This is a genomic window from Acidovorax sp. GW821-FHT10A04, assembly GCF_059415825.1.
The window spans coordinates 1-111,919 of record NZ_JBWKNZ010000002.1; the positions used below are offsets into that span (position 1 = coordinate 1).

The following is a 111,919-nucleotide window of genomic DNA, read 5'->3' on the forward strand; positions in this document are numbered from 1 at the left end:
ACTTGCATGTGTAAGGCATGCCGCCAGCGTTCAATCTGAGCCAGGATCAAACTCTACAGTTCGATCTTGATTTTTTCGCTCTTTCGAGCAACTCATAAAAAGAATTGAAGTGAACTTCACTTCTATCTCATGAGCGTTTGTAGTACTAAGTACTAGTTCCGTAGAACTTGGCACTCGCCATCAAACGCCCACGCTTATCGGCTGTATATTTTTAAGGATCCTTGGCAGAAATCAGAACCGAAGTTCCTTTCTTTCTACCGACTTAGCTGCGATCAGCTGAGCCTTGAATTCTAGCACGGTTTTTTAAGTTCCGTCAAACTTTTTGGAAGTTTTTGATTCGCTCAGCATCTCTGCCAACCACCATCAACCACCCCCACACACCTTCAAGTTCAACCACCTTTCAGCAGTCAGCTCTTGTCAGCGCAGCCCTAGATTGTATACCGAGAAATCAGCGACTTTTCTAAAACTACCGAAGTTTTTTCAAACTCCGCCTCCGCCTGCCCAGAACCTCAAAAGAAGGACCTCCGTGCAGCGAAGCCCTCGACTATAGCACGAGTTTTGAGGCCGCCGGGGAAGTTGCCGACTTATCGCGCGGGCACGGCAGCCAGGGCCGCCTCCAGTGCATCGATGAACAGGGCTGCCACGTCGCAGCCGGTCTGGTCGAAGATCTCCTGGAAGCAGGTGGGGCTGGTGACGTTGATCTCGGTGACGCAGTCACCGATCACATCGACACCGGCCAGCAGCAGGCCGCGCTCCTGCAGGATGGGACCCAGGGCATTGCCGATCTCCCAGTCGCGCTCGGACAAGGGGCGGGCCACGCCCTTGCCGCCAGCGGCCAGGTTGCCGCGCACTTCGGTTCCCTGGGGAATGCGCGCCAGGCAATAGGGGACCGGCTTGCCGCCAATGACCAGCACGCGTTTGTCGCCTTCGGAGATCTGGGGCAGGAATTTCTGCACCATCACGCTCTCGGCGCCATCCTTGTTCAGCGTCTCGATGATGCTGCCCAGGTTCAGGCCGTCCGGCCCCACGCGGAAGATGCCCATGCCGCCCATGCCGTCCAGCGGCTTGAGGATGATGTCCTTGTGCTCGGCGTGGAAGCTGCGGATGTCTGCCGGGTCGCGCGTGACCAGGGTGGGGCCGATGAACTGCGGGAACTCCATGATCGCCAGCTTCTCTGGGTGGTCGCGCAATGCCCGGGGTTTGTTGAACACGCGGGCCCCATCGCGCTCAGCCTGCTCCAGCATATGGGTGGCATAGAAGTACTCGCTGTCGAAGGGCGGGTCCTTGCGCATCAGCACTGCGCCAAAGTCTGCCAGCACGGCCGTGCGCACGGGCTGCTCGGTGTACCAGTCGTCCGGGTGGCCGGTGAGCACGATGTCGCGCACGCGCGCTGTCACCTTGCCGCCGCGCTGCCAGCTGACGTCCTGCGGGCCGCACACCGTGATCGTGTGGCCACGGCGCTGGGCCTCGCGCATCATGGCGAAGGTGGTGTCCTTGTAGATCTTGAAGCTGGCCAGCGGGTCGGCGATGAAGAGGATTTGCATGGACTGGAAGATGGATGGATGTGGAAAAGACCGGCGCCCCATGGCGGGGAGGGCTTCTCTATACATAGAGGCCGTCAGCCGCCCTGGGTGCGCGTACGCCCGTACTGTTGCACAAATAGCGCAAGGCTGCCTGCGAGCACGCCCCAGAAGGCCGAGCCCACGCCTGCCACCACCACGCCGCTGAGCGTGACCAGGAAGGTGATGAGCGCCGCCTCGCGGTGCCCCTCCTCGCGCAGCGCGGTCGCCAGGCCATTGCCGATGGTGCCCAGCAGGGCCAGCCCGGCGATGGCGGCGATCAGCTCCTTGGGAAAGGCGGTGAGCAGGCCGGTGATCACCGCGCCAAAAATCCCGATCACCACGTAGAGGGCCCCGCAGGACACGGCGGCCGTGTAGCGGCGTGCACGGTCCTCATGGGCCTCGGGCCCCATGCACATGGCGGCCGTGATGGCGCTGAAATTGAGGGCGAAGGCTCCGAAGGGTGCCAGAACCAGGGTAGCGAGCCCCGATAGCGTGAGCAGGCGCGAGACCGGCAGCGGGTAACCCGATGCACGGATGACCGCCACGCCAGGCAGGTTCTGCGAGGCCATGGTCACCACGAACAGGGGGATGGCCAGGCTCACCAGGGCCGGCAGGCTGAACTGCGGCGTGGTCCAGACCGGCACCGCCAACGAGAACTGAACGGCCGACCAGGCCATCTGCCCACGCAGCGCCACCCAGGCGATGCCCACGGCCAGCGTGACCACCACGGCATAGCGCGGCAGCAGGCGGCGACCCAGCAGGTAAGTACCCAGCATCAGCAGCACCAGGGGCAGCGCGGTCTGCGCTGCGGTGAAGGCCTGGATGCCGAAGCGCGCCAGCACGCCGGCCAGCAGCGCGGCCGCAATCTCCATGGGAATGCGGTTCATGATGCGCTCGAACCAGCCGGTGATGCCGCACAGCGTGATCAGCACGGCACTGACCATGAAGGCGCCGACGGCCTCGGCCATGCTGAAGCCACCGGCCAACCCGGCGGTGGCCAGCACCGCCGCACCCGGCGTGGACCAGGCGATCATGACCGGCATGCGCAGGATGAGCGACGGCACCAGGGAGCACAGCCCCATGCCCAGCCCCAGCGCCCACATCCAGGACGTGATCTGCCCCGGCGTGGCGTGGAAGGCCTGGGCCGCCTGGAAGACGATGGCCACCGAGCTCGTGAAGCCCACCAACACCGCCACGAAGCCCGCGGTGAAAGCCGACAGGCTCAGGTCTTTGAAAAACTGCATGGGCAGGATTCTGCATCGCGCACCGAAGCGGTGCACGGCGGGGGCTATCGGCCCCGCAGTCCCCTGACCCAGGGGCGTCAGATCTCGATCTTCGAGCCCAGCTCCACCACCGCATTGTTGGGCAGGTGCAGGAAGTCCGCTGCGCCACTGGCGTTGTGGTGCATCTGGGCGAAGAGCTTTTCGCGCCACGGTGCCATGCCGCTGCCGATGGTGGGCACCACGGTGTCACGCGACAGGAAGTAGCTCGTGGTCATGGGCTCCATGCCGCAGCCCCGGCCGCGCAACTGCTCCAGCGCGCGCGGCAGGTCGGGGTCGTTCTTGAAGCCGTAGTGCACCACCACCTGCCAGCAGTCGTGGCCCAGCGCATCCACCTGCAGGCGCTTGTCCATGCCGATCCAGGGCACCTCGTGGCTCTTGACCGTCACGAACAGGTTCTGCTCATGCAGCACCTTGTTGTGCTTGAGGTTGTGCAAGAGCGCATTGGGCACGACCCCCGTCTCGGCCGTGAGGAACACCGCCGTGCCTTCCACGCGCGTGGGCGGGCTGATGAACACCGACTCCAGGAAGTCCTTGAGGTCGATGGCATCGGCGCGCAGCTTGTCGTTGACCAGGTGGCGCCCTTGCTTCCAGGTCATCATCAGGGTGAAGACGATCCCCCCGATCATCAGCGGGAACCAGCCGCCCGCGAACAGCTTGAGCAGGTTGGAGGCAAAGAAGGCCAGGTCCACCACGAAGAAGCAGCCCGTGGCGGCCACGCACAGCGCCAGAGGATAGCCCCAGCCGTAGCGGATCACGAAGAAGGTCAGCGTGGTGGTGATCAGCATGTCCAGCGTCACCGCGATGCCGTAGGCAGCGGCCAGGTTGCTCGACGAGCGGAACATCACCACCGCGAGCACGATGGCCACGAACAGGCCCCAGTTCACGAGCGGCATGTAGATCTGGCCGGTATCGCGCACGCTGGTGTGCTGGATGTTCAGGCGCGGCAGGTAGCCGAGCTGGATGGCCTGCTTGGTCACGCTGAAGGCGCCCGTGATCAACGCCTGCGAGGCGATCACCGTGGCCATGGTGGCCAGCACCACCAGGGGCAGCAGGGCCCAGCTGGGGGCCATCATGAAGAACGGATTCTTCACGGCCTCGGGCTCGGCCAGCAGCAGGGCGCCCTGGCCGAAGTAGTTGAGGACGAGTGCCGGCATGGCCACGCAGAACCAGGCCAGGCGGATGGGCCGCTTGCCGAAATGCCCGAGGTCGGCATACAGCGCCTCGGCCCCGGTCACGCACAGCACCACGGCGCCCAGGATGATGAAACTGGTGCCTGGATTGGCCCACATGAAGCCCAGGGCGTAGTGCGGGCTCATCGCCCAGAGAATTTCGGGGTGGGTGACGATGTGGGACACGCCCAGGATGGCCAGAGTAGCGAACCACACCAGGGTGATGGGCCCGAAGAACTTGCCGATGCCGCTGGTGCCGCGCTTTTGCACCAGGAACAGGCAGAACAGCACGACCAGGGTCAGCGGTATCACGTACTGCTTGAAGTGCGGCGAGACCACCTCCAGCCCTTCCACCGCCGACAGCACCGAGATCGCCGGGGTGATGACCCCATCGCCGTAGAACAGCGAGGTGCCGAAGATGCCCACGCCCAGCAGCAGGCCGCGCAGGCGGGGTTTGTCCTTCACGGCCTGGGAGGCCAGGGCCAGCATGGCGATCAGACCGCCCTCTCCGTTGTTGTCGGCGCGCAGCACCAGCACCACGTACTTCAGGGACACGATGACCGTGAGCGTCCAGAACAGGATGGACAGGATGCCGTAGATGTTGTCCTGGGTGAAGGGCACATGCCCCGACCCGAAGACCTCCTTGACCGCATACAGCACGCTGGTGCCGATATCACCGTAGACAACACCGATGGCGCCCAGCGTGAGCGCTGCGAGCGAGGATTTGGAGCTTTGCACTGACCGCACCCGGCACACGTGGCTGCCGGGGTTCCGTTACTTTTGGGAACGCTATTGTGCTCCTGCGCTGGTGCGCCGGCGCACCAGTCCGGGGCATGTTGCAGCGCAGCAACTGCCCTCTGGCGCCCCGCTGGCAGACGTGGCAGGCAGGCTTTCAGGGCCTGTTTGCCTGCGTTCCACCCTCTTTAGAGAGAGCACCTCAGTCGTAGACTTCGGCGTCCGGGTTGGTGGCTTCGAGTTCGTAGCTGGCGGCCAGCATGGCCAGGCGCGCGACCACGCCGTACATGTAAAAGCGGTTGGGTGCGCTCACGCCCGGGCGCATGCCCGGCTGGGGCATGTGCGTGCTGTGCTCGAAGGCCAGGGGCACGAAGCTCGCGCCCGGTGCGTTCAGGTTCTCGTCGGTGCCGCGCTCGGCGTGCATGCGGTAGAAGCCGCCCACCACGTAGCGGTCCATCATGTAGACCACGGGTTCGGCCACGGCATCGTTCACGCGCTCCTGGGTGAGCACGCCCTCCTGGATGATCACGTCGTTGACCACCTGACCGTCCTTGATCACGGCCATCTTGTTGCGCGTCTTGCGGTTGAGCGCGTCGAGCTCCTTGGCGTCGCGCACCGTCATGATGCCCATGCCGTAGGTACCGTTGTTGGCCTTGACGATCACGAAGGGCTTTTCGTTGATGCCGTATTCCTTGTACTTGCGGCGCACCTTGGTGAGCAGGGCGTCCACATTCGTCTGCAGGTTCTCCATGCCTGCACCTTCGGAGAAGTCCACATCGCCGCACTGGCTGAACATGGGATTCACCAGCCAGGGGTCGATGCCCAGCATCTTGCCAAAGCGCTTGGCCACCTCTTCGTAGTTCTTGAAGTGGGTGCTCTTCTTGCGCACGCTCCAGCCGGCGTGCAGCGGCGGCAGCAGGTACTGCTCGTGGATGTCTTCCAGGATGCCCGGTGCGCCCGCCGTGAGGTCGTTGTTGAGCAGGATGGTGCAGGGGTCGAAGTCCTTGAGCCCCAGGCGGCGCTTGGTGCGCACCACCGGCTCCAGCGTCACCGTGTCACCATTGGGCAGCTCGATCAGGGTGGGCTTCTTGATCTCGGGGCTGATGGAGCCCACGCGCACGTTGAGCCCGGCCATGTTGAAGATGCGCTGCAGCTGCACCACATTCGACAGGTAGAAGGTGTTGCGCGTGTGGTTCTCGGGAATGATCAGCAGGTTGCGTGCCTCGGGGCAGATCTTCTCGATGGCGGCCATGGCGGCCTGCACGGCCAGCGGCAGCATCTCCTTGGTCAGGTTGTTCCAGCCGCCGGGAAACAGATTGGTGTCCACCGGGGCCAGCTTGAAGCCGGCGTTGCGGATGTCCACCGAGGTGTAGAACGGCGGGGTGTGCTCCATCCACTCCAGGCGGAACCAGCGCTCGATGGCGGGCATGGAGTCGAGCACACGCTGCTCGAGTTCGTTGATCGGTCCGGTGAGGGCCGTGATGAGGTGCGGAACCATGAAAAACCTTACGTGGAGGCGGGCCTATTGCGGTGGCGAGCCATTGTAGGGTGGGGGCGTGACCAATTGTTCGCAAGCCCGCCCGGCGGCTTTCTTTCACCGCCGCCAGAACGACGGCGTCAGCAGCGCCATGAAGCTCAGGATCTCGAGCCGCCCGAGCAGCATGGCGAGGGTGCAGACCCAGATTTGGAAATCGGTGAGCACCGAGAAATTTGACGCCGGCCCCACGCTGCCCAGGCCCGGCCCGGCGCAGTTGACGCTGGCCAGCACCACCGAGAAGGCGGTCACCGGGTCCAGGTCGGTCAGCAGCATCACCATGCTCAGGCCGAACACCGTGCCTCCATAGACCAGCATGAAGGCCAGCACCGAGAAGATCACGCGGTTGTCCACCACGCCGCCGCCCAGGCACACCGGCTGCACGGCGCGTGGGTGCACCAGGCGGTTCATCTCGCGGCGCGCCTGCTTGACCAGGATCAGCATGCGCACCATCTTGATCCCGCCACCGGTCGATCCGGCGCTGGTGGCCACGCCCGACAGCAGCAGCATGAACACCGGCGCGAACACCGGCCAGGCCAGGTAGTCCACGGTGGCGAACCCCGTGGTCGTGGCCATGGAAATGGTGTTGAACATGCCGTGGCGCAGTGCATCGAGCGGCGCGTACACCCCCTTGACCCACAGCAGCAGCGACACCACCAGCCCGCCGCCGATCAGCGCGACCAGCGTGGCGCGCAGCTCCGGGTCGCCCCAGAAGCCGCGCCAGTGCCCCTTGCGGAAGGCCACGAAGTACAGCGCGAAGTTGCAGCTGGCGACCAGCATGAAGAAGATGCAGATGGCCTCGAGCAGCGGCGACTGAAAGTGCCCGAAGCTGGCATCGTACGAAGACAACCCGCCCAGGCTCACCGTGGCGAACATGTGCATCAGCGCGTCGAGCGGCTTCATGCCCCCCAGCCAGAAGGCCAGGCCGCAGGTCACCGAGAACAGCGCGTACACGCCCCAGAGCCCCTTGGCCGTGCCGGTCATGCGCGGCGTGAGCTTGGAGTCCTTGAGCGGACCGGCCGCCTCGGCCTTGAACAGCTGGCTGCCGCCCACGCCCAGCAGGGGCAGCACGGCCACCGCCAGGATCAGGATGCCCATGCCGCCCATCCACTGCAGGAAGGTGCGCCAGACATTGATCGACACCGGCAGCGTATCGAGCCCGCTGAGCACCGTGGCACCGCTCGTGGTCAGGCCCGACACGGCCTCGAAATAGGCATGCGTGAAGGACATGGACCGGCCGACATGGTGGCCGGTGAGCATCAGGGGCAGGGCCGCAGACAGCGGCAGCAGCAGCCAGACCAGCGACACCAGCATGACACCGTGGCGCGGCTGCAGCTCATGGCGAAAGTGGCGCAGGCGCCACCAGAGCCAGGCACCGGCCATGAAGGTGGCACCCATGGCCTGGGGGTAGACGTGCCAGATGCCGTCGCGCGTCCAGAGCGACACCGCCAGCGGCAGCCCCATCGCCAGCGAAAAGGCCATGACCAGGATGCCCAGCACGCGCAGGACGGGGAACATGTCCACCATGGTGTTCAGTGCTGGGTCAGAAGAACGTGGCGCTCACGCGGAAGAGCTTTTCCACCTCTCGCACCAGCCGCTTGTGCGGCAGGAAGAACACGACGTGGTCGTTGCTCTCGATCACCGTGGAGCTGCGCGGGATGATGACCTCGGGCTCGCGCAGGTCCTCGGGCGAGACGTCGGGCGAATCCGGCAGGCCACGCACGATGAGACCCATGTGCACCTCGCCGGGCAGCTGCAGTTCGCTGACCTTGCGGCCCACCACGCGCGAGCTCTTGCGATCGCCGCGCGCCACGATCTCCAGGGCCTCGGCCACGCCGCGGCGCAGGCTGTGCACGGCCTGCACGTCGCCGCGCCGCACATAGGCCAGCAACTCGCCGAGCATGGCCTGCGCGGGCGACAGCGCAATGTCGATCTGCGTGCCGTGCATCAGGTCGGCATAGCTGCGCCGGTTGATCAGCGCCAGCACCCGGCGCGCGCCCATGCGCTTGGCCAGCAGGCAGGACATGATGTTGTTCTCGTCATCGTCCGTGAGCGCCAGGAAGAGGTCGATCTCCTCGATGTTCTCATCCCCCAGCAGGTCCTCGTCGGTGGCATCGCCCTGCAACACCAGGGTGTCTGCAGGCAGCAGGGAGGCCAGCTCGGTGCAGCGCTGCATGTCGCCCTCGATGATCTTCACGCGAAAGCGCCCACCCTGTTTCGCCAGCTGGCGCGCCAGGCGCAGGCCCACGCGCCCGCCACCGGCGATCATGATGCGGCGCACGGGTTGCACGGCCGTGGCGCCGCGCCGGTGCAGGGCCGCGAGCACGTACGCAATGTGCTCGCTGGCCGCGAGCACGAAGACCTCGTCGCCCGGCTCGATGCGGGTGGTGCCGTCGCAGGCCACGAAGCGGTCGGGCTCGTCGGGAAAGCGCCGGTAGATGGCCACGATGCGCACCGCCACGTCCGGCGCGCCGGCCCGCAGTTCGGCAATGGTGTGGCCCACCATGGGCGCACCGGCCCGTGCGCGCACCGAGGCCAGGCAGGCCCGGCCGCCCGCGAACTCACGCACCTGCATGGCCTCGGGGTACTCGATGAGCTTGCCGATGTAGCGGGTCAGCGACTCTTCGGGGCAGATGATGCGGTCCACCGCAAAGCCTTCGGGCCCGACCAGCCGCTCGTCATCGTCGAAGCCCGAGGAGCGCACGCGCGCGATGCGCGTGGGAATGCTGAACAGCACCTGCGCGATCTTGCAGCACACCAGGTTGGTCTCGTCCTGCGCGGCGCAGGCGATCAGCAGGTCGGTGTCGTGCGCGCCGGCCTCGGCCAGCACCTGTGGGTCGATGCCGCTGCCGACCACGCCGCGCAGGTCGAAGCGCGACTCCAGGTCGCGCAGGCGCGCAGCATCGGTGTCGATGACGGTGATGTCGTTGCGCTCGGAGACCAGGCTCTCGGCCACGCTGTGGCCGACACGGCCGGCACCCAGGATGATGATTTTCACGGGGGAATGATGGGTACAGGCGGCGGTCGCGTCAAGCCGGCTGCCGCAGGCGGCAGCCGGGGCGGGGGATCAGCCGCGCACCTCGCCTTCGCCCAGCACCACGTACTTGAGCGAGGTCAGGCCCTCGATGCCCACGGGGCCACGGGCATGGAACTTGTCGGTGCTGATGCCGATCTCGGCGCCCAGGCCGTACTCGAAGCCATCGGCAAAGCGCGTGCTGGCATTGACCATGACGCTGGCCGAGTCCACCTCGCGCAGGAAACGCTGGGCGTGCACGTGGTCGGTGGTGAGGATGGCGTCCGTGTGGTGCGAGGAATAGTGGTTGATGTGCGCGATGGCCTCGTCCACGCCGGCCACCAGCTTGATGCTGATGATGGGCGCCAGGTACTCCTCGGACCAGTCCTGCTCGGTGGCATCGACCAGCCTGGCCCCGGCCACCGGCGCCAGCAGCGCGCGGCTTTCGGAGCACACGCGCATCTCCACGCCCTTGGCGGCATAGACGGCGCCGATCAGCGGCAGAAACTCGGCGGCCACGCCGCGCGCCACCAGCAGGCCCTCGCTGGCATTGCAGGGGCTGTACTTCTGGGTCTTGGCGTTGTCGGCCACCTTGACGGCCATGGCCACGTCGCAAGGGTCGTCCACGTAGGTGTGGCAGTTGCCGTCCAGGTGCTTGATCACGGGCACCTTGGCATCGCGGCTGATGCGCTCGATCAGGCCCTTGCCGCCGCGCGGGATGATCACGTCCACGAACTGCGGCATGGCGATCAGCTGGCCCACGGCCTCGCGGTCGGTGGTCTGCACCAGTTGCACCGCGTCCTCTGGCAAACCGGCCTCGGCCAGCGCCAGCTGCACCAGGCGCGCCAGCGCCTTGTTGGAATCGATGGCTTCCGAGCCGCCGCGCAGGATGCAGGCGTTACCGCTCTTGATGGACAGGCTCGCGGCCTCGATGGTCACGTTGGGGCGGCTCTCGTAGATCATGCCGAACACGCCGATGGGCACGCGCATCTGGCCCACGCGGATGCCGCTGGGCTGCTGCTTCATGCCGATGATCTCGCCAATCACGTCGGCCATGGCCGCCAGCTGTTCACAGCCCTCGGCACAGGTGTCGAGCACCTTGGGCGTGAGTTTCAGGCGGTCCACCAGGGGTTCGGCCAGGCCGGCGGCACGGGCACGTTCCAGGTCGCGGGCATTGTCCACCTGCAGTGCGGCGGTGTGCTCGCGCAGCAGGCGCGCCAGGGCGCGCAGGGCCTTGTTCTTGACGGCGGCCGGCGCGCGCGCCATGAGGGCGGAGGCGGCCTTGGCCTGGGATCCGAGGGTGTGCGTGTATTCAGCCACGTTGAGCGCGTTCATGGCCCCGATTCTCGCAGAAGCGCCCTGCCCCTGCGCACCCCAGGGAAGGCATGCCGGCAATGCCGGGAGGGAGGTGCCGGGTTGTCCGCCAGCCGCCTCCCTGGCGGACCGGCAATCCCGGCACCCGCTCACAAGCACTCAGTTGAGCGTATGCACGACCTTGTAGCGCCCCGCGCGCACCATCTCCGCAGCGGCCGAGGCATCATCCCCCACCCCGTACCCCACCACCAGCTGCACGCCTTCCAGCCCGCTGAAGTTCAGGCCCGAGGCAATGCGCACTGGCACCGTGCGCGGCAGCGCACCCGACAGGTACGCCGGGAAGGCACCACCCGTGTACTGCGCCCAGCCGTTGGGGCCCAGGAACAGCACGGTCGAGCCCGCAAAGGCCGCCACGTACACGCGCCCGGTCTTGCCCCGGTGCAGCGTGGAGACCGTGGCCCCCACGTCCAGCGTCACGTTGCTCAGGGGGCCGGTCTGGCTTCCTGCGAAGGTGCCGCTGGCATCGCCCACGCGCCCGGCATCGAAGGCCGCTCCATTGCCGCCCATCACGCGCACGGGGGCGGTGGTCTTGTCGGTGCCGCCCAGGTTGGTGCCCTTGCCCCAGATCCAGACGCTGCCGTCGGTGCCGATCACGCCGGAGATCGCCGAGCCCGCCGCCGCTGCAACCACGGGCGGCAGGCCCGCGATGTGCGCGATCTTGGGCACTTCGGTGGAAGGGTTCACCAGGGTGCCGTCGCCCAGCTGGCCGGCGGCATTGACGCCACAGGCATGCACCGCACCATCGGCATCGACGAACAGGGTGTGGCCGTCGCCCGGCTCGATCTGCTGGATGCGCGTCAGGCCCTGGACGGGGGAGATGTCGATGAGGGCGAAGCCGCCGTTCTGGATGCCTTTTTGGCCGCAGTAGGTGGCGTTGGTCGAGGCCTGGCCCCAGACGGCGACGCTGCCGTCGTTCTTGAGGGCGTAGTACTGGCCGGCGATGTTCATGGAGGTGGAGGCCACGGCCTGCACGCTGCCCAGGGCGTCGATCACGACAGGGGCGGTGGCGGTGCCGGCCACCGGGGCCAGGGCCTTGTTGCCGTTGGAGCCCCAGGCGAGGACCTTGCCGTCCTGGCGCAGCGCCAGGGCGGCGGCGTCCGAGGCGCTCACGGCGACGGCGCCCTGGGCACCGGCCACCAGGCGGGGCACGGGGTTGCCGCCGGGGCTGGTCTGGCCCGTGCCCAGCAGGGCGGTGCTGTTGCTGCCCCAGGCATAGACCTGGCCGGCTGCGTCGGTGGCGAAGGCGGCGGCGGTATCGGTGCCGGCGTTGATGCTCACGATATTGGCCAGGCCGTTGATCTGCACCGGCACGCTGGTGCCGCTGCCCCCGGTGCGGCCACCGGAGTTGTCGCCCCAGGCCCAGACCGTGCCGTCGGCCTTGAGCGCCAGCGAGAACGAGCCGCGCGCAACCACCTGCACCACGTTCTGCAGCGTGGGGATCTGCGTGGGCGTGGTGCGGGTGGCGGTGTTGCCCAGGCCCAGTTGGCCGCTGCCGCCGTAGCCCCAGGACCAGACGGTGCCGTCGGCGCGCAGCACCAGGGCGTGGTCGTAGCCCATGGAGATGGCCGGCTGCACTGCGTGCGCCGAGGTCATCGCAAAGGCACTGCACAGTGCGGCAGCACCCAGGGCTGCGGCCGTGCGGAAAGACTTGTTCTTCATCAGGTACTTCATCGGTTCTCTCAGTAATTCGGTCAGTCGGAAATCAAACAGGTAAACACCTGGAACCCATGGAGGGCTCCATGAACCAGCGGTGTCCGCCGTGCCGCCATCTGTGTGTGATGCATGGCTGCGAACCGCTTGGCCGCGAGTCTGACGGCGACCGGCTTTGCAAACAATGGTGTGCAGCGCAGGCCGGCGGGCCGGGCGTGAACTTGTGCACGAAGCCGGCACGCAAAAGTGCACGGCCGTGCTGCTACCGGGCCGCCAGGGCCTTTCGCGGATACTTGGGGCATGGCAGCCGAACACGACCAACTCACCACATTGCAAGCCGCCCTGGCGCGTTTCAGCGAGGGCGCAGCCAGTGCCGCGTCCTTGAGCACGCTGGCGCGCGGACAGGCAGACCTGCTCGCGGCCCTGCCGCCGCGCTACAGCGAAGTCCTGCTGAACCTGCTGGACCGGCTCGAATCGAGCGCGCTGTTCTCCGAGGAGAGCTGCTCGTTCAGCCAGAAGGACCTGGTGGCCAACCTGCAGATGTGGGTGGACAAGGCGCGCGGCACGCTGGACGCGCGCTGAACGCAGTGCGGGCTACTTTGCCGAACTTGTCAGCCTGCACAGCTGCAGCGCCAGGCGCTGCAGGGCCTGCCAGCCATCGGTAGGCCAGTCGGGCACCTTCAGGCCCTTGACGATGCCGTCCACCGTGTGGGCCGACTGCAGCAGGCGCGCCAGCGCCGCGTCGCTGGCCTTGGGCAGGATGCGCTCGAACAGGCGGTCCTTGGGCCCCCAGATGCGGTTCTCGCGCAGGGCCATGGGCAGCGGGCGCCCGGCGTTCATCGCGTCCTTCACGCGCTTCAGGGCGCGGATGTCCTCGGCCAGCGCCCAGTGCACCAGCACCTCGGCCTCGCCCTCGGCCTGCAGGCCGTCGAGCATGCGTTGCACGCGCCCGGTGTGGCCGCCCAGCACCGACTCGGACAGCTTGAACACGTCGTAGCGCGCCACATTGAGCACGGCCGCTTCGACCTGGGCCTGGGTCAGTTCGCCCGGTGGGTGCAGCAGCGCGAGCTTCTGGATCTCCTGGTGGGCGGCAAGCAGGTTGCCCTCCACGCGGTCGGCAAAGAACTGCAGCGTGCGCTGGCCCTCTTCGCCCGCCACCACGCGCTGGCCCTGGGTGGCCAGGCGCTGGGCGATCCACTGCGGCAGCATGCCGCGCTCGATGGGGTCGATCTGGATCGAGGTGCCGTTGCCCTCCAGCGCAGCGAACCAGGCGCCCGTGCGCGTGGCCTTGTCCAGGCGCGGCAGCATCACCAGGGTCAGGGTGCTGTCGTTGCCCCGGGCGGCCTCGGCGATCTGCTGCAGCGCCACGCTGCCATCCTTGCCCGGCTTGCCCGACGGGATGCGGATCTCCACGATCTGCTTGTCGGCAAACAGGCTCAGCGAGCCCCCGGCAGCCAGCACGGCGCTCCAGTCGAAGTGGGCGCCCGCTACCGTGTACGAGCTGCGCTCGGTATAGCCCTGGCTGCGCGCCGTGGCGCGGATGGCGTCGGCCGCCTCCTGCTGCAAAAGCGCTTCATCGCCATGCAGCACATACAGCGGCGACAGGCCCTTTTGGAGGTGGGGGGAGAGTTGGGCCAGGGCGACTTGCATGGTGCAAAGTCTAAACGCGCCGCACGCTCCCCTGCGATCTCCCGGCGCGGAGCAGAAGGCCTGCGCCGTACCAAATGCCAACCAGATCGTACAAATTGATCAATCTTTGGCAAGAATTGCACAGGCTTTTGGCTTTCCATTGCCCGAGCGCCGACCCACAATAACGCCCTGCATGGCCGTGGCGCTACCCGCGTTGCAGCAGCAGCCCTTCCCACCCCACAAAGGCACCCACGCATGACCATCCTCCCTGCAACGCACCCTGCCGCCAGCCTGATCGGCGCCCCCACCGACATCGGTGCCGGAGCCCGCGGCGCGTCCATGGGCCCGGAGGCCTTGCGCGTGGCGGGCTTGCAGGCGGCGCTGGAGCGCCACGGCCTGCAGGTGGCAGACCGCGGCAACCTCAACGGCCCGGCCAATCCCTGGCTGCCGCCGGTGGACGGCTACCGCCACCTGCCCGAAGTGGTGCAGTGGAACCAGCTGGTGTTCGATGCCGTGCATGCCGAGCTGCAGCAGGGCCGCCTGCCCATCCTGCTTGGCGGCGACCACTGCCTGGGCCTGGGCAGCATCAGCGCGGTGGCACGCCATTGCGCCGAGACGGGCAAGACGCTGCGCGTGCTCTGGCTCGACGCCCATGCCGACTTCAACACCAGCGCCCTCACGCCCAGCGGCAACGTGCATGGCATGCCCGTGGCCTGCCTGTGCGGGCTGGGACCGATCGAACTCACGGGCCTGGCGGGCATGCCCGATGGCGGCCCGGCCCTGCGGCCGCAGCAGGTGCGCCAGATCGGCATCCGCAGCGTGGATGCGGGCGAGAAGCGCCTGGTGCACGAGCAGGGGCTGGAGGTGTTCGACATGCGCGCCATCGACGAGATCGGCATGCGCCAGGCCATGCAGCAGGCCCTGGCCGGCATGGACGAGAACACCCACCTGCACGTGAGCTTCGACGTGGACTTCCTGGACCCGGGCATTGCCCCCGGCGTGGGCACCACCGTGCCCGGCGGCCCGACCTACCGCGAGGCCCAGCTGTGCATGGAGATGATCGCCGACAGCGGCCGCCTGGCCTCGCTGGACATCATGGAACTGAACCCGGCCCTGGACGTGCGCAACCAGACGGCCGAGGTGGCCGTGGACCTGGTGGAATCACTCTTCGGAAAAAGCACCCTGATGCAGGTGCCCCCGCTGAAGTAGCCTCAGCGCTTCACGACCGCCAGGCGGCGCAGCAATTGCTGCACGATGTCGGTCTGCATGTTGCGGTACAGCAGGGCCTCTTCGGCCTCCTTGGCCAGGGCGATGGTTTCGTTGTAGCTGATGTCGCGCTGCTGCAGCAGTTCGGTCTCGGGCAGGAGTTCTGCGCCATTGGCACCGCGCACCCGGAACTTCACGCGCAGCCGCAGCTGCAGTTCGCGCACCTGGCCCGAGGCGTTCTGCCCCACGACCACGCGCTCGCGCTGCTCGGACAGCAGCTCCAGCCCGACCTGGGCCTTGGGCAGGTCCGCCATATCGCGCAGCACCGTGAGCTTGCTGCCCGAGCCGTCCAGCGTGCGCTGCAGCTCGCGCGCCAGCGTGGAGCTGGGGGGCGCGGCGATGAACAGCACGTCGAACGAGAACTCGGGCACGCCACGCAGGCGAAAACCGCAGGCGGTGAGCAATGCGGCAGGTGCCGCCATGAGCAGGGTGCGCTTGGTCAGCATGCTCACACCACCACGTTCACCAGGCGCCCGGGCACCACGATCACGCGCTTGGGCGCAGCCCCTGCGGCCTGGGCCATGAAGGCTTCGCTGGCCAGCGCAACGCGCTCGATCTCGGCCTTGTCGGCCTGGGCCGGCACGAGGATGGAGCCGCGCAGCTTGCCGTTGACCTGCAGCATGAGCTCGATCTCGTCCTGCACCAGGGCACCGGCGTCCACCTGGGGCCAGGGCGCGTCGAGCAGCTCGCCCAGGGCACCGGCATAGCCCAGCGTGGCCCACAGCGCGTGGGCGATGTGGGGCGTGGCGGGGTACAGGCTGCGCAGCAGGATGCCGAAGCCCTCGATCAGCGCCACCTGGGCGCCTGCCGAGTCGGTGGCCTTGAAGTCTTCGAGCGCGTTGATCATCTTCATCGCGCCCGAGACCACCGTGTTGTACTGCATGCGCTGGTAGTCGTAGTCCACCTGCTTGAGCACGGTATGGATCTCCAGGCGCAGGGCCTTGGCCTCCTTGCCGAACTGCACGTCGGCCAGGCTCGTGGCGCCGGCCACGCTGGCCAGCGCCGCGTCCCGGTCGATGGCTGCGAGCTTGAAGCCGAAGTTCCACACCCGGCGCAGGAAGCGGTAGCTGCCTTCCACGGCCGCATCGTTCCACTCCAGCGTGGCTTCGGGCGGGGCCGTGAACATGGTGTACAGGCGGGCGGTGTCGGCACCGTACCTGGCGATCAGGTCCTGCGGATCGACACCGTTGCGCTCGGTCTTGCCCATCTTGCCCACGCCGCCATACTCCAGCAGCAGGCCCTGCGCGAACTGGCCTTCGGCCTCGTTCAGCTTGCCGCCGGTGATGCGTCCCTGGGCATCCAGCACGGGGGTCACGCCCTCGGGCGGGAAGTAGCTCTTGCCGCCCTTCTCGTCGCGCGTGAAGTAGATGTGGTTGAGCACCATGCCCTGTGTGAGCAGGTGGGCGAACGGTTCGTCCACCGTCACCAGCCCCAGGTCGCGCATGACCTTGGTCCAGAAACGTGCGTACAGCAGGTGCAGGATGGCGTGCTCGATGCCGCCGATGTACTGGTCCATGCCGGCACCACCGGTCGCGGCCTTCTGGTCGCGCATCCAGTAGGCCGTGCCGTCGGCCACCATGGCGTCGTCGTTCTTCGGGTCGCAGTAGCGCATGAAGTACCAGGAGCTGTCCACGAAGGTGTCCATGGTGTCGGTCTCACGGCGCGCGGCCTTGCCGCAGACGGGGCAGACCACGCCGGCGTGAAAGCCCTCGTGCTTGTGCAGCGGGTTGCCCGAGCCATCGGGTACGCAGTCGGTGGGCAGCACCACCGGCAGGTCCTTTTCCGGCACGGGCACGGCGCCGTGCTCCTCGCAGTGGATGATGGGGATAGGCGTTCCCCAGTAGCGCTGGCGCGAAACGCCCCAGTCGCGCAGGCGCCAGGTGGTCTTGGTCTCGCCCAGGCCCTTGGCCTGCAGCGCGTGGGCCACGGCGGCCACCGCCTCCTTGTAGCCCATGCCGCTGAAGCTGTCGGAGTTGATGGTCACGCCGCGCTGCTTGTCACCGTACCAGTCGTTCCACTGGTGGTAGTTGAAGTGCTCGCCGTCCACCAGCACCACCTGCTTGATTTCCAGGTCGTACTTCAGGGCGAAGGCAAAGTCGCGCTCGTCGTGCGCGGGCACGCCCATCACGGCGCCGTCGCCATAGCCCATGAGCACGTAGTTGCCCACCCACACCGGGATCTGCTCTTCGGTGATGGGGTGCGTCACGAACAGGCCCGTTGGCTGGCCCTTCTTTTCCTGCGTGGCCAGCTCGGCCTCGGTGGTTCCGCCGCTCTTGCATTCCTCGATGAAGGCCGCCAGCGCCGGGTTGCTGCGCGCGGCATGGGCCGCCAGTGGGTGCTCGGGCGCCACGGCGCAGAAGGTCACGCCCATGATGGTGTCGGCGCGCGTGGTGAAGACGTACATGCGGCCGTCGCCGATCAGCGCGCCGTCATCGCCCTGGATGTCGTGCAGGAAGGCAAAGCGCACGCCTTCGCTCTTGCCGATCCAGTTCTCCTGCATGAGCTTGACGCGCTCGGGCCAGCCGGGCAGCTTGTCGCCGGTCACGAAGTCCAGCAGTTCTTCGGCGTAGTCGGTGATCTTCAGGTAGTAGCCGGGAATCTCGCGCTTTTCCACCGTGGCGCCGGTGCGCCAGCCCTTGCCGTCGATGACCTGCTCGTTGGCCAGCACGGTCTGGTCCACCGGGTCCCAGTTCACGACCTGGGTCTTGCGGTAGGCAATGCCCTTGTCCAGCATCTTCAGGAACAGCCACTGGTTCCAGTGGTAGTACTCGGGATCGCAGGTGGCGACTTCGCGCGACCAGTCGATGGCCAGGCCCATGGCCTGCATCTGCGTCTTCATGTACGCGATGTTCTCGTACGTCCACTTCGCAGGCGGCACGCCGTTCTTGAGCGCCGCGTTCTCGGCCGGCAGGCCGAAGGCGTCCCAGCCCATGGGCATGAGCACGTTGTGGCCGTTCATGCGCAGGTAGCGCGTGAGCATGTCGTTGATGGTGTAGTTGCGCACATGGCCCATGTGCAGCTTGCCGCTGGGGTAGGGCAGCATCGAGCAGGCGTAGAACTTCTTCTTGTTCGCGTCTTCGACCACGCGGTAGGCATCGCGGGCGGTCCAGTGGTCTTGCGCGGCGCGCTCAACCTCTTGGGGAGAGTATTTGTCTTGCATGGAGGCTCGGGTCAGGATGGTGCAGCCACAGGACTGCGCTGCGCGGATTTTAGGCTGTCGGGCGAACCGCCGCGGGAGCGGGCCCGGCAGCCCGGGTTTCAGGGCTTTTTCGGGGCTTGGGCGGCGGTCTGCGGATCGGCCACGAAACCGATGCGCTGCAGGCCCGCGGCATGGGCTGCGCCCATGATCTCGACGATGCGACCATAGGGCACGGCGGCGTCCGCGCGCAGCTGCACTTCGGTGTCGGGCGCGGTGGCGCCGATGCGCTGCAGGCGCTCGGCCAGTGCGGCCTGTGCCAGCGGCTGGTCGTCGAGGAAGGCCTGGCCCGTGCGGTCCACCACCAGCGTGAGGGCCCTGGCCGGCGCCCCGGAGGCGGTACCCTCGGCGCGCGGCAGGTCCAGGCGGATGGCGCTGGCCATGAGGGGCGCAGTGAGGATGAAGATCACCACCAGCACCAGCATCACGTCGACCAGCGGCGTCATGTTGATGTCGCTCATGGGCTGGGAACCCGGCGTACGTTCCAGCCTGCCGAAGCTCATTCAGCCACCCTGCCCACGGGCGCGGCGGCCGCGTGCGCCATATCGGTACGCAGTTCACGCAAATCCCGGGCGAACCCCTCCAGATCGGCCTCGATGCGCCCGATGAGCCGGCCACAGACGTTGTAGGCCAGCACGGCCGGGATGGCCACAGCCAGGCCGGCGGCGGTCATGACCAAGGCCTCGCCCACGGGGCCGGCCACGCGGTCGATGGTGATCTGCCCGGCCCCCGCCATGGCCGACAGCGCATGGTAGATGCCCCAGACGGTGCCCAGCAGGCCCACGAACGGCGCCGTGGAGCCCACGGTGGCCAGCAGCACCTGGCCGAACTGCAGGCGGCCCAGCACCGCGTGCAAGGCGTCACGCAGCACGCGCGTGAGCCGCTGCGACAGGCTGCCCATGGACGCCAGGGCAGCCGGGGAGGCCTGGTCGGCCACGGTGTTGACGGCCTGCACCATGGGCAGCACCAGGGCCAGCCGGTCAAAGCCCTGCAGGCGCAGCGCGGCCTCCGGCAGCGAGGGCGCCTGCCAGACGGCGGCCACGCAGCGCGCCACGTCGGCACTGGCACGGCGCAGCAGGCGCAGCTTCCAGACGATCACCACCCAGCTGGCAACGGACATGCCCAGCAGCAGCAGGGCCGTGCCCTGTGTCACCGCGTCGCCCTGGCGCCACCAGTGGAATGCGTCCATGCGCGTGTACGGCCTTGGTTTCTTACTTCAGGTTCAGCACGTCGAACATGTCGTGCAGACCGGTTTGGTGGGCGGCCAGGTAGCGCACGGCGCGCAGGCTGCCCTGGGCGTAGGTGGTGCGGCTGCTGGACTTGTGCGTGATCTCGATGCGCTCGCCGATGCCCGCGAACAGCACGGTGTGGTCGCCCACGATGTCGCCGCCGCGGATGGCGGCAAAGCCGATGCTGGACGGATCGCGCTCGCCCGTGATGCCTTCGCGGGCGTAGACGGCGCATTCCTTGAGGTCGCGGCCCATGGCCTCGGCGATGACCTCGCCCATCTTGAGCGCGGTGCCCGAGGGCGCATCCACCTTGTGGCGGTGGTGGGCCTCGATGATCTCGATGTCGTAGCCGGTGGCCATGGCCTTGGCGGCCATCTCCAGCAGCTTGAGCGTGACGTTGACGCCCACGCTCATGTTGGGCGCCATGACCACGGCCGTGCGCTGCGCCAGGGCGGCGATCTCGGCCTTCTGCTCGTCGGAGAAGCCGGTGGTGCCGATGACCATCTTCACGCCCAGCTCGGCGCACACCGCCAGGTGGGCCAACGTGCCCTCGGGGCGCGTGAAGTCGATCAGGACGTCGGCGTTCTGCAGGCCAGCCTTGATGTCCGAGGTGATGGCCACGCCGCTGGCATGGCCGAGGAAGGCGGTGGCATCCGAGCCGATGCCGGGGCTGGCGGCCACGTCCAGTGCGCCGGCGAGCACGCAGTCGTCGGTGGCGCGCAGGGCCTCGATGAGCATGCGGCCCATGCGGCCCGATGCGCCGGCAACGGCCACGCGCACGGGGGTGGAGGTTGTCGATGTGTTCCCTGCCATGTGATTCCTGGGTTCGCTAATAGATGACAATGAAAAAAGCCCCCATGGGGGGCCGCCCGGTCAGCGCCCGGGCACTTCGAGGGGCGGGTAGCGGGCCGGTGCCAGTTCCTGCGGGGCTGCATCGGCGGCCTTTTCGGCGGGGGTCTCGGCCTTGCGTGCGGGGTAGCGCGCCAGCTGGTCCTGCGTGGCATCCAGCACGGGCACCTTGCCCTTGCCGGTGCGGCCGCCGTCCAGCGAGGCGACGAATTCGGCCTCGGAGGGCATTTCGTCGCCTTCCGAACGCGCCAGCACGTCGCCCTCGAAGAACACCGTGAGCTTGCGGGTCTGCAGCTCGGCCGAGGGCTTCTTCAGGGTGAAGACGTATTCCCAGCGGTTGGAGTGGAACAGGCTGGTCACCAGGGGGGTGCCCAGGATTTCACGCACCTGCTGGCGGCTCTGGCCGGGCTTCAAGGCCTCGACCTGCTCGCGCGAGACGAAATTGCCCTGCACGATGTCGATCTTGTACGGCGTGACCACGGTGGCCAGGCGGCGGCTGGCGCCGTCCAGGCTGCCGCACCCCGCCAGGGTGCCGACGACGGCACCCACCAACAGGATCCAGCCCAGGCGGGCATTGATACGGGCTTTGACTGGCATGGGGGAAAGAGCTGAGGATATGATCAAACCATTGTAGCGGCAGCCTCTCTCCCCTTCCCGGGCCACCGGCAACCAGGACCAATCCATGACCAATATCGACGAACTCAAAAGCACCGGCCTCAAGGCAACCCTGCCCCGCCTGAAGATCATGGAGATCTTCCAGAAGGGCACGCAGCGCCACATGACGGCCGAAGACGTGTTCCGCGTGCTGCTCGAGGAGCGCTCGGACATCGGCCTGGCCACCGTGTACCGCGTGCTCACGCAGTTCGAGCAGGCGGGCATTCTGATCCGCAGCAACTTCGAGAGCGGCAAGGCCGTGTACGAACTCAACGAGGGCTCGCACCACGACCACTTCGTCTGCACGTCCTGCGGCAAGGTCGAGGAGTTCTACGACCCCGAGATCGAAAAGCGCCAGCAACTCGTGGCCAAGTCCAAGGGCTGGCTGGTGCAGGACCACACCATGGCGCTCTACGGCCAGTGCGCCGATTGCGCGAAGAAATAGCTCCCCCTGAGTCGCCTTCGGCGCCTTCCCCCTGAGGGGGACGCACCCGGTGGCCCGGCAAAGCCGGTTCCACGGGTGCACTGGCATCGGCCGCGCCAGTTTTGACGGCCGGGACGCAGATCGCTCTAGCCGCCGGTGTCGCGCTCCATGGCGCGGCGGTGGCGTTCGACGAATTCCTGGTAGGTGTCGATGCCGCGCAGCTGCAGGATGGTGTTGCGCACGGCGGCTTCGACCAGCACGGCGATGTTGCGGCCGGCCACCACCTGGATCACCACCTTGAGCACGGGCACGCCCAGCACGTCCTGGGTGAGCGGCTCATAGGGCAGGCGCTCATAGTCGCGCTCCAGCGTTTCCTTGCGCACCAGGTGCACGATGAGCTTCAGGCGCATCTTGCGGCGCACGGCCGTCTCGCCAAAGATGGCGCGGATGTCCAGGAGGCCGATGCCGCGCACTTCCAGCAGGTTCTGCAGCAGCTCGGGGCACTTGCCCTCGATGGTGGTCTGGTTGATGCGGAACAGGTCCACCGCGTCGTCGGCCACCAGGCCGTTGCCGCGCGAGATCAGCTCCAGGCCGAGTTCGCTCTTGCCCAGGCCCGATTCGCCGGTGATCATCACGCCCAGGCCCAGGATGTCCATGAACACGCCGTGCATGGTGGTGCGGTCGGCGAAGTGCTTGGACAGGTAGGCCCGCAGCACGTCGATCACGAAGGCCGAGGACTCGTGCGTGGAGAACATCGGGATCTGCGCGCGCTCGCACATCGACACCAGCGCATCGGGCGCGGTCTGGTTGTCGGCCAGCACCAGCACCGGCGGCTCCAGCGTCACGATGCGGGCGATGCGGCGCTTGCAGTCGTCGGGGGAGGCATTGCTCAGGTAGGCGATCTCGCGCTCGCCCAGGATCTGCACCCGGTAGGGATGGATGTAGTTGAGGTAGCCGACCAGGTCGGCGCCCGAGCGGGCGGAGCGTACCGCCACTTCGTCGAAGCGGCGCTCGGAGGCACCGAGGCCCGCAACCCACTCCCATTTCAGGGCGCTGCGGAATTCCTCGAACAGGACGTCGGCGCTGACAACATTGGGTTTCACGGCAAGGATGCGGGGGAATGCGCGGTGCCGCGCAGGTCAGGCGGCCTGGGTGGACTGCCAGCCGGCGATCATGCCGTGCAGCTCGGCCGCATCGGTGCTGGCCTTGAGCTTTTCGCGCAGCACCGAGTCGCTCAGCAGCTCGGCGATCTCCGAGAGGATCTCCAGGTGCTTCTGGGTCGCGGCCTCGGGCACCAGCAGGAAGATCAGCAGCGCCACCGGCATTTCGTCCGGGGCATCGAAACCGATGGGGTGGGCCAGCTGGAACACCGCCGCCATGGGCGCCTTGAGGCCCTTGATGCGGCCATGCGGGATGGCCACGCCATGGCCCAGGCCCGTCGAGCCCAGGCGCTCGCGCGCGAAGAGGCTGTCGGTGATCAGGGCACGCGAGAGCCCGTGCTGGCTCTCGAACAGCAGACCCGCCTCTTCAAAAGCACGCTTCTTGCTGGTGGAGTCCACGCTCACAAGCACTTGGGCGGGAGGCAGGATGGAGGCGAGTCGGTTCATGGTCAGAGGTAACAATTATGCACATATTGGCAAAAACCCTGAGCAATTTACAAGGGGCCACAAAAAAACCGCCTCCAGGGGCGGTTGCTGTGGCCCGCAATGCAACGCTCAGGCGTGCATTTCGCGCTTGGCAGCTTCGTGGTGGTGGTCCTGCAGGCGGTCCTTGTGGCGCACCACCTGGCGGTCCATCTTGTCGACCAGCTCATCCACCGCAGCATACAGGTCGGAATGGGAGCTCTCGGCAAACAGGTCGTTGCCCTTCACATGGATATTGCATTCCGCTCGCTGGCGCTTTTCTTTTTCCTTTTGCTTCTCTACTGTCAGCAGCACCTTGACGTCTACTACTTGGTCGAAATGGCGATTGATCCGGTCCAGCTTGGTTGTCACATAACTGCGCAGTGCTGGGGTAACTTCGAGGTGGTGACCGCTGATCGTCAAGTTCATAAATAAGTCTCCTGTGGCTCTCGGTGGAACAAATGCCGCCCTGGATCAGAGGGCCGGCCCGGCGAACTTGGATGCATCCATTGACGGGTTCACTATGCCCCTGCTGTCATCGAAATGCAATCCCATACCGCCCCTGCCCACTGGGTTATGCCCGGCGAGGTGCCAGCGGCCCGAAAAGGGCGCACAATGGCTGAGTTGGCGGGGCAGCCCGCCCCACAGGAGCCACGCCTCAGGCCTTGCCTGCAGGCCCCGGCGCTGCGCCATGCAGCACCAGCCGCCCCACCACCACGATGGACAGCACGCTGGCAACGGTGCCCACCACCGCAGCCATCCAGTAGCCCTGTACCAGCCCCTGGGCATCGCGGCTGATCAGCACGCCCCCCACCAGCGAAGCCACGCCCATGGCCGCAGACTGCACCGAGGCATTGAGCGTCATGAACGTGCCGCGCAGCTGCGGGTTGGCGGCCGAGGTGATGATGGCCATGCCGGGGATCATGCGCCCGCTCATGAAGGCGAACATCAGCGTGGACACCGTGAGCACCCCCCACAGCGGCACCCCATGCACCGTGGTGATGCCGAGCAGGCACGGCCCCACCGCCAGGGCCAGCCAGCGGAAGGTGCGGACCTTGCCGCGCGCATCCGTCAGGCGCCCAAACAGGCGCGCCGTGAACAGGGTCACTACGCCGCCACAAAGGTAGATCAGCGGCACCTGGTCGGTGCGCACACCGGCATTGGCCTGCATGTAGATGGTGATGTAAGGGATCACCGTGAAGCCGGTGAACATCAGCAGGCCCGAGAACACGAAGGCCCGGCGGTGGTTGGCGTCCCTGAGCACCTCGGCGATGCCGCCCAGGGCCGTGCGCTGCTGACCTGCCGCCAGGTGGGCATCCATGGTGGGCAGGGTGCGCGCGGCAAACACCAGCAGCAACAGGCACATCGCAGCAATCGCGAAGAACGGCATGTGCCAGCCCCCGTACTCGGCGAACACCAGCCCCAGCGGCACCCCGGCCACCGTGGACACCGAGAACGAGGTCATCACGATGCCCATGGCCCGCCCGCGCCGCTCGAAAGGAACGACATCGGCCACGACGGTCTGGCACAGGGCCGAGAGCACGCCGCCGAACATGCCGGCCAGCACGCGCGCCACCATCAGCGTGGCGTAGGTGGGCGCCAGGCCGCAGGCCAGCGTGGCCAGGCCGAACAGCGCATACAGCGCCAGCAGCAGGCGCTTGCGGCCGAAGCGGTCGATGTAGGTCGAGGCCAGCAGCCCCGAGACACCGGCCGACAGCGTGTACGCCGACACCAGCAGGCCGAACTGGGCATCGCTGATGGCGAAGATGCGCGTGAGCTGCGGGCCCAGCGGCATCATGATCATGAAATCCAGGATGTGCGTGAACTGCACGCCCGCCAGGGTCAGGAGCAGCCACAGTTCGCGGCGGGGAGAAAGGGGATGGGACGTGGGCACAAGGGATTGCCGGCAAGGGCATGGTGAAAGCGAGCCCGGCAGTGTGCCGTCCCTCGAAGGGCCCCACAAGCCCCTGCCGACCGGAGCATCGGCCCCGGCGCGTAAAATCGGCTTGCTGTACAGAGAACGTGGCCGCGCGGGTGCGCGCCCTCCCCTTCCCCAGGCCTGACCGCAGCGGACATCGACTGCCCCACACCGACACCATGACCCAGCCCAGCTCCAACGCCCTGCACACCTCCGCCCTGACCTCGCTGCCCCTGCTGGCACGCGGCAAGGTGCGCGACAACTACGCCGTGGGCGACGACCGCATCCTGATGGTGGCCAGCGACCGCCTTTCGGCCTTCGACGTGATCATGGGCGAGCCCATCCCCGGCAAGGGCGAGCTGCTCACGCAGATGGCGCTGTTCTGGTTCGACAAGCTCGGCCACATCTGCCCCAACCACCTGACGGGCGACGCCCCCGAGAGCGTGGTCACCCCGGCCGAGGCCCCGCAGATCCGCGGCCGCTCGATGCTGGTGCAGCGCCTGCAACCCATCCCGGTCGAGGCCGTGGTGCGCGGCTACCTGGCCGGCAGCGGCTGGAAGGAGTACCAGGAGTCGCGCTCGGTCTGCGGCGTGCCCCTGCCCGAAGGCCTGACCAATGCAGCCAAGCTGCCAGCGCCCATCTACACCCCGGCCGCCAAGGCCGCAGCCGGCGAGCACGACGAGAACATCACCTTCGAGCGCACGGTGGAGATGATCGGCCTGCCGCTGGCCACGCAGATCCGCGACCTGAGCATCGCCATCTACCAGGCCGCGGCGGAGATCGCGCTGACCAAGGGCATGATCATTGCCGACACGAAATTCGAGTTCGGTCTGGCACCCGATGGCACCCTGGTGCTGATGGACGAGGTGCTCACGCCCGACAGCTCGCGCTACTGGCCTGTGGAAGGCTATGAAGCGGCGCTCGCCGCCGGCCAGAACCCGCCAAGCTACGACAAGCAGTTCGTGCGCGACTGGCTGGAGCAGGCCCAGGTCAACGGCAAGCCCTGGGACAAGACCCCACCCTCTCCGCGCCTGCCGCGCGAGGTGATCGAAAAGACCGCGGCCAAGTACCGCGAGGCGCTGGAACGGTTGGTCGGCTGACACCCGTCCCGGTTCCTGCAACAAAAAAGGCTCCCTGGGGAGCCTTTTTGCATGGTGCCGGTCAGCTGAGCACGACGCTCGACAGGCGGCGGCGGTACGTGGCCACCACCGGGTCGTCCGGCGGGATCTGGCCGTCGGCCACCTTGGCCTTGGGCTGCTCGATGATCTCCAGGATGGCGACGTAGGTCTTGCGCGCCACTTCTTCGCCCCAGGCCTTGTCGCGCATCAGGATCTCGAGCAGTTCGTCCATGGCGTCGGTCCAGCGCTGCCCGGTGATGAGCCAGCGCGCATGGGCCAGGCGGGCGTCGAAGTCGCGCTTGCTGACCGCGATCCTGGCCTCGAACGCGGACGTGTCGCCCGCGCCTTCGGTGGTGGCCACGGTGTCGATGGCGTCCATCCAGACCTTGAGCGCGGCGATCTTGCGCGAATTGGGGGCCTTGGCGATCACCGGGGCGAAGGCCACCTTGGCATCGTCATCGCGGCCCAGCTGCAGCAGCAGCTTGACGTAGTCGAAGCGCGCGTCGTCATTGCCCGGGTCGGTGGCCACGGCATGCTGCAGCTTCTCCAGCGCGGTGCCGGTGTCGCCTTCTGCCAGGGCCTCCAGGGCTTCTTCTTCCTGCTCCTCGGCTTCCAGGACCTCGGCCGTGGGCACATGCTTGTCGAGGAATTCGCGCACCTGGCCCTCGGGCAGGGCGCCCATGAAGCCGTCCACGGGCTGGCCGTTCATGAGCAGCACGCAGGTCGGAATGCTGCGGATGCCGAACATGCCGGCCAACTGCTGCTCCTGGTCGGAGTCGATCTTGGCGAGCTTGAAGCGGCCGTCGTACTCGGTTTCCAGCTTCTCCAGCACCGGACCGAGGGACTTGCAGGGGCCGCACCAGGGCGCCCAGAAATCCACCAGCACGGGCACTTCCATCGAGGCGGCAATCACCTCGGCTTCAAAATTTTCTACGGTGACGTCAATCATGGTCGGGGGCCCAGGGCCGGTGAAGCAAGTTGGCGCTATTTTGGCGCATTGAAACAACCCCGTCGCGGGGGGGCCATCGCAAATCGTAAAATCGGGGGTTCCACCTACAGCGTTCCGGCGGGCTCACGCCCACCGGAGCGCCTCCACACACACCATGAAACCCATCCAGATCGGCGTGGTCATGGGCTCCAGCAGCGACTGGGAGACCATGCAGCATGCAGTGCAGATTCTTGAGCAATTCGGCATTTCCCACGAGGCGCGCGTGGTGTCGGCACACCGCATGCCCGACGACATGTTCGCCTATGCCGAAGCCGCCGCCGGCCGGGGCCTCAAGGCCATCATCGCCGGTGCCGGCGGCGCCGCCCACCTGCCAGGCATGATCGCCGCCAAGACCACGGTGCCCGTGCTGGGCGTGCCGGTGGCCAGCCGCCACCTGCAGGGCGTGGATTCGCTGCACAGCATCGTGCAGATGCCCAAGGGCATTCCCGTGGCGACCTTCGCCATCGGCACGGCCGGCGCCGCCAACGCGGCCCTGTTCGCGGTGGCGCTGCTGGCCAGCGAGAGCCCCGAGCTGCGCCAGCGCCTGGAAGCCTTTCGCGCCGAGCAGACCGAAGTGGCGCGCAACATGACCCTGCCCCCGGCTGCTGCATGACCACGCTTTCTGCCCCCCTCCTGCCGGGCGCCACGTTGGGCGTCCTGGGCGGCGGCCAGCTGGGCCGCATGTTCGTGCACACGGCCCAGGCCATGGGCTACTTCACGGCCGTGCTCGATGCCGACCCGACAAGCCCCGCAGGCTTGGTGAGCCACCACCACATCCAGACCGGCTACGAGGACGCGGCCGGCCTGGCCGAACTGGCCCGCGTGGCCGATGCCGTGACCACGGAGTTCGAGAACGTGCCCGCCACCGCCCTGGCGGCGCTGGGCGCGCTGCGCCCGGTGTCGCCCGCTGCGGGTGCGGTGGCCGTGGCCCAGGACCGCGCGCAGGAAAAGGCCCATTTCGTGCGCTGCGGCGTGCCCTGCGCGCCCTATGCAGTGATCGAGACGGCCGAGCAACTGGCTGCCGTCTCGCCAGACCTGCTGCCGGGCATTCTCAAGACCGCCCGCATGGGCTACGACGGCAAGGGCCAGGTGCGCGTAAAGACCAGCGCCGAGCTCGCCGCCGCCTGGGATTCCGTGGGCCAGGTGGCCTGTGTGCTCGAAAAGATGCTGCCGCTGGCGCTCGAATGCTCGGTCATCGTCGCGCGCGGTGCCGATGGCGCCTGCGTGCACCTGCCGGTGCAGCGCAACCTGCACCGCGAAGGCATCCTGGCCGTGACCGAGGTGCATGCCGGCAACCTGCCCGACGCACTGGCCCGCCAGGCCATCGCCGGTGCCGTCTCGATCGCAGCCGGTCTCTCGTACGTGGGCGTGCTGTGCGTGGAATTCTTCGTGCTGCAGGACGGCAGCCTGGTGGTCAACGAGATCGCCCCACGCCCGCACAACAGCGGCCACTACAGCCAGAACGCCTGCGACGTCTCGCAGTTCGAGCTGCAGGTGCGCACCATGGCCGGCCTGCCGCTCACCCAGCCGCGCCAGCACAGCCCGGCGGTGATGCTCAACCTGCTGGGCGACCTGTGGTTTGCCGCCGATGGCAGCGCGCAGACGCCACCCTGGGCCCAGGTGCTGGCCCTGCCCGGCACCCACCTGCACCTGTACGGCAAGCGCGACGCCAAGCCCGGGCGCAAGATGGGGCACCTGAACATCACGGCCGACAGCGCCGATGCCGCGCGCGCCACCGCCCTCCAGGCCGCGGCCCTGCTGGGCATTGCGCCCTTCTGACCGGCCCGGACCGCATTCCATGATCCTGGACGGCAAGCAGCCCGAATCCATCGCCGCCGCCGCCCGCGCGGTCCGCAGCGGCGCCCTGCTGGGCCTGCCCACCGAAACGGTGTATGGCCTGGCAGCGGACGCCAGCAGCGATGCGGCCGTGGCCCAGATCTTTGCCGCCAAGGGGCGGCCCAGCGACCACCCGCTGATCGTGCACGTGGCCGATGCCTCGGGCATTGCCCATTTCGCCAGCGAGGTGCCGGCCTTTGCGCAGGCCCTGGTCGACGCGTTCTGGCCCGGGCCACTGACCATCATCCTGCCGCGCCGCCCTGACGTGGCCACGGCCGCCACCGGCGGCCAGGACAGCGTGGGCCTGCGTTGCCCGGCCCATCCCGTGGCACATGCCTTGCTGACCGCGTGCGCAGCCCCCGGCGATGGCAGCGAGCTCGGTGGCCCGCCCGTGTGGGGCGTGGCAGCCCCCAGTGCCAACCGGTTCGGCCGCGTGAGCCCCACCACCGCCCGGCATGTCGCCGACGAGCTGGGCGAGGACCTGCTGGTGCTCGATGGCGGCCCCTGCGGGGTGGGGATCGAGTCGACCATCGTCGACTGCACGCGCGGCATGCCGGTGCTGCTGCGCCCGGGCGCCATCACGCGCGCCCAGATCGCCCGCGCCTGCGGCATCGCCCCGCTGTCCAAGGAAGACCTGCCCGCGCACACGCCGCGCGCCTCGGGCACGCTGGAAGCCCACTACGCGCCCAACGCCAAGGTGCGGCTGATGGATGCCAAGGCCCTGCAGACGGGCCTGGACCTGCTCGGTGCCGACGCCGCCAACATGGCCATCTATGCCCGCACGGCCTTGCGCACGCGCTCGTCCAGGCTGGTCATGCGCCGCATGCCCGATGATGCGTCGGCCACTGCCCAGCAGCTCTTTGCCGTGCTGCGCAGCTTCGACGATGCCGGAGTCAAGCTGATCTGGATCGAAGCCCCGCCCGCCACACCGGAATGGGAGGGCGTGCGCGACCGCCTGCAGCGCGCCGCAGCAGCCTGAGCACAAACATGGCCGCACTGTGACAATGCTTTACATGGCTTGACATGGCGTCGTTAAACTAACCCCCCATTTTCTGGAGAAATACATGGCAGCAAATTGGATGCGCCGCACCGTACTGGTGGCCGCATGCGCGTCGGCCGCATTGCTTGCGGCCTGCGGTTCGAGCACGACGGAGTCGGCTTTCAACCCTGAACGCCTGGTGGCCTTTGGCGACGCTTACAACGACGTCGGCCAGAAGGGAACGCGCTACTCGGTCAACGATGGCAGCGTGAACAACTGGACGCTGCAGATCGCTTCGCGCTACGGCAAGACGCTGGCTGCATCGGCTGTGGCCGGCGGCCGCAGCTATGCCGTGGGCAATGCCCGCGTGGCGATCAAGCCCGATGCCGCGGGTGTGGCGACCACGCCCACCGTGACCGAGCAGATCGACACCTTCCTGGCCGCCGGCGGCGTCACCACAGGCGACCTGATCGTCATCAACGGCGGCCCGAGCGACGTGATCGCCGGCATGGCCGCCGTGACGGCCGGCACCCAGAGCACCACCGACATGGTGGCCGCTGCGCGCAAGGCCGGCCAGGACCTGGCCAACCAGGTGCGCCGCCTGGTCGCTGCGGGCGCCAAGAACGTGGTCGTCACCGGCACCTACGACCTGGGCAAGACGCCCTGGGCCAAGACCATCAACCGCGAAGCCCTGCTCAGCGATGCCAGCAGCCGCTTCAACGAAGGCCTGCTGGTGAGCATCGTCGACCTGGGTGCCAACGTGCTCTACGTGGACTCGGCCTACTACGTGAACCTGTACGTCGGCACCCCTGCCAACTACGGCTTCAACAATGCCACCACGCCCGTGTGCACCTCGCTGGACACGGCCAACGGCATCGGCATCGGCGCCGGCCAGGTCAACTCGGCCCTGTGCACGCCCTCGACCCTGCTGACGGGTGCCAACCAGGACTCCTACGTGTTCGCCGACAGCGTCTACCTGACGCCCAATGCCCACCGCCAGTTCGGCAACTACGCCTACGACCGCCTGCGCGCGCGCTGGTAAGCCGCGCTGCGGCCGATACGGCCCCAAGAAAAAAGCCGACCCAGGGTCGGCTTTTTTGTGTCTGCTCGGGGCCTCAGAACCGGTAGCCGACCCCGATGGCGATCACGTCGGGGTTCAACCGCGTGGTGATCGACTGGCCTGACGACAGGTGCGTCGTGGTCTTGAGGAAGCTCTTGTAGTAGGCGGCGTCCAGCGACCAGCGGTCGTTGATGCTCCAGACGAAGCCGATCTGGGGCGTCAGCCCCCACTTGTTGTCCACCGACGCCGTCGTGGGGCGCGACGGCGTGCCGCCGGTCAGGCCGCTCAAGGTGGCCGTGCTGCGGGTCTTGAAGAAGCGGCTGTAGGTCAGGCCCAGCCCCACATAGGGGCGGAACTTCGCCTCGGGCTCGGCAAAGCGGTACTGCGCGAACACCGTGACCGGCAGGACCTTGGTCTCGCCGAGCTTGCCCACGCCGGCGATGGCGCCATCGCCCTCGATATCGTGCTTGAACGGCAGCGCCAGGGGGACATCCACGGCCCAGTGGTTGGTCAGCATGTAGTTCACGCCGCCCGACAGCGAAGTGGCATTGCCCACGTCCACGGTGGTGCCCGGAAAGCTCGGGGCGCTGAGGTTGCCGCTCTTGACCTGCGGGGCGATGTGGGTGAAGCCTGCGCGCACGCTGAACGTGCCGGCAACCTGTGCCGAGGCGCCAGCGCACAGCAACAAGGCTGCCGTCGCCAGGCCCAGCCGGGAAAAGTGGTGCATGGGAAACTCCTTGAAAAGTACGGAGGTCACGGCGATGCCTTACAGCCAGCCCGCACGCGACAACGAACGCGAGACCAGTTGCCCGATCAGCTGGTGGCCGTAGGGCGTGGGGTGGAAGCTGTCGGAGAAGCCGTAGCTCTTCCACCAGTCCGCCCCTCCGGTGGCTCCTGCTGGGGGCGCCATGGCAGACAGCGCGGCCGCGGTGCAGGTCGGGAAGCTGTAGGTCGGCAGGCCGTCGCTGCCCACCCCTGTTGCCGGGCAGGCGGGCGTGCTGGCGTTGGTCAGCTGGTACTGCCCAGGGTTGGTCGACTGGTCCTTGAACGAGGTGTAGAAGTCCACCACCACGATCTTGGCGTCGCCCGCCAGGCTGGTGGCCAGTTGTGCATTGAAGGCCTGGACCCAGCCGTCGAACAGGGCCTCGGCCTGCTTGGCCGCGTCGACACCGCGCTGGGCGGCGATGGAACCCAGCACCATCTGGAAGCGGGGTGTGCGGGTGATGCCCGGTGCATTCAGCACGGCCACGCGCGGGGCCCCCTTGGCCACCGTGTTGGCCTGGATGGTCGCGGCGAACTGCTGGGCCAGCGCCTGCATGTAGGCACCACCGACCTGCGCCATGCCCGTGGCACCGCTGGCCAGGGCGGCGTTGACGGTAGCTGCGGGCAGCACGCTGGTGAGCACGGCCGCGTAGGCCTGGCCATTGTCTGCGGAGGCGCGCAGGTAAGCACCCACCAGGTCGGCCGCATCGTTGCCGCCACCGTCGACCAGCACCAGGTCGGCCGGGCTGTAGCCGGCATTCCCCAGGTCCTTGAGCTGCTGGGTGATGGACACCGGAGAGGTCGGTGCGGTGAAGTTGTTGATGCGGCCACCGCTCACGGCGTAGTTCGAGCAGCTGTTGTTGGCCACGAACGCCGTGCCGTTGAACAGGTAGTGCGCGCACAGGGTCTGGCCATAGCTGGTGGCCACACGCTCGGGCCAGATCGGGGTGGACCCGGCCCCCGTGGCTGCGGCCCCCTGCACGGTGGCCTTGAAGCCGAAGGTGCCACTGTCGGCCAGGCTATCGCCCGCGACCTTCACCGAGGTCACCGGTGCCGCAGGCGCGGTGTCCGAGCCACCGCCACCGCAGGCTGCCAGAAGGCAGGCCGTGGCCAGGACCGACAGTGCGGTCTTGCATGTTTGTGCAATCAAGGGAGTTCTCCAGAAAAGACGATTACAAAAAGCACGACCGTGCTTTTTTGAAACAACCATCCTAACCCCGTGTCTCCTGCTTGCCCGCCCGGGAAACTACCAAGCCGCGCAGCATGAAAAAAGCCGACCCGCGGGTCGGCTTGGGAGTGCGCGGTGAGACCGCTTACTTCACGATGACGTCGAAGACGGCACGCGCCTGGGCATGGCAGAACGGTGGCTCATAGGTGCCGTGGTAGGCGCCGTAGTAGGTGGCGAAGGCTGCAGACGCGGGGTCGGTGGGCGCTGCGCCACCGGGGCCGAAGGTGGCCTGGATGGGTCCGTCCACATCCACCGAGATCACATTGGTCACGCCGCGCCTGGCGAAATCGGCCGCCATCACGTTCTGGTGCACGGCGGGCGGCACCGTGGGGTCGCCCGATCCGCCACACAGCAGCACGCGCGACTTGGGCGTCCAGCCCAGCAGGTCGTTCTTCTGGGCAGCCAGGTAGAGCGGGTCGTTCAGGTTGGTCTGGCTGCTGGCGATGAAGGCCGGCTGGAACAGCGCGTCGCGCGCCTGGTTGGGCGTGCCGGCGGGCAAGGTGCCCGAGGTCACCAGCGTGGTGTAGGTCATCGTCGGGCTGGGCAGCAGGGTCTCGATGTAGTTCGAGTACGGCGCCTTGAAGGCCAGCTTCACGTCGCTGTAGATATTGCCGTAGACCTTCTGCCAGGCCGTCACAAGGTAAGGCACGAAGAACTGCACGCCCGCGATCGCATCGGGGATGCGCAGCGAACCCGACAGGTTGTAGGGCCCGGCCAGGTGGGCACCGGCCGCCACGTCGAACTCGTTGCCATAGTCGCGCTCGGCGGAGCGGTGCGCCGCCATGGAGGCATGGCCGCCTTGCGAGTAGCCGGTGAACAGGATCCGGCCCGACAGGTTGCCGCCTACCGAGGCGGAGGCCTTGCGCGCAGCGCGCACCGAATCGATCACCGAAGTGGCTTCGGAATCGGCGTGCAGGTAGGGGTGGTAGCTGTAGCCCGACTTGGCGAACCCGAGGTAGTCGGTAGCGACCACCGCATAGCCCTGCGAGGCGTACATCGCGGCCAGCAGGAAGGTTTCGCTGTCCTGCGGGTTGGCCAGGGTGCGCGGCTTTTGCACGTCGGTGCCCTTGGCATAGGCCAGCAAGGCAGTCTTTTCGGTGCTGCAGGTGCCTGCGGGCACCAGCATCACCCCCGAGGCGTTGGTGAGTTCACCCGCCTTGGCACCCGCCGTGTAGTAGTTGAGTGCCACGACCTTCACGTCGCAGCGTGCCTTGCCGGCAAGGGCCCGGAGGCCGCTGGACGTGGTGCCCGCATCGATCTGCGCGGCAGTCAGCGTGGTCAGGATGTTGGGAGGATCCATCAGGTCCCCGCGCGAGGGGTCCTCGGAGCCGCCGCAGGCGGCCAGCAGGGCCGCTACGGCGGCGGTACACGTCAGGCGGAAGTACTTCATGGTTGCAATCCTCTCTCTGTATGGGCTATGTCGGCGGATGGTAACGCAGCATCGTGCGCGCACCGGCACTGGCGTAGCCATTGGGGTTTACGAGAGCGTTCGGACGCCTGCGCGACAGGGTCCGTGCTCGGCTTCTACTGGTCGCGCGCGGCCCAGTCGGTGAGCGCATCGAGCACCGGCCGGGCGGCTCCGGCGTTGGCATGGTTGACCATGGCCACCAGCACGTAGCGCCGGCCGCTGGCGCCATGCACGTAGCCGGCGATGGCCATCACGTCACGCAGGCTGCCGGTCTTGAGGTGGGCCGCGCCGCGGGCCTGGCTGCGGCGCAAGGTGCCGTCCACCCCGGCGATGGGCAGGGAAGACACCAGCTCGGGCATCACCGGCGAGGCCCAGGCCGACTGCAGCATGCGCGCCAGGCCCTGGGCCGTGATGCGCGCATCGCGGGAGAGGCCCGCACCATTGTCGGCCACGGGCTGGTCGCTATCACCAAAGCGCAGCTGCCACCAGCGGCGCAGGGCTTCGCGCGCGCCGTCGAAGGTCGCGGGAGCCCCCTTGTTCCCCAGGGCCAGCGTGAGGAACACCTGCTGCGCCATGACGTTGTTGCTGTACTTGTTCACATCGCGCACCACCTCGGCCAGCGCAGGCGAGGTGGCCACGAAGGCGGGTTTCAGGCCGGCCGGCACCTTGCCGTCACGAACGCTGCCCGTGAGCCTGCCGCTCAGCTCGCGCCACATGCCCTCCACGGCGCGCGCCGCGAAGCCGCGCGGGTCCGTCGGCGCAATCGGCCAGACGCGTTCGCCGCAACTGGACGGGAACACGCCCTGGAAGGCAATGCGCGCCGGGTCGGAAAACTCCGCGCGCAGGGCGCCGCGCCAATCGCCGCATTCCGCCCCCGGGGCGGCCAGCGCCACGGACGCCTGGCGCTGCACGCCGGCCATCGGGGGGTCGTACTGGATGCGCGCCAGGCCGGCAGCGGCATCGGGTACGAAGGTCATCACCTGGGACTTGTAGTTCACCAGCAGGGCATCGGGCGAGGCGTTGTAGGGCCGCAGGGGCTCGTTGTCGAAGCTGCCAGGGTCCTGCTCGGGCACGTCGAAGGCGGTGCGGTCGAGCACGATGTCACCCACGATGACCTGGATGCCCTGGGCCTGCAGGCGCCGCAACAGCAGCCACAGGCGCTCCATCACCAGCTTGGGATCGCCCTGGCCCTGGATGTAGACATTGCCGCGCAGGCTACCGTCCTGCACCGTGCCCTGCACGTAGACCGGGGTGTTCCAGGTGTAGGCCGGCCCGAGCTGGTCGAGCGCGGCGTAGGTGGTGACCAGCTTCATCACCGAGGCCGGGTTCATCGGCACCTGGGCGCGGTGCGCCAGGCGCGGCGCCTGCCGCGCACCGCCCTGGGCATCGACCACCAGCACCGAGAGCGCCTCGCGCGGCAGGCGCGTGCGGGACAGCGCTGCCTCCACTTCGGGAGGCAGCGGCGCTGGGGCTGGCGCCTGGGCGCGGGCACCGGGGGGCAGCATGCCCCACAGCAGCACGGCAAGAGGCACCAGGGAGGTCAGGGACAGACGGGTCAACGAAGGGACAGACAACATGGAGGGGGAGTCTATCGCCCACCTCCGGCACGGCCTGCCCGGCCCACCGATAATCCCCGGATGCGCTTTTCTCCCCGGGCCATGGGCCTGCTGGCGGCCCTGGTGACCGTCACCCTCTGGACCAGCTTCATCGTGATTGCCCGCGCCTCGGCGCAGCGCAGCCTCACGCCGCTGGACATCACGCTGCTGCGCATCGTCGGCGCCAGCCTGGTGCTGGTGCCCTGGGGCTGGTGGCTGGTGCGCCGGCGCAGGGTGCAAATGGGTGCCAGCGCCCCCGCCTCCAGCCTCGCCGGCATCTCGCCACTGCCGCTCTCCACCACGGCCCTGCTGGGCCTGTTTGGCGGCGTGCTGTATGCCGTGCTGGCCTATGCGGGCTTTTTCCATGCCCCGGCCACCCATGCCGCCGTGCTCATGCCCGGCAGTCTGCCGCTGTGGACCGCTCTGCTGGCCGTGCTTGTGCTGCATGACCGCATCACCCCCCTGCGCGCGCTGGGTCTGGCGCTCATCGTGACCGGCGACCTGCTGGTGGGCGGACGCAGCCTGCTGGCGGGCTTTGCGGGCGGGGATGTGTGGAAAGGCGACGTGCTGTTCATGCTCGCCGCCGCCAGCTGGGCCGCCTACAGCGTGCAGGCCCGGCGCCTCGCGGTGGATGCAGTGCAGGCCACGATCGCCATCACCGCCTTTGCGCTGCTGGTCTACGCACCGGTGTACGGGGCGTTGGTGGCCCTGGGCATGGTCACCAGCCACCTCGGCCACGCGCCCTGGAGCGAGATCCTGTTCCAGCTGGTCTTCCAGGGCGGTGGCTCGGTGGTCATCTCGGGGATTGCCTTCACGCGCATGATCCAGCACTACGGCCCCGTGCGCAGCACCATGATCACGGCGCTGGTGCCGGGGCTGTCGGCCATCGGCGCGGTGCTGCTGCTGGACGAGCCCATGCACTGGAACCTGGGCGCGGGCCTGGCGCTCGTGACCACGGGTATCCTGCTGGGCGTGCTGCGCAAGAGCCCCGCGCCCGCCTCCTCCCTGCCCACCGCTTCCGGAAAATCTGCGGCCTGATGTCCCGCCTGCCACCGCCATGAACCTGCTTGCCTTCGATACCAGCACCGACACCCTGTCCATCGCCGTGCAGCACGGGGATCTGGTGCGCGAGCACACGGGCCCGGGCGGTGCGCAGGCCTCGGCCACGCTGATCCCGGCCATCAACCGCCTGCTGGCCGAGGCCGGCCTGTCGTTCGCCACGCTGGACGCCATCGTCTTCGGCCGGGGACCGGGCTCCTTCACCGGCCTGCGCACGGCCTGCGCCGTGGCCCAGGGCCTGGCCTTCGGGGCGCGCGGCGGCGCGGGCGTGCCCGTGCTGCCGGTGGACACGCTGCTGGCCGTGGCCGAGGAGGCGCGCCTGCAGCATGGCTCTACCCAGGTGGTGGCGGTGCTCGACGCACGCATGGACGAGGTCTACAGCGCCCGCTGTGCATGGCAGCCCGCCGAGGGCCGCTGGCAGGCCGATGCCGACTTCGGCCTGGGCGCCCCTGAGACCGTGGAGGTGCCCGACGGCTGGAGCGTGGCCGGCAATGCGCAAGCGCCCTATGGCGAGCGCCTAGCGCCCCTGGCCGCCCATGTACGGGCCCTGCCCACGGCCACCGCACTGCTGCGCCTGGCGCCGGCCCTGCTGGCCGCAGGGGGCGCCGTGCCCGCCAGCGACGCCCTGCCGCGCTACATCCGCGATAAAGTGGCGAAAACCACCGCCGAGCGGGACGCCTTGCGCGCCGCCCAGGCCACCACGCCCACCCCTCCCTGAACCGACCGCCTGCATGAGCGCCGTACCCACCCCTTCTGCCGATGCCCCCGAGGCGCGCCTGGAAGCCCTCACGCTGGCACAGCTCGATGCGGTGCTGGAGGTGGAGCAGCGCGCCTACACCCACCCCTGGACGCGGGGCAACTTCATCGACGCCATGGCCTCGCGCTACGAGTGCCAGTTGCTGCTGGGCGGCGACCGGTTGCTGGGCTATTTCGTGGCCATGATGGGGGTGGACGAAGTGCACCTGCTGAACCTCACCGTCACGCCCGAATTCCAGCGCCAGGGCTGGGCCCGCGTGCTGCTGGACGCACTGGCCCTGTGGTCGCGCGGCAAGGGCGCCCAGTGGCTGTGGCTGGAGGTGCGCGTGAGCAACCTGCGCGCCCAGCACATTTACGAGACGCACGGCTTTCGCCGCGTGGGCGAGCGCAAGCGCTACTACCCTGCCCACCATGGCCAGCGCGAGGACGCGGTGGTCATGAGCCTGCCCCTGTGAGAACCTGCCAATCCCTATGAGCCTTTCACTCGATGCGCGCCAGCGCGCCATGCTGCAGGAGATGGGGGTGACCGTGTGGGCCCCCGGCGAGGCCGCTGCCGCACCGCCCGCGGCCGCCGCCCCCGTGGCAGTGGCCGCAGCAGCCCGCCTTGCCCCACCGCCGCCTGCGGCTGTGCAGCCACCGCCGGTGGTGCATACCCCCGCACCGGCGGCGCAGCGCGCGCCTGTGGCCACCACACCGGTGGCCCCGGTAGCGGCCGCGACCGCCGCAGCCACCGGCCTGGCAGTGCACGCGCCCCAGGCGCTGTACCCCGGGGCAGACCCGGCGCGCACGCCCGCGGGCCTGGGCGGTGGCTGGCTCATCGTGGCCGAAATTCCCCATCCCGCCGAGCCACTCTCGGGCGATGCCGGCAAGCTGCTGGACAACATGCTGCGCGCCATGCAGCTGCACCGCCACCCCCGGGTGTTCCTCGCGGCGCTGGAGCGTGCCGGCTCCGGCAACGGCAACAGCAGCGATGCCGACGTCGCCGGGCAATTGGCGCAGGCCGTTGCCACGCTGCGGCCGGCCATGGTGCTGGTGCTGGGCCATGTGGCGGCCCGGGCCGCGCTGGCCAGCACCGAGCCCCTGGGCCGCCTGCGTGCAGGGCCGCACACCCTGGCGGGCTGCCCGGCCGTGGTCACCTACGACCCCGCATTCCTGCTGCGCTCACAGGACAACAAGGCCGCCGCCTGGGCCGACCTGTGCCGGGCGCTGGCCATCGTGCGCGCGGCCGCCGCCTGAGCCGCCGCGGCCAGGTCTTCGCCACAGACACGCCGGCTGCCCGGTGCGATAATCCGGCGCTTGCATTTTTAAACGGAGAAAGCTCCTTGGAAACCTACCCGAGTTGGTAGCTTTCAGCTCCCCGGCCTGCCGTGGGGTTGAAAGCAACCCCTGACCCCCCACCGCAGACGCCAATTACCAAGGGAGTGAGCCCATGCTCAACATCTTTACGCTCGCCAATGGCCGGCTGTTCCAGGAAGAGATCGAATCCCTGGAAGAGCTCGCCAAGTTCCAGCCGATCTGGGTGGACCTGGAAGCCCCCACACTCGAAGAAAAGCGCTGGATCAAGCAGCACTACGGCCTGTCCATCCCCGAGGATGCGATGGACGAGGACATCGAGGAATCCGCCCGCTTCTACGAAGAAGACAACGGCGAGCTGCACATCCGCAGCGACTTTTTGATCGATGATGACGAGAACCCGCGCTCCGTGCGGGTGGCCTTCATCCTGAACCAGCACAACGCCAACCTCAAGAGCCGGGGCGTGCTGTTCTCCATCCACGACGAGGACGTGCCCGTGTTCCGGCTGCTGCGCATGCGCGCGCGCCGGGCGCCGGGTCTCATCGAGGACGCCAAGGAGGTGCTGCTCAAGCTGTTCGACGCCGATGCCGAGTACTCGGCGGATACGCTGGAGAACATCTACGACGAGCTCGAAGCGGTGAGCAAGCAGGTGCTGGCCGGCGACGTGACCGACACCCGCGCCGGCGAGGTGCTGGCCGCTATCGCGCGCCAGGAAGACTTGAACGGCCGCATCCGCCGCAACGTGATGGACACGCGCCGCGCGGTGAGCTTCATGATGCGCAGCAAGATGCTCAACTCCGAGCAGTTCGAAGAGGCGCGCCAGATCCTGCGCGACATCGAATCGCTGGACAACCACACGGCCTTCCTGTTCGACAAGATCAACTTCCTGATGGACGCCACGGTCGGCTTCATCAACATCAACCAGAACAAGATCATCAAGATCTTCTCGGTGGCCAGCGTGGCGCTGCTGCCGCCCACGCTGATCGCCAGCGTCTACGGCATGAACTTCGAATTCATGCCGGAGCTCAAGTGGACCTACGGCTATGCCTATGGCATCGCGCTGATGGTGGCGAGCGCGGTGGTGCCCATGTGGTACTTCCGCAGGCGCGGCTGGTTGAAGTAGCCCCCCTGTGGCGCTGCGCGCCTTCCCCCCCGAGGGGGGACGCCACCCCTGGACCGGCAAAGCCGGATCCACGGTGGCGCTGGCGGTTGCACTTCTGGCGCTGCGCGCCCTTGTGTTGTCAGGCCGGGTTCTAAGCTACGCCCATCTGTGGCGCTGCGCGCCTTTGTGCTGCCGGGTCACAAAGTTTGCATGAGCACGTGCACCATGTGCTCGGCATAGCGGCTGGCGACGGTCTGGACGAATTGGGCGAAATCGACGTGTGCGGTGTCGTCGGCGCGGTCGGAGATGGTGCGGATGGCGGCGAAGGGGATGGCGTAGTCCAGGCAGACCTGGGCCACGGCGGCGCCTTCCATTTCGACGGCAAGCACGTCGTGGCCAGCCTGGCGCAGGCTGTCGCGCAGCTGCCGGGCTTCCTGGGCGCTGGAGACGAAGCGGTCGCCACTGGCGACGAGGCCGTGGTGCACGCGGTGCGCGCCGTCGCCCAATTCTGGCAGGCGGCCGGCGCCGGACAGGCAGCTGCGCGCGGCCTCCCGCAACAGGGTGGACAGGTGCGCATCGCAGGCCAGCCGCGTGCGTGCATAGCCAGGCAGTTCCCAGCGCGGGAACAGCGGGGAGGCGTCCATGTCGTGCTGCACAAAGGTCTCTGCCACCACCACGTCACCCACATTCACGCCATCCCCCAGCCCCCCCGCCACGCCGGTGAAGACGATGCGCGCCACGCCGAAATGCTCGATGAGCGCCGTGGCCGTGGTGGCCGCCGCCACCTTGCCGATGCCCGAGAGCGCCAGCACAACGGGCCGCTCGCACAGCTCGCCCCGCCAGAAGGAGCGGCCGGCGTGCGTGAGGCGCTGGGCGCGCTCGAGCCGGGCGACGAGGCTGGCCTGTTCTTCGGGCAGGGCGCTGAGGATGGCTGTGGTCATGGGGCTTGGGGCAAAGGAAAAGGGCCTGCGGCCGGGCTCGCAGGTCTGCGATTATTCCAGCCGAAGGCCCTTCGTCGAAAACACACCCTGGGCGGCGCCGTTCACAGCACCGCGGGCAGGGTGGTTTCGCTGGCGTCTTCTTACTTCTTGTCGCGCAGCTCGCGGCGCAGGATCTTGCCCACCGGGGTCTTGGGCAGCTCGGTGCGGAACTCGATCACGCGCGGCTGCTTGTAGCCCGTGAGGTTGGCCTTGCAGAACTCCTTGACCTGGGCCTCGGTGAGACCCGGGTCCTTCTTCACGATGACCAGCTTGACCGCTTCGCCGGTCTTCTCGTCAGGCACGCCGACCACCGCGCATTCGAGCACGCCAGGGCAGTTGGCGACCACTTCCTCGACCTCGTTGGGGTAGACGTTGAAGCCGCTGACCAGCACCATGTCCTTCTTGCGGTCCACGATCTTGAAGTAGCCGCGCTCGTCCATGATGCCGATGTCGCCGGACTTGAAGTAGCCGTCATCGGTCATGACCTTGGCGGTCTCGTCGGGGCGCTGCCAGTAGCCAGCCATGACCTGCGGGCCCTTGATGGCGATCTCGCCGGGCTGGCCCAGCGTGGTGACCTCGTGGCCTTCGTCGTCCAGCAGCTTCATCGTCGTGCCGGGAATCGGCACGCCGATGGTGCCGGTGTATTCCTTGGCCGTCACGGGGTTGCAGCTGGCCGAGGGGCTGGTCTCCGACAGCCCATAGCCCTCGCAGATCGGGCAACCGGTCTTCTCCAGCCAGAGCTTGGCCACGGCGCCCTGCACGGCCATGCCGCCGCCCACCGAGACCTTGAGGTTCTTCCAGTTGACGGTGTCGAAGTCCGGGTGGTTGGCCAGACCGTTGAACAGCGTGTTCACGGCCGGGAAGCTGTGGAAGGTGTGCTTGGACAGCTCCTTGAGCACCGCCGGCAGGTCGCGCGGGTTGGGGATCAGGATGGTCTTGCCGCCCGTGCGCATGGACAGCATCATGTTCACGGTGAACGCGAAGATGTGGTACAGCGGCAGCGCGCAGACGCTGGTGGGCTGCTCGCCCGAAGGCACCTTGGCCATCACCGGCGCATTCCAGGCCTCGGACTGCAGCACGTTGGCGATCACGTTGCGGTGCAGCAGCACCGCGCCCTTGCTCACGCCGGTGGTGCCGCCGGTGTACTGCAACAGGGCGATATCGTCGGGACGGATGTCGGGCTTCTTGAAGCTGCCGCGCGTGCCCTTGGCCACGGCGTCGTTGAAGCGCACGGCACCGGGCAGGTCATAGGCGGGCACCATCTTCTTGACGTTGCGCACCACATAGTTCACCAGCGTGCCCTTGAGCAGGCCCAGCTGGTCACCCATGGCCGCCAGCACCACGTGCTTGACGGGCGTGTTGGCAATGCACTGCTGCAGCGTGGTGGCGAAGTTCTCGATGATGACGATGGCCTTGGCGCCGGAGTCCTTGAGCTGGTGCTCGAGTTCGCGCGGGGTGTACAGCGGGTTCACGTTGACCACGACGAAGCCGGCGCGCAGGATCGCGGCCACCGTCACGGGGTACTGCGGCACATTGGGCATCATGATGGCGACGCGGTCGCCCTTGACCAGGCCCAGGCCCTGCAGGTAGGCCGCGAAGGCGGCGCTCAGCGAATCGGTCTGGGCGTAGCTCACGTCCTTGCCCATGAAGCTGTAGGCCACGCGGCTGGCGTACTTGTTGAACGCCTCGTCCATCAGCGCCACCAGGGAGGGGTACTGCGAGGTATCGATATCTGCGGGAACACCTTGCGGATAGGCGGCCAGCCAGGGACGGTCGGTCATGATGCGTGTCTCTCCAAACTTCTCGTTGCAATGGAACCCCGGCATTGTCTCTGCCGGTGCGGGTTCCGTGGGTGCTTAGTTTCCCCTAGGCGACAGGGCTTTCGCCGTAGCGCCCAAAGGGTCTTTTCGCCGTGGGGAAGGACTACTCGATGGCCTTGCCGATGTCCTCGACGACCTTCTTGGCATCGCCGAAAACCATCATGGTCTTGTCCATGTAGAACAGCTCGTTGTCCAGGCCGGCGTAGCCCGCGGCCATGGAGCGCTTGTTGACGATCACGGTCTTGGCCTTGTAGGCCTCGAGGATGGGCATGCCGTAGATGGGGCTGCCCTTGGTGTGTGCCGCGGGGTTCACCACGTCGTTGGCACCGAGGATGATGGCCACGTCGGCCTGGCCGAACTCGCCATTGATGTCCTCCATCTCGAACACCTGATCGTAAGGCACCTCGGCTTCGGCCAGCAGCACGTTCATGTGGCCGGGCATGCGGCCCGCCACCGGGTGGATGGCGTACTTCACCGTCACGCCCTTTTCGGTGAGCTTGGCCGCCAGTTCCTTGACCGCATGCTGGGCGCGCGCCACCGCCAGGCCATAGCCGGGCACGATGACCACGGTCTCGGCGTTGCCGAGCACGAAGGCCGCGTCGTCGGCGCTGCCGCTCTTGACCGGCCGCTGCTCCTTGGCTCCACCCGCCGCGGTGGCGGTGTCGCCACCGAAGCCGCCCAGGATCACGTTGAAGAACGAGCGGTTCATGGCCTTGCACATGATGTAGCTCAGGATCGCGCCCGAGCTGCCCACCAGCGAGCCGGCGATGATCAGCATCGAATTGTTGAGCGAGAAGCCGATGCCCGCTGCCGCCCAACCCGAGTAGCTGTTGAGCATGGAGACCACCACCGGCATGTCGGCGCCGCCGATGGGGATGATGATCAGCACGCCGAGGATGAAGCCGAGCGCGATCACCAGCACGATGTCGACCCAGCTTTGCGAATGCCAGAAGCCGAAGCAGAAGAACAGCACGGCCAGGCCCAGCACCAGGTTGAGCTTGTGCTGCCCGGGGAACTGCACGGGCGCGCCCTGGAACAGGCGGAACTTGTACTTGCCCGAGAGCTTGCCGAAGGCGATCACCGAACCACTGAAGGTGACCGCGCCGATGAAGGCGCCGAGCGCCAGCTCGATGCGGTTGCCGCCGGGGATGGGGGCGTCCTTGGGCACGATGGCAAAGGCCCAGGGCTCGGCCACCACGGCCACGGCAATGCACACCGCTGCCAGGCCGATCATGCTGTGCATGAAGGCCACGAGCTCGGGCATCTTGGTCATCTCGACCCGGTTGGCCATGATGGCACCGGCCGCGCCGCCCACCACCAGGGCGCCCAGCACATAGACCATGCCCTGCGCCTTGCCGCCCGAGAGCTCGACGATGAGCGCGGCGGTGGTAAGCACGGCGATCGCCATGCCCGTCATGCCGAAGACGTTGCCGCGGATCGAGGTCGTGGGGTGCGAGAGCCCCTTGAGCGCCTGGATGAAGCAGACGCTGGCCACCAGGTACAGCAGCGTGACGAGGTTCATGCTCATGCCTGGCCTCCTTCAGCCTTGGAGGCGGACTTCTTCTCTTTTTTCTTGAACATCTCGAGCATGCGGCGCGTCACGAGGAAGCCGCCGAACACGTTGACCGCAGCCAGCGCCACGGCCAACACGCCCATGCTCTTGCCCAGCGTGGTTTCGGTCAGCGCCGCGGCCAGCATGGCGCCCACGATGACGATGGCGGAGATGGCATTGGTCACCGCCATCAGGGGCGTGTGCAGCGCGGGGGTCACCGTCCAGACCACGTGGTAGCCCACGTAGATGGCCAGCACGAAGATGATGAGGTTGATGAGGGTGGGAGAGACGGCATCCATGGAAATGTGTCCTTCTTTCTTCAATTGGCGTTAGGTTCCGGCAGACCAGGGGCCTTTGGCGGCATTCTTCTTGGCGAAATAGGCATCCACAGCGTCGATGAGCTGCTGCTGGGCCGGGTTGATGGGCGGCTCGATCAGAGCGGCCGATCGCATCACGGTCTTGAGCGTTTGCACGTGGTAATCGGTGAACTTGTCGGCGCTGCGCGCGAGTACCTCGGGCAGCTCGGTGAGCGCCAGCGCGCGGTTGCGCAGCAGGTGCGCGCTGGCCACCCAGAGGCTGCCGGCATCGCCATCGGTCAGCGCCAGGTGCTCGCGCAACAGCGCCTGCACGCCGGTCTTCTGCTGCACCGTGATGGCGCCCGTGGTCTGCACCGTGGCCAGGGCCAGCACGGCGACCACGTCCACCGGATGGTCGAGCGCGTAGAGCGGTGGCGTGGTGACCTTTTTCCGCCAGGCGCGCCGGTGGAAGAAGGTCAGCGGGTTGAGCCAGCCCACATCGATGCCGAAGCGCCGCAGGGCCTCCATGGCCATGGTGAAGGTGATGACCAGGCCCAGGATTTGCAAAATGATCCCCATGTTCCGTGCCTCCCTTGGCTTTTTTATTGCGGCAGTGCGGCGGGGAACGGCGGCACGGCCAGGAATCCATCGAGCATGCCGACGCTCACGCGTGCGGCCCGGGCCATCTGCTGGCTCCAGGCCTCGGCAGGCAAGCCGGCGCGCAGGTAGTCGGGGGTATTGCCTGCGGGCAGCTTCAGCAGGCGCAGGTCCACCAGCGCATTCACCTCGATATAGGCACCGCCCTCGGTCGCATAGCGGTAGTTCACATGCGAGTAGGGCTGCGTGAGCGCCACGCCGCGCTCACCGATCCAGCGCACCAGGCCCGGGTTGGCCTTGTCCAGGAAGCGGTCGCTGGTATGGGCCCAGCGCTTGAAGCGCAGGCAGTCCACGCGCACGGGGCTGCCGGCGGCGGCATCCCGCACCCACAGGCCCTGCTCCTGCGCACAGGAGGCCGTCCACAGCGTGCGGTCACGCGGGTCGCTGCGCTGGTGGGATTGCACCAGCATCACCGCCAGCACTTCGTTGCGGGCGCCGCGCAGGGCCACGGCGCGGGTCTGCAGGGGCAGGCTGGCCGGTGGCGGCAATGCCGCCAGAGCGTCATCGAAGCTGCCCAGGTCTTCCCAGGCGGAAGACGGCAGCACCACGCGCGTGCGCCCGGCGCTGAACTCGGCAGGGCCGGCAGGCATGGGGGCGCAGGCGGAAAGAACCGCCAGGGCCGCCGCAGCGGCCAGCAGGCGGGATAGCAGGGGCCTCATGCGCGCTTCACCGTGCCTTCATGGGCCATCAGGCAGGCAGCCACGATATCGTCCTGCAGGTCCATGTGCAGGGCGCCTTCCTTGTTGACAATGAGCTTGAGGAAGTCGAGCACGTTGCGCGCGTAGAGCGACGAGGCATCCGCCGCCACCAGGGCCGGCAGGTTGGTCTCGCCCACCAGGGTCACGCCGTGCTTGACGACGGTCTTGCCGGGCTCGGTGAGCGGGCAGTTGCCGCCCTGGGGGGCGGCGATGTCGACGATGACCGAACCGGCCTTCATCGACTGGACCATCTCCTCGGTCACCAGCACCGGGGCCGCGCGGCCGGGGATCAGGGCGGTGGTGATGACCACGTCGGCCTGGGCCACGCGCTTGGCGACCTCGGCCTTCTGGCGCTCCAGCCAGCTGGGCGGCATGGGGCGGGCGTAGCCGCCCACCCCCTCGGCGGCGTCCTTTTCTTCCTGGGTCTCGTAGGGCACGTCGATGAACTTGCCACCCAGCGATTCGACCTGCTCCTTGACGCTGGGGCGCACATCGGAGGCCTCGATCACGGCACCCAGGCGCTTGGCCGTGGCAATCGCCTGCAGGCCGGCCACGCCCACGCCCAGGATCACCACGCGCGCGGCCTTCACGGTGCCGGCGGCTGTCATGAGCATGGGGAAGAAGCGCTGGTAGCGGTCGGCCGCGATCATCACGGCCTTGTAGCCGGCGATGTTGGCCTGGGAGGACAGCACGTCCATGCTTTGCGCACGGGTGGTGCGGGGAGCGGCTTCGAGCGCGTAGGCCGTCACGCCGGCAGTCGCCAGGCGCTGCAGGCCCGCCGCATCGAAGGGGTTGAGCATGCCGACCAGCGTGGTGCCCGCGCGCAGGCGTGGCGTCTCGGCCTCGGACGGGCAGCGCACCTTGAGCAGCAGGTCGGCGCCCCAGGCGCCCGCGGCATCGGTGATCTCGGCACCGGCCGCTTCGTACGCCGCATCGGTGACGCTGGCGGCAATGCCGGCGCCGGCCTCGACGCGCAGGGTATGGCCCTGGGCCTTGAGCTTCTTGACCGTTTCGGGGGTCACGGCAACCCGTGTCTCTCCTGCCATGGACTCTGCAGGCACACCAATCAGCATGTCGTCTCCTTGCTCAAGGTCAGTGGTTTTACTTACTTACTGACCGCGAGCTTACATGAAGAAACTTTGATGGCTGTTGCATTTGGCTGATGTAGAGGGAACTCCCCATCGCAAAGGAGACACTCCGGGCGCAAAAAAGCCCGCAAGCACGGGACTTGCGGGCTTGTAGGCCGGGGCCGGTGGTTCAGTGCACCACTTGCGCCAACGTGCCTGCGGCGTACTGCTGGGCCACCTGCTGCAGGCTCAGGCCCTTGATCTTGCTGCCCTGGCCTTCGCAGCCGAATTCCAGGTAGCGGGCCTTGCAGACCTGCTTGGCGGCTTCGCGTGCCGGCTTGAGCCATTCGCGCGCGTCGAACTTGTCGGGGTTCTCGGCCAGGAACTTGCGCACCGCGCCGGTCATGGCCAGGCGGATGTCGGTGTCGATGTTGATCTTGCGCACGCCGTACTTGATGGCCTCCTGGATTTCCTCGACGGGAACGCCGTAGGTTTCCTTCATCTTGCCGCCGTACTGGTTGATGATGGCCAGCAGCTCGGCAGGCACCGAGGAGGAGCCGTGCATCACCAGGTGGGTGTTGGGAATGCGCTGGTGGATTTCCTTGACGCGGCTGATGGCCAGGATGTCGCCCGTGGGCTTGCGGCTGAACTTGTAGGCGCCGTGGCTGGTGCCGATGGCGATCGCCAGGGCATCGAGCTGCGTGGCCTTGACGAACACGGCGGCTTCCTCGGGGTCGGTCAGCATCTGGCTGTGGTCCAGCTTGCCTTCGGCGCCGATGCCGTCTTCCTCGCCGGCTTCACCGGTTTCCAGGTTGCCCAGGCAGCCGAGTTCGCCCTCCACGGTGACGCCGACCTTGTGCGCCATGTCGACGACCTTGCGCGTCACTTCCATGTTGTATTCGAAGGACGAGGGGGTCTTGCCGTCTTCCATCAGCGAACCGTCCATCATCACCGAGCCGAAACCCAGGTCGATGGCGCCCGCGCAGATTTTGGGCGAGGTGCCGTGGTCCTGGTGCATCACCAGGGGAATGTGCGGGAAGGCTTCGACGGCGGCCTGGATCAGGTGCTTGATGAAGGGCTCGCCGGCGTACTTGCGGGCACCTGCGCTGGCCTGCAGGATCACCGGTGCACCCACCTCGTCGGCAGCAGCCATCACGGCCTGGACCTGTTCCAGGTTGTTGACGTTGAAGGCGGGGATGCCATAGCTGTTGGCAGCGGCGTGGTCGAGCAGTTCGCGCATCGAGACGAGGGGCATGGTCGTGAGGTCCGTTCAGGGTTGATGGGGCGCCATGGATACAGGCAGCGGGCGGTGGTAACCGCTTGGTAACCCGGGATTTTACCCGGCCGTCGCCGCCGACGCTGCGGCGAATTCCAGCCGGTAGCAGGTGGTAAAGGGCGCCGGCGCCGCTGCGGGCCCGAAATGCCCACCATGGGCCTCGGCCACGCGGCGCACGATTTCATGCCCCAGGTGCAGGCTGTCCGCAGGTGCCACGGCACGTTGCGCGCCCGCGCCGCGGGCCCCGTCGTCGCAGACCTGCAGCCATGCAGCCCCGGCATCGGAGACCCCCATCTGCACGGCGATGCGGGTGCCTTCCGGGGTGTGCTTGAGGGCGTTTTCCATCAGGTTGCGCAACGCCAGATCCAGCAGCACGGCATGGCCCGCCAAGGCCATCTGGTCAGGGCCGGCCAGCGCGATCTCGTCGCCGCGCTGCCAAGCAGCCTGTGCGTAGTCGGCGCACACGGCCCGGCTGACGGCCACCAGGTCCAGGGGCGCCTTGGCCTCGTGCAGTTCGGCCCGGCTCGCACGCGCCAGGGCCAGCAACTGGTTGAGCACGTGGCCCGCTCGCAGCGCGTCCTGGCCGATGCGCGCCACGGCCTGGGCCTGGGCCGGAGCGTCCAGGCCCTTGTCCAGTGCGCTGGCCTGGAGCGCAATCGACGACAGCGGCGTGCGCAGCTCGTGCGCCACCTCGTTGGCCAGGCGGCGCTCGCGCGCCATGGCGGCCTGCTGGCGCTCCAGCAGGGTGTTGATCGACGCTACCACCGATTCGAACTCGCTCCAGGCACGGCTGGCGGTCAAGCGCTCGGCGCTGGCCGGGTCGAGCGCTGCCACGTCGCGGGACAGCTCGTACAACGGGCGCAGCCCCCGCCACAGCGCCAGGCCCAGCGCCAGGGCCACGACAGGCAGCAGCCACAGGCCGGGCTCGACCATCTGTTCGGCGATGTCCTCGGCCAGGTCATCGCGCTCGCCCAGCTCCAGCAGCACCACCACCTTGCGGCTGCGGTCGGCCGACCACTGGGAGAAGCTGCGCCACACGGTGGCCTTGGGCCCCAACGTGAGGTTGGAAAAGCCCTCGGCCCCACCGAAGGCGGGCAGGGGGGCGCTGCCCGTGTGGGCCAGTAAACGGCCCTGTGCATCCCACTGCACCACGCTCAGGGACTGCTGGTAGTCGTGTGCCTTGAGCCAGGGCATGGGGGCACGCTGGGTGGTGTTCTCCAGCTCCACAGATTCCGACGCACGCAGGTTGAGCAGCAGCGCGGCCACGCTGGCCAGGTGGCCGTCGGTCAGCTCGTCGGCTTCGTGGATGCCGGTCTGGTAGCCCAGGTAGACAAAGCTGGCCCACACCAGCACCAGGGCACCGAGCGACCAGAGCAGCAGCTGGCGGGTGAGCGAGGAACTGCCGGCCACGCGCAGCAGGCGCCGGCCCCAGGCCTTCATCCTCATGGCTTCTCCTGGGGCATGAAATAGCCCACGCCGCGCATGGTCTGGATGCAGGTGCTACCCAGTTTGCGGCGCAGGTGGTGGATGTAGACCTCGATGGCGTTGCTCTCGATGGCCACGTCCCAGCTGTACAGGCGCTCCTCGATCTGCTGGCGCGAGAGCACGCGCCCGCGCGCATCCATCAGCACCCACAGCACCGAGAACTCGCGCGGCGACATCTCCACCGCCTGCCCCGCCTGGTGCACCGTGCGCGCACCGGGGTCGAGCTCGATGTCGGCATGGCGCAGTGTGGGCGATGCCCGGCCCGTGGCACGGCGCAGCATGGCGCGCAGCCGAGCCTCCAGTTCATCGACGTTGAAGGGCTTGACGAGGTAGTCGTCGGCCCCCTGGTCCAGCCCTGCGATGCGTTCGGTGACATGGTCGCGCGCCGTGAGGATCAACACCGGCGTGGCCGGGTCGGGCAGCGCCAGCGCTGCCTGGGCCCCGGCGGTTGCGGCCGGACTGGCGCGCAGGCGGCGCAGCACCTCGCTGCCGTCGCCGTCCTTCAGGCCCAGGTCCAGCAGCACGGCATCGAAGCGCTCGGCGCGCAGGGCGGCCCAGGCACCCGCCACGCCATCGCACACGTCGACGGCATAGCCTCGCTGCTGCAGGTTGGTGCGCAGGCCACTGGCAATGCCGGCATCGTCTTCCACCACAAGGATTCGCATGCGCGCATTGTGGCAGTCCCGAGCGACCTGCGCCCGGACCGCCGCAGGAGTTTAAGACGGCCTTAAGAGCGGATTCCTATCGTCGCCCCATGCGCCTGCCGTCCTCGCCCCTTGACCCCGCCCTCCCCCCGTTCTCCGCGCAGCGGCGCATCGCAGCCTGGACACTGGCCTGCCTGGCCCTCGTGGTGCTGTGGGACTTCCTGGGCCGGGACCTGTCGCTGGCCCATGCCTTCGGCAGTGGCTCGGGCTTTCCGCTGCGCGACCAGTGGTTCTTCGTGCATGTGGCGCACGAGGGGGCGCGGCGGGTGGGCTGGTTGCTGGTCTTGCTGCTGGCACTCGGCGTGTGGTGGCCCCTGGGCCCGCTGCGCCGCCTGGACATGGGCGAGCGCCTGCAGTGGGTGGTGAGCGCACTGCTGGCGCTGGCCGCGGTCAGCATCGCCAAGAACCTGAGCAGCACCAGCTGTCCCTGGGACCTGGCCGAATTCGGGGGCGTGGCGCGTTATGCCTCGCACTGGGCCTGGGGCCTGGTGGATGGCGGCGGGGGCCGCTGCTTTCCCGCCGGCCACGCCTCGGCAGGCTTCGCCTTCGTCGGCGGCTGGTTCGCGCTGCGGCGCACGCAGCCCCGGGCTGCATGCGCCTGCCTGGTGGCATCGCTGGTGGCCGGGCTGGTGCTGGGCCTGGCCCAGCAGGCGCGGGGCGCGCATTTCATGAGCCACACCCTGTGGTCGGCCTGGCTGTGCTGGACGGTCGCCTGGATGGCCGACCTCGGCGCACGCGCACTGCGGGTGCGCCTGGCCCCGCCGCCGGGTGCCGCCGCACCCGCGGCCTGAGCCGCTTGGGAGGGATCAGCTGGCGCGGCAGATCTTGAGCATGTTGGTACCACCGGGAGCCCCCATGGGCTCGCCGCAGGTAATCGCATAGACATCGCCCTTCTGCACGATGTTGCGCGTCTTGAGGTGGCCCTCGGCCTGCTCCAGCGCCGTGTCGCGGTCGGCACTGGTGTCCATGAGCAAGGGGCGCACGTTGCGGTACATGGCCATCTTGCGCTGCGTGGCCACCTTGGGCGTGAGCGCATAGATCGGGATGTGGATGCGGTGGCGGCTCATCCACAGCGCCGTGGCGCCGCTGTCGGTCATGGCCACGATGGCCTTGGCGCCCAGGTGGTGGGCCGTGAACAGCGCGCCCATGGCGATGGACTGGTCGATGCGGCCGAAGGTCTGGCCCGTGAAGTCGGCGTCCAGCGGGTGGTCTTCGGCGGCCTCGGCGGCGGCGCAGATGGTGGCCATCTCCATCACCGTCTCCAGCGGGTACTTGCCGGCCGCCGTCTCGGCGCTGAGCATCACGGCGTCGGTGCCGTCGAGCACGGCGTTGGCCACGTCGCTGACCTCGGCGCGCGTGGGCACGGGGTTGGTGATCATGCTCTCCATCATCTGCGTGGCGGTGATGACCACCTTGTCCAGATCACGCGCCATGCGGATCATCTTCTTTTGCAGCGCCGGCACGGCGGCATTGCCCACTTCCACGGCCAGGTCGCCGCGGGCGACCATGATGCCGTCGCTCACGCGCAGGATGGCTTCGAGGTGCGGAATGGCCTCCGCGCGCTCGATCTTGGCGATCAGGCCCGGCTTGTGGCGGAACTCGGAAGCCGCCACGTTGCACAGCTGGCGTGCCATCTCCATGTCGGTCGCGTTCTTGGGAAAGCTCACGGCCACGTAGTCGGCCTGGAAGCTCATCGCGGTGCGGATGTCCTCCATGTCCTTGGCCGTGAGGGCGGGCGCCGTGAGGCCGCCGCCCTGCTTGTTGATGCCCTTGTTGTTGGACAGCTCGCCGCCGATCTTGACCGTGGTATGCACCTCTTCGCCCTGCACGGAATCGACGATGAGCACGATCAGGCCATCGTTGAGCAGCAGCACGTCACCGGCCTTCACGTCGCGCGGCAGCTCCTTGTAGTCGAGGCCCACGCCGTCGATGTCGCCGGGCTCGGTGCGCGAGGCGTCGAGCACGAACCTCTCACCCGACACCAGCTGCACCTTGCCTTCGGCGAACTTGCCGACCCGGATCTTGGGACCTTGCAGGTCGGCCATGATGGCCACTTCGCGTCCGGCGCGCTGGGCGGCGGCGCGCACCGTGGTGGCGCGGTCGATGTGGTCCTGCGCCTTGCCATGGCTGAAGTTCAGGCGCACCACGTTGACGCCCGCGCGGATCATCGCCTCCAGCAGTTGCGGGTCGCTCGAAGCGGGGCCCAGGGTGGCAACGATCTTGGTGGCGCGGCGGGTTTGCATGGGCTTGTCTCTTTCGTCGGTTATGTAATCGAATTTCAATTTTCACACGAAAGCGGTTACATGCCGATTACCACCTGCCCGGCAGGCCCATGCGGCATTCGCAACTATTTCCAAAACTGGAACAGTCAGTTCGCGACTTGGTAGTTTTTCTCTGAACACCCCAGGCGTACAGTTCAACCCATCGATGAGCCGAACCCGCAAGGCGACTCACCGAACCCGGTCTGAAGTTGTTTTCTCTCCGGTTTTTTTGAGACGCTTTTTCACTTTAAGGATTTTCATCATGAACACGACCGCACGCTTCCTCTCCATCGCCGCTGTTGCCGCTTTCGCATCGTTTGGTGCCCAGGCCGACGAAGCCGACGCTTCGCAATTCGCCACCAAGTTCGAAACCAACCGCACCCGCGCCGAAGTGGCCGCTGAAGCCGCTACCGTGGCCCAGACCCGCAGCATCGAACCTGCTGGTTCGCGTGTCGTGACCTACAAGTCGACTGCTGACCGCGCTGCCGTGCGTGCCCAGGCTGCTGACGCTGTGCGCACCGGCCAGATCTCTTTTGGCGAAATCGGCGCTCTGTAATCAGCGCCCCGGACTGAACTGACCCGCTACCCAAACAAACCTAGCAAAGAATCGAGATCACCATGAACAAGACCGCACGTTTCCTGTCCATCGCCGCTGTGGCTGCTTTCTCCGCTTTCGGTGCCCACGCTGACGAAGCCGACAGCTCGCAGTTCGCGCTGAAGTTCGACACGAACCGCACCCGCGCCGAAGTGGCTGCAGAAGCCGCTACCGTGGCCCAGACCCGCAGCATCGAGCCCGCTGGTTCGCGCGTCGTGACCTACAAGTCCACGGCCGACCGTGCTGCCGTGCGTGCCGCAGCCGCTGAAGCTGTGCGCCTGGGCCAGATCCCTTCGGGCGAAATCAGCGCCCTGTAATCCACAGGCAAGGCAAGGCTGCAGACCGCACTGCAGCCTCCATGCAAAAGGCCGGTGCCCCGCGAGGGGCACCGGCCTTTTGCCATGGGCGCGCCTGCCCGCAGGCGCGCCTTCACTCCAGCACGTCGAAGTGGAACACCTTGCTCACGATCTGCCAGCGCCCATCGAGCCGCACCAGCGTCAGGAAGTCCGTAAAAAGGCGCGGCGCAATCGCGCATTCCACCCGCGCAAAGGCCGTGACCGGACCGGCGAACTCGATGGACAGGATGCGATCGAGCCGCGGCTGCCCGAGGCTCGCGGGCGAAGGACGCTGGTCCACAATGGGAAAGTACTCTTCCATGTTCCGATGCAGCAGCTGTCCGTCGGTGGCGCAGCAATAGGTCGCCTGCGGATGGAAGACCTGTGCCAGCCGGCCCGTGTCACTCTGGTACAGGCCGTCGAAGTAGGTGCGCAACGTCGTGGCGACGCCCGCAAAATCGGAGGCGGCGTTCATGGCTGGCGCTTTCGGAACTCGGCCACGGGCAAGCCGCCCACGCCCCAGTTGTCGAGCTCGATCTCGTCGATTACCACGTGCGTGGTCGCGGGGTTCTTGTGCAGCACCCGCACCAGCAGCTCGGTGACGCCGGCGATGAGCTCGGCCTTTTGTTCGCGCGTCACACCTTCGCGGGTGACCTGGATGTTCACGTAGGGCATGGCGGCTCCCTTTCAGCCGATGCGGGCCACGACCTGTGCAATGCGCTCGCCGAAGGCCCGGGCCGTTGCCAGATCGCCAGCCACCATCTCGTCGGTCGATGCATCGGAGGGCGTGGCCGTCATCAGCCCGGCAAAGGAGGCCAGGTAGTTCAGGTCGTCACGCAGCGCGGCCTTGGTGTTGCTCGGCGGCATGGCCGTGCCCGCCCAGAGCATGCCGTGCTGCTGCGACAGCGAGAACAGGGTGTAGAGGGTGGTGAGCTTGTCGCCGTTGATCCCGGCGCTGTTGGTGAAGCCGGCGGCCAGTTTGTCCTTCCACCCCTGGCGCGCCCAGACGGCGGAGCTGGCGTCTGCAAAGCGTTTGAACTGCCAGCTCACGTTGGCCATGTAGGTCGGCGAGCCGAACACGATGGCGCGCGACGCACCGAGCTGCGCCCAGCCTTCGGGGGCGAGCTCGCCCTGCTCGTCGATGGCGAGCAGGACACCGCCGCTGGCTGCAGCGACGGCCTTCGCGATTTCGCGGGTGTGGCCGTAGCCACTGTGGAAGACGATGGAAATGGGAGAGGTCATGGGTTTCCTGGTCGAGACAAAACGGGAAACCGCAGGTTATTGAATACGCATGGATTGATAAACTGATCACCGATAACTTCATTAATTACATGGAGTAATGCATGGCCCGTGAATTCGGCGATGTGATGCTCGGGAGCATCGAACTGTTCTGCCTGGCCGCCGAGGCCCAGAGCTTCACAGCCGCGGCCCGGGAGGCGGGGCTGACCCCGGCGGCGGTGAGCCGCTCCATTGCGCGGCTGGAGGAGCGCCTGCAGGTGCGGCTGTTCGTGCGCAGCACGCGCAAGATCCGCTTGACCGATGGCGGCCGGACCTACTTCGACCAATGCCGGCAGGCGCTCAACCGCCTCAGCGAGGCCGAGCGGGAGCTGACAGGCACGCAGGCAGAACCGGCCGGCAAGCTGCGCATCAGCGTGCCCACCACGCTGGGTCATTACCGTGTGCTGCCGGCGCTGGTGGGTTTTCGCGCGCGCTACCCCAAGGTGCAGGTCGAGGTGCAACTGAGCAACCGCAACGTGGACTTCACGGCCGATGGCTTCGATCTGGCCGTGCGGGCCCGGGCGCAGGCCGACTCAGGCCTGGTCGCGAGAAAGCTGATGGATGCAGAGCTGGTCGTGGTCGCCACGCCGGGCTACCTGCACTCGGCGGGCGTGCCCCGCAACCTTGGCGACCTGGCATCCCACGAGTGCCTCCAGTTCGTGCTGCCCAGCACCGGGCAGGCCGTGCCATGGGTCTTTTGCCAAGAGGGCCAGGACATCGATGTCGGCACCACGGGCAACCTCACCTGCTCGGACGACCTGCTGGGCGGAGTCACCCTGGCACGCCATGGCGCAGGGCTGCTGCAGACCTACCGCTTCATCGTGGAGGACGACCTGCGGCAGGGCCGGCTGGTGGAGGTGCTGCAGGACCTGGGCGGCCGTTCCCGGCCGTTTTCGATCATCTACCCGGCCACCCGCCACATGCCGCTGCGCGTGCGGGCCTTCATCGACCACCTCATCACCAGCGTGTAGAGCGGGCCATCAGGCGCGCATCAGCGCCTCGATCTCGTCCGCATCCACCGGCACGCCGCGCGTGATCAGCTCGCAGCCGGTGGCCGTGACGATGGCGTCGTCCTCGATGCGGATGCCGATGCCATGGAACTGCTCGGGCACGCCCTCGGCGGCGCGCACGTACAGGCCAGGCTCGATGGTCAGCACCATGCCGGGCTGCAGCACGCGGCTCGGGCGGTTGAGGATGGTTTCGCCCGAAAGCGGGTCCTTGCGCTCGGTGGTCTTGTCGGCCTCGCAGGGCTCCACGTAGCTGCCGCAGTCGTGCACGTCCATGCCCAGCCAGTGGCTGGTGCGGTGCATGTAGAACGGGAAGTAGGCGCGCTTGTCGATCACGTCCTGCACGCTGCCCACCTTGCTGGCGTCGAGCAGGCCCAGGTCCAGCAGGCCCTGGGCGAGCACGGCCACGGTGGCGTCGTGCGGGTCGTTGAAGCGGGCACCGGCGCGGGTCGCGTCCACGGCCGCGACTTGGCTGGCCAGCACCAGGTCGTACAGCGCCCGCTGCGGCCCGGTGAACCGGCCATTGGCCGGGAAGGTGCGCGTGATGTCGCTGGCATAGCCGTCGAGCTCGCAGCCGGCGTCAATGAGCACCAGTTCGCCATCGCGCACCGGCGCGGCATCGGCGCGGTAGTGCAGAACGCAGGCATTGGCACCGGCAGCCACGATGGAGCCGTAGGCCGGGTACTGCGAGCCGCCTTCGCGGAAGGCGTACAGCAGCTCGGCGTCGAGGTGGTACTCGCGCACGTCCTCGCCAGCGCGCAGCATGCGGGCCGAGCGCTGCATGGCACGGACGTGGGCGCGGGCGCTGATGTCGCTGGCGCGGCGCATGATGTCCTGCTCGTGCGCATCCTTGATGAGGCGCATCTCGTCGAGCGGGCCGCACAGGTCCTGCTGCACGGCCGGGCACTGTGCGCCGTAGCGCACCCGGGCGCGCACGGCATTGAGCCAGCCCTCCACGCGCGCAGCCAGGCCGTTGTGGGTGGCATGGGGGTACCACACGCTCTGGCGGTTCTCCAGCAGGCGCGGCAGCTGTGCGTCGAGCACGGCGCTCGAGTGCGCCGCATCCACGGCCAGCACGCCAGGCGCCGCCTCCGGGCCCAGGCGGTAGCCGTCCCAGATCTCGCGCTCCAGGTCCTTGGGGCGGCAGAACAGCGTGCTCTGCCCTTCGGCCGTGAGCACCAGGCAGGCTCCGGCCTCGGTGAAGCCGGTCAGGTAGTAGAAGTAGCTGTCGTGGCGGTACAGGAAGTCGGTATCGCGGTTGCGCGGGTACTCGGGTGCCGTGGGGATGATGGCAATGCCCCCCGCACCCAGCTGGGCAGCAAGGCGCGCGCGGCGCTGGGCATGGATGGAGTGCGAGGAGGGTGAGTTCATGCGCTATTTTTATCGCGAATCCACCGCCCTTCGGTGCCGCAGGCCATCCCGCCTGCAAACAATTCCAAAAACCGGCGGCGCCAAAGAGTTGTTGACAAACGTATTCACATGAATACCATCGCATTCAACCCCACTTCGGATGGATGCCATGGTCACCACCTCCACCACGATGGAGCCCCTCTCCGCCCGCATACCGAGCGACCTCTACCTGTGGCTGGCACAGCTGCAGGTCGAGGGTGCCACCACCAACAGCGACAAGCTGCGCGTGCTGCTGGGCCAGCTCAAGCGCCACCACGACGGTGCACTGGACTATGTGGCGGCCCATGCCTGGGCGCGCGACGTCACCGGCCGGCTGCGCGAGTCGCTGGTGCGCACCGAGGGCCAGACGGGCCGGCACTCGGACGTGCTCAACGCCATGCTGGACCACGTCACCACCTGCCTGGCCATCGTGGTGAGCAACGCGCCCGCTTCGGAGCAGGAGGCCGCCCGGCTCGAAGACCTGCTGGTGCGCCGGGGCTTTGCGCTCAGTGAGATGCTGCTGCGCCAGGCGACCACCGCGCAGGCCAGCGCGTACGATCCGGTCGTCGTGCAGCGCCACGCCGCAGCGACGCTGGAGCTGGCCCAGTCGATTCACTCCCCTCTCTCGAAAGGAGCCTGAGATGGCAGATTCGCTCAAGACACGCGTAGGCCGCATCATTGCCGGCAGCGTGCATGCGCTGGTGGACCACCTGGAGAACCATGCGCCGCTGGCGGTGATGGAGCAGTCGCTGCGCGAGGCCGACACCGTGATCGGCGAGGTGCGCCATGAACTGGGCCGCACCAGCGCCAACCGCCACCTGGCCCAGCAGCAGCATGCCCACCTCAACGGCCAGCACGGCACGCTGGCCGAGCAGATCGACCAGGCCCTGGCGGCCGGCCGTGACGACCTGGCGCGTGTCGCCGTGGCGCGCCAGCTCGACATCGAGGCCCAGATCCCGGTGCTGGAGACCACGCTGGCCGACCTGGCGCGGCAGGAAAGCGAGCTCACCGGCTATGTGGCCGCCTTGCTGGCCAAGCAGCGGGAGATGGCCTCTGCCCTGGAGGCCTTTCGCCAGAGCCGCACGGCGGCAGCCCAGGCCGCCCCTGTGCCCCCAGGCGGTGCCAACGCGGTCCAGCAACGCATGGATGCCGTGACTGACGCCTTCGACCGCGTATATGCGCGCCAGAGCGGCCTGGCCGGCACCGACCGCAGCCACACGCTGGACCAGGCGGCCAAGCTCAAGGAGCTCGACGACCTGGTGCGCGACCACAAGATCGCCGAGCGCATGGCACGCCTGAAAACGGGGCACGCGTGATCACCTCCCTGTTCACCGCCCCTGAGACCTGGCCCTTCGGCGTGGCCTTTGCGCTCATTGTCGGCATCGCGCTGATCGAGGGCCTGGGCATGCTGGTCTCGCTGAGCCCGAGCAACTGGCTCGACGATCTGCTGCCTGACATCGATGGCGACACCGGCCTGGACCGGGTGCTGGGCTGGCTGTACATCGGCAAGGTGCCCTCGCTGGTGCTGTTGGTGCTGTTCCTCACGGGCTATGCCATCTTCGGCTACAGCCTGCAGAAGGTGGCCCATGGCCTGCTGGGTGGCTACCTGCCGGTCTGGCTCGCCGGCCTGGTGGCCGTGGCACCCGGCATGGCCACAGTGCGCAGCCTGGGCTCGCTGATCGCGCACATCATCCCGCGCGACGAGACCTCGGCCGTGAGCGAGATGTCGCTGATCGGGCGGCCGGGCGTGGTCTCCGCCGGCGCTGCGCGCCGCGGCCTGGCGGCGCAGGCGCGGGTGCGCGATGCCCATGGCCGCACCCACTACCTGATGGTCGAGCCCGACCTGGATGACGAGGTCTTCGACGAAGGCGCGCAGATCCTCATCGTGCGCAAGATCGGGGCCTTCTACCGCTGCATTGCCAACCCGCATCCGGGGTTGATGTAGCCGTCCATTGCCATCAACATACCAACACCAACCGAGGGAGAGACTGAGAAATGAGCAACCTGATCGAACTGGGCGCGATTGCCGGCATCGCCCTGCTGGCGCTGCTGACCATCGGCATCGTCTTTGCGCGCCTGTACAAGCGCTCCACCAAGGAGACCGCCTTCGTGCGCACGGGCCTGGGGGGCCAGAAGGTCATCATGGATGGCGGCGCCATCCTGCTGCCGGTGTTCCATGAGCGCGTGCTGGTGAACATGAACACCCTGAAGCTCGAGGTGGTGCGCCGCGCCAAGGAAAGCCTGATCACCAAGGACCGCATGCGCGTGGACGTGACGGCGGCCTTCTTCGTGCGCGTCAAGCAGACCGAGGAGGCCGTGAGCATCGCCGCCCAGACCCTGGGCGCGCGCACCATGAGCCCCGAGGAGCTCAAGGCCCTGGTGGAAGACAAGTTCGTGGACTCGCTGCGTGCCACGGCCGCCACCATGACCATCCAGGAGCTGCAGGACAAGCGCCGCGACTTCGTGCAGGCCGTGCAGAACGCGGTGGCCGAAGACCTGGAGAAGAACGGCCTGGAGCTCGAATCCGTCTCGCTGACCAGCCTGGACCAGACCGAAAAGCAGTTCTTCAACCCCAACAACGCCTTCGACGCCGAGGGCCTGACGCGCCTGACCGAACAGACCGAGGCACGCCGCAAGCAGCGCAACGACGTGGAGCAGGACACCGAGGTGCAGGTGCGCACCAAGGACCTGGAGGCCACGCGCCAGAAGCTCACCATCGAGAAGGACCAGGAGTTCGCCTCGCTGTCGCAAAAGCGCGAGATCGAGACCACGCGCGCCGAACAGGCCGCGCTGATCGCCACGCAGCAGGCCGAGCGCAGCCGCGAGGCCGAGGCCGCCAAGATCGAGGCCGAGCGCCAGGTGAGCCAGAAGCGCATCGAGGCCGAGCGCGAGATCAAGGCCGCCGAGATCGAGAAGAACCTGGTGATCCAGACGCGCGAGATCGAACTCGAGCGCCACACCGAGACCAAGCGCGCCGAGCAGCGCAAGCAGGTCGAGATCGCGCGCCAGGATACGCAGATCGCTATTGCCACCAAGTCGCGCGAGCAGTCCGACGCCGATGCCGCCGCCAACCTGGCGCGCGCCGAAGCCGTGAAGGCCGAGGAAGCCGTGAACACCGCGCGCCAGGTGGCCGTGGCCGAGCGCGACAAGAACATCCAGCTGATCGAGGCCTCCAAGGACGCCGAGCAGAACGCGATCTCGATCCGGGTCTCGGCATCGGCCGAGAAGGAGGCCGCGATGGACCGCGCCGAGGCCATCACCATCGAGGCCCGCGCCCGCCAGGCCGCGGCCCTGGCCGAGGCCGAGGGCAAGCGCGCGCTGAACGAAGCGCTCAACACCCTGTCGGCCGCCCAGGTGGACCTGCAGGTGCGCAGCCTGCTGCTGCAGCAACTGCCACAGATCATCGCCCAAGCCGTGCGCCCCATGGAGAAGATCGACTCGATCCGCATCGTGCAGGTCGGCGGCCTGCCGGGTGGCGCGGGAAGCCAGGGCGCGGGGCTGGGCGGCAATGGGTCCCAGGGCACCTTCCCGGAGCAGGTCCTGAACTCGGCCCTGCAGTACCAGATCGCCAAGCCCATCGTGGACGCGGTGATGAAGGACGCGGGCCTGTCCAATGAAGGCATCACCGGCATGGCGCAGAGCCTGGCCGGCATGCTGGGCAGCCCGCCACAGGCCGCGCCAGCGCCTGCCAGCCACGCCGCTGAGTGAGCCTGCGGCCGCGGCCCGGCCCGGCCTGGCCGGGCTCGCCGCCCATCGCCGTGGCTTGTGCGCCACGCAGCTCCCTGCCGGCCCGGCCGCCCTGGCCATGGGCGTGGCAGACTTGGGCACCATGCTCAACCTGCTTGCATCCCTGCTGAATTTCATCTTCACGCTGCTGCTCCCCGTGCTGGGGCTGGCACTGACGGGGGCTTTGCTGGTGTATGCCGCCTATGTGCGCTTCGTGGACATCCCGCAGAAGTGGATGCTCACCCGGCGCGCACTGCAGATCCTGTGCGCCGTGGCCTTGCTGTGCCATGCGCTGATCCTGCTGAAGTGGTACCTCTCCGTGCGCACGGAGCAGGCGCGGCAGGACGGCGCCGTGGTGCGCGCCAGCAGGGAGCGCTTCGTGCTGCCCGCAGATTTCCAGTACGGTGAGCTGCTGCTCCCCGCAGGCAGCCTGATCAACCGCAACGACCCCTTCGACAAGGGCGAGCCCGGCAAGCCGGTCGCTCTGCACGGGCTGGAGTCGGTGCGCTTTGCCCAGCCCGTGCAGATCGCAGGAGCCTGGGTGAGCGCGCTGCAGACCCTGCCCCTGCGCCTGGAGCTGGCGCAGGACCAGACGCTGGGTCCCGTCTACCGCTTCGACAGCAACACCCAGGGCTGGGTGGAGCACAAGCTGGTGCCGGCACTGGCCTGCCGCAAGGGGCAGATGGCGGTGTTCCAGGTCCCCCCTATTCCCTACGATGTGCAGGCGGAAGTGGGCAAGCCCGCGCCGGACGGGCCCGAAGCGCGCTTTCGCCCCAGCGAATGGCTGCTGCGTGCCTGCGAGAACGGCACCGCCATCGCCGTGCAGCCTGCCCACCCGGCCGCGGCCAGCCAATGACCCGACGAGGGTTCAGCGGTTGAGTTCGGCCAGGCGCTCGGGCGTGCCCACGTCGGTCCAGCGGCCCGTGTAGAGCGAGGCACCCACGCGGCCCGCGTCCATGGCGCGGCGCAGCAGCGGCGCCAGCGGCGCTTTCAGGCCGCCCGGGTTGCCTACCGGAATATCGCACCAGGGCTTGAAGAACAGCTCGGCATGCAGCAGCGCGATGGTGCTGTAGGTGTAGCGGGGAGCGGGATCGTCCGCTGGCAGGTTCAGCGCCAGCCCCTCGGGCGACAGGCCGAAATCGCCGCGCGGGTGGTGCTCGGGGTTGGGCACCAGCCACAGGTGGGCCAGTTGCCGGCTGGCCTTGAAGGCCTGCACCGCCCGGGTGTCGAACACGAAGTCCGGCACATACACGTCCCCGGCAGCCAGCCAGAAGACGTCCGACTCCACTAGTGGCAATGCGCGTGCGATGCCACCCGCCGTCTCCAGCGCGCCGCCGAAGTCGCGGCCCTCTCGGGAGTAGGCGATCTCCACCCGGTGGTTGCCCCGGCGCGAATGGTGCGTGCCGAAGGTGGTGCCGCAGTGGGCCTCAATCTGCTCGCCCAGCCAGGCGGTGTTGATGACCACCTCGCCCACGCCGGCCTCGGCCAGGGCCTGCAGGTGCCATACCAGCAGCGGCTGTCCCTGCACCGGCAGCAGGGGCTTGGGGACGGTGTCGGTCAGGGGCCGCATGCGTTCGCCGCGACCGGCGGCCAGCAGCAGGGCCGGCACCTGGGCGGCGGCGCTCACGCGGCCACCTCCACGGAAGCGGTGTCCACAGCACCGCGCTGCAACGCATGGCGCTGTACGCTGGCTGGATCGAACAGCGCCAGCAGCGTGTCCATCAGATGGCGCGCCCGGCCCGAATGGTCGGCGCCGAAGTTGCAGACATAGACGTCCAGCGTCACGGCCTGCTGCTCGGGCCAGGTGTGCACGCACAGGTGCGACTCGGCCAGCAGCACCGTGGCCGTGACCCCCCCGGGCCCCTGGGCGGTGGCCGGGAAAGCATGGAACAGCTGGCCCACGGGCTGCAGGCCCGCTGCGCGCACAGCGTCCGTGCAGGCGCGGCCCAGGGCGGCGGAATCCAGCAGCCATTCAGGCGCGCAGCGGCAGCCATGGAGGTCGGCGGTGAGGTGCAGTCCTTGCATCAGCCGCACTGTAGTGCATTGCCCGGCCACCAAGGCACAAAGACGTGTTTGCACCAGCGAAAACCGTTCTCAGGCGCTCACCGGTAAAATAGCGGGTTTCCCCTGAACCTCCCCCACCCGGAGCCGCTCTTTCCATGGCCAACACCCTGCAAAACCAACCAATGGCAAACGCGATCCGCGCGCTGGCCATGGACGCCGTTCAACAAGCCAACTCCGGTCACCCCGGCGCCCCGATGGGCATGGCCGACATGGCTGTGGCCCTGTGGGGTCGCCACCTCAAGCACAACCCGACCAACCCCCAGTGGTTCGACCGCGACCGTTTCGTGCTGAGCAATGGCCATGGCTCGATGCTGCTGTACGCGCTGCTGCACCTCACGGGCTACAACCTGCCGATCGGCGAACTCAAGAACTTCCGCCAGCTGCACAGCAAGACTGCCGGCCACCCCGAAGTGGGCATCACCCCCGGCGTGGAAACCACCACCGGCCCGCTGGGCCAGGGCATCACCAATGCCGTGGGCTTCGCCCTGGCCGAGAAGCTGCTGGCCTCGGAATTCAACCGTGACGGCCATGCCGTCGTGGACCACAACACCTACGTCTTCCTGGGCGATGGCTGCCTGATGGAAGGCATCAGCCACGAAGCCGTGTCGCTGGCCGGCGCCTGGAAGCTCAACAAGCTGATCGCCCTGTACGACGACAACGGCATCAGCATCGACGGCCAGGTCGCCCCCTGGTTCGCCGACAACACGCCCCTGCGCTTCGTGGCCAGCGGCTGGAACGTGATCGGCCCCATCGACGGCCACGACGCCGAGAAGGTGGCCGCGGCCATCGCCGACGCCAAGAAGCAGACCGAGCGCCCCACGCTGATCGTCTGCAAGACGCATATCGGCAAGGGCAGCCCGAACCGAGCCAACACCGCCAAGGCCCACGGCGAGCCCCTGGGCGCCGAGGAAATCGCGCTGACGCGCGAAGCCCTGGGCTGGAGCCACGAGCCGTTCAGCATCCCCGAAGACGTGTACGGCGCCTGGAATGCCAAGGACACCGGCCAGGCCGCAGAAGCCTCGTGGAACGAGCGCTTTGCTGCCTACACCGCTGCGTTCCCCGAACTGGCCGCCGAACTGACGCGCCGCATGCAGGGCCAGTTGCCCGCCAACTTCGCCCAGGTGGCCGTGGACACCGTGGTCGCCGCCCACACCAAGGGCGAGACCGTGGCCAGCCGCAAGGCCAGCCAGCTGGCGCTGGAAGCCTTCACCGCTGCCCTGCCCGAACTGCTGGGCGGCAGCGCCGACCTGACCGGCTCCAACCTCACCAACACCAAGAGCACGCCCAACCTGCGCTTCGACATGCAGGGCCACGTGGTGCAGACCGAAGTGTCCGAGGGCAAGAAGATCGGCGGCCGCCACATCAACTACGGCGTGCGCGAGTTCGGCATGGCCGCGATCATGAACGGCATTGCGCTGCACGGCGGCTTCATCCCGTACGGCGGCACCTTCCTGACCTTCAGCGACTACAGCCGCAACGCCATCCGCATGGCCGCGCTGATGAAGCAGCGCGTGATCCATGTGTTCACGCACGACTCCATCGGCCTCGGTGAAGACGGCCCTACCCACCAGTCGGTGGAGCACGCCGCCAGCCTGCGCCTGATCCCCAACCTGGACGTATGGCGTCCCGGTGACACGGCCGAAACCGCCGTGGCCTGGAGCGTGGCCCTGTCCAACAAGGACAAGCCCACGGCGCTGCTGCTCTCGCGCCAGAACCTGCCCTACGCGCCCAAGCGCGACCTGGGCGACATCAGCCGCGGCGCCTATGTGCTGAGCGAGCCCGCCGACGTGGGCCTCAAGAAGAAGGCCGTGGCCGTGATCATCGCCACCGGCTCCGAAGTGCAATTGGCCCTGAAGGCGCAGCGCCTGCTGGCCGACCGCAAGATCGCCGTGCGCGTGGTCTCCATGCCCAGCAACACCACCTTCGACCGCGAAGACGCCAAGTACAAGAAGTCCGTGCTGCCCGCCGGCATCCCCCGCGTGGCGGTGGAAATGGGTGTCACCGACGGCTGGTGGAAGTACGGCTGTGCCGCAGTCGTCGGCCTCGACACCTATGGTGAGTCGGCCCCGGCGCCGGTGCTGTTCAAGCACTTCGGCTTCACCGAAGAGAACGTGGCTGCCACCGTGCAGGCCGTGCTCAAGGGCGGCCGCTGACCGGGCGCGGCGGGGCAGGGACGTAACATTGTGCAAATATGCAGAGGTTTCGCGTGACTTACAGCACGTTGCAGCCTCTTTGCATGCTTGACGCCGTTACATGTGGCCGGCACGCTAGTCGTTTTCATTGACGTCCCCCTTTTTCAAGGAGCTGCCATGATCCCGACCCTGTTTCCCCGCAAGTCCCTGGCCGCCATGGCCGTGCTGTCGCTGGCCTGCCTGTCGGCCCATGCCCAGGTGGAGATCACCGATCCACCGGCCGGCCACAACTACGGCAAGGTTCCGCTCCAGGCCACGTTTGCGACGCAGTACTTCTCGGTGTTCAACCGCAGCAGTGCGCCGCTGCAGCTGGGCACGTTGATCTCCAGCGGCGCGGCCCTGGCGACCTGTGCCGGCATCGGCTGCCCGGTCGTCGCGCAGGGGGACTTCCTGATCCCGGCCGGCTCGGACGGCTGCTCGAACGCCGTGCTGCAACCTGGCCAGGGCTGCTCGACCCTGGTGGCCTTCACCCCCACCGCCCCGGGGTCGCGCATCTCCCAGCTCATCGTCCAGTCGCGCACCGGCGCGGCGCTGGCGACGTATCCGCTGCACGGCACGGGCACATCGACACCGCTGGACTGCGTGCTCGACTGGGCCGAGAAGAGCTTCCCGCAGCTGCTGACCACGCCCACGGGCACCGCCACCGTCTCGCCCTTCCACCTGCGCTGCTATGCCAACGGCACGATGTGCCTGGGGGCCGACACGGCCGTGCCCACCTTCGACCAGCCCAGTGTCTACTTCTACCAGACGCAGCCCACCGCCTCGGTGCAGCGCCTGGGATACCTCTCGACATTCGCACAGGCGGCGCAATGTCAACCCTGATTCCTTAACGTTTGGAGAACCTTGGAAATGACGATCAAGATTGGCATCAACGGCTTCGGCCGCATCGGCCGCAACGTGCTGCGCTCCGCCATCCAGAATTTCAGCGACATCGAGGTCGTTGCGATCAATGACCTGCTGGAGCCCGAGTACCTGGCGTACATGCTGCAGTACGACTCGGTGCACGGCCGCTTCAAGGGCGACGTGTCGGTGGACGGCAATACCCTGATCGTCAACGGCAAGAAGATCCGCCTGACGCAAGAGCGCGACCCCGCCAACCTCAAGTGGAACGAGGTCGGCGCGGACGTGGTGATCGAATCCACGGGCCTGTTCCTGGACAAGGTCACGGCCCAGAAGCACCTGGACGCCGGCGCCAAGAAGGTCATCCTGTCGGCTCCTTCCAAGGACGACACCCCCATGTTCGTGTACGGCGTGAACCACACGAGCTACAAGGGCGAGGCCATCGTCTCCAACGCCTCGTGCACCACCAACTGCCTGGCCCCCGTGGCCAAGGTGCTCAACGACAAGTGGGGCATCAAGCGCGGCCTGATGACCACCGTGCACGCAGCCACTGCCACGCAGAAGACGGTGGACGGCCCGTCCAACAAGGACTGGCGCGGCGGCCGCGGCATCCTGGAAAACATCATCCCATCGAGCACCGGCGCTGCCAAGGCCGTGGGCGTGGTGATCCCCGCGCTCAACAAGAAGCTCACCGGCATGTCCTTCCGCGTGCCCACCAGCGACGTCTCGGTGGTTGACCTGACCGTGGAGCTGGAAAACGCCGCCACGTACGAAGAGATCAAGGCCGAGATGAAGGCCCAGTCCGAAGGCGCGCTCAAGGGCGTGCTGGGCTACACCGAAGACAAGGTGGTGGCCACCGACTTCCGTGGCGATACCCGCACCTCGATCTTCGACGCCGACGCCGGCATCGCCCTCGATGGCACCTTCGTGAAGATCGTCAGCTGGTACGACAACGAATGGGGCTACTCGAACAAGTGCCTGGAAATGGTGCGCGTGGTGGCCAAGTAAGCCGCCAGGCCCCGGCCGACACCAAGGCCGGCTGCCCGCAAGGGTGGCCGGCCTTTTTCATGGTGCCTGCGGCCTCAGGCGCTGCCGTGCAGCAGCCGCTCGAAAAGATCGTCCGATCCCATCTGCCCACCCTTGAGCATGATCTCCAGGCCATCGAGCGCCGGGTGCTCGCTGTGCAGCTGGCACAGCGCCACACCGGGCGCGAGCGAGGCCCGGTACGACAGGCCCCAGGCCGCAAGCGCCTGCACCGCCAGGCTGGAGGTATCGCCCCCGGCGATGCCGATGCGGCGCAACGGCACCTGCGCCAGCACCTGGGCCAGCAACCGACCGCCGGCCTGGGCCACCTGGTGGGCCGTGGCACCGTGCGCGGCGCTGCCCGCCGTCACCGCCAGCACGCTGCGGCCGGCCTGCAGCAGGGCTCCCAGGTGCTCCGCCAGGGCCCTGGCTGCGTGCTCGCCACCCTGCACCAGGGCTGCCACATCGACGGACACCTGCTCGTAGGACACCGCAGCGCGCACCTGCTGCGCCGTCACCGGCGACAGGCTGCCCGCCAGCACGAAAACAGGCCCTTGTGCGGCCGCCAACGGCGCTGCCGTCGCCGCAGCCGCATGGGGCCACTGCGTCGCCAGCGCCTGCACCACGCTGCTCGGCCCCACCGCCAGCAGCCTGGCCTGCTGGGCACGGCGCCACACCAGCTGGCCCACGGCCTGCAGGTCCTCGGGCCGGCTGGCGTCCATCAGTACCGCGGCAGGGCGCCCGGCCAGGGTGGCATCAAGCACCGCCTCCTGCCGAGCCAGCGGCTGGGCATACAGCGGGTAGTCGATGCCGGGCACCGGCTGCAGGCCTTGCTGGGCCAGGTGCAGGCGCAGGTCGCTCTCCTGCATGGGCGTGACCGGGTGGCGGCTCATGGTGGGGTGCCGGTCGATGCGGTGCACCGCCGGATCGCTCCCGGCACGCGCGAACAGGTGGCCGAACACGCAGTAGCGCCCCAGGCTGGGCTGCCCACCGACGATGGGAACGAAGCGGTTTTCCACATGCTGGCGCAGGGTGTGCACAGCCACGCCGATGCTGCCCACGTGCGGCGCGCTGTCGAAGGTGGAGCACACCTTGTAGTGCAGCACCGGCACGCGCATCTGCGCGAAGAAGCGGCCCACGGGTTCCAGTTCGGCACGCATGGCCTCAGGGTCCATTGCGCGTGCGGCGCCCGCGATGCCGATGGCGTCCAGCGGCCCTGCGCGCCGCAGCTGCGCGGCCGTGGGCACGCCCATGAACAGCAGGGCCCGCAGCCCCGCCTGGGCGGCCGTGGCCAGGGTGTCGGTGGCTCCGGTGAAATCGTCGCCATACCAGCCCAGGCGGGCGGTGGATGCAGCCATCATGGTGTGCTCAGCCCTTGGAGCCGAAGAAGCCGAGCGCGCGCTGCAGCTCGGGCGCATGCCGGGCGAAGTGGTCGAGCGGCGTGCCCGCCGCCACGGCCTCCCAGGCCTGCTGGATGCTTGCCACGCCCGCGGCAGGGCCATCGGGGTGGGCCAGGATGCCGCCGCCGGACATGAACAAGAGGTCGGTGCTGCGCAGGCGCTCCCAGGTCAGCGGCACGGTGCCGGCCCACTGGCCGTTGGAGATGGCGGGCAGCACGGCGTCATCCAGCCCCGGCGCCAGCGGCGCCAGCGTGTCGTGGGCCGACTCGACCACCTCGTCGTCGGTCTGCGAGAACTTGCCTTGCAGGCCATGCACGTGCATGTGGTCCACGCCCGCCAGGCGCCACAGGGTCTGCCAGGCCTGGAACGAAAAGCCCAGCAGCGGATGCCGCGACAGCGCGCCGTAGCCGTTGCGGTGGCCGTGCAGCGCCAGCGGTGTGTGGCGGCGCAGGGTCTGCACGGCCGAGTAGCCGCACCAGTTGAGGCTGGCCATCACGCAGCTGCCGCCTTCGGCCTGCACCAGGTCGGCATGGCGGCGCATGGCGTCCGTCTCGTCCGTGATGTTGAAGGCCACCATGACATGCTTGCCCGTGCGGTCCTGGTGCGCGCGCACGGCGCGCATCACGGCCTGCACGCGCTCGCGCAGCGGGGCATGCGCGGGGTCGGCACAGACCTCGTCGTCCTTGATGAAGTCCACACCCGCCGCGCACAGCCGCGCGGCCAGCGCGCCGGTCTCCTCGGCCGACAGGCCCACATTGGGCTTGACGATGGTGCCGATGAGCGGGCGCCCCTGCACCCCTGTGAGCGCACGCGTGCCCGCGATGCCCTGGCGCGGCATGTCGAAGCGCTGGCGGTACTCCGCCGGCAGGCGCAGCGATTCGAGCCGCAGGCCCGTGACCTCGCCCAGGTCGAACAGGTTGCCCGACACCGTGGCCGCGAGCGTGGGCAGATTGGCGCCCACATTGGCCACCGGAAAACGCACCGTGAGCCGCGCCCGGCGGAACGGGCCGGCCAGCGGCTTGCCGGCCGCGGCGCGGCGCTCCAGCCAGCCATTGGGCAGGCTGGGCGCGGCCACGGATTCGAGTTCCTCGATGGATTGCACGGTGGCGCGCGCACGCTCGCGCAGCGCATCGGTCTCACCCTCCACGCGGGTGAAGGTGCCACAGGACTGTTCACCCGCAAGCACCTCGGCCACATGGGCCGGGTCCAGCGGCGTCTCGATCAGGTAGCGGGCTTCGAAATGCTCGGCGTCCATGGGATCAGAGGGTGTTGAGATCGGGGAAGGGGCGCACCGGGTCCTTGCCGTCCCAGTCCTTGGCTGCCTCGCGGATCAGCGTGAACAGCCGGCCCTTGGGCCCGGCCACTTCGGACAGCTCGATCAGCGCGCCTGGGTGCAGGCCCGGGTGCTTGCCGTCCTCGAAGTACACGAAGCGGCCGTTCACACCCACCTCGCCGCTCATGCAGACCTTGAAGCCCGCGGCCTCGGCACGTGCGAGGTCGGCGTCGAAGTCCTCCGTCCAGTAGGCCACGTGCTGGCCGCCCACATGGCCGGCCTGCTGGAAGTCACGGTACATCGAAGGCACATCGTTGCGCGTCTGCAAGAGCTCGATCTGCACGCCGCCGGCATTGGCCAGGGCCACCGAGTTGTGCGGCTCGTGGCGCTCGCCACGGTAGGTGTAGTTTTGAATCGGCACGCGCGGGTTGTAGTACCAGGGCCCGACGCCCAGCACATTGGCCCAGTAGTCCATGGCAGCCTCGATGTCGGGCACGAGGTAGGCCACCTGGCGGATTTCACCAAAGAATCGGCTCATGGTTTGCTGCTTTCAGAAAGGGAAGGAGGGCCCGGCATGCAGGGCGGCCGGACCAGGGGGTTGGATGAATTGCGTTATTTGGTCAGGAACCCCGTGGAGAACCACGGGATCGCGGCCACGATGACCAGACCCACGAACAGCGCCATGACGTAGCCGCCGATGTGGGACAGGCCTTCGTTGGGGTGCACCTTGCTGATCGCACAGGCGCCGTAGTAGCCCACACCGAAGGGCGGCGCGAACAGGCCGATGCCCATGGCGAAGATCACGACCATGGCGTAGTGCACCTCGTGGATGCCCACGGCCTTGGCAATCGGGAACAGCAGCGGCCCGAACAGCACGATGGCCGGGATGCCTTCGAGCACGCTGCCCAGTACCACGAAGGCAATGATCGACACGGCCATGAAGCCCCAGGCGCCGCCGGGCAGCTGCTTCATCACCTCGGCCAGGTCGTGCGAGAAGCCCGACTGCGTGAGCCCCCAGGCCATGGCCGTGGCGCAACCCACGATGAAGATGATGGCGCCCGTGAGCGAGGCAGTCTCGATGAGCATGGGCCGCAGCCGGCGCAAGTCGAACTGGCGGTGGATGAACAGGCCCACCAGCACAGCGTAGACGATGCCGATCGTGGAGACCTCGGTCGCCGTGGCCACGCCCTCGACCACGGCCGCGCGGATCACGAAGGGCAGGGCGATGGCCGGCAATGCGGTGACCAGAAAGCGCACGATCTGCGCACGCCCGAAGCGCTGCACCTGCGACAGGTCTTCGCGCCGGTAGCGCCACCAGACCACCGCGCACAGGCAGGCGCCCACCACCACGGCCGGCAGCATGCCCCCTGTGAACAGTGCCGCGATGGACACGCCCGTGACCGAGCCGATGGTGATCAGCACGATGGAGGGCGGGATGGTCTCGGTCTGCGCGCCCGTGGCCGACAGCAGCGCCACCAGGTCACCGGGCTTGGCGCCGCGCTTTTGCATCTCGGGAAAGAGCACGGGCGCAATGGCCGCCATGTCGGCGATCTTCGAGCCCGAGATGCCCGAGACCAGGTACATGGCCCCGATCAGCACGTACGACAGCCCGCCGCGCACGTGGCCCAGCAGGCTGGCCAGGAACTGGATCATGGCGCGCGCCATGCCGGTCATCTCGATCAGCGCGCCGAGGAAGATGAACAGCGGCACGGCCAGCAGCATGAGGTGCGACATGCCTTCGTCGAGCCGCCCCACCAGTACCAGCATGGGAGCGCGCGTGGTGAGCGCCAGGTAGCCGAAGGTGGCCAGCGCGAACGAGAAGGCGATGGGCACGCCCGAGAACACGCAGGCCGCCACCACCACCACGAAGAAGATCACCAGGTTGAGCTTGCCCAGCGGCGGGAACAGCGGCTGCGCGAGCCAGAAGGCCAGCACCAGCGCCCCCACCGTGGCCACGGCCGCCAGCATCACCGCCAGGCCGCCCTCGCGCAGCATGCGCAGGGTGCACACCAGCAGCATCAGGGCCATGCCGGCCGGCAGCGCCGAGGCGCGCCAGGCGTTGCTGATCTCCAGCGCCGGCGTGACGATCACGGCCTCCTCGGCCGCGTACTCGTAAGCATGGTGCAGGATGAGCAGCAGAAAGGCGAACGATGCCGCCATGGCCAGCGCCTCCAGGTAGGCACGCGCCGCCGGCGGCACCTTGCCCACGAAGGCGGTCATGCGCATGTGCTCGCCGCGGCGCAGCGCCACCACCGCGCCCAGCATGGACAGCCACAGGAACAGGATGGAGGCCAGTTCGTCCGACCAGACCAGCGGCGCATGGAACACATAGCGCGACACCACGCCGCAGAACAGCAGGCAGATCTCCACCAGCACCAGCAACGCTGCGGCGGACTCCACCACCACGCCGATGCCGCGGTCCAGCGGGTCGAGCGTGGTGCGCCAGCCCGTGGGGACGGGCGCGGGCACGGCAGCGGCCAGCATCAGGACACCTTGCCGACGGAGGCTTCGAGCAGCGCCCAGGCTTCGTCGCCGAACTTGCCCTTCCACTCGGAGTAGTAGCCGGCCTTGCGCAGCTGCTCGCGAAAGCTCTGCGGGCTGGCGTCGTTGAAGGCCATGCCCTTGGCCGTGAGGTCACCGCGCAGCGTCTCGTTGAGCTTCTTCAGGTCGGCGCGCTGCTGCAGGCCTGCCTCGTCGAAGGCCCGGCCGAGGATGAGCTTGAGGTCGTCGGGCAGGCCGCGCCAGGCGCGCCCGTTGACGACCATGTGGTAGCCGTCCCAGCTGTGGTTGGTGACCGAGCAGAACTTCTGCACCTCGTAGAGCTTGGCGGTCTGTACGATGGCCAGCGGGTTCTCCTGCGCATCGACCACCTTGGTCTGCAGGGCCGAGTAGACCTCGCTGAACTGCAGGCTGGCCGGCGATGCCGACAGGGCCTTGAACATCGAGATGCCCATGGGGCTCACCGGCACGCGGATCTTCATGCCGCCCAGGTCGGCCGCGCTGTTGACGGCCTTGGTGCTGGTGGTCACCTGGCGGAAGCCGTTGTCCCACATGCGCGGGAAGGTGTACAGGCCCACCTTGGCGAAGGCCGCGCGGATGCTGTCGCCGAGCTTGCCGTCGACCGTCTTCCAGACCTGGTCGTAGTCGGCGAAGGCAAAGCCCACGGCCGTGATGGCGCTGATGGGCGCGAGCGTGGCGATCACCATGGTGCCGGCGTTGAAGATCTCCAGGCCGCCACTGCGCACCTGCGAGAGCATGTCGGTGTCGCCACCGAGCTGGTTGTTGGGAAAGACCTTGAGCTCCAGCCGCCCCTTGCTCTCGGCCAGGATGCGCGCCGCGGCCTCGTTGGCGCGCACGTTGAGCGGGTGCGACACGGGCAGGTTGTTGCCGAACTTGAAGCTGTACTCCGGCGCGGCGGCGCTGGCCAGTCCGGGCCAGGCGCCCGCGACGGATGCGGCAGGCAGTGCGCACAGGCCGCGCAGCAGGCTGCGGCGCGAGGAAGAGGGATTCGAATGGGCCATGGTCTTTGTCTCCTGTCTTTATGGAATCGTTGGAAGGGGCACGCGCGGGGCGGCTCTTTCAAGGGCTGACCTTATCGGTGGTCTGCACCCCGCGCAAATTGAGAATCTGATGGCTTTTGATGGAAATGTGACGCTTCAATTGCACCGCGCATGCATGCCGCCGTCGACCAGCAGCTCCACGCCGTTGATGTAGCGCGCCTCGTCGGACGCCAGGAACACCGCGGCGTTGGCCACGTCCCAGCCATCGCCCATGCGCCCCGTGGGCGAGAGTTTGTGGCGTGCGGCCACCATCTCTTCGTGGCTTGCGTAGAAGCCCGAGATCTGGCGGTAGATGTGCGGCGTGTCCATCACGCCCGGCAGTATGCAGTTGGCGCGGATGCCCTCGGCCGCGTACTGCAGGGCCACGCTCTGCGTGAAGGAGTTCACCGCCCCCTTAGACGCGGCATAGGCGCAGTAGGCATAGCCCGTCCAGCGCACGCCGCCGAGCGCGCCGATGTTGACGATGGCGCCCGACTGCCGCGCCTGCATCAGCGGCAGCACAGCCTTGCAGGTCAGGAACATGCTCTTGACGTTGACCGCCATCACCCGGTCCCAGGTGTCTTCGGAGGTTTCCACCGGCCCGCCCTGCGAGGTGATGCCCACGTTGTTGTGCAGGATGTCGATGTGGCCATAGGCCTGCACCGCCGCCTGCACGGCGGCCTGCACCTCGTTCCACTGCGTGACATCCGCGCGCACGGCCAGGGCTTCATTGCCTTCGCCGCGGATGGTTTCGCGCGTCACCTCGGCCGCGGCGCCGTCGCGGTCCACCGCGACCACTCGGGCACCGGCCCGCGCATAGGCCGCAGCCGCGGCCTTGCCATTGCCCCAGCCGTCCCCATCGGACCCGGCACCGAACACCAGGGCCACGCGGCCCGCGAGCCGCTTGTTGTTTGTCTCCATCATTGTTCCTTGTCTTGACCGCCGCCCTCTGGCATGCGGTGGGCTCTTACGATAGCCTCGGGCCCGTGATGCACCAATCGCCAAACATGATGGTTTTTGATGGCTTCGGAGGCCGACCGTGAGCCGCGCCCTGCCCGGCGTGGCCGAGGTCGCCACGCTGGCCGGCGTCTCCACGGCCACGGTGGACCGGGTGCTCAACCGGCGCGGCGGCGTGCGCCAGGCCACCGCGCAGCGCGTGGTGCAGGCCGCGGGCGAGCTGGGCTACCTGCCGGCGGACGGCCTGGCCGCCACGCTGGCGCCAGCGCCCCTGCGCGTGATGTTCCTGCTGCCGCGCAACACCAGCCGCTTTCTCACCATGCTGGGCGACATGGTCAGCTACTCGCAGGAGCACTGGGCACCGTTCCACGTCAAGTGCCGCGCCGAAACGGTGGACAGCTTCAACCCCGAGGCCCTGGCCCAGGCGCTGTTGCACCACGGCAAGCGCTACGACGGCCTGGTCATGATGGCGCTGGAACACCCCCAGGTGCGCGAGGCCGTGGCCACGCTGGCCGAGCGCGGCGTGCCCGTGGTCACCGTGATCTCGGACCTGGGCAACTCGCAGCGCGTGGGCTATGTGGGCCTGGACAACCGGGCGGCGGGCCGCACGGCGGGTTACCTGATCGGCCGCTTCATCGGCGCGCGTGCCGCCAAGGTGGCGCTGGTGGCCGGCAGCCTGCGCTACGCGGCGCACCAGGAGCGCGAGGCGGGCTTCCTGCACGTGCTCGAAGAGCTGTTCCCGCAGCTCACCGTGGTGGGCCTGCGCGAAGGTCTCGACGACTCCGAGAAGAATTACCGCCAGACCCGCACCCTGCTCGAGCGCCACCCCGATCTGGCCGGCATCTACAACATCGGCGGCGCCTCCGACGGCATCGCCCGCGCGCTGCAGGAAGGCGGCATGCAGCACAAGGTGGTGTTCATCGGCCATGGCCTCACGCCCGACACACGCGCCCAGCTCATCGACGGCAGCATGGACGCCGTGATCACCCAAAACCCGCTCAGCACCATCACGAGCTGCGTGCGCATCTTCGCCAACCTGCGCGACGGGCGGTCGGCCTTGTCGGGCGTGGAGACCACGCGCAGCCAGGTCGTGTTCCGCGAAAACCTGCCCTGATGCCCCGGGCGCCGCAGCGCCCGTACACGTAAGCCGATGTAAGACCGGGACCACAGGCGAACTGTGGCCGGGACTACGCGGCCCGAAGGCCTGCGCGCGAACAATGCACCTGAACCAGCAGCGTCTCCTGGTCGCCTCCTCGCCCGGCATGCCGGCATCTTGGGGAGGGCCGATCCCACCCCCTCCCAAGGAGTTCAGAACACCATGCATTCATCCGCACCCATCCGCATCGCCGTCGCCACCCTCGCCCTGGGCGCCCTGGCGGCCTGCTCCTCCACCCCCCCACCCACCGAACAGATGGCCGTGAGCCGCACCACGCTGACCCGCGTGTCGGCCTCGCCGGCCGTGACCGCCACCGCCCCCGTGGAACTGCAGCGCGCCCGCGACAAGCTCATGGCCGCCGAGAAGGCCATGGGCGCACAGGACTACACCGCCGCGCGCCGCCTGGCTGCCGAGGCCGAGGTGGACGCCCGCGTGGCCGAGACCCGCGCCGACGCGGAGCGCAATGCCGGCAACCTGGCCCAGGTGCAGGACGGCATCCGTGCGCTGCAGGAAGAAATCAACCGCCGCGCTGCACCCGCACGCTGAGCACCGCAGCCCATGCATGCCACCACGGCAGCGACGACCACCGAATCTTGAAGGAATCCCGACCATGCATCCCATTCTTCGCCGCACTTCCGCCCTCGCCTCCGGCCTGATCGCCGCGGGCCTGCTGGCCGCCTGCGCCAGCACCGCCCCCTTCGTGCCCCTGGAACAGGCGCGCCTGGCCGTCGGCCGCGCCAGCTCCGACCCAGCCGTTGCGCAGTACGCGCCGCTGGAGCTCAAGCAGGCCAGCGATGCACTGCTGCGCGCCGACCGCCTGTGGGCCGACAAGCACGACGAGTCGGAGACTAGCCACCTGGCCTACATCGCCACGCAGCGTGCCGAGATTGCCAACAACGCGGCACGCGCCCGCATGCTCGATGCGAGCATCCAGAGCGCAAGCACCGAGGCCGACCGCATCCGCCTGGAGGCACGCACCCGCGAGGCCGATGAGGCCCGCCTGCGCGCCGACGCCCAGGCGCGCAATGCGCAAATCGCCCAGGCACAGGCATTGAGCGCCGAACAGCGCGCCGCCCAGCAGCAGGCGCAGGCCAATGCCGCGCTGGCCCAGGCCAGTGCGGCGCAGGACCGCGTGCGCCTGCTGGAGGCCCAGTTGCGCGAGATGGAAGCACTGCAGACCGAACGCGGCCTGATCGTGACGCTAGGCGACGTGCTGTTTGCCTTCAACAAGGCCGAGCTCTCGCCCCAGGCCGCGCCGCGACTCGACAAGCTGGCCAGCTTTCTTCAGCAGTTTCCCGAGCGCAAGCTGCTGATCGAGGGCTACACCGACAGCGTGGGTTCGGACGCCTACAACCAGGAACTGTCGGCACGCCGGGCCGGCGCCGTGCGCGATGCGCTGGTGGCGCGCAGCGTGGACGCGGGCCGCATCACGGCACGCGGCTATGGCAAGGTCTACCCGGTGGCCGACAACGCATCGCCCGAGGGCCGGGCCATGAACCGCCGCGTGGAGATCGTGATTGCCGACGACAAGGGCAACCTCAGGGGCCGCTGACACGCCCCGGGGCGACTTGCCCCACCACCAGGACCGCGCTGGCCACGCCGCGCGGTCTTTTTTCATGGGCCTTCGAAAAGGCAGGACTGCCTAAGTAAGTGATCACCCACATGTAACATTTCGCGCCATCCCAAGGGCGCATCGGCATGGTGCAGGCGCCGGACGCTGGTAACGGCAATACCCCACCAGGGTAAGCCCCATGCGGGGCGGCACAGGTTTTGCTGTTCAATTTCTGCCACGGGCGGGTCATATGCATCTGTTACATATGGATCCGATGCAGACCACGCCCAAAAGCGTCTTCAAGGAAACAGCCACCATGCATCCCATGCTTCGAAGCACCACCGTTCTCGCCATCAGCGCGATGGCCGCAGGGTTTCTGTCCGCCTGCGCCACCGCCCCGTCCATGGCCCTCGAAAGGGCCCGCACGGCGGTCAGTACCGCCAGCGCCGACCCGGCTGTGGCCCGCCATGCGGCCCTGGAACTGAAGCAGGCCACCGACGCCTTGGCCCAGGCCAACAGCATCTGGAGCAAGACCAGCGACGAGGCGGAAACCAACCACATCGCCTACATGGCAGCCTTGCAAGCAGAAGCCGCCACCAATGCGGCACGTGCACGCATGCTGGCGGCCAACATCCGCACCGCCAACTCCGGCACCGCCCAGATCAGCCTGCACACCGACACCCAGACGCGACGCTGATGCGGCGCGCCCTGCAATGGTGCAGGGCGTTGCATTGTTTCAGGCAAACGTCTCGGTATCCACCTCGCTCGCGCTCTGCGCGCTGTAGCGAGGACCCACGACGTTCTGCTGGTTGATGGCCTGGTCGAGCGCGGCCAGCGTCGCTGTGTCGAGCTGCACGCCGGCCGCGCCCAGGTCGTCGTGCAGGTGCTCCACGCTCGTCGTGCCCGGAATCGGGATGATGTGCCCACCCTGGTGCAGCAGCCAGGCCAGCGCCAGCTGCGCAGGGCTGCAACCCACTTGGCGCGCAATTGCGACATACCCCTCCAGCAACGCCAGGTTGGCGGCATAGGCCTCGGGCGCAAACCGCGGCATGGCGCGGCGGATGTCCTTGGCGTCCAGGGTGGAGACATCGGTCAGCCCGCCGCACAGGTAGCCGCGCGCCACCGGGCTGAAGGCCACGAAAGCCACGCCCAGCTCGCGGCAGGCGTCGAGCACCGCGATCTCGGGGTTGCGCGTCCACAGCGAATACTCGGTCTGCACGGCAGCGATGGGGTGCACCGCATGCGCGCGGCGCAGTGTGGCCGCCGATACCTCGGACAGGCCAATGCTGCGGATCTTGCCCGCGCGCACTAGGTCGGCCAGCGCGCCCACGCTGTCCTCGATGGGTATCTGCTTGTCCCAACGGTGCAGGTAGTACAGGTCGATCACATCGGTCTGCAGGCGGCGCAGGCTGTCCTCGCAGGTCTGGCGCAAGGTAGCGGGTCGCCCGTCAATCACGCGCACCAGCTTGCCGTCGCCGGCCACGTCCACGCCCTGCATGCCGCACTTGCTGGCCAGGGTGAAGCGCTGGCGGTGCGGCTTCATCACGCGGCCCACCAGGGTCTCGTTGGCGCCGAAGCCATAGAGCGTGGCCGTATCGAACAGGGTCACGCCCGCGTCGAGCGCGGCCAGCAGCACCCGCTCGCCCTGCTCGGGCGAGACCGGTGCGCCGTAGGCGTGGCTCAGGTTCATGCACCCCAGGCCAATGGCGCTGACGTCGAAGGGGCCGAGTTTGCGTGTCTGCATGCTGGTCATTGCTCCATGAAAAACGCCCACAGCGTACAGGCTGCGGGCGGTGTTGAATCGAACGAAGGAATCGCTGTTATTGAAGCTGCTGCTCCAGGTCGTGCAGCACCTGGTAGCAGGCCAGCACCTGGGCCACGCTGGAGTTGGGCTCGCGGCCCTCGCGGATGGCAGCGAAGAACTCGCGGTCCTGCAGCTCGATGCCGTTCATCGACACGTCCACCTGGCTCACGTCGATCTTCTCCTCCTTGCCGTTGACCAGGTCGTCGTAGCGCGCGATGTAGGTGCCCGTGTCGCCGATGTAGCGGAAGAAGGTGCCCAGCGGGCCATCGTTGTTGAACGACAGCGACAGCGTGCAGATCGCGCCATTGGCGGCCTTGAGCTGGATGCTCATGTCCATGGCAATGCCCAGCGCGGGGTGGATGGGGCCCTGCACCGCATTGGCCTTCACGATAGGGCTGCCCGCCTGGTAGGCGAACAGGTCCACGGTGTGGGCGGCGTGGTGCCACAGCAGGTGGTCGGTCCAGCTGCGCGGCTGGCCCAGGGCGTTCATGTTGGTGCGGCGAAAGAAGTAGGTCTGCACGTCCATCTGCTGGATGTTGAACTCACCCGCCTGGATCTTCTTGTGCACGTACTGGTGGCTGGGGTTGAAGCGGCGCGTGTGGCCGCACATGGCGACCAGGCCGGTTTGCTTCTGCAACGCCACGACCTCCTGTGCACCCTTCAAGCTGTCGGCCAGCGGGATCTCGACCTGCACGTGCTTGCCCGCCTTCATACAGGCGATGCTCTGCTCGGCATGCATCTGCGTGGGCGTGCACAGGATCACGGCGTCCACCTCGGGCAGGGCCAGGCTGTCGGCCAGGTCGGTGGTGACATGGCCGATGCCGTACTTGGCGGCGACTTCCTTCGTCTTGTCCAGGTCGCGGCTGACCAGCGAGACGACTTCCACGCCGTCGATGTTCTTGATGCCGTCCAGGTGCTTGATGCCGAAGGCACCGGCGCCCGCGAGGGCGACCTTGATGGTCTTGTTCGTAGTCATGTCAGGAGTTCTCCAGGATCAGGTGGCCCACGGCCGTGTTGGACGCAGGCACATGGTAGAAGCGGTGCGCGACCTTGGGCGGCTTGCCGCCGGCCACGTCGGCCATGGCGCCACGCGCGATCAGCCACATCACGAGCTCGATGCCCTCGCTGCCCGCTTCGCGCACATAGTCGATGTGCGGGATGCTGGCGGCGGCCTCGGGGTCGCTGATGAGCTTGTCGAGGAAGTCGTTGTCGAAGTCCTTGTTGATCAGGCCCGCACGCGGACCCTGCAGCTGGTGGCTCATGCCGCCCGTGCCCCAGATGTGCACGTTGAGGTCTTCGTCGTAGCTCTCGATGGCCTTGCGGATCGCCTGGCCCAGGTTGTAGCAGCGCCGGCCGCTGGGCACGGGGTACTGCACCACGTTGACCGCGAACGGAATCACCGGGCAAGGCCAGGCACCGGCCACGGGGTCGGGCTGGCCGCACATCAGCGACAGCGGCACCGTGAGGCCGTGGTCCACGTCCATGCGGTTGACGATGGTCAGGTCGAAGTCCTGCTGGATCACCGACTGCGCGATGTGCGAAGCGAGATCGGGATGGCCGATGACCTTGGGCACGGGGCGCGGGCCCCAGCCCTCGTCGGCCGGCAGGTACTCGGCCGCCGTGCCGATGGCAAAGGTCGGGATCATCTCCAGGCTGAAGGCCGTGGCGTGGTCGTTGTAGACCAGGAAAACGACGTCCGGCTTGTTGTCCTTCATCCATTGCTTGGAGAAGTCGTAGCCCGCGAACAGCGGCTTCCAGTAGTCCTCCTGGGTCTTGCCCAGGTCGAGCGCGGCGCCGATGGCCGGCACATGCGAGGTGAAGACGGAGGCGGTGATGCGCGCCATGTTCAGGTTCCTTTCTTTCCCGCAGCGCCCTGCGGCTGGCGGTGCGCCTGGGCATCGCCGTCTTCGCCGATGACGCGGTTGCCTTCGGCCGAGCGGCCGCCGCCGACCATCATGGCGCGGTATTCGTCCTCGGTCATACCGGTCATGGAGCCGGCCATCTGCTGGAAGCTCCTGCCGTCCGTGGCACCGATCTTGGCCAGGAAGTAGATGTTGCCGCCCAGGCGGATGCACCAGTTGAGGTCGCGCGCGAGCACGGCCTGTTTCTGCTCTTCGGTCATCGCCCACCCGTCAAGGTAGGCGCGCTCGTCCGCCTTGAAGCGGGCGCGGTTCTCGGCCTTCATGAGGCTCATGCAGAACTGGTTGAGCCAGTAGCCCTTGCGGCTTTGCTCTGCGTCGAAGATGGTCGTGCCGGGCACGTCCAGGTAGGGTTTGTCGAGGGACATGGCTTCAGCCTTTTGCTTCTTCCGGCCAGTACAGCCGCATGGGATTGTCCACCAGCAATTTGCGCTGCAGCTCGGGCGTCGTCGCAATGTGCGGGATGAAGTCCACCAGCAGGCCATCGTCGGGCATGTGGTCCTTGAGGTTGGGGTGCGGCCAGTCGGTGCCCCAGAGCACGCGATCGGGAAACTCCTCGACCACGCGGCGCGCAAACGGCACCACATCGCGGTAGGCCGCCTGCTCACCGTCGAGCGCCTTGGGCCCGGCCACGCTCAGGCGCTCGGGGCAACTGACCTTGCTCCACACATTGGGGTGCTGGCGCATGAATTTCAGGAACAGTTCGAACTCGGGGCCATCGACGGGCTTGCTCACATCGGGCCGGCCCATGTGGTCCACCACGATGGTCGTGGGCAGTGCGGTGAAGAAGTCCCACAGCTCGGGCAGGTCCACGGCCTCGAAGTAGATCACCACATGCCAGCCGAGCTTGGCGATGCGCGCAGCGATCTCCAGCAGCTCGTCCTTGGGCGTGAAGTCCACCAGGCGCTTGACGAAGTTGAAGCGCACGCCGCGCACGCCGGCGTCGTGCATGGCCTGCAGTTCCTCGTCGGTCACCGAACGGCGCACGGTGGCGACGCCGCGCGCCTTGCCGCCCGAGTGCACCAGCGCATCGACCATGGCGCGGTTGTCCGCGCCGTGGCAGGTGGCCTGCACCACCACGTTGCGCGCAAAGCCCAGGTGGTCGCGCAGTGCATAGAGCTGCGCCTTGCTCGCATCGCAGGGCGTGTACTTGCGCTCGGGTGCGTAGGGGAACTCGGCACCGGGGCCGAACACGTGACAGTGCGCGTCCACGGCGCCCGCAGGCACCTGGAAGCGCGGCTTGCTCGGGCCGGCGTACCAGTCGAGCCAGCCAGGGGTCTTGGTAAATTCGCTCATGCTGCGTACTCCTTGTCTGGCCGCTCAGTCCAGCGAGACGTTGGCCTTCTTGATCACGTCGCCAAAGCGCTGGCTCTCGTCCTTCACGAACTGCGAGAACTGCGCACGCGTGGTCGGGAACTGCTCGTAGCCGAAGGTCTTGAACTTCTCGGCCACATCGGCACCCGTCAGGGCCTGCTCGATGTCGCGCTTGATCTTGTCGGTGACGGCAGCGGGCAGGCCGGGCGGCACGGCGATGGCGTTCCAGCCCGTGACGGTGAAGTCCTTGGGACCACCCGCCTCGGCCACGGTGGGCACGTCCGGGAATTCGGCCGAACGCTGCGGGCCGGCAAAGGCCAGCAGGCGCAGCTTGCCGGCGCGGTACAGCGGGCCGGCCGTGGCAGCGCTGCCCAGCGCGAAGTCGATGTCGCCCGTGGCGACCGAGGTGTAGAGCTGCGTGGTCTCCTTGAAGATCACATGCTCCATTTGCGTTCCCGTGGCCGATTCGAACAGCTCCGAGCCCAGGTGCACGGGGTTGCCCACCGACCAGGAGCCGTAGTTGAGCTTGCCCGGGCGGGCCTTGGCATCGGCCACGATGTCGCCCACGGTCTTGTACTTGCTGCCCGTGCCCACGGTGAAGAAGAAGTGCGTCTTGAACAGCGGCAGCAGGGTGTCGAAGTCCTTGGCGGGGTCGTAGGGCAGCTTCTTGAACAGGCTGGGGTAGGCGGCCAGGTGCACGTTGTCGAGCACCAGCAGGTCATGGCCATCCTTGGCACCGCGCTTGAAAGCGTCGATGGCGATGAAGCCGTTGCCACCTGGGCGGTTCTCGACCACCACCGGCTGGTTCCAGGCGCGGCCGAGCTTCTCGGCCACGATGCGTGCCACGCCGTCCGGGCCACCGCCTACCGGGAAGGGCGTGATGATGCGCACCGCCTTGGTCGGGAACTGCTGGGCGGCGGCGAACTGCGGCGCCAGGCCGGCCGCGGCGGCCATGCCCAGGGCGAGGGCGGCACGGCGGGAGAAGGAGGAGGAAAGCAGGCTCATGGTGTGTCTCAGGGAAGTTGTCGGGATGCGCCGCACACGGCGGCAGAGACACCGCCTGCCGGACAGGCGGTGCCGATGGGTTGTCGAGGACGGGTCAGTCGATGTACTTGAGCCCGGCCTTTTCGAGCCCGGGGCGCATGTTGTACATGTCCAGGCCGAGCACGCCGGAGGCGAGCTTGGCGCGCTTCTCGCCCTCGAAGCTTTCGCGCTTGCGCGCGGCTTCGAGCGTCTCGGCGGCGCGCGCAGCGGGCACGCAGACCACGCCATCGTCGTCGGCCACGATCACGTCGCCCGGCGTGACCCACATGCCGGCACAGACCACGGGAATGTTCACCGAGCCCAGCGTGGCCTTGATCGTGCCCTTGCTCGAGATGGCGCGGCTCCACACGGGGAAGTTCATCTCCTGCAGCGTCTTCACGTCGCGCACGCCGGCATCGATGATCAGGGCCCGCGCACCGCGCGACTGGAACGAGGTGGCCAGCAGGTCGCCGAAGTAGCCATCGGTGCATTCGGAGGTGACGGCCGCCACCACCACGTCGCCGGGCTGGATCTGCTCGGCCGCCACATGCATCATCCAGTTGTCACCGGGCTGCAGCAGCACCGTGACCGCCGTGCCCGAGACCTGCTGGCCCGAATAGATGGGGCGCATGTAGGGCTTGAGCAGGCCCACGCGGCCCATGGCCTCGTGCACCGTGGCCGAGCCCAGCGCGGCCAGGCCGTCGGCGGCTGCGCGATCGGCGCGCGCGATGTTGCGGTAGACAACGCCTAGTTCGTACATGTCAGAGCCCCTTTGCCTTCAGGCGTGAATCGAGTCGGGAGAACACGCGGCGCACATTGCCTTCGTAGATCTGGTGCTTGTCGTCGCCACTCAGGATCTTCGACGCCTCGATGTAGCGCTTGGTGTCGTCGTAGTAATTGCCGGTGGTGGGGTCGATGCCGCGCACGGCGCCGATCATTTCCGAGGCGAACAGCACGTTCTTCACCGGGATCACGGTGTTCAGCAGGTCGATACCCGGCTGGTGGTACACGCAGGTGTCGAAGAAGATGTTGTTCAGCAGGTGGTCTTCGAGCAGCGGCTTCTTCATTTCCTGCGCCAGGCCGCGGAAACGGCCCCAGTGGTAGGGCACGGCACCGCCGCCGTGCGGGATCAGGAACTTGAGCGTGGGGAAGTCCTTGAACAGGTCGCCCTGGATGCACTGCATGAAGGCCGTGGTGTCGGCGTTCAGGTAGTGCGCGCCCGTGGTGTGGAAGCACGCATTGCAGCTGGTGCTCACGTGGATCATCGCGGGCAGGTCGTACTCCACCATCTTTTCGTAGATGGGGTACCAGTGGCGGTCGGTCAGCGGCGGGCTGGTCCAGTGGCCGCCCGAAGGATCGGGGTTCAGGTTGATGCCCACGGCGCCGTATTCCTTGACGCACTTTTCCAGCTCGGGGATGCAGGTCGCGGGGTCCACGCCGGGGCTTTGCGGCAGCATGGCCACGGGCACGAAGTGCTCGGGGAACAGCGTGGAGACGCGGTGGCACAGCTCGTTGCAAATGGCCGCCCAGGTGCTGGAGACATTGAAGTCACCGATGTGGTGGGCCATGAAGCTCGCGCGTGGCGAGAACAAGGTGATGTCGCTGCCGCGCTCCTTCATCAGGCGCAGCTGGTTGCTCTCGATGGACTCACGCAGCTCGTCGTCGCTGATCTGCAGATCAGCGACCTTGGGCATGGCGGCCGGGTCCTGGATGCCCGCGATCTGCTGGTTGCGCCAGTTCTCCAGCGCCTTGGGTGCCGTGGTGTAGTGGCCATGGCAGTCGATGATGAGGCTCATTGCGTTGTGCTCCTTGGATCTTGGAATGGGGTATCAGGCAGGGTCCATGCCCTGGCGCTGCTTCGCCTCTGCGGCCTCAGGGGAGGCCAGAAAATCGAGCAGCGCCTTCGCAGCCGCAGGCTGCTGGCTGGCAGAGCCCACGCCCGATGAAAAGATGGTGGTGATCTGGATCGCCGGCGGCAGCGGGCCCACCACGGTGACGCCCTCGACGTTCAAGAGCTCGCTCAGTTGCTGGAAACCGAGTTCCACGTCGCCGCGTGCAATCAGCGAGCCCACGGGCACGCCGGGCGGAGCCTGCACCATGCGGCCCGCCACCTCGTCGGCGATGCCCCAGCGCTCGAACAGTTTCGCCAGCGCCACGCCGCTCGGGCCGGTGGAGTAGCTGATGCTGCGCGCGGCGAGCACGGCGCTGCGCACTGCTTCCTCGGAGCCGATGCCGGGCAGCGCTGCGCCGGTGCGCACGGCCACGGCCACGCCGGAGCGCACCCAGTCGGTCTTGCTCGCGGCGTCGATGGCACCGGCGGCGATGAGCTTGTCGATGGCGTCGGAGGCCAGCACCACCACGTCGAAGGCCTCGCCAGCCTGCACGCGCTTGGCGGCATCCACGCCGCCCACGGCTTCGATGACCGCGCGCTTGCCGGTCTGGTGCTCGTAGGCGGCCAGCAGTTCGGCCAGCACCTGGCGCGTGGCCATGGACGAGATTCCACGAAGGGTGGGCGCACTCATGGGAAGGTGGCAGTCGCTGTATACATGCCGCCGATTGTGGGCAGGGCCGGGCCCGACATAAAGCCGGCAGGGGCACTACCAGATATATCATTCTTGTATTGTCGAATTCGAGCTATTGCAAATAGCAGAGAGCACACCCCATGGACCTCAAGCAGATCGAGTACTTTGTGCGCGTGGCCGAACTGGGCAGCTTCACCCGCGCCTCGGTGGTGCTGGACATCGCCCAGCCGGCACTGAGCCGCCAGGTGCGCCTGCTGGAGGTGGAGCTGCGCCAGAACCTGCTGGTGCGCAATGGCCGGGGCGCGATACCGACCGAGGCCGGCAAGCTGCTGCTGGAGCATGGCCGCGGCATCCTTCACCAGGTGGAGCGCGCGCGCGAGGAGCTCGGGCGTGTGCGCGGGGCGCTGGCCGGGCGCGTGGCCATCGGCCTGCCACCCACCATGGCCAAGGTGCTCACGGTGCCGCTCACGCGCGCCTTCCGCGTGCAGATGCCCGATGCGGCCCTGGCCATCAGCGAAGGGCTCACGGTGGCCATGCGCGAATCGCTGACCACCGGGCTGCTGGACATCGCCCTGCTCTACAACACGCCCGCCTCGCCGGGCATCGAGATCACGCCGCTGCTGGAAGAAGACCTGTTCCTCGTGCAGCGCCGGCCGATGGGCCAGAGCGATGCCGACACCGACGCGCAGGCGCAGGAACCGGTGGCGCTCGAGGCGCTCACCCGGTTTGCGCTGGTGATTCCCACGCGGCCCAATTCCATCCGCATGCTGGTGGAGTCGGAACTGGCGGCCCTCGGCCTGCGCCCGCAGATCAGCCTGGAGATCGACGGCGTGGCCGCCATCTTGGACCTGGTGGCCGATGGCGCGGGCAGCGCCGTGCTGCCCATGAACGCGGTCACCACCTCGGGCCGGCCCGAGGTGTTCAGCACCCGGCCCATCGGCCAGGCGGGCGAGCCCCGGCTGCGCAGCAAGCTGTCGATGGCCGTGAGCTCGCAGCGCCCGGCCACGCTCACCCAACAGGCCATGGCGGAGCTGATCCGCACGACCCTGCAGACCATCTACAAGTCGCCTTGATTCTTCGCCAGATGCGCCAGCAGCCGGTCGGCGTAGTCCTGCCACGGCGCATCCTTGGGCAGGCCGGCGAAAGCGCCCTCGCGCGCCATGGCCGCTACGGCCGCCTGCTTGTGCGCAATGGCGCTGGCCATCAGCGGCTCCACTCCGGCCTCGCGCACGGTGCGCGCAGCCTCGTGCATCTCTTCGGAGCGGCGCTGGCCGTGCTGTACCACGCGGCTGAAGAAGTAGCTGCCCTGCTTTGCCCAGTCGATGGAGGGGAAGGTCTCGGCCAGGGTGGGCAGCACATGCGCCTCCACACCGTACTGGCGCGCGGTGGCATAGCTTTCGATCACCAGGGCCTCGAGCCCCTTGATCATCACGCTGCGGCACATCTTGATGGCGCTGGCCACGCCCAGCTGTTCACTGACGGGCGTGGCGTCCATGCCCCAGCCCTGCAGCACGGCAGCCAGGGCCTGCGCCTGGGCGCCCCCGAGCAGCATGGGCACACGGATGCCGTAGGGCGGCACCGAGGTCATGACGCCCGCCTCCACGTAGTGCGCGCCACGCGCCTCGATCAGCGCAGCGGCCTGCTGCTTGGTGCCGGGCGAAGCGGAGTTGAGGTCGAGGAACAGCGTGCCGGGGCGGATGTGGGCAGCCACCTCCTGGGCCACCTCCAACGTGTGCGAGGCAGTGACGGCGGAGATGACGAGGTCACTGGCCGCGCACAGCGCCGCCGCCGAGGCATGGGCGGTGATGCCGTGCTGCGCGGCATGCGCCAGCTCGGCGTCGCGCGTGGCGCCCTGCGCGAACTTCAGGTCCCATGCGCCGACACCGGTGACGCCGGGCTGAGGCTGCAGCCCCAGGGCAAAGGTCTTGCCGACTTCACCGTAGCCGATCAGGCCGATGTGCTGCATGGTCATGGTGGAGTTTCCAGTCTGCGGCCTACCGGGCCACGCCCAGCAGCCGGTCCAGCAACTCGGGCTGCGCACCGAGATCGGCGGCCGTGCCGGTGTGCACCACCGTGCCCCGGTCCAGCACCGCGGCGTGGTCCGAGATCGCCAGGATGGCCTGCGGGTGCTGCTCGACGATGATGGCCGAGAGCCCCTCTTCGCGCGTGATGCGGCGGATGGCGCGCAGCAGCTCCTCGACGATGATGGGGGCCAGGCCTTCAAGCGGCTCGTCGAGCAGCAGCAAGCGCGGGTTGAGCACCAGCGCGCGGCCCACGGCCAGCATCTGCTGCTCGCCGCCGGACAGCTGCGTGCCCAGGTTGGTCTTGCGCTCGGCCAGGCGCGGGAACATCGCGTAAACCTTGTCAGGCGTCCACGGTGCTGCGGCCGCGCCCTTGCGGCCCAGCCGCGCCACGGCGGTCAGGTTCTCGTGCACGGTGAGCGATTTGAAGATGTTGCGCTCCTGCGGCACCCAGCCGATGCCGGCGGCCGCGCGCTCGTGCGCAGGCAGGCGGTGCAGAGCCACCCCACCCAGCGCCACCGAGCCCGCGTGCTGGCGCGTGGCGCCCGCCAGGGTGTTGATCAGCGTGGTCTTGCCCGTGCCATTGCGGCCCAGCAGGGCCAGGGTCTCGCCCTCGGCCAGCGACAGGGACACGCCCTGCAGCACCACGGCTTCGCCGTAGCCAGCGCTCAGGCCCTCGATGCGCAACAGCTGCTCAGACATGCGCGCCCTCCCCATGCCCCAGGTACACGGCCTTGACCTGCGGGTCGTTGGCGATGGTGTCGGGGTCGCCCTCGGTGAGCACGGTGCCGTTGACCAGCACCGTCATGCGCTTGGCAAAGCTGAAAACCAGGTCCATATCGTGTTCGATCAAAAGCACCGAGACATCGGCGGGCAGAGCCGCCACGGTCTGCAGCAGTTCTTCGCGCTCGCCCGCGGGCACGCCGGCCACAGGCTCGTCGAGCAGCAGCACGCGCGGCTCGCAGGCCAGGGCGATCGCGATCTCCAGCAGGCGGCGCTTGCCATAGGCCAGCACGCGTGTGGGCTCGGCCATCACGGCCGTGAGGTGGAATTGTTCGAGCAGCTGCTCGCAGCGCTCGTTCACCGCGCTGCGCGCACCGAGCTTCTGCCACCACTTGCCGCCCAGGCCCTGCTTTTGCGAGACGGTGAGCGCCAGCGTCTCTAGCGGCGTGAGCGAATCGAACAGCTGGTTGATCTGGAAGGTGCGCACCATGCCGCGCTGCACCCGCTGGTGCGGCGCCAGGCGGGTGATGTCACGGCCCTCGAGCACGATGGAACCCTCGGTAGGCTCCAGCACGCCGGTCAGCAGGTTGATGAGTGTGGTCTTGCCGGCGCCGTTGGGGCCGATCAGCGCATGGCGCGCGCCCTGGCGCAGGTTCAGCGTGACGTTGTTGGTCGCGGTGATGCCGCCAAAGCGCTTGACCAGGCCCTGCGCGGCCAGCACGACGGGAGCGTCATTGTGGACTGCGGTGGTGTTCATGCCTTGCGCCCTCCGAACCAGGTCCAGGGGCGGATCAGGCGCTCGCGGCCCACCAGCACCAGCACCACCAGGAACAGGCCGATCCAGAAGGTCCAGTACTGCGGCGTCACGGCCGAGATCACGTCCTGCAGCAGCTTGAAGCCGATGGCACCCACGATACCGCCATAGAGCCAGCCCACCCCGCCGATCACCAGGATCAGCATCACGTCGGCCGAGCGGTGGAACTCGAACAGGTCCAGCGAGGCGAAGCCCGTGGTCTGCGTGAGCAACGCGCCTGCGGCCCCGGCCAGCGCGGCGGCCAGCGTATAGACCTGGGCCAGCTTGGCCGTCACCGGGATGCCGATGGCCATGGCACGCAGCCGGTTGTCACGGATGGCCTTGAGCGTGGCGCCGAAGGGCGACTGCACGACGCGCCGCGCCAGCAGGAACAGCACCAGCAGCACGCTCATCGAGTACCAGGCCGCCGTGCGCCCGAACAGGTCGAACTCGAACCTGCCGAGCACCGGGCCCATGACCACGCCCTGCAGCCCGTCGGCACCGCCGGTCAGCCAGTCGAGCTTGTTGGCCAGCTCCAGCATGATCAGGCCGACACCCAGCGTGACCATGAGGCGCGTGAGGTCCGTACCGCGCATGACGGTGAACGAGGCCACCGCGCCCAGCACCGTGGCAGCGGCGATGCCCACGGCCAAGCCCACCAGCGGATCGGGCATCACATGCTTGGCGAACAGGGCTGCCGCATAGCCGCCCATGCCGAAGAAGGCCGCATGGCCGAGCGAGACGATGCCGGTGTAACCCAGGATCAGGTCCAGCGAAATCGCGAACAGCGCGACGATGGCGATCTCGTTGATGATCAGCGCGTGGCTGGGCAGGGCCGCCGGCACGGCAAAGGCCAGCAACCAGAGCAGGGGCTCCCAGGGCCGCATGCGGCGGGCCTGGAGCAGCACATTGGGTCGGGACGCGTCCATCACTTGCCCCCCTTGCGCACGAACAGGCCCTGGGGCCGCCAGATCAGGATCAGGATCATGAGGCTGTAGACGATGAAGGCCCCGAGCTTGGGGATGTAGTACTTGCCCGCCACGTCGGCAATGCCGAGCAGCAGCGCAGCCAGCAGCGGCCCGGTGATGGACGAGGTGCCGCCCACGGCCACCACGATCAGGAAATAGATCATGAACTTGAGCGGAAAGCTCGGGTCCAGGCCCAGCACCTCGGCCCCGAGCGCGCCACCCAGGCCCGCCAGGCCCGAGCCGAAGGCGAAGGTGGAGAGGAACACGATGTTCACGTTGATGCCCATGCCGGCAGCGACGCGCTGGTCGTCCACCGAGGCACGCAGGCGGCTGCCGAAGCGCGTGCGCGTGAGCACGTACTGCAGGCCCACGGTGAGGGCTGCGCACACGGCGATGATGAACAGCCGGTAGTGCCCCATGCCCAGCATGAATGCGCCGCTGCCGATCTCGGTGCGGCCCTTGAGCCAGGCCGGCAGCTGGATGATCTGGCCCGTGGAGCCCACGAAGTAGTCCACCGTGGCCACGGCCATGAACACCAGGCCGATGGAGAACAGCACCTGGTCCAGGTGGGCCTTGTGGTACAGCGGGCGGTACAGCGTGCGCTCGAGCACCGCCCCCAGCAGCGCCGTGCCCACGAAGGCCAGTGGCAGGCACACCAGGAAGGGCACGTTCAGGCGCTGCATGAGCAGCACCGTGATGTACCCGCCCGCCATGGCAAAGGCCCCATGCGCGAGGTTGATGAAGTTCATCAACCCCATGGTCACGGCCAGCCCCACCGCCAGGATGAACAGCAGCATGCCGTAGGCAACGCCGTCGAAAAGAATGGTCAGCATGCAATCACTTCAATAGAAAACAGCACATGCGCGGTGCACCCGCACCACCGGCGTACCCAGGGCACAACCACCCCATCCGCCGAGGCAATCCACTGGCCATCCATACTGGCACGCCACAAACCAGCGCCACCGTGGAACTGGCTTCGCCAGGCCACGGTCCCCCCTTAGGGGGATGGCGCGCAGCGCCTCAGGGAGTTACTTGGTTTTTCCGGGATCCTTGACGTCCTTGATGACATCGAATTCCACGTTGTAGAGCTGGCCATTGACGCGCTCGACCTTGCGCAGGTAGACGTTCTGCACGATGTCGCGGGTCTGCGCATCCACGAACACGGGGCCGCGCGGGCTCTCGAAGACCTGGCCCTTCATGGCCGCCAGCAGGGCGTCGCCGCCGCCAGCGCCCTTGGTGGTCTTGAGCGCTTCGTAGATCACGCGCATGCCGTCGTAGCCGCCCACGGCCATGAAGTTGGGGCGCAGGCCCTTGTTGGCCTTCTCGAAGGCCTCGACGAACTTCTTGTTCAACGGCGAGGGGTGTGCGGCCGAGTAGTGGTGCGAGGTGACCACGCCCAGGGCGCCGTCGCCCATGTCGTTGAGCTGGTCGTCATCGGTCACGTCGCCAGTGGCGATGAGCTTGATGCCGGCCTTGTCCATGCCGCGCTCCAGGAACTGCTTCATCACTGCGGCGCCCGCGCCCGAGGGCACGAACACGAACAGCGCATCGGGCTTGGCGTCGCGCACCTTCTGCAGGAAGGGGGCGAAGTCGGGGTTGCGCAGCGGCACGCGCAGCGCCTCGGTCACCTGGCCGCCGTTGAAGGCCAGGCGCTGGTTGAAGAACTTCTCGGCGTCGATGCCCGGGCCGTAGTCGCTCACCAGGGTGACGACCTTCTTGATGCCGTTCTTGGGCGCCCAGTCGGCCAGGGCCACCGACACCTGGGGCAGGGTGAAGCTGGTGCGCACCACATAGGGCGATGCCTCGGTGATGCTCGACGTGGCCGCCGCCATCACCACCAGCGGAGTCTTGGCCTGCGTGGCCAGCGGCGCCGTGGCCATGGCCGAGGGCGTGATGCCCATGCCGGCGAGCACATTGACCTTGTCGTTCACCACCAGTTCCTGGGCCAGGCGGCGCGTCACGTCGGGCAGGCTGGTGTCGTCCTTGACGATGAGTTGCACCTTCTTGCCACCGACCGTGTCGCCGTTCTGCGCCATGTACAGGCGCGCGGCGGCCTCGATCTGGCGGCCCGTGGTCGCCTGCTGGCCGGTCATGGGCAGGATCAGGCCGATCTTGAAGACATTGTCCTGGGCCATGGCCGGCAGCGCGGCCAGGGTCATCACGGCGGCGGCAGCGGCCGAGGCGCGCAGAAGGTGGCGTTTGTGCATGGTGCTTTGTCTCCTGTGGAAATGTCGTTGTATACAGCGTTGGCTGGGCGGAGTCTGTAGGGAGGTGCCAGCTTACACAAGCGGGATTTCAAACTTTTAGATATCGCCGATTGTGATAACTTGCCACAGTTATAGGTCAGGCGCCGTCCCTGATGAGTTGCACCCCGGGCAAACCCTGACCCTGGGACGCCTGCACGGCAGCGAGCAGGTTGCGCCGCGTGATGCGTGAGTGCTCGCGCATGATGGCCTCGGCCCGCGCGCCCTCGCGCCGCTCGATGGCGTCGAGCACCTGCCGGTGCTGGTCCTGCGCCACCACCAGCATGTCGCGTGCAGCGGGCGAATGCGTCTGCACCACCACGAAGGCCGAGGGCGAAGCGAAGGGCAGGCCCTTGACCCGGTCGAGCTCGCGCACGATGACGTCGCTGCCCACCATGCGGCTGAGCAGGTGGTGAAAGCGCGCATTGAGCACCACGTAGGCCGAAAAGCCCTCATCGTCGAGCGAGCGCGGCGCCAGCACGGTGTCGATCTCGTCCAGGCATTGCTCGGTTTCGGCCATCACGTCCGCCGCCACGCCGCGCTCGGCGGCCAGCCGCGCGGCCAGCCCCTCCATGGTGCCGCGCAGTTCGATGGCATCGGCCACGTCGGTTTCCGAGAAGGTGCGCACGGCATAACCGCCACCGGGCAGGCGGTGCAGCAGCCCTTCCTGCTCCAGCCGCATCAGTGCGGCCCGGATGGGGGTGCGCGAGACCCCGAGCATCTCCACCAGCGGCAGCTCGGCAATGCGCGCGCCACCGGCAAGCTCGCCAGCCAGGATCATCTCGCGCAACCGCAGCTGGGCCTTGACCGACTGCGAGGCGCCAGCTTCTGCCGCGTCGCCAAGGGCGGCCAGGGCCTGGGGTTCGGGATGGTTCATGGTCGGTGCGGAGCGGGAGTTCTGGCGTAAGGCTGAATGTATACAGAAATCTGCCAGACCTCCATCCCCTGGCAACCCCTCCCCATATAAAACAACATCTTACGGGATATGCCAAACCGCGATAACTGGTTTATGGCTTTCTTATGTATACAGAAATCGGGCTTTTTCGCACAATCCCCCTGCGAATACAGCGATTCGCAGGCTGCCTGTATACAGGCCTGCGGCGCGACACATCCTTCCCCCACGGAGAGAGACAAGCATCATGTTTCCCAAGAACGCCTGGTACGTCGCCTGCACCCCCGACGAGATTGCCGACAAACCCCTGGGCCGCACCATCTGCGGCGAGAAGATGGTCTTCTACCGCCCGGCGCCCGACCAGGTCGCGGCGCTCGACGACTTCTGCCCCCACCGCGGCGCTCCCCTGTCGCTGGGCAAGGTCTGCGATGGCCAGCTCATGTGCGGCTACCACGGCCTGCGCGTGGGCTGCGATGGCAAGGCCGTCTCGATGCCGGGCCAGCGGGTGCAGGGCTTTCCGCGCACACGCAACTTTCCGGCGGTGGAGCGCTACGGCTTCATCTGGGTCTGGCCCGGCGATGCCGCGCAGGCCGACCCCGCCAAGATCCACCACCTCGCATGGGCCGAGAGCCCCGAGTGGGCCTATGGCGGCGGGCTCTACCACATTGCCTGCGACTACCGGCTGATGGTCGACAACCTGATGGACCTGACGCACGAGACCTATGTGCACTCCAACAGCATCGGCCAGAAGGAAATCGACGAGGTGCCGTGCAAGACGCGCGTCGAAGGCGACGAGGTCATCACCAGCCGCTTCATGGAGAACATCCAGGCGCCCCCGTTCTGGCAGATGGCGCTGCGCATGAACGGCCTGCCTGACGACCAGCCCGTGGACCGCTGGCAGGTCTGCCACTTCACGCCGCCGAGCCACGTGCTGATCGAGGTCGGCGTGGCGCTCGCCGGCCATGGCGGCTACGACGCCCCGGCGGACAAGAAGGCCTCGAGCATCGTGGTCGACTTCATCACGCCCGAGACCGAGACCTCGATCCACTACTTCTGGGGCATGGCGCGCCACTTCAAGCCCGAGGACCCGGCCCTCACCGCGCAGATCCGCGAAGGCCAGGGCAAGATCTTTTCCGAGGACCGCGAGATGCTGGAGCTGCAGCAGCTGAACCTGCTGCGCTACCCCGAGCGCAAGCTGCTCATGCTCAACATCGACGCCGGTGGCGTGCAGTCGCGCAAGGTGATCGATCGCGCCCTGGCCGCGGAGCAGGCGGCATGACGGCCGCCCAGGAAACCCTGCAGGTGCGCGTGGTGCGCAAGCAGGTCGAGGCCGAGGGCATCGCCAGCTTCGAGCTGGCCCGACCCGATGGTGCGCCGCTGCCCGCCTTCAGCGCCGGCTCGCACATCGATGTGCACGTGCCCAGTGGCTCCAGCCAGATAACGCGCCAGTATTCACTGTGCAACAGCGCCAGCGAGCAGCACCGCTACCGCATCGCCGTGCTGCGCGACGCGGCCTCGCGCGGCGGCTCGGCGGGCATGCACGATGCCGTGCACGAGGGTGACATGCTCACCATCAGCACGCCGCGCAACCATTTCGAACTGCACCCGGCGCGGCGCACGCTGCTGCTGGCCGGGGGCATCGGCGTCACGCCGCTGCTGTGCATGGCCGAACGCCTGGCCCACACCGGCGCCGACTTCACCTTGCACTACTGCACGCGCTCAGCGGCGCGCACGGCATTTGCCCAGGAGATCGCAGCGTCGGCCATTGCACCGCACGTGCGGGTCCACACCGACGAGGGCGGGCCCGAGCAGAAGCTCGACCTCATGGCCGTGCTGGCCGACATCACGCCAGACGCACGCCTGTATGTCTGCGGCCCTGCCGGCTTCATCGACCATGTGGTGAACACCGCGAAGAACCTGGGCTGGCCGGCCGACCGCATCCACCTCGAATACTTCGGCGCGCCCGCACAGGACACCTCGGGCGACGGCGCCTTCGAGGTGCGCATCGCCAGCACGGGCAGCACCTACACGATCCCGGCCGACATCTCCATCGTGGATGCGCTGCGCACCCACGGTGTGGACATCATGACCTCCTGCGAGCAAGGTGTCTGCGGTACCTGCCTTACGCGCGTGCTCGAAGGCGAGGTGGACCACCGCGACATGTACCTCAGCGACGAGGAGCGGGCGACGAACGAGCAGTGCCTGCCCTGTTGCTCGCGGGCCAAGGGCAAGCTGCTGGTGCTGGACCTTTAAGCGCCCTATTCCGCTTCGGCCGTGCGGATGGTGTCGCGGCCATGGCGGTCCTTGGCACGGCCCAGGTCGGTGTCGAGCGCACGCGCCAGCTTGTCGGTGGCGCCGATGAAGGCATTCGCCATCTTGTCGGCCTCGTCCGTCACGGTCACGGGCTGGCGGCCGGTCACGCGCGCCTCGATGCGGCAGCGCTTGTCCTTGGCGCCCGACTTGCCGGCATCGACATCGGACAGGAACACCTCCAGCCGCGTCACATGGTCCTGGAAGCGGGACAGCCGGGACTTCGCTTCGTCCGTCACCCATTGGGCCAGTGAATCGCTGCCGTTGATGTGGTCGTCGGTGTTGACTTGTACTTGCATGCTGGTGCTCCTTGGGTGGGTCCGGAAGAAAAGGCACTGGCCCTCGCCGCACGCGGCGCGGTACCTCGACCATGCCCCATGGTGGCACCAAAGCCGCCGCAACGCGAGCCGTGCACGTAAGAACCTGTGAGACACAGGTTCTTACAACTTCTCCAGCGCCACCGCGGTCTGCCAGGGCACGCCCGGCGGCAGCGCCGCCGCCTCGGCCAGCCGGGCCTGCAGGCGCAGCGCGGCCGGGTCGCCGGGGCAACGCTGCAGCAACTGGTCGAGGTGGGCCGCAGCCGCTGTCGCATCGCCGGCCTGGAAGGCGTCCAGGGCCGCCGCGGACAGCATGCAGGCCTCGCTGTCGGCACAGAGAGTGAAGACACGCACCGGCTCGGCCCGGCCCTTGACGATGACCTCGTCGAGCACACGCACCGGCAGGACGGCCGGCAACTGCCGCGCCGTCGTTTCCGACAGCAGGATGCCCGTGCCGAAGGCCTTGTTCGCGCCCTCCAGCCGCGCCGCGAGGTTCACCGCATCGCCGATCACCGTGTACGAAAAGCGCTGCTGCGAGCCCACGTTGCCCACCACCACCCGCCCCGTGTGCAGGCCGATGCGCATCTGCAGCGGCGGCAGGCCGCGCGCGCGCAGATCGGCCACCAGCGCTTCCATGGCCTGCTGCATGTCCAGGGCCGCATGCACCGCATGCTCGGCGTGCTGCGCATCATCGAGCGGCGCGCCCCAGAAGGCCATCACCGCATCGCCGATGAACTTGTCCACCGTGCCGCCGCTGGCATGGATGATGGGCGTCATGGCGTCGAAGTAGCCCGTGAGCAATTCCACCGTCTGCTCCGCACTGAGCTGCTCCGACAGGGTGGTGAAGTTGGCCAGGTCGGTGAACATGATGGTCACCTCGCGCACCTCGCCGCCCAGGCGCATCAGTTCGGGCTCGGCCACCAGGCGCGCCACCACCTCGGGCGGCACATACTGGGCGAACATGGCCCGGGTCTGCTGCGCCCGTTGGCGCACCGTCGCGTAGATCACCAGGGCGGTGGCACCCGTCAGCCCCAGGGCCGCGGCCATCGGCATCAGCGGCGGCCACCACAGCCGTGCATGGGCGAACAGCAGCCACGAGGCGAGCGCCATCGCCAGCACCAGCGCCGCCATCAGCACGATCGCCCAGCCCGTGTGCAGGCGCCGGCCGGCCAGGATCACCAGCGGCACCATGAGAAGGAGCAGCACGGGAGTCCAGTGCCCTGGCGCGCTGCGCAGGCCGTCGCCCGCGAGCAGGTTGTCCACCTGCGTGGCCTGCAGTTCCACGCCGGGAAAGAGGCGGTCCCCTGCGGCAGTGCCGAAGGGCGAATTGAACATGTCGGCACGCCGGCTCTCCAGGTCCGAGGCGCTCAGCGCAGAGCGCCCCACCAGCACGATCTTGCCCTTGAAGAAGCCGGGCGGCAGCAGGCCCGGCTCCAGCGCCTGGTAGTACGAGCGCGTGTCGAAGCTGCCGCGCGGGCCCCGGTAGGCCAGCCACTCGGCGGGCTGCAGCCCTTCTGAGCGCGCGCCGGCCACGCGCCGCGCCAGGAGCATGGCCAGGCTGTCCCCGTCGCCGAAGGCACGGCGCACCACGAAATCGTCGTCGGGCTGCACCAGCGAACTGCCGGCCTGCCCGCCTGCGGCCAGCAGGCGCTGCAGCGGCGGCACATCGGTCCACAGCGTGGCGTTGCCGCTGTCGATCTTTTCGCGCGCCGAGGCCAGCATGACCGGCGCGGCCATGGCCACCGCGCGTTCCAGCGCCGCATCGTCCTCCTCGCTGCTCGGGTCGGCGAACACCACGTCCATCCCGATCGCCACTGCACCATCGGCATGCACGCGCTCGATCAGGCGCGCATGCAGGCTGCGCGGAAAAGGCCAGTGCTGCTGCAGCTCCTGGAAGGTCGGCTCGTCGATCGCGAGGATCACGGCCGGGAAAGCAGCGCGCTGTGGCGCAGCCCATGCCGTGAGCACGTCGAAGGTCTTGAACTCCAGTGCATGCCAGGGCCGCGTGAACGTGGCAGCCCAGACCAGCAGCAGCACCAGCGCGCTGGCCGCCAGCGCCAGCGCCGTTTCGCGCAAGACGCCCCTAGAAGCGGTAGCGCGCATCGATCACGTACCGGACGGTCTGGCGTGGCGTCCGGTCTCCGAAGAGGTTCAGCACCCCGGCGCCCACCACCCAGTGCTTGTCCTGTGTCTCCCAGTAGCCCACGAGGTCCAGGTTCCAGCCCGGCGGGCGGCGCGTGAGGTTCTGCTTGTCCTCGAAGCGCTCGGACCGGTAGACCGCCCGGGCACTCAGGTACAGGCGCTGCGCGCTGGCCCAGGTGGCCCCGATCACGGCCGTGTGGCGCGGGATGTAGGGGATGCGCAGGTCGCGCACCATGCTGTTGCTGGTGCTGTCCAGGTACTGGCTGCTGCTGTGCTGGTACAGGTACTTGGCATAGCCCGACCACTGGCGGCTGAACATGCGGTTGACGCCGGCCCCCAGGGCCTGCAGCGTGCCTTCCTCGAAGCCCGGCGTGCCTTCGAGGACGTCGGTGGTCGAGAGGTTGATGAGCTGCGCATTGCGCATCTCCTCCAGGAAAGGCATGCTCGGTGTGCGCAGGTCCACCCCGATCACGCCGGGGTTGCGCACGCGCAGGTGGTCGGCGCGCAGGCTCAGGAAGGTGCGCCCATCGATCTCCATGCCCAGTTGGGCCACCGTTCGGCGATGGCGCCCGCCGGCCTCCACCATGCGGTCCTCGACGGGAATGCCGGCCGTCTCCACGCTGGTGAGGGTGGACGCGCTCAGCGGGCGCAGCCAGTCCTGGTAGGCCATGCGCAGCGTGGTACCTTCCGCCGGGGTGAGCACCACACCCACGCGCGGTGTCGCCACCCTTTCCGTGTCGCTGCGCCGGGCCTGGCCCGATTCGCTGACGTCCCGGATCAGCAGGCCCACCGCATTGCCGCCGCGCACCCGATGGCGGATCTGCTGCAGCCCCAGGGCGCCGTCGAGCAACAGGTCGGGCGTGAACTGCTGGCTGCCCGCCAGGGTCAGGCCGGTATAGCGCCGGTCGATCTCATTGACGCCGGCAAACACCAGGATGTCCGGCCGGGCGCCGCTGTCCTGGCGGACCAGGGGGCCGTAGCCGATCACCTCGCTGGACTGCTTTTCGGCCACATGCTCGAGGGCCACGCTCCAGCGCTGCCCGGGTTGCGGGTCCACGCTGTGGCGCAGCTGCAGATCGGTGAGGGCTTTCTCGGGAGAGGCCTTCAGCCCGCCCAGGGCCGCCAGCGGCGGAAAGAGGAACAGGGTGGGAAAGTTGTCGGCGCGGTTGCGCTCCCTGCTGCGCCCGAGCTTGAGCCAGGTTTGCTCCACCGGGCTCCAGCGGTACGACAGCCCGGCCACGCCCAGGCGCGCCCGGTTGTCCGCCGTGGTCTGCCGCACCTCGGAGCCATCGCCCCACAGGTCCAGCCGGTTGCGGCCCTGAAGCGCCACGTCGTACTGGTTGGCGTAGGCGAACAGGTTCAGGCGTTCGCTGGGCTGCAGCCCCAGGCCGACGGTGAGCACGTCGGCACCGATGTCCGCCGTTCCCGAGGGATCGTGGAATGCCGGCACATTGAACACCCCGACGTCGATCGGTGAACGCCTGGCGCGCGCGCTCTGCGCCTTGAGGAACCAGGACACCGGCAAGTGGCTGTTGTCCATGCCGTTGAGCGTGAGCGAGGGCGCGCTCATGCGGTAGAAGTCGCGGTCCAGCAGCAGGCCCAGCGCGCCATGGCTGCCCGGGCGCTGCAGCAGCGAGGAATGCAACTGGCTGGCACCGAAGGCCATGGGGTCGGTCAGAAAGCCCTGGAACAGGGCCGAGTTCTTGGCGAATTCGCCGCGGTAGCGGTCGGCCAGGAACAGGTGGCTGCCGCCCCAGTAGGGCGAAAAGCTCTGTTGCGCCAGCTCCAGCGCCCAGTCCTCCATGCCGAAGAAGGCCAGCGAGGCGCCGAGGTTGGCGCTGCCCTTCTGGTCGTTGGCGACCTGGTTGAGCGACTTGAGGTAGGGCATGCGCTGCACGGCCGCGCGGGCGGACTCGACGGCATCGCCGGGCTGGAACAGGTCGGTCTGGATCTGCGCCAGCAGCAGGTAGGGCAAGGGATCCTTGTCGTCGAGGGCACTGGCCTGGCGCAGCGTGGCCAGCGCATCGGGCGTGCGCCCGAGCTGGTAGTAGGCCACCGCCGTCCAGACCTTGGCGCGCGCATAGCGCGGCTCCATCACGCCGGCACGCAGGAAGTCATCGAGCGCGGCCTGCGTCTGGCCGCGCTTGAGGTGCATCAGCCCCTGGCCGGTCAGCGCGACATAGTCGGCCGGGTTGTCGCGCAGCGCGGTCCCGAACGCCAGGCCCGCCTCGGTGAACTGGTTGACGAAGGTCGCCAGCGTGCCCCGTTCACCCTGCGCCCCCGGCGCCTGCGCATCCAGTGCCAGCGCCTGGCCCAGCGCCTTGCGCGCGGGGTCGGTCTCCTCGCGTTCCACATGCGCGCTGCCCAACCCTTGCCAGGTCCGTGCGTCGCCTGGCATGTGTACCGTGGCCTCGGTGTAGGCCGCAATGGCCGCCGGCCCATCGCCCTGGCGCCGGGCCAGTTCGGCGCGCACCAGCGCCAGGCTGGCATCGCCCGTGCCGGCGCCCGCCAGCGTGGCCTGGGCTTCGTCCACCCGGTCGGTGAGCAGTTGCACGCGCGCCAGTTGGGCCACCAGGGCGGGATGCGCGGGCCAGTGCCGAGCCAGCGCCGTGCGCAGGGTGCTCACGGCGGCGGGTCCATCGCCGTCAAGCAGTTGCAGGTCCGATTGCATGAGCCAGGCGACGAGCACAGGCGCCTGGCCCGCACCATCGACCTGGCGCGCCAGCTGGCTGCGCGCAGCCTGCAGGTCGCCCGCCTGCAGTGCCACGGCGGATTCCATCGCGGCGGCCCAGCCTGCCGGCACCTGGCTGCGGACCTGCGCCAGCGCCCCGGAGGCTGCGGCGGCATCGCGCCGGGCCAATGCCTTGCGCACCGGCTCCAGCGCGGCGGGAATGCCCCCATCGGTCGCACCCTGCGCAGCCAGCGAGGGCAACGCGTCGGCGCGCAGCGCATTCACCCACTGGATGCGGTCACGCGGCTGGCCCAGCACCATCTTCACCGGTGCCTGGCCCACATCGGCGTAGGCGGCCTCGTTGGCCGCCACCGACACCTGCCCCTGTGCATTGCCGAACTCCACCGTGCCCGAGAGCACGGTGATCAGCGTGCGCCCATCGCCAGCGACCTCGATGTCCCAGTCCGTGCCGCGGATCGCGGCCGTGGCGGCGGGCGTCTCCAGCGTGAGGCGGCTGCCGTCGGCGCGGCGCGTCTGCGTCCAGGCCCGGCCGGCGCTGAGCATCAGCGTGGTCATCGGCTGCGCGGTCGTGGCCACGGCCTTGACCTGCAGCACGGTGTTCTGGTGCAGGCGCAACTGGGTGTCGTCGGCAAACAGCAGGGCCATGCGCGCCGCTTCGCGCGTGCGCACGAAGTCACCGGCCGCCAGCGCCTGGGCCTGGCGCGCCGGCTTCCAGTCCGGCGTGGCCGCGGCGCGCTGCTCGCCCAGGCCCTGCAGGCCCACGATCTCGGCCGCGGCGCCCGGGGGCACGGCGGCATGGCTGGGTGGCCAGGCCAGGGCCAGGAGCGCGGCCAACGCGGAAAGGTGCATCGTGGGATGGCGCATGGGTGCCTTGTTGTTTGGGGTGGACGAGCAGCGCAGGCCGCAGGTCACACCCGGTTACCAAATTATCGGAAACGGGGCTGGTCGCAGCGCAAGGCGCGCAGCCGGCAAATCGCCATTTCATGAAGAAAGCCACATTTCATAGCACCGCGTGGCGCAGGCAGGGGCGTGCACGGCCCTTTCCTACAGACGGCGCCGGGAGCGGGTGCTACAACGTAAATACCTATTGCCTTGCATGTGCAGCGCCTGGTGCACATGCTTACGGAGCCCCATCCATGCCCGCAGCCCCCCGCCTCAAGATCGGCCTGTCCGCCTGTTTCCAGCACGCCGATCCCGCCCGTGCCCTGTTCACCGGCAAGACCCTGCAGTACGTCGAGCAGTCCATCGCGCACTGGCTCATGTCCGCCGGTGCCATGGTGGTGATGGTGCCCTGCCCCACGGGTGAAACCGCGCGCGGCGACGTCACGCTGGCCCACTATGCCGACTGGCTCGATGGCGTGGTGATGCACGGGGGCGCGGACGTCTGGCCGGGCAACTACGGCGAGGAGCCCCTGCGCGAGGAATGGGTAGGCGACCGCGTGCGCGACCTGTACGACCTGGCCGTGGTCAAGGCCTTCGCCGAGGTGCGCAAGCCCATCTTCGGCGTCTGCCGGGGCCTGCAGCTGATCAACGTGGCCTTCGGCGGTGCTCTCTACCAGGACATCGAGTTCCAGCACCCCGGCGCCCAGCAGCACCGCAACGCCACCACCTACGACCAGCATTTTCATGACATCGAGATCGTGGCCGGCTCGCGCCTTGCCCAGTTGTACCCCAACACCCCCCGTGCACGGGTCAACAGCATCCACCACCAGGGCATCAAGCGGGTGGCGCCGGACTTCGAGGTGGAGGCTCTGAGCGAGCCAGATGGCGTGCCTGAAGCCATTCGTCTCAAGCCTGCCCCAGGGCGCGGCTACATCGCCGCCACGCAATGGCACCCCGAGTTCCACAAGGTGGGCTCCGACACGCTGGACGACACCGCCATCCTCGAGGATTTTCTCGCCGCATGCGCCAAGGCCAAGGCGCTGGCCCCATTGGAGCACCATGCTTCGCCCTTGCGTGACCGCGCCACCCGCCTGTTGCGGCGGGCGTTGCGCAAGGACAGGCAGAAGGCCGGGGAGTAACGCCGGGAGGCTGTGCCTTGCCCGCGTAGTGGGGTAGTACCGGTGGCCGGACGGCAACACCGTCCAATCAATCGCCACGCAAAAGTAGCGAAAGCGCCTAGTTTTCCTCACTGGGAGAGGCTAACAAAACGCTAACCTGTTCGGCCACAACCCAACATCCTGGATACTGGGTGCTTGCTGAGCCGCCATCCAGCGAGAAACGAGCCCGCACCATGAGTATCCTGAATCGCCTTCTGGGCGGCATGCGCAAGACGACGGAACGTCCAGACGCCCCCCCTGCACATGCCGCAGCCCCCCTGGAGCGGCGCAAGCACAGGCGCGTCAATGCGCGCAAAGGCACGAAGGTGCTGATCATCGACGACTCGCCGACCGTTGTCGCCGTCCTGCGCAAGACGCTGGTCTCGGCAGGCTATGAAACCCGCGAGGCGCTGGATGCCGAGCAGGGCCTGGCCCTGATCGCCGAGGAACCACCCGACCTGGTCTTTCTGGACATCATCCTCCCGGGTATGAACGGGTTCAATGCGCTGCGCACCATTCGCAGGCTGCCCGCCTCGCAGCACATCCCGGTGATCATGATCAGCGGCAACGAGCACGCCACCGAGCAGTTCTATGCCAATCGGATCGGCGCTGACGATTTCATGAAGAAGCCATTCTCGCGCCATGAGATTTTCGCCCGCATCGAAGCCTTGCTCGACGGGCAGCTCATTCCCCGGCGCAGCGGTGCCGCTCCGGGCGGCACCGCCACAGACGTGCCACCCGGCCCTTTCTGATCCCGCGGCGGACCTGAGCGGCCCCGCTTTACGCTGGCCATTCTGGCGGCCGCCGCAGCCGACCCATAACCCCAGGCGGATCAACGCCCTCACATCACGTTCGTCGCCCTGCGAGTAACAGCAGCGCCAGCGCGTCCAAAGCGCCCGCGCCCACCACGGGTAAAAAAAAGCTGGACGTTTGCCCAACAACGGTGCAAGGTGGCCTCGTAGTTGTGTGGCAAAGGAGGCCTTCCAGCAGGGCCCCCTCTGCCTTTCTTCCGGCTTTGAGAGGAGGACAGCATGCGAGCAACCGTGCGAAAGCGACAGACGCCACACCCGGTGGAGGACCTGCACCCAACCCCTGCCAACGGGTCAGCACCCCATCGAAAGCGCTACGCAGCGGCACTGGTCCTGGCGGCCGGCATGCTGGCATGGCCGACGGTGGCCGGCACGCTCACCGGTACCCTGCAATCGCAGATCCAGCTCACGGCGGGTTGCGTGATTGCGGGGAGCTCGGGCAACGCTGCCGGTGTGAACTTCGGTCTGCTGGATTTCGGCACCAAACCCAGCACCTTCACGGGCATCGTCAACGCCACGGCCTCCGGCGGAGAAGGCGTCTCGGGCCCCACGCAGATCGTGTGCTCGCCCGACGTGCTGGGCATCAGCATCCAGGTGGGTCCGGGCTCGTATGCCGGCCAGGGAAACACCATCGGCGCCGGCAGCCGCGCCATGCGCAACGGCAGCACGGCAGCCTACATTCCGTATGACGTGTTCCGCGACGCGGGGCACAGCCAGGCCTACCCGACGGGAGCGGCGGTCACAGGCATCACGGTGCCGGCCAACGGCGTGGCCTTTGCGCTGCCCATCTATGGCCAGATCAACAAGTCAGACCCCTCGGCGCTGCCAGCGGGCATGTACACGGATACGCTGCAGATCACGCTGACCTACTGATCTCCGGGCGCCGGACCACCGGCCGCAACTACCAGGAGACAGAGACAGCAGGGAAGGGGTGTGCGAAGAGCGCGGGAGCGTTCACACCACAGGCCGTGGCGGGCGGCCGAGGGAGCATCATCAATGGTTCAAGAAATGCATGCACGTGCAGGTAGGTACTTGCGCGCCGCAGGCCGGGCCGGCCCGCAGGCGGCCGTCGCGCTGTCGTTGCTGTGCGCGTCACTGGCGGCGATGGCCGCGACGGTGCCCACCAGCCCCTCCTTTGCGGTGAATGCCACCATCGTCAATGGCTGCATCGTGTTCGGCAATTCGTCGCAGGTGGCGGGCGTGCCCTTCGGTTCCGTCAACTTCGGCACGCATTCCGCGGTCAGCACCGGCTCGGTGACTGCGATGGCCAGCAACGACATGGGCATGCAGGCCAAGCTGGTATGCACCGCCGGCACGGCGGCGCAGGTCAGCGTGAACGGCGGCCTGAACCTGCAGGGCGCACAGCGCCGACTGTCCAACGGGGCCGGCCAGTTCATTCCCTATACGCTGTCGCTGGTGGCCGGCACGGTGACCGCCCTCACGCCCAACGTGGCGGTCGGCATCACCATGGGCACGACGCCGACGGCCCTGCCCATCCGGGGCAGCCTGGTCCTGCCCGGTGCCGCCGCCATGGCCGGGACCTACGTGGACACGGTGCAGGTGACCGTGACATGGTGAAAGCACACCACTTTCCGACTTTCCCCTCTGCAGCTGCCTGGCTGCTTCGCACTGCATGCCGCATGGTGGTCACGCTCGCGGCCTGCGCCAGTTGGGCACAGGCCGCGACCCCGTTGATGATCTGGCCGGTCGATCCGGTGATCACCGAGGAACAGCAGGCCGTGGCCGTCTGGCTGGAGAACCGCGGCACCGCTTCCGTCTCCCTGCAGGTCCGGGTGCTGGACTGGAGCCAGACCGATGGCGAGGAGTTTTTCTCCGCGCAAAAGGACGTGGTGGCCAGCCCGCCCATCAGCGTGGTGCCGGCTGGCAAGCGGCAGATGGTGCGCCTGATCGCCGCCCGGCGCCCGCCCATGGGCCTGGAGGAAGCCTACCGGGTGGTGATCGACGAGCTGCCCGCCCCCGACGATTCGGCGCAAAAGCCCACCGGCGCCGAGACCGGCATGGGCATCCGCCTGAACGTGCGCTATGCCATCCCGCTGTTCGTCTATGGTGAGGGGGCGCAGCCGTTTCGGCCGACCAAGCCCCTGCTCGCTGGTGGCAAGGGCAAGCCCTTGCCACCGTCCCTCACCTGGCACGCCACCAGGCAGGGCAACCGGCACCAGCTCGTGGTGCGCAACCAGGGGGCGGGCCACGCCCGCCTGACCTCCGTGCAATGGAATACCGGTAGCCGGGGCACCATCGCGATCAACGAAGGCCTCATGGGTTATGTGCTGCCAGGCAGCCAGATGCGGTGGGAGCTGGAGGCGCCACCGCCGGCCAACCCGGAGCTCAAGGCCACGATCAACGGGGTTGACACCCTGCTCCCCCGTGCGCCGCGATGAACGCCCTGGCTTCTGGAACCGCGCAGGCCATGCACTGGTGCTCCTTGCCTTCCTGCCCGCACAGCTGTCTGCAGGCTCCCTGCCGCCACCGCCTTCGGCGTCCGATGCGGCCTCGGAGCCCACGGTGCTGTACCTCGACATCGAGGTCAACGGCCAGGCGTCGGGGGCACTGGTGGAAGTGCTGCAGCGCGGCCCCCATTTCGAAATCGAGGCGCAGACCCTGCGGCAGATGCATGTGCAAAACGGCCAGCCCGCAGGCGCACGGGTCGCGGTCGATGCGCTCCCCGGCGTCACGGCCGACTACGACGCCCTGGGCCAGCGGCTGCGCCTGTCGGTGCCCGCGCAGTGGCTGCCCATGCAGCGCCTGGCCGACGAGACGCCCGAAGAGACGCCCACCAGTGCTGCGGGCAGCGGCATGCTGCTCAACTACGACCTGTACGCCAGCCACTCGCGCGTGCAATCGATCACCTCGCTGTGGTCCGAGCAGCGCTACTTCAGTCCCCGCGGCGTGATCTCCAACACCGGCATCCTGCGCCTGCAGTCCACCGGTGGTAACCGGGGCTACATACGCCATGACACGCGCTGGACCAGCGCCGATACGGCCAATGCCACGGAAACAACTTACGGAGACCTGGTGAGCGACTCGCTGCCCTGGACCACGTCCGTGCGCATGGCGGGCGTGCAATGGGCGCGCAACTTCGGCGTGCGCCCCGACCTCATCACCTACCCGCTGCCCGAGTTTGCGGGCCAGGCGGCCCTGCCCTCGGCCGTGGATCTGTTCGTCAATGGCTTCAAGGCCGCCAGCCACCGTGTGGCGTCAGGCCCGTTCACGCTGGGCGAGCTTCCCGTCGTCAGCGGTGCCGGCACGGCATCCATGGTGACCACGGATGCCTTGGGCAGGCAGGTCTATACCACCATTCCGTTCTATGTGAACCGGGAGCTGCTGCGCCCCGGCTGGACCGACTATTCGGTTTCGCTCGGCGCCTTGCGGCGGGCCTACGGGCTGCGCAGCTTCGCGTACGGCCGGCCCATCGCCACAGGCGTGTACCGGCAAGGCCTTTCGGACCGCTTCACCATCGAGGCCCAGGCCCAACTGGGCAAGGGGCTGGGCGTGGCGGGCGTCGGTGGCATGGCCGGCCTGGGCATGCTGGGCATTGCCAACGCATCGCTCACGCGCGGCACCACGGCGCGCTCCGGCAGCGGCTGGCAGTACACCGCAGGATGGCAGTACAACACGCCGCGCGCCGGCTTCTCATTCCAGCAGACCGGGCGTGACGCGCGCTTCGGCGATGCCAGCACCTATGCCGACGACGGCTACCAGCTGTCGCGGCGATCGCGCCAGCTGAGCGTGAGCTGGAACCTGGGCACGGGCTCGGTCACGGGCGGCTGGCTGGACATGCGCAATGCCAGGAACGAGCGCAGCCGCCTGGCTTTCGCAAGCTACAACATGCCGGTCGCGACCAACGCCTTCCTGTCGGTCACTGCGGGGCGCACCGTGGAAACCGGGGAAAACCAGTTGCGGCTGCAGCTCACCTACTTCCTCGGCGACCGCTCGACGGCCCAGCTGTCCGCATCGAAGAACCGCGAGTCCACCCAGACCTACGCCAGCTACCAGCGCACCATGCCCACCGAAGGCGGCTATGGCTGGAACGTGGCGCAGACGCTGTCGGGCGGCCCGCAACGCTACAGCCAGGCCGCGCTGCAGTACCGCAACAGCACGCTGAGCGTGGAGGGGGGCGTGAGCGCCAGCCCCGGCCAGACGCTGCAGTGGGGCACGCTGTCGGGCTCGCTGGGCAGCATCGACGGCCATCTGTTCGCGGCCAACCGTGTGTACGATGGCTTCGCGCTCGTGTCCACCCAGGGCATGCCCGGCGTGCCCATCCTGTATGAGAACCAGCTGGCCGGGCACACCAACGCCCAGGGCTACCTGCTGGTACCCAGTGTGCCCGCCTACTACCCGGGGCGCTATGCGGTGGACCCGCTCACCCTGCCGGCCGACGTGGACATCCCGGCCCTGGAGCGGCGCATGTCCGTCTCGCGCAATGCCGGCATGCTGGTGGAGCTGCCGGTGCTCAAGCTTCGCACCGCCACCATCACGCTGGTCGATGGCCAGGGCACGCCCGTGAAGGCCGGCAGCGCCGTGCTGCACGCGCCCGGGAACATGCAGACCGTGGTGGGCTGGGACGGAGTGGTCTACCTCACCGTGCTGCGGCCGCAGAACTCCCTTCAGGTGCGCACGCCCGAGGGCGCGACATGCCAGGCCGATTTTTCCGAAACAGCGTATGCATCGGCCCGCGACCTGATCGTCCGGTGTCTGCCTGCCGCGCCCCGCCCCCAGGAAGGAGCCGAGCGATGACGACCCGTTTTCTTCATCCCTTCCTGCGGCGCTGGAGCCGCCTGTGGACCTGCCTGGTGCTGGCCTGCTGCCCGATGCAGGTGCTTGCCATTTGCGCCACCACCGAGACCAGCGGCGCACTGGGTACCCACCCCTCGCAACGGGTGCGCAGCGGCTCGCCCATCACCACCAGCGCGGATTTCAAGCTCGGCTGCGGAGTGGTGGTGCTGGCGCTGTTCGCGACCCCCACACTCAAGGCGAAGATCACCTCCGCCACTTCGGGCCTGACCCTGAAGAACACCCTGAACAGCACCATCACCGTTCCCTACGAGATCAGCCCGGTGGGCGGCGGCACCTTCAATTCGGGGCTGCTGATCATCGACCTCAACGGCATCAACGCGGTCTCGCTGCTGAGCAACAACAGCGCCACCATCGGCATCAAGATCAGTACGCTCGCCGGCGCCAACGTGCCGGCAGGTACCTACACCGACAACATCACCGTGAACTGGACCTATGCCAACATCTGCGAAGGCATTGCCGTGGGCACCGCCTGCGTGGGCGACGTGCGCAACGGCAACGTGGACCGCACCCTGACCGTGACGCTGGTGGTCATCAACGACTGCACCATCACGGCGCCGGACATCCAGTTCGGATCGGCGCCCCTGCCCAGCGGCTTCACCCCCGTCGCGCAAAGCATCTCGCTGCTGTGCACCAAGGGCATGACCTACTCGGTGGGGCTGAGCCCGGGCAACAACCTCAACGGCGTCCGACGGCAAATGGCCAGCGGCACCAGCCGGCTGCAATACAACATCTTCAAGCCCGACGCCAGTGTGTGGGGAAGCGTCGGCACAGCGCGCGCCGCGGGCCTGGGCGTGGCCGATGGCCAGACCCTGCAGGTGATGCCCTACACCGCGAGCATCTACGCAGACCAGCCGAACGTGCCCGTGGGCACCTACACCGACAGCGTGAAGGTGGACGTAGAGTTCTAGTTCTGAGCCGCCCTGCGGGTAACGCAGCGAATAACCCTGCACTGGCCAAAACCCCAAAATCACTGTAAATTCATACAGTGATTTTGCAATCCAAACTGGCCATCCTGGCCGACGCCGCCAAGTACGACGCCTCCTGCGCGTCGAGCGGTGCCGCGCCACGCGACTCCGTGGGCGGACGCGGCATGGGCTCGACCGAGGGCATGGGCATCTGCCACAGCTATGCACCCGATGGGCGCTGCATCTCGCTGCTCAAGATCCTGCTCACCAATTTCTGCCAGTACGACTGCCTGTACTGCGTGAACCGGGTCAGCAGCAACGTGCCGCGCGCCCGTTTCACGGTGCAGGAGGTGGTGGCCCTCACGCTGGACTTCTACCGGCGCAACTGCATCGAGGGGCTGTTCCTGTCCAGCGGCATCATCCAGAGCCCCGACTACACCATGGAGCAGGTGGTGGAGGTGGCGCGCGTGCTGCGCGAGGAGCACGACTTCCGTGGCTACATCCATTTGAAGACCATCCCCGATGCCTCGCCCGAGCTCATGGAGCGCGCGGGCCGCCATGCGGACCGGCTGAGCATCAACGTGGAGCTGCCCACGCCCGAAGGGCTCACGGCCCTGGCGCCGCAGAAGGACGGTGCAGCCATCGCACGCTCGATGGCGCGCATGGCGGTGCACATCGAGGACGCGCGGCAGGCGCGCAAGGAGCAGGCGGCCGCCAAGGTGGTGTCCATGCCCGCCTCGGCGCGCGCCCGCCGGGCCCCGGCGCCACACTTCGCGCCGGGCGGCCAGAGCACGCAGATGATCGTGGGCGCCGACGCCACCGACGACCGCACCATCCTGGCCACCAGCGCCGGGCTCTACGGCGTGCACCGGTTGCGGCGCGTGTACTACTCGGCCTTCAGCCCCATCCCCGATGCGGCGCGCGCGCTGCCGCTGATCGCGCCGCCCACCGTGCGCGAGCACCGCCTGTACCAGGCCGACTGGTTGATGCGCTTTTACGGTTTCGCACACGGCGAGATCGTGCCCGCCGGCCAGGACGGCATGCTGGCGCTGGACATGGACCCCAAGCTCGCCTGGGCGATTGCGCACCGCGAGCGCTTCCCCGTGAACCTGAACACCGCCCCGCGCGAGCTGATGCTGCGCGTGCCCGGCTTCGGCGTGCAGACCGTGGACCGCCTGCTGGCCGCGCGCCGTGTGCGCCGCCTGCGGCATGCCGACCTGGCGCGGCTGCGCGTGCCGCTCAAGAAGGTGCTGCCCTTCGTGGAGGCGGCCGACTACCGGCCGGGCCGCACGCTGGATGCAGCCGACCTGGCGGCCCGCATGGCCCCGCCTCCCGCGCAGCGCGAGCTGTTCGACTGAGAAGCAGCCCCATGGGCCGGCACACCGTCACCCTTGCGCATGCCACCGACTGGGCAGGCTTTCGCCAGGCCGCACGCACTTTGGTGCAGGCGGGTGCGCTGCCGCAAGAGGTGGAGTGGTCCACTGCGCAAGACGCCCCGCAGGATCTGTTCTCCGCCCCCGCGGCACCAGGCCTGCCTCTGGATCCGCTGCCACGCCCGGCAAGCGGCCCGGGACCGCGCGTCCCCGAGGATTTTCTGCGCCTGTGCGAACGCCTGGTGCTGCACCGCAACCCGGCGCGCTTTGCACTCATGTACCGGCTGCTGTGGCGCCTGGCGCGCGAGCGCGGGCTGCGCCACGACCCGCTCGACGCGGACCGCCTGCAGGCCCACCACATGGTGCGCGCCGTGGCGCGCGACATGCACAAGATGCACGCCTTCGTGCGCTTTCGCCCGGTGACCGACGGCGAGGGCCGGACCGTGCAGGTGGCCTGGTTCGAGCCCGACCACTTCATCACCGAGGCCAATGCCGGCTTCTTCGTGCGGCGCTTCACGCAGATGCACTGGGCCATCCTCACACCCGATGCCAGCGTGCGCTGGGACGGCAAGGCGCTGCAGGTCGGCCCCGGCGGCCAGCGCAGCGATGCGCCGCCGGCCGATGCGGGCGAGGCCCTGTGGCTCACCTACTACCGCCACATCTTCAACCCCACCCGCCTGAAGACGAACATGATGCGCAAGGAGATGCCGCAGCGCTACTGGCACAACCTGCCTGAAGCCACCCTGATCACCGAGCTGACCCGGGGCGCCCACGAGCGCAGCGCGCGCATGGTGGAGGCCGAGGCCACCACGCCGCGCAAGGCCATCGCGCCGCTCATCCCGTCGCACGCGCACGCATCGCGCTGAACTGCGGCGCGGGCTC

108 protein-coding genes (1 of these 108 cut by a window edge) are annotated in these 111,919 nt (G+C 67.9%); 41 read left to right on the top strand and 67 right to left on the bottom strand.

Going from position 1 to position 111,919, the window contains the following annotated elements; translation table 11 throughout:
* Positions 1-584: 584 nt before the first annotated feature.
* The 8 genes from gshB to AC07PF_RS04435 all read right to left on the bottom strand — a co-directional run bounded on the left by gshB (position 585) and on the right by AC07PF_RS04435 (position 12,341).
* Positions 585-1,544 (bottom strand): glutathione synthase, encoded by a 960-nt coding sequence (gshB, locus tag AC07PF_RS04400; protein ID WP_494611007.1) that lies wholly within the window; start codon positions 1,542-1,544, stop codon positions 585-587.
* Positions 1,545-1,618: 74 nt separating this feature from the next.
* On the bottom strand, positions 1,619-2,806 hold the full coding sequence (locus tag AC07PF_RS04405; RefSeq protein WP_494611008.1) for a benzoate/H(+) symporter BenE family transporter: 1,188 nt from the start codon (positions 2,804-2,806) through the stop codon (positions 1,619-1,621).
* Positions 2,807-2,883: 77 nt separating this feature from the next.
* Positions 2,884-4,752 (bottom strand): potassium transporter Kup, encoded by a 1,869-nt coding sequence (locus AC07PF_RS04410; protein WP_494611009.1) that lies wholly within the window; start codon positions 4,750-4,752, stop codon positions 2,884-2,886.
* A 199-nt stretch (positions 4,753-4,951) separates the two neighbouring features.
* Positions 4,952-6,247, bottom strand: coding sequence for a glutamate--cysteine ligase (gene gshA / locus AC07PF_RS04415; protein WP_007851219.1), 1,296 nt, complete (start codon positions 6,245-6,247; stop codon positions 4,952-4,954).
* A gap of 96 nt (positions 6,248-6,343) precedes the next feature.
* Positions 6,344-7,810, bottom strand: coding sequence for a TrkH family potassium uptake protein (locus tag AC07PF_RS04420; protein ID WP_494611010.1), 1,467 nt, complete (start codon positions 7,808-7,810; stop codon positions 6,344-6,346).
* 16 nt (positions 7,811-7,826) lie between these two features.
* On the bottom strand, positions 7,827-9,281 hold the full coding sequence (gene trkA, locus AC07PF_RS04425) for a Trk system potassium transporter TrkA (protein ID WP_145693661.1): 1,455 nt from the start codon (positions 9,279-9,281) through the stop codon (positions 7,827-7,829).
* A gap of 69 nt (positions 9,282-9,350) precedes the next feature.
* Complete coding sequence (locus AC07PF_RS04430; RefSeq protein WP_494611011.1) at positions 9,351-10,631, bottom strand: glutamate-5-semialdehyde dehydrogenase; 1,281 nt, start codon at positions 10,629-10,631, stop codon at positions 9,351-9,353.
* 138 nt (positions 10,632-10,769) lie between these two features.
* Positions 10,770-12,341 (bottom strand): RCC1 domain-containing protein, encoded by a 1,572-nt coding sequence (locus tag AC07PF_RS04435; protein WP_494611012.1) that lies wholly within the window; start codon positions 12,339-12,341, stop codon positions 10,770-10,772.
* A gap of 279 nt (positions 12,342-12,620) precedes the next feature.
* Here AC07PF_RS04435 and AC07PF_RS04440 point away from each other — a divergent pair, with 279 nt between their 5' ends.
* Positions 12,621-12,902: a hypothetical protein gene (locus AC07PF_RS04440; protein ID WP_007857523.1), complete on the top strand. Its 282-nt coding sequence runs from the start codon at positions 12,621-12,623 to the stop codon at positions 12,900-12,902.
* Positions 12,903-12,914: 12 nt separating this feature from the next.
* Here the strand turns inward: AC07PF_RS04440 and holA are convergent, their stop codons facing one another.
* Positions 12,915-13,970 carry a DNA polymerase III subunit delta gene (holA, locus tag AC07PF_RS04445; protein WP_494611013.1) on the bottom strand — a complete coding sequence of 352 codons (1,056 nt, stop codon included), beginning with the start codon at positions 13,968-13,970 and terminating at the stop codon, positions 12,915-12,917.
* A gap of 234 nt (positions 13,971-14,204) precedes the next feature.
* Here holA and rocF point away from each other — a divergent pair, with 234 nt between their 5' ends.
* On the top strand, positions 14,205-15,158 hold the full coding sequence (gene rocF / locus AC07PF_RS04450; RefSeq protein ID WP_494611014.1) for an arginase: 954 nt from the start codon (positions 14,205-14,207) through the stop codon (positions 15,156-15,158).
* A 2-nt stretch (positions 15,159-15,160) separates the two neighbouring features.
* Here the strand turns inward: rocF and AC07PF_RS04455 are convergent, their stop codons facing one another.
* The 6 genes from AC07PF_RS04455 to AC07PF_RS04480 all read right to left on the bottom strand — a co-directional run bounded on the left by AC07PF_RS04455 (position 15,161) and on the right by AC07PF_RS04480 (position 21,086).
* Positions 15,161-15,661 (bottom strand): LPS-assembly lipoprotein LptE, encoded by a 501-nt coding sequence (locus AC07PF_RS04455; RefSeq protein WP_007857526.1) that lies wholly within the window; start codon positions 15,659-15,661, stop codon positions 15,161-15,163.
* Positions 15,662-15,663: 2 nt separating this feature from the next.
* Positions 15,664-18,375, bottom strand: a complete 2,712-nt coding sequence (gene leuS, locus AC07PF_RS04460) for a leucine--tRNA ligase (RefSeq protein ID WP_494611015.1) — start codon at positions 18,373-18,375, stop codon at positions 15,664-15,666.
* Positions 18,376-18,473: 98 nt separating this feature from the next.
* Entirely contained in the window at positions 18,474-18,914 is a 441-nt protein-coding gene (locus AC07PF_RS04465) for an ExbD/TolR family protein (RefSeq protein WP_007857528.1), read from the bottom strand.
* Positions 18,911-19,600, bottom strand: a complete 690-nt coding sequence (locus tag AC07PF_RS04470; protein WP_494611016.1) for a MotA/TolQ/ExbB proton channel family protein — start codon at positions 19,598-19,600, stop codon at positions 18,911-18,913. The genes AC07PF_RS04465 and AC07PF_RS04470 overlap by 4 nt, the downstream gene beginning before the upstream one ends.
* 22 nt (positions 19,601-19,622) lie before the next feature.
* Positions 19,623-20,453: a 4-hydroxy-tetrahydrodipicolinate reductase gene (gene dapB, locus AC07PF_RS04475; protein ID WP_007857530.1), complete on the bottom strand. Its 831-nt coding sequence runs from the start codon at positions 20,451-20,453 to the stop codon at positions 19,623-19,625.
* 60 nt (positions 20,454-20,513) lie between these two features.
* Positions 20,514-21,086, bottom strand: a complete 573-nt coding sequence (locus tag AC07PF_RS04480; protein WP_494611017.1) for an outer membrane protein assembly factor BamE — start codon at positions 21,084-21,086, stop codon at positions 20,514-20,516.
* Between the two features lie 85 nt (positions 21,087-21,171).
* Here AC07PF_RS04480 and fur point away from each other — a divergent pair, with 85 nt between their 5' ends.
* Positions 21,172-21,588: a ferric iron uptake transcriptional regulator gene (gene fur, locus AC07PF_RS04485; protein ID WP_007857532.1), complete on the top strand. Its 417-nt coding sequence runs from the start codon at positions 21,172-21,174 to the stop codon at positions 21,586-21,588.
* A gap of 125 nt (positions 21,589-21,713) precedes the next feature.
* Here fur and hprK read toward each other — a convergent pair whose 3' ends face one another.
* From hprK to AC07PF_RS04505, 4 genes are all read right to left on the bottom strand, one after another.
* Positions 21,714-22,670 (bottom strand): HPr(Ser) kinase/phosphatase, encoded by a 957-nt coding sequence (gene hprK / locus AC07PF_RS04490; RefSeq protein ID WP_007857533.1) that lies wholly within the window; start codon positions 22,668-22,670, stop codon positions 21,714-21,716.
* A gap of 36 nt (positions 22,671-22,706) precedes the next feature.
* The gene (locus AC07PF_RS04495; protein ID WP_007857534.1) at positions 22,707-23,174 is read right to left on the bottom strand and encodes a PTS sugar transporter subunit IIA; all 468 of its coding nucleotides are present in this window, start codon (positions 23,172-23,174) and stop codon (positions 22,707-22,709) included.
* Between the two features lie 108 nt (positions 23,175-23,282).
* The gene (gene hpf, locus AC07PF_RS04500) at positions 23,283-23,618 is read right to left on the bottom strand and encodes a ribosome hibernation-promoting factor, HPF/YfiA family (protein WP_007857535.1); all 336 of its coding nucleotides are present in this window, start codon (positions 23,616-23,618) and stop codon (positions 23,283-23,285) included.
* A 229-nt stretch (positions 23,619-23,847) separates the two neighbouring features.
* Entirely contained in the window at positions 23,848-25,083 is a 1,236-nt protein-coding gene (locus AC07PF_RS04505; RefSeq protein WP_494611018.1) for an MFS transporter, read from the bottom strand.
* A 203-nt stretch (positions 25,084-25,286) separates the two neighbouring features.
* On the opposite strand from AC07PF_RS04505, the gene AC07PF_RS04510 reads away from it, so the two are divergent.
* Positions 25,287-26,207, top strand: coding sequence for a phosphoribosylaminoimidazolesuccinocarboxamide synthase (locus AC07PF_RS04510; protein WP_007857537.1), 921 nt, complete (start codon positions 25,287-25,289; stop codon positions 26,205-26,207).
* Between the two features lie 61 nt (positions 26,208-26,268).
* Here AC07PF_RS04510 and trxA read toward each other — a convergent pair whose 3' ends face one another.
* Positions 26,269-27,174 (bottom strand): thioredoxin, encoded by a 906-nt coding sequence (gene trxA / locus AC07PF_RS04515; protein WP_494611019.1) that lies wholly within the window; start codon positions 27,172-27,174, stop codon positions 26,269-26,271.
* A gap of 154 nt (positions 27,175-27,328) precedes the next feature.
* Between trxA and purE the strand changes: the two genes are divergently transcribed.
* From purE to AC07PF_RS04535, 4 genes are all read left to right on the top strand, one after another.
* Complete coding sequence (gene purE / locus AC07PF_RS04520) at positions 27,329-27,826, top strand: 5-(carboxyamino)imidazole ribonucleotide mutase (RefSeq protein ID WP_007857539.1); 498 nt, start codon at positions 27,329-27,331, stop codon at positions 27,824-27,826.
* Positions 27,823-28,992: a 5-(carboxyamino)imidazole ribonucleotide synthase gene (locus AC07PF_RS04525; RefSeq protein WP_007857540.1), complete on the top strand. Its 1,170-nt coding sequence runs from the start codon at positions 27,823-27,825 to the stop codon at positions 28,990-28,992. The genes purE and AC07PF_RS04525 overlap by 4 nt, the downstream gene beginning before the upstream one ends.
* A gap of 19 nt (positions 28,993-29,011) precedes the next feature.
* On the top strand, positions 29,012-30,028 hold the full coding sequence (locus AC07PF_RS04530) for an L-threonylcarbamoyladenylate synthase (protein ID WP_494611020.1): 1,017 nt from the start codon (positions 29,012-29,014) through the stop codon (positions 30,026-30,028).
* Positions 30,029-30,113: 85 nt separating this feature from the next.
* Positions 30,114-31,070 (top strand): SGNH/GDSL hydrolase family protein, encoded by a 957-nt coding sequence (locus AC07PF_RS04535; RefSeq protein ID WP_145693688.1) that lies wholly within the window; start codon positions 30,114-30,116, stop codon positions 31,068-31,070.
* Positions 31,071-31,143: 73 nt separating this feature from the next.
* On the opposite strand, the gene AC07PF_RS04540 is transcribed toward AC07PF_RS04535, so the two are convergent.
* The 4 genes from AC07PF_RS04540 to dacB form a co-directional block, all read right to left on the bottom strand.
* Positions 31,144-31,815, bottom strand: a complete 672-nt coding sequence (locus tag AC07PF_RS04540; protein WP_494611021.1) for an OmpW/AlkL family protein — start codon at positions 31,813-31,815, stop codon at positions 31,144-31,146.
* 39 nt (positions 31,816-31,854) lie between these two features.
* Positions 31,855-33,000, bottom strand: a complete 1,146-nt coding sequence (locus tag AC07PF_RS04545) for an SGNH/GDSL hydrolase family protein (protein ID WP_494611022.1) — start codon at positions 32,998-33,000, stop codon at positions 31,855-31,857.
* Positions 33,001-33,163: 163 nt separating this feature from the next.
* The gene (locus AC07PF_RS04550; RefSeq protein WP_145693694.1) at positions 33,164-34,468 is read right to left on the bottom strand and encodes a lipase family protein; all 1,305 of its coding nucleotides are present in this window, start codon (positions 34,466-34,468) and stop codon (positions 33,164-33,166) included.
* Between the two features lie 134 nt (positions 34,469-34,602).
* Positions 34,603-36,063, bottom strand: a complete 1,461-nt coding sequence (gene dacB, locus AC07PF_RS04555; RefSeq protein WP_494611023.1) for a D-alanyl-D-alanine carboxypeptidase/D-alanyl-D-alanine endopeptidase — start codon at positions 36,061-36,063, stop codon at positions 34,603-34,605.
* Between the two features lie 60 nt (positions 36,064-36,123).
* Between dacB and AC07PF_RS04560 the strand changes: the two genes are divergently transcribed.
* The 5 genes from AC07PF_RS04560 to corA all read left to right on the top strand — a co-directional run bounded on the left by AC07PF_RS04560 (position 36,124) and on the right by corA (position 40,312).
* A complete protein-coding gene (locus tag AC07PF_RS04560) occupies positions 36,124-37,119 on the top strand; it encodes a DMT family transporter (protein WP_494611024.1) in 996 nt (331 codons plus the stop codon).
* A 19-nt stretch (positions 37,120-37,138) separates the two neighbouring features.
* Positions 37,139-37,858 carry a tRNA (adenosine(37)-N6)-threonylcarbamoyltransferase complex dimerization subunit type 1 TsaB gene (gene tsaB / locus AC07PF_RS04565; RefSeq protein WP_145693698.1) on the top strand — a complete coding sequence of 240 codons (720 nt, stop codon included), beginning with the start codon at positions 37,139-37,141 and terminating at the stop codon, positions 37,856-37,858.
* A 13-nt stretch (positions 37,859-37,871) separates the two neighbouring features.
* A complete protein-coding gene (rimI, locus tag AC07PF_RS04570; protein WP_007857549.1) occupies positions 37,872-38,351 on the top strand; it encodes a ribosomal protein S18-alanine N-acetyltransferase in 480 nt (159 codons plus the stop codon).
* Positions 38,352-38,367: 16 nt separating this feature from the next.
* Positions 38,368-39,132, top strand: a complete 765-nt coding sequence (locus tag AC07PF_RS04575) for a uracil-DNA glycosylase family protein (RefSeq protein WP_494611025.1) — start codon at positions 38,368-38,370, stop codon at positions 39,130-39,132.
* Positions 39,133-39,325: 193 nt separating this feature from the next.
* On the top strand, positions 39,326-40,312 hold the full coding sequence (gene corA / locus AC07PF_RS04580; protein WP_007857552.1) for a magnesium/cobalt transporter CorA: 987 nt from the start codon (positions 39,326-39,328) through the stop codon (positions 40,310-40,312).
* Between the two features lie 176 nt (positions 40,313-40,488).
* Here the strand turns inward: corA and AC07PF_RS04585 are convergent, their stop codons facing one another.
* The 10 genes from AC07PF_RS04585 to AC07PF_RS04630 all read right to left on the bottom strand — a co-directional run bounded on the left by AC07PF_RS04585 (position 40,489) and on the right by AC07PF_RS04630 (position 50,787).
* Positions 40,489-41,232, bottom strand: coding sequence for a 5'-methylthioadenosine/adenosylhomocysteine nucleosidase (locus AC07PF_RS04585; protein WP_494604076.1), 744 nt, complete (start codon positions 41,230-41,232; stop codon positions 40,489-40,491).
* A 140-nt stretch (positions 41,233-41,372) separates the two neighbouring features.
* Positions 41,373-43,052: a long-chain-fatty-acid--CoA ligase gene (locus tag AC07PF_RS04590; RefSeq protein ID WP_035205036.1), complete on the bottom strand. Its 1,680-nt coding sequence runs from the start codon at positions 43,050-43,052 to the stop codon at positions 41,373-41,375.
* Positions 43,053-43,194: 142 nt separating this feature from the next.
* Complete coding sequence (locus AC07PF_RS04595) at positions 43,195-44,619, bottom strand: NAD(P)(+) transhydrogenase (Re/Si-specific) subunit beta (protein WP_007857557.1); 1,425 nt, start codon at positions 44,617-44,619, stop codon at positions 43,195-43,197.
* On the bottom strand, positions 44,616-44,942 hold the full coding sequence (locus AC07PF_RS04600; protein ID WP_471634936.1) for an NAD(P) transhydrogenase subunit alpha part 2: 327 nt from the start codon (positions 44,940-44,942) through the stop codon (positions 44,616-44,618). Before AC07PF_RS04600 ends, AC07PF_RS04595 begins: the two co-directional genes overlap by 4 nt.
* Positions 44,943-44,972: 30 nt before the next feature.
* Positions 44,973-45,518 (bottom strand): hypothetical protein, encoded by a 546-nt coding sequence (locus tag AC07PF_RS04605; protein WP_007857559.1) that lies wholly within the window; start codon positions 45,516-45,518, stop codon positions 44,973-44,975.
* Between the two features lie 23 nt (positions 45,519-45,541).
* A complete protein-coding gene (locus AC07PF_RS04610) occupies positions 45,542-46,255 on the bottom strand; it encodes a hypothetical protein (RefSeq protein ID WP_494611026.1) in 714 nt (237 codons plus the stop codon).
* Entirely contained in the window at positions 46,252-47,367 is a 1,116-nt protein-coding gene (locus AC07PF_RS04615) for a Re/Si-specific NAD(P)(+) transhydrogenase subunit alpha (protein ID WP_494604072.1), read from the bottom strand. The genes AC07PF_RS04610 and AC07PF_RS04615 overlap by 4 nt, the downstream gene beginning before the upstream one ends.
* A gap of 184 nt (positions 47,368-47,551) precedes the next feature.
* Complete coding sequence (gene fba / locus AC07PF_RS04620) at positions 47,552-48,616, bottom strand: class II fructose-bisphosphate aldolase (protein ID WP_007857562.1); 1,065 nt, start codon at positions 48,614-48,616, stop codon at positions 47,552-47,554.
* Between the two features lie 81 nt (positions 48,617-48,697).
* The gene (locus AC07PF_RS04625; RefSeq protein ID WP_494611027.1) at positions 48,698-50,083 is read right to left on the bottom strand and encodes a histidine kinase dimerization/phospho-acceptor domain-containing protein; all 1,386 of its coding nucleotides are present in this window, start codon (positions 50,081-50,083) and stop codon (positions 48,698-48,700) included.
* Entirely contained in the window at positions 50,080-50,787 is a 708-nt protein-coding gene (locus AC07PF_RS04630) for a response regulator (protein ID WP_007857564.1), read from the bottom strand. The genes AC07PF_RS04625 and AC07PF_RS04630 overlap by 4 nt, the downstream gene beginning before the upstream one ends.
* A gap of 89 nt (positions 50,788-50,876) precedes the next feature.
* Between AC07PF_RS04630 and AC07PF_RS04635 the strand changes: the two genes are divergently transcribed.
* Positions 50,877-51,617 (top strand): phosphatase PAP2 family protein, encoded by a 741-nt coding sequence (locus AC07PF_RS04635; protein WP_007857565.1) that lies wholly within the window; start codon positions 50,877-50,879, stop codon positions 51,615-51,617.
* Between the two features lie 15 nt (positions 51,618-51,632).
* Here the strand turns inward: AC07PF_RS04635 and pyk are convergent, their stop codons facing one another.
* Entirely contained in the window at positions 51,633-53,069 is a 1,437-nt protein-coding gene (pyk, locus tag AC07PF_RS04640) for a pyruvate kinase (protein ID WP_007857566.1), read from the bottom strand.
* A 280-nt stretch (positions 53,070-53,349) separates the two neighbouring features.
* On the opposite strand from pyk, the gene AC07PF_RS04645 reads away from it, so the two are divergent.
* Both AC07PF_RS04645 and AC07PF_RS04650 read left to right on the top strand, forming a co-directional pair.
* Positions 53,350-53,643, top strand: coding sequence for a DUF4148 domain-containing protein (locus tag AC07PF_RS04645; RefSeq protein ID WP_145697286.1), 294 nt, complete (start codon positions 53,350-53,352; stop codon positions 53,641-53,643).
* Between the two features lie 62 nt (positions 53,644-53,705).
* Entirely contained in the window at positions 53,706-53,999 is a 294-nt protein-coding gene (locus tag AC07PF_RS04650) for a DUF4148 domain-containing protein (protein ID WP_145693723.1), read from the top strand.
* 112 nt (positions 54,000-54,111) lie between these two features.
* Here AC07PF_RS04650 and AC07PF_RS04655 read toward each other — a convergent pair whose 3' ends face one another.
* Genes AC07PF_RS04655 through AC07PF_RS04665 form a run of 3 tightly spaced genes read right to left on the bottom strand, consistent with a single transcriptional unit; the run spans position 54,112 to position 55,259 of the window.
* Positions 54,112-54,492 carry a nuclear transport factor 2 family protein gene (locus AC07PF_RS04655; RefSeq protein ID WP_494611028.1) on the bottom strand — a complete coding sequence of 127 codons (381 nt, stop codon included), beginning with the start codon at positions 54,490-54,492 and terminating at the stop codon, positions 54,112-54,114.
* Positions 54,489-54,692 carry a tautomerase family protein gene (locus AC07PF_RS04660; protein ID WP_007851005.1) on the bottom strand — a complete coding sequence of 68 codons (204 nt, stop codon included), beginning with the start codon at positions 54,690-54,692 and terminating at the stop codon, positions 54,489-54,491. Before AC07PF_RS04660 ends, AC07PF_RS04655 begins: the two co-directional genes overlap by 4 nt.
* Before the next feature lie 12 nt (positions 54,693-54,704).
* Positions 54,705-55,259, bottom strand: a complete 555-nt coding sequence (locus AC07PF_RS04665; RefSeq protein ID WP_494611029.1) for a flavodoxin family protein — start codon at positions 55,257-55,259, stop codon at positions 54,705-54,707.
* A 101-nt stretch (positions 55,260-55,360) separates the two neighbouring features.
* On the opposite strand from AC07PF_RS04665, the gene AC07PF_RS04670 reads away from it, so the two are divergent.
* Positions 55,361-56,266 carry a LysR family transcriptional regulator gene (locus AC07PF_RS04670; protein WP_007851001.1) on the top strand — a complete coding sequence of 302 codons (906 nt, stop codon included), beginning with the start codon at positions 55,361-55,363 and terminating at the stop codon, positions 56,264-56,266.
* Between the two features lie 9 nt (positions 56,267-56,275).
* Here AC07PF_RS04670 and AC07PF_RS04675 read toward each other — a convergent pair whose 3' ends face one another.
* Positions 56,276-57,673 (bottom strand): aminopeptidase P N-terminal domain-containing protein, encoded by a 1,398-nt coding sequence (locus tag AC07PF_RS04675; protein WP_494611030.1) that lies wholly within the window; start codon positions 57,671-57,673, stop codon positions 56,276-56,278.
* Between the two features lie 148 nt (positions 57,674-57,821).
* Between AC07PF_RS04675 and AC07PF_RS04680 the strand changes: the two genes are divergently transcribed.
* The 5 genes from AC07PF_RS04680 (at position 57,822) to AC07PF_RS04700 (ending at position 62,273) form a co-directional block, all read left to right on the top strand.
* Positions 57,822-58,331, top strand: a complete 510-nt coding sequence (locus tag AC07PF_RS04680; protein WP_494611031.1) for a hypothetical protein — start codon at positions 57,822-57,824, stop codon at positions 58,329-58,331.
* A 1-nt stretch (position 58,332) separates the two neighbouring features.
* Complete coding sequence (locus tag AC07PF_RS04685) at positions 58,333-59,007, top strand: PspA/IM30 family protein (RefSeq protein WP_007850995.1); 675 nt, start codon at positions 58,333-58,335, stop codon at positions 59,005-59,007.
* The gene (locus tag AC07PF_RS04690; protein WP_145693742.1) at positions 59,004-59,636 is read left to right on the top strand and encodes a YqiJ family protein; all 633 of its coding nucleotides are present in this window, start codon (positions 59,004-59,006) and stop codon (positions 59,634-59,636) included. Before AC07PF_RS04685 ends, AC07PF_RS04690 begins: the two co-directional genes overlap by 4 nt.
* A 50-nt stretch (positions 59,637-59,686) precedes the next feature.
* Positions 59,687-61,399 (top strand): flotillin domain-containing protein, encoded by a 1,713-nt coding sequence (locus tag AC07PF_RS04695; protein WP_145693744.1) that lies wholly within the window; start codon positions 59,687-59,689, stop codon positions 61,397-61,399.
* Between the two features lie 121 nt (positions 61,400-61,520).
* Positions 61,521-62,273 (top strand): hypothetical protein, encoded by a 753-nt coding sequence (locus tag AC07PF_RS04700; RefSeq protein WP_494611032.1) that lies wholly within the window; start codon positions 61,521-61,523, stop codon positions 62,271-62,273.
* 12 nt (positions 62,274-62,285) lie between these two features.
* Here AC07PF_RS04700 and AC07PF_RS04705 read toward each other — a convergent pair whose 3' ends face one another.
* Positions 62,286-63,044: a nucleotidyltransferase family protein gene (locus AC07PF_RS04705; protein ID WP_007850984.1), complete on the bottom strand. Its 759-nt coding sequence runs from the start codon at positions 63,042-63,044 to the stop codon at positions 62,286-62,288.
* On the bottom strand, positions 63,041-63,442 hold the full coding sequence (locus tag AC07PF_RS04710) for an S-adenosylmethionine decarboxylase family protein (RefSeq protein WP_494611033.1): 402 nt from the start codon (positions 63,440-63,442) through the stop codon (positions 63,041-63,043). The genes AC07PF_RS04705 and AC07PF_RS04710 overlap by 4 nt, the downstream gene beginning before the upstream one ends.
* Positions 63,443-63,576: 134 nt before the next feature.
* Here AC07PF_RS04710 and tkt point away from each other — a divergent pair, with 134 nt between their 5' ends.
* The 3 genes from tkt (at position 63,577) to gap (ending at position 67,521) form a co-directional block, all read left to right on the top strand.
* The gene (gene tkt, locus AC07PF_RS04715) at positions 63,577-65,634 is read left to right on the top strand and encodes a transketolase (protein WP_494611034.1); all 2,058 of its coding nucleotides are present in this window, start codon (positions 63,577-63,579) and stop codon (positions 65,632-65,634) included.
* Positions 65,635-65,790: 156 nt separating this feature from the next.
* Positions 65,791-66,495, top strand: a complete 705-nt coding sequence (locus AC07PF_RS04720) for a hypothetical protein (protein ID WP_494611035.1) — start codon at positions 65,791-65,793, stop codon at positions 66,493-66,495.
* A gap of 27 nt (positions 66,496-66,522) precedes the next feature.
* Positions 66,523-67,521, top strand: a complete 999-nt coding sequence (gene gap / locus AC07PF_RS04725; protein WP_007849989.1) for a type I glyceraldehyde-3-phosphate dehydrogenase — start codon at positions 66,523-66,525, stop codon at positions 67,519-67,521.
* Between the two features lie 74 nt (positions 67,522-67,595).
* Here gap and AC07PF_RS04730 read toward each other — a convergent pair whose 3' ends face one another.
* From AC07PF_RS04730 to AC07PF_RS04755, 6 genes are all read right to left on the bottom strand, one after another.
* On the bottom strand, positions 67,596-68,897 hold the full coding sequence (locus AC07PF_RS04730) for a four-carbon acid sugar kinase family protein (RefSeq protein ID WP_494611036.1): 1,302 nt from the start codon (positions 68,895-68,897) through the stop codon (positions 67,596-67,598).
* 7 nt (positions 68,898-68,904) lie between these two features.
* Positions 68,905-70,191, bottom strand: a complete 1,287-nt coding sequence (locus AC07PF_RS04735; RefSeq protein WP_494611037.1) for a ribulose-bisphosphate carboxylase large subunit family protein — start codon at positions 70,189-70,191, stop codon at positions 68,905-68,907.
* A 4-nt stretch (positions 70,192-70,195) separates the two neighbouring features.
* On the bottom strand, positions 70,196-70,747 hold the full coding sequence (locus tag AC07PF_RS04740) for a VOC family protein (RefSeq protein ID WP_145693758.1): 552 nt from the start codon (positions 70,745-70,747) through the stop codon (positions 70,196-70,198).
* A gap of 74 nt (positions 70,748-70,821) precedes the next feature.
* Positions 70,822-72,693 carry a TRAP transporter large permease gene (locus tag AC07PF_RS04745; RefSeq protein ID WP_494611038.1) on the bottom strand — a complete coding sequence of 624 codons (1,872 nt, stop codon included), beginning with the start codon at positions 72,691-72,693 and terminating at the stop codon, positions 70,822-70,824.
* The gene (locus AC07PF_RS04750) at positions 72,693-73,730 is read right to left on the bottom strand and encodes a TRAP transporter substrate-binding protein (protein WP_007849968.1); all 1,038 of its coding nucleotides are present in this window, start codon (positions 73,728-73,730) and stop codon (positions 72,693-72,695) included. Before AC07PF_RS04750 ends, AC07PF_RS04745 begins: the two co-directional genes overlap by 1 nt.
* 135 nt (positions 73,731-73,865) lie before the next feature.
* Complete coding sequence (locus AC07PF_RS04755) at positions 73,866-74,669, bottom strand: SDR family NAD(P)-dependent oxidoreductase (RefSeq protein ID WP_494611039.1); 804 nt, start codon at positions 74,667-74,669, stop codon at positions 73,866-73,868.
* Positions 74,670-74,787: 118 nt separating this feature from the next.
* Here AC07PF_RS04755 and AC07PF_RS04760 point away from each other — a divergent pair, with 118 nt between their 5' ends.
* The 4 genes from AC07PF_RS04760 (at position 74,788) to AC07PF_RS04775 (ending at position 78,110) form a co-directional block, all read left to right on the top strand.
* Entirely contained in the window at positions 74,788-75,819 is a 1,032-nt protein-coding gene (locus tag AC07PF_RS04760) for a LacI family DNA-binding transcriptional regulator (protein WP_494611040.1), read from the top strand.
* Positions 75,820-76,023: 204 nt separating this feature from the next.
* The gene (locus AC07PF_RS04765; RefSeq protein WP_007849965.1) at positions 76,024-76,407 is read left to right on the top strand and encodes a DUF4398 domain-containing protein; all 384 of its coding nucleotides are present in this window, start codon (positions 76,024-76,026) and stop codon (positions 76,405-76,407) included.
* Positions 76,408-76,471: 64 nt separating this feature from the next.
* The gene (locus AC07PF_RS04770; RefSeq protein WP_007849964.1) at positions 76,472-77,413 is read left to right on the top strand and encodes an OmpA family protein; all 942 of its coding nucleotides are present in this window, start codon (positions 76,472-76,474) and stop codon (positions 77,411-77,413) included.
* Positions 77,414-77,729: 316 nt separating this feature from the next.
* Positions 77,730-78,110 (top strand): DUF4398 domain-containing protein, encoded by a 381-nt coding sequence (locus tag AC07PF_RS04775; RefSeq protein ID WP_494611041.1) that lies wholly within the window; start codon positions 77,730-77,732, stop codon positions 78,108-78,110.
* A 39-nt stretch (positions 78,111-78,149) separates the two neighbouring features.
* Here the strand turns inward: AC07PF_RS04775 and AC07PF_RS04780 are convergent, their stop codons facing one another.
* From AC07PF_RS04780 to AC07PF_RS04820, 9 genes are all read right to left on the bottom strand, one after another.
* Positions 78,150-79,157: an aldo/keto reductase gene (locus tag AC07PF_RS04780; protein ID WP_494611042.1), complete on the bottom strand. Its 1,008-nt coding sequence runs from the start codon at positions 79,155-79,157 to the stop codon at positions 78,150-78,152.
* 76 nt (positions 79,158-79,233) lie between these two features.
* Positions 79,234-80,193 (bottom strand): Gfo/Idh/MocA family oxidoreductase, encoded by a 960-nt coding sequence (locus AC07PF_RS04785; RefSeq protein WP_007849961.1) that lies wholly within the window; start codon positions 80,191-80,193, stop codon positions 79,234-79,236.
* A 1-nt stretch (position 80,194) separates the two neighbouring features.
* Entirely contained in the window at positions 80,195-81,061 is an 867-nt protein-coding gene (locus AC07PF_RS04790; RefSeq protein WP_007849959.1) for a class III extradiol dioxygenase subunit beta, read from the bottom strand.
* Between the two features lie 2 nt (positions 81,062-81,063).
* Complete coding sequence (gene ligA, locus AC07PF_RS04795; RefSeq protein ID WP_007849948.1) at positions 81,064-81,504, bottom strand: protocatechuate 4,5-dioxygenase subunit alpha; 441 nt, start codon at positions 81,502-81,504, stop codon at positions 81,064-81,066.
* Between the two features lie 4 nt (positions 81,505-81,508).
* Positions 81,509-82,432 (bottom strand): amidohydrolase family protein, encoded by a 924-nt coding sequence (locus AC07PF_RS04800; protein WP_494611043.1) that lies wholly within the window; start codon positions 82,430-82,432, stop codon positions 81,509-81,511.
* 24 nt (positions 82,433-82,456) lie between these two features.
* Positions 82,457-83,455 carry a Bug family tripartite tricarboxylate transporter substrate binding protein gene (locus tag AC07PF_RS04805; RefSeq protein WP_494611044.1) on the bottom strand — a complete coding sequence of 333 codons (999 nt, stop codon included), beginning with the start codon at positions 83,453-83,455 and terminating at the stop codon, positions 82,457-82,459.
* 94 nt (positions 83,456-83,549) lie between these two features.
* Entirely contained in the window at positions 83,550-84,233 is a 684-nt protein-coding gene (gene ligK / locus AC07PF_RS04810; RefSeq protein ID WP_145693782.1) for a 4-carboxy-4-hydroxy-2-oxoadipate aldolase/oxaloacetate decarboxylase, read from the bottom strand.
* A gap of 1 nt (position 84,234) precedes the next feature.
* On the bottom strand, positions 84,235-85,269 hold the full coding sequence (locus tag AC07PF_RS04815) for an amidohydrolase family protein (RefSeq protein ID WP_007849940.1): 1,035 nt from the start codon (positions 85,267-85,269) through the stop codon (positions 84,235-84,237).
* 33 nt (positions 85,270-85,302) lie between these two features.
* A complete protein-coding gene (locus tag AC07PF_RS04820; protein ID WP_494611045.1) occupies positions 85,303-85,995 on the bottom strand; it encodes a substrate-binding domain-containing protein in 693 nt (230 codons plus the stop codon).
* Between the two features lie 140 nt (positions 85,996-86,135).
* On the opposite strand from AC07PF_RS04820, the gene AC07PF_RS04825 reads away from it, so the two are divergent.
* On the top strand, positions 86,136-87,068 hold the full coding sequence (locus AC07PF_RS04825) for a LysR substrate-binding domain-containing protein (RefSeq protein ID WP_494611046.1): 933 nt from the start codon (positions 86,136-86,138) through the stop codon (positions 87,066-87,068).
* Here the strand turns inward: AC07PF_RS04825 and AC07PF_RS04830 are convergent.
* The 7 genes from AC07PF_RS04830 to AC07PF_RS04860 all read right to left on the bottom strand — a co-directional run bounded on the left by AC07PF_RS04830 (position 87,053) and on the right by AC07PF_RS04860 (position 93,620).
* Positions 87,053-87,967, bottom strand: a complete 915-nt coding sequence (locus AC07PF_RS04830) for an NAD(P)-dependent oxidoreductase (RefSeq protein ID WP_494611047.1) — start codon at positions 87,965-87,967, stop codon at positions 87,053-87,055. The two genes, AC07PF_RS04825 and AC07PF_RS04830, sit on opposite strands and share 16 nt — an antisense overlap.
* A 22-nt stretch (positions 87,968-87,989) precedes the next feature.
* Positions 87,990-88,718, bottom strand: coding sequence for an ABC transporter ATP-binding protein (locus AC07PF_RS04835; protein ID WP_494611048.1), 729 nt, complete (start codon positions 88,716-88,718; stop codon positions 87,990-87,992).
* Complete coding sequence (locus AC07PF_RS04840; protein ID WP_494604014.1) at positions 88,711-89,496, bottom strand: ABC transporter ATP-binding protein; 786 nt, start codon at positions 89,494-89,496, stop codon at positions 88,711-88,713. Before AC07PF_RS04840 ends, AC07PF_RS04835 begins: the two co-directional genes overlap by 8 nt.
* Positions 89,493-90,461: a branched-chain amino acid ABC transporter permease gene (locus AC07PF_RS04845; RefSeq protein WP_494611049.1), complete on the bottom strand. Its 969-nt coding sequence runs from the start codon at positions 90,459-90,461 to the stop codon at positions 89,493-89,495. Before AC07PF_RS04845 ends, AC07PF_RS04840 begins: the two co-directional genes overlap by 4 nt.
* Positions 90,461-91,333, bottom strand: a complete 873-nt coding sequence (locus tag AC07PF_RS04850; RefSeq protein ID WP_007849923.1) for a branched-chain amino acid ABC transporter permease — start codon at positions 91,331-91,333, stop codon at positions 90,461-90,463. Before AC07PF_RS04850 ends, AC07PF_RS04845 begins: the two co-directional genes overlap by 1 nt.
* Before the next feature lie 195 nt (positions 91,334-91,528).
* A complete protein-coding gene (locus AC07PF_RS04855; protein WP_145693792.1) occupies positions 91,529-92,707 on the bottom strand; it encodes an ABC transporter substrate-binding protein in 1,179 nt (392 codons plus the stop codon).
* Positions 92,708-92,843: 136 nt separating this feature from the next.
* On the bottom strand, positions 92,844-93,620 hold the full coding sequence (locus AC07PF_RS04860; protein ID WP_494611050.1) for a GntR family transcriptional regulator: 777 nt from the start codon (positions 93,618-93,620) through the stop codon (positions 92,844-92,846).
* A gap of 262 nt (positions 93,621-93,882) precedes the next feature.
* Between AC07PF_RS04860 and AC07PF_RS04865 the strand changes: the two genes are divergently transcribed.
* Together AC07PF_RS04865 and AC07PF_RS04870 are read left to right on the top strand one after the other, a co-directional pair.
* Positions 93,883-94,914, top strand: a complete 1,032-nt coding sequence (locus AC07PF_RS04865) for a Rieske 2Fe-2S domain-containing protein (protein WP_494604007.1) — start codon at positions 93,883-93,885, stop codon at positions 94,912-94,914.
* Positions 94,911-95,888 carry a PDR/VanB family oxidoreductase gene (locus tag AC07PF_RS04870; protein ID WP_494604005.1) on the top strand — a complete coding sequence of 326 codons (978 nt, stop codon included), beginning with the start codon at positions 94,911-94,913 and terminating at the stop codon, positions 95,886-95,888. The genes AC07PF_RS04865 and AC07PF_RS04870 overlap by 4 nt, the downstream gene beginning before the upstream one ends.
* Before the next feature lie 5 nt (positions 95,889-95,893).
* On the opposite strand, the gene AC07PF_RS04875 is transcribed toward AC07PF_RS04870, so the two are convergent.
* The 3 genes from AC07PF_RS04875 to AC07PF_RS04885 form a co-directional block, all read right to left on the bottom strand.
* Positions 95,894-96,244 (bottom strand): HPF/RaiA family ribosome-associated protein, encoded by a 351-nt coding sequence (locus tag AC07PF_RS04875; RefSeq protein WP_494604003.1) that lies wholly within the window; start codon positions 96,242-96,244, stop codon positions 95,894-95,896.
* Between the two features lie 141 nt (positions 96,245-96,385).
* The gene (locus tag AC07PF_RS04880; RefSeq protein WP_494611051.1) at positions 96,386-98,338 is read right to left on the bottom strand and encodes a CHASE2 domain-containing protein; all 1,953 of its coding nucleotides are present in this window, start codon (positions 98,336-98,338) and stop codon (positions 96,386-96,388) included.
* A gap of 7 nt (positions 98,339-98,345) precedes the next feature.
* Positions 98,346-101,960: a TonB-dependent receptor domain-containing protein gene (locus AC07PF_RS04885; RefSeq protein WP_494611052.1), complete on the bottom strand. Its 3,615-nt coding sequence runs from the start codon at positions 101,958-101,960 to the stop codon at positions 98,346-98,348.
* A gap of 272 nt (positions 101,961-102,232) precedes the next feature.
* On the opposite strand from AC07PF_RS04885, the gene AC07PF_RS04890 reads away from it, so the two are divergent.
* The 9 genes from AC07PF_RS04890 (at position 102,233) to AC07PF_RS04930 (ending at position 111,903) form a co-directional block, all read left to right on the top strand.
* Positions 102,233-103,117 (top strand): gamma-glutamyl-gamma-aminobutyrate hydrolase family protein, encoded by an 885-nt coding sequence (locus AC07PF_RS04890; protein WP_494611053.1) that lies wholly within the window; start codon positions 102,233-102,235, stop codon positions 103,115-103,117.
* 212 nt (positions 103,118-103,329) lie between these two features.
* Positions 103,330-103,887: a response regulator gene (locus AC07PF_RS04895; RefSeq protein WP_494611054.1), complete on the top strand. Its 558-nt coding sequence runs from the start codon at positions 103,330-103,332 to the stop codon at positions 103,885-103,887.
* 402 nt (positions 103,888-104,289) lie between these two features.
* Positions 104,290-104,817, top strand: a complete 528-nt coding sequence (locus tag AC07PF_RS04900) for a Csu type fimbrial protein (protein WP_193353608.1) — start codon at positions 104,290-104,292, stop codon at positions 104,815-104,817.
* Between the two features lie 135 nt (positions 104,818-104,952).
* Entirely contained in the window at positions 104,953-105,522 is a 570-nt protein-coding gene (locus AC07PF_RS04905) for a spore coat protein U domain-containing protein (RefSeq protein ID WP_494611055.1), read from the top strand.
* A 62-nt stretch (positions 105,523-105,584) separates the two neighbouring features.
* A complete protein-coding gene (locus AC07PF_RS04910; RefSeq protein ID WP_494611056.1) occupies positions 105,585-106,343 on the top strand; it encodes a fimbrial biogenesis chaperone in 759 nt (252 codons plus the stop codon).
* Positions 106,330-108,699: a fimbria/pilus outer membrane usher protein gene (locus AC07PF_RS04915; protein WP_494611057.1), complete on the top strand. Its 2,370-nt coding sequence runs from the start codon at positions 106,330-106,332 to the stop codon at positions 108,697-108,699. The genes AC07PF_RS04910 and AC07PF_RS04915 overlap by 14 nt, the downstream gene beginning before the upstream one ends.
* Positions 108,696-109,667, top strand: a complete 972-nt coding sequence (locus AC07PF_RS04920) for a Csu type fimbrial protein (protein ID WP_494611058.1) — start codon at positions 108,696-108,698, stop codon at positions 109,665-109,667. Before AC07PF_RS04915 ends, AC07PF_RS04920 begins: the two co-directional genes overlap by 4 nt.
* A gap of 77 nt (positions 109,668-109,744) precedes the next feature.
* Complete coding sequence (locus AC07PF_RS04925; RefSeq protein WP_494611059.1) at positions 109,745-111,022, top strand: putative DNA modification/repair radical SAM protein; 1,278 nt, start codon at positions 109,745-109,747, stop codon at positions 111,020-111,022.
* Between the two features lie 11 nt (positions 111,023-111,033).
* Positions 111,034-111,903, top strand: coding sequence for a TIGR03915 family putative DNA repair protein (locus AC07PF_RS04930; RefSeq protein ID WP_494611060.1), 870 nt, complete (start codon positions 111,034-111,036; stop codon positions 111,901-111,903).
* On the opposite strand, the gene AC07PF_RS04935 is transcribed toward AC07PF_RS04930, so the two are convergent.
* Positions 111,872-111,919: the end of a flavin-nucleotide-binding protein gene (locus AC07PF_RS04935; RefSeq protein WP_494611061.1), read on the bottom strand. It continues 924 nt past the right edge of the window; the window shows 48 of its 972 coding nt (coding positions 925-972); the start codon falls outside the window, past its right edge — the gene reads right to left on this strand; it ends in the stop codon at positions 111,872-111,874. The two genes, AC07PF_RS04930 and AC07PF_RS04935, sit on opposite strands and share 32 nt — an antisense overlap.

Coding starts and splice junctions, on each gene's coding strand:
- gshB (WP_494611007.1), bottom strand. CDS start 1,544: ATGCAAATCCTCTTCATCGCCGACCCGCTGGCCAGCTTCAAGATCTAC.
- AC07PF_RS04405 (WP_494611008.1), bottom strand. CDS start 2,806: ATGCAGTTTTTCAAAGACCTGAGCCTGTCGGCTTTCACCGCGGGCTTC.
- gshA (WP_007851219.1), bottom strand. CDS start 6,247: ATGGTTCCGCACCTCATCACGGCCCTCACCGGACCGATCAACGAACTC.
- AC07PF_RS04420 (WP_494611010.1), bottom strand. CDS start 7,810: ATGGTGGACATGTTCCCCGTCCTGCGCGTGCTGGGCATCCTGGTCATG.
- AC07PF_RS04430 (WP_494611011.1), bottom strand. CDS start 10,631: ATGAACGCGCTCAACGTGGCTGAATACACGCACACCCTCGGATCCCAG.
- AC07PF_RS04435 (WP_494611012.1), bottom strand. CDS start 12,341: ATGAAGTACCTGATGAAGAACAAGTCTTTCCGCACGGCCGCAGCCCTG.
- AC07PF_RS04440 (WP_007857523.1), top strand. CDS start 12,621: ATGGCAGCCGAACACGACCAACTCACCACATTGCAAGCCGCCCTGGCG.
- holA (WP_494611013.1), bottom strand. CDS start 13,970: ATGCAAGTCGCCCTGGCCCAACTCTCCCCCCACCTCCAAAAGGGCCTG.
- rocF (WP_494611014.1), top strand. CDS start 14,205: ATGACCATCCTCCCTGCAACGCACCCTGCCGCCAGCCTGATCGGCGCC.
- AC07PF_RS04455 (WP_007857526.1), bottom strand. CDS start 15,661: ATGCTGACCAAGCGCACCCTGCTCATGGCGGCACCTGCCGCATTGCTC.
- leuS (WP_494611015.1), bottom strand. CDS start 18,375: ATGCAAGACAAATACTCTCCCCAAGAGGTTGAGCGCGCCGCGCAAGAC.
- AC07PF_RS04465 (WP_007857528.1), bottom strand. CDS start 18,914: ATGAGCTTCGGCAGGCTGGAACGTACGCCGGGTTCCCAGCCCATGAGC.
- AC07PF_RS04470 (WP_494611016.1), bottom strand. CDS start 19,600: ATGGACGCATTCCACTGGTGGCGCCAGGGCGACGCGGTGACACAGGGC.
- dapB (WP_007857530.1), bottom strand. CDS start 20,453: ATGGCAGGGAACACATCGACAACCTCCACCCCCGTGCGCGTGGCCGTT.
- AC07PF_RS04480 (WP_494611017.1), bottom strand. CDS start 21,086: ATGCCAGTCAAAGCCCGTATCAATGCCCGCCTGGGCTGGATCCTGTTG.
- fur (WP_007857532.1), top strand. CDS start 21,172: ATGACCAATATCGACGAACTCAAAAGCACCGGCCTCAAGGCAACCCTG.
- AC07PF_RS04495 (WP_007857534.1), bottom strand. CDS start 23,174: ATGAACCGACTCGCCTCCATCCTGCCTCCCGCCCAAGTGCTTGTGAGC.
- hpf (WP_007857535.1), bottom strand. CDS start 23,618: ATGAACTTGACGATCAGCGGTCACCACCTCGAAGTTACCCCAGCACTG.
- AC07PF_RS04510 (WP_007857537.1), top strand. CDS start 25,287: ATGACCCAGCCCAGCTCCAACGCCCTGCACACCTCCGCCCTGACCTCG.
- trxA (WP_494611019.1), bottom strand. CDS start 27,174: ATGATTGACGTCACCGTAGAAAATTTTGAAGCCGAGGTGATTGCCGCC.
- purE (WP_007857539.1), top strand. CDS start 27,329: ATGAAACCCATCCAGATCGGCGTGGTCATGGGCTCCAGCAGCGACTGG.
- AC07PF_RS04525 (WP_007857540.1), top strand. CDS start 27,823: ATGACCACGCTTTCTGCCCCCCTCCTGCCGGGCGCCACGTTGGGCGTC.
- AC07PF_RS04530 (WP_494611020.1), top strand. CDS start 29,012: ATGATCCTGGACGGCAAGCAGCCCGAATCCATCGCCGCCGCCGCCCGC.
- AC07PF_RS04535 (WP_145693688.1), top strand. CDS start 30,114: ATGGCAGCAAATTGGATGCGCCGCACCGTACTGGTGGCCGCATGCGCG.
- AC07PF_RS04540 (WP_494611021.1), bottom strand. CDS start 31,815: ATGCACCACTTTTCCCGGCTGGGCCTGGCGACGGCAGCCTTGTTGCTG.
- AC07PF_RS04550 (WP_145693694.1), bottom strand. CDS start 34,468: ATGAAGTACTTCCGCCTGACGTGTACCGCCGCCGTAGCGGCCCTGCTG.
- dacB (WP_494611023.1), bottom strand. CDS start 36,063: ATGTTGTCTGTCCCTTCGTTGACCCGTCTGTCCCTGACCTCCCTGGTG.
- AC07PF_RS04560 (WP_494611024.1), top strand. CDS start 36,124: ATGCGCTTTTCTCCCCGGGCCATGGGCCTGCTGGCGGCCCTGGTGACC.
- tsaB (WP_145693698.1), top strand. CDS start 37,139: ATGAACCTGCTTGCCTTCGATACCAGCACCGACACCCTGTCCATCGCC.
- rimI (WP_007857549.1), top strand. CDS start 37,872: ATGAGCGCCGTACCCACCCCTTCTGCCGATGCCCCCGAGGCGCGCCTG.
- AC07PF_RS04575 (WP_494611025.1), top strand. CDS start 38,368: ATGAGCCTTTCACTCGATGCGCGCCAGCGCGCCATGCTGCAGGAGATG.
- corA (WP_007857552.1), top strand. CDS start 39,326: ATGCTCAACATCTTTACGCTCGCCAATGGCCGGCTGTTCCAGGAAGAG.
- AC07PF_RS04585 (WP_494604076.1), bottom strand. CDS start 41,232: ATGACCACAGCCATCCTCAGCGCCCTGCCCGAAGAACAGGCCAGCCTC.
- AC07PF_RS04590 (WP_035205036.1), bottom strand. CDS start 43,052: ATGACCGACCGTCCCTGGCTGGCCGCCTATCCGCAAGGTGTTCCCGCA.
- AC07PF_RS04595 (WP_007857557.1), bottom strand. CDS start 44,619: ATGAGCATGAACCTCGTCACGCTGCTGTACCTGGTGGCCAGCGTCTGC.
- AC07PF_RS04600 (WP_471634936.1), bottom strand. CDS start 44,942: ATGGATGCCGTCTCTCCCACCCTCATCAACCTCATCATCTTCGTGCTG.
- AC07PF_RS04605 (WP_007857559.1), bottom strand. CDS start 45,518: ATGGGGATCATTTTGCAAATCCTGGGCCTGGTCATCACCTTCACCATG.
- AC07PF_RS04610 (WP_494611026.1), bottom strand. CDS start 46,255: ATGAGGCCCCTGCTATCCCGCCTGCTGGCCGCTGCGGCGGCCCTGGCG.
- AC07PF_RS04615 (WP_494604072.1), bottom strand. CDS start 47,367: ATGCTGATTGGTGTGCCTGCAGAGTCCATGGCAGGAGAGACACGGGTT.
- fba (WP_007857562.1), bottom strand. CDS start 48,616: ATGCCCCTCGTCTCGATGCGCGAACTGCTCGACCACGCCGCTGCCAAC.
- AC07PF_RS04625 (WP_494611027.1), bottom strand. CDS start 50,083: ATGAGGATGAAGGCCTGGGGCCGGCGCCTGCTGCGCGTGGCCGGCAGT.
- AC07PF_RS04630 (WP_007857564.1), bottom strand. CDS start 50,787: ATGCGAATCCTTGTGGTGGAAGACGATGCCGGCATTGCCAGTGGCCTG.
- AC07PF_RS04635 (WP_007857565.1), top strand. CDS start 50,877: ATGCGCCTGCCGTCCTCGCCCCTTGACCCCGCCCTCCCCCCGTTCTCC.
- pyk (WP_007857566.1), bottom strand. CDS start 53,069: ATGCAAACCCGCCGCGCCACCAAGATCGTTGCCACCCTGGGCCCCGCT.
- AC07PF_RS04645 (WP_145697286.1), top strand. CDS start 53,350: ATGAACACGACCGCACGCTTCCTCTCCATCGCCGCTGTTGCCGCTTTC.
- AC07PF_RS04650 (WP_145693723.1), top strand. CDS start 53,706: ATGAACAAGACCGCACGTTTCCTGTCCATCGCCGCTGTGGCTGCTTTC.
- AC07PF_RS04655 (WP_494611028.1), bottom strand. CDS start 54,492: ATGAACGCCGCCTCCGATTTTGCGGGCGTCGCCACGACGTTGCGCACC.
- AC07PF_RS04660 (WP_007851005.1), bottom strand. CDS start 54,692: ATGCCCTACGTGAACATCCAGGTCACCCGCGAAGGTGTGACGCGCGAA.
- AC07PF_RS04665 (WP_494611029.1), bottom strand. CDS start 55,259: ATGACCTCTCCCATTTCCATCGTCTTCCACAGTGGCTACGGCCACACC.
- AC07PF_RS04670 (WP_007851001.1), top strand. CDS start 55,361: ATGGCCCGTGAATTCGGCGATGTGATGCTCGGGAGCATCGAACTGTTC.
- AC07PF_RS04675 (WP_494611030.1), bottom strand. CDS start 57,673: ATGAACTCACCCTCCTCGCACTCCATCCATGCCCAGCGCCGCGCGCGC.
- AC07PF_RS04680 (WP_494611031.1), top strand. CDS start 57,822: ATGGTCACCACCTCCACCACGATGGAGCCCCTCTCCGCCCGCATACCG.
- AC07PF_RS04685 (WP_007850995.1), top strand. CDS start 58,333: ATGGCAGATTCGCTCAAGACACGCGTAGGCCGCATCATTGCCGGCAGC.
- AC07PF_RS04695 (WP_145693744.1), top strand. CDS start 59,687: ATGAGCAACCTGATCGAACTGGGCGCGATTGCCGGCATCGCCCTGCTG.
- AC07PF_RS04700 (WP_494611032.1), top strand. CDS start 61,521: ATGCTCAACCTGCTTGCATCCCTGCTGAATTTCATCTTCACGCTGCTG.
- AC07PF_RS04710 (WP_494611033.1), bottom strand. CDS start 63,442: ATGCAAGGACTGCACCTCACCGCCGACCTCCATGGCTGCCGCTGCGCG.
- tkt (WP_494611034.1), top strand. CDS start 63,577: ATGGCCAACACCCTGCAAAACCAACCAATGGCAAACGCGATCCGCGCG.
- AC07PF_RS04720 (WP_494611035.1), top strand. CDS start 65,791: ATGATCCCGACCCTGTTTCCCCGCAAGTCCCTGGCCGCCATGGCCGTG.
- gap (WP_007849989.1), top strand. CDS start 66,523: ATGACGATCAAGATTGGCATCAACGGCTTCGGCCGCATCGGCCGCAAC.
- AC07PF_RS04730 (WP_494611036.1), bottom strand. CDS start 68,897: ATGATGGCTGCATCCACCGCCCGCCTGGGCTGGTATGGCGACGATTTC.
- AC07PF_RS04735 (WP_494611037.1), bottom strand. CDS start 70,191: ATGGACGCCGAGCATTTCGAAGCCCGCTACCTGATCGAGACGCCGCTG.
- AC07PF_RS04740 (WP_145693758.1), bottom strand. CDS start 70,747: ATGAGCCGATTCTTTGGTGAAATCCGCCAGGTGGCCTACCTCGTGCCC.
- AC07PF_RS04745 (WP_494611038.1), bottom strand. CDS start 72,693: ATGCTGGCCGCTGCCGTGCCCGCGCCCGTCCCCACGGGCTGGCGCACC.
- AC07PF_RS04750 (WP_007849968.1), bottom strand. CDS start 73,730: ATGGCCCATTCGAATCCCTCTTCCTCGCGCCGCAGCCTGCTGCGCGGC.
- AC07PF_RS04755 (WP_494611039.1), bottom strand. CDS start 74,669: ATGGAGACAAACAACAAGCGGCTCGCGGGCCGCGTGGCCCTGGTGTTC.
- AC07PF_RS04765 (WP_007849965.1), top strand. CDS start 76,024: ATGCATTCATCCGCACCCATCCGCATCGCCGTCGCCACCCTCGCCCTG.
- AC07PF_RS04770 (WP_007849964.1), top strand. CDS start 76,472: ATGCATCCCATTCTTCGCCGCACTTCCGCCCTCGCCTCCGGCCTGATC.
- AC07PF_RS04775 (WP_494611041.1), top strand. CDS start 77,730: ATGCATCCCATGCTTCGAAGCACCACCGTTCTCGCCATCAGCGCGATG.
- AC07PF_RS04780 (WP_494611042.1), bottom strand. CDS start 79,157: ATGCAGACACGCAAACTCGGCCCCTTCGACGTCAGCGCCATTGGCCTG.
- AC07PF_RS04785 (WP_007849961.1), bottom strand. CDS start 80,193: ATGACTACGAACAAGACCATCAAGGTCGCCCTCGCGGGCGCCGGTGCC.
- AC07PF_RS04790 (WP_007849959.1), bottom strand. CDS start 81,061: ATGGCGCGCATCACCGCCTCCGTCTTCACCTCGCATGTGCCGGCCATC.
- ligA (WP_007849948.1), bottom strand. CDS start 81,504: ATGTCCCTCGACAAACCCTACCTGGACGTGCCCGGCACGACCATCTTC.
- AC07PF_RS04800 (WP_494611043.1), bottom strand. CDS start 82,432: ATGAGCGAATTTACCAAGACCCCTGGCTGGCTCGACTGGTACGCCGGC.
- AC07PF_RS04805 (WP_494611044.1), bottom strand. CDS start 83,455: ATGAGCCTGCTTTCCTCCTCCTTCTCCCGCCGTGCCGCCCTCGCCCTG.
- ligK (WP_145693782.1), bottom strand. CDS start 84,233: ATGTACGAACTAGGCGTTGTCTACCGCAACATCGCGCGCGCCGATCGC.
- AC07PF_RS04815 (WP_007849940.1), bottom strand. CDS start 85,269: ATGAGCCTCATCATCGACTGCCATGGCCACTACACCACGGCACCCAAG.
- AC07PF_RS04820 (WP_494611045.1), bottom strand. CDS start 85,995: ATGAGTGCGCCCACCCTTCGTGGAATCTCGTCCATGGCCACGCGCCAG.
- AC07PF_RS04825 (WP_494611046.1), top strand. CDS start 86,136: ATGGACCTCAAGCAGATCGAGTACTTTGTGCGCGTGGCCGAACTGGGC.
- AC07PF_RS04830 (WP_494611047.1), bottom strand. CDS start 87,967: ATGACCATGCAGCACATCGGCCTGATCGGCTACGGTGAAGTCGGCAAG.
- AC07PF_RS04835 (WP_494611048.1), bottom strand. CDS start 88,718: ATGTCTGAGCAGCTGTTGCGCATCGAGGGCCTGAGCGCTGGCTACGGC.
- AC07PF_RS04840 (WP_494604014.1), bottom strand. CDS start 89,496: ATGAACACCACCGCAGTCCACAATGACGCTCCCGTCGTGCTGGCCGCG.
- AC07PF_RS04845 (WP_494611049.1), bottom strand. CDS start 90,461: ATGGACGCGTCCCGACCCAATGTGCTGCTCCAGGCCCGCCGCATGCGG.
- AC07PF_RS04850 (WP_007849923.1), bottom strand. CDS start 91,333: ATGCTGACCATTCTTTTCGACGGCGTTGCCTACGGCATGCTGCTGTTC.
- AC07PF_RS04855 (WP_145693792.1), bottom strand. CDS start 92,707: ATGCACAAACGCCACCTTCTGCGCGCCTCGGCCGCTGCCGCCGCCGTG.
- AC07PF_RS04860 (WP_494611050.1), bottom strand. CDS start 93,620: ATGAACCATCCCGAACCCCAGGCCCTGGCCGCCCTTGGCGACGCGGCA.
- AC07PF_RS04865 (WP_494604007.1), top strand. CDS start 93,883: ATGTTTCCCAAGAACGCCTGGTACGTCGCCTGCACCCCCGACGAGATT.
- AC07PF_RS04870 (WP_494604005.1), top strand. CDS start 94,911: ATGACGGCCGCCCAGGAAACCCTGCAGGTGCGCGTGGTGCGCAAGCAG.
- AC07PF_RS04875 (WP_494604003.1), bottom strand. CDS start 96,244: ATGCAAGTACAAGTCAACACCGACGACCACATCAACGGCAGCGATTCA.
- AC07PF_RS04885 (WP_494611052.1), bottom strand. CDS start 101,960: ATGCGCCATCCCACGATGCACCTTTCCGCGTTGGCCGCGCTCCTGGCC.
- AC07PF_RS04890 (WP_494611053.1), top strand. CDS start 102,233: ATGCCCGCAGCCCCCCGCCTCAAGATCGGCCTGTCCGCCTGTTTCCAG.
- AC07PF_RS04895 (WP_494611054.1), top strand. CDS start 103,330: ATGAGTATCCTGAATCGCCTTCTGGGCGGCATGCGCAAGACGACGGAA.
- AC07PF_RS04900 (WP_193353608.1), top strand. CDS start 104,290: ATGCTGGCATGGCCGACGGTGGCCGGCACGCTCACCGGTACCCTGCAA.
- AC07PF_RS04905 (WP_494611055.1), top strand. CDS start 104,953: ATGCATGCACGTGCAGGTAGGTACTTGCGCGCCGCAGGCCGGGCCGGC.
- AC07PF_RS04910 (WP_494611056.1), top strand. CDS start 105,585: ATGGTGGTCACGCTCGCGGCCTGCGCCAGTTGGGCACAGGCCGCGACC.
- AC07PF_RS04920 (WP_494611058.1), top strand. CDS start 108,696: ATGACGACCCGTTTTCTTCATCCCTTCCTGCGGCGCTGGAGCCGCCTG.
- AC07PF_RS04930 (WP_494611060.1), top strand. CDS start 111,034: ATGGGCCGGCACACCGTCACCCTTGCGCATGCCACCGACTGGGCAGGC.